100 protein-coding genes and 1 tRNA gene (2 of these 101 cut by a window edge) are annotated in these 115,343 nt (G+C 35.9%); 48 read left to right on the top strand and 53 right to left on the bottom strand.

Going from position 1 to position 115,343, the window contains the following annotated elements; translation table 11 throughout:
* Positions 1 to 50, bottom strand: the 5' end (the start) of a protein-coding gene (locus tag JO178_RS10850) for a hypothetical protein (RefSeq protein WP_291935264.1). The gene continues 220 nt to the left of window position 1, outside the view; 50 of the gene's 270 nt are visible here — the first part of the coding sequence; the start codon lies at positions 48 to 50; its stop codon lies beyond the left edge, outside the window.
* A gap of 253 nt (positions 51 to 303) precedes the next feature.
* On the opposite strand from JO178_RS10850, the gene JO178_RS10845 reads away from it, so the two are divergent.
* From JO178_RS10845 to JO178_RS10835, 3 genes are all read left to right on the top strand, one after another.
* Positions 304 to 2,052: an AraC family transcriptional regulator gene (locus JO178_RS10845; RefSeq protein WP_291935262.1), complete on the top strand. Its 1,749-nt coding sequence runs from the start codon at positions 304 to 306 to the stop codon at positions 2,050 to 2,052.
* Between the two features lie 354 nt (positions 2,053 to 2,406).
* A complete protein-coding gene (locus JO178_RS10840; protein ID WP_291935260.1) occupies positions 2,407 to 3,243 on the top strand; it encodes a glycosyltransferase family A protein in 837 nt (278 codons plus the stop codon).
* A gap of 419 nt (positions 3,244 to 3,662) precedes the next feature.
* Positions 3,663 to 6,272 carry a TonB-dependent receptor plug domain-containing protein gene (locus JO178_RS10835; protein ID WP_291935258.1) on the top strand — a complete coding sequence of 870 codons (2,610 nt, stop codon included), beginning with the start codon at positions 3,663 to 3,665 and terminating at the stop codon, positions 6,270 to 6,272.
* Between the two features lie 162 nt (positions 6,273 to 6,434).
* Here the strand turns inward: JO178_RS10835 and JO178_RS10830 are convergent, their stop codons facing one another.
* The 10 genes from JO178_RS10830 to JO178_RS10785 form a co-directional block, all read right to left on the bottom strand.
* Entirely contained in the window at positions 6,435 to 6,917 is a 483-nt protein-coding gene (locus JO178_RS10830; RefSeq protein WP_291935256.1) for a MarR family winged helix-turn-helix transcriptional regulator, read from the bottom strand.
* Between the two features lie 2 nt (positions 6,918 to 6,919).
* On the bottom strand, positions 6,920 to 7,408 hold the full coding sequence (locus JO178_RS10825) for a GNAT family N-acetyltransferase (RefSeq protein WP_291935254.1): 489 nt from the start codon (positions 7,406 to 7,408) through the stop codon (positions 6,920 to 6,922).
* Between the two features lie 155 nt (positions 7,409 to 7,563).
* Positions 7,564 to 8,979 carry an efflux transporter outer membrane subunit gene (locus JO178_RS10820; RefSeq protein ID WP_291935252.1) on the bottom strand — a complete coding sequence of 472 codons (1,416 nt, stop codon included), beginning with the start codon at positions 8,977 to 8,979 and terminating at the stop codon, positions 7,564 to 7,566.
* Between the two features lie 85 nt (positions 8,980 to 9,064).
* Positions 9,065 to 12,211: an efflux RND transporter permease subunit gene (locus JO178_RS10815; RefSeq protein WP_291935250.1), complete on the bottom strand. Its 3,147-nt coding sequence runs from the start codon at positions 12,209 to 12,211 to the stop codon at positions 9,065 to 9,067.
* A complete protein-coding gene (locus tag JO178_RS10810; protein WP_291935248.1) occupies positions 12,211 to 13,398 on the bottom strand; it encodes an efflux RND transporter periplasmic adaptor subunit in 1,188 nt (395 codons plus the stop codon). The genes JO178_RS10815 and JO178_RS10810 overlap by 1 nt, the downstream gene beginning before the upstream one ends.
* A gap of 1 nt (position 13,399) precedes the next feature.
* Positions 13,400 to 13,855 carry a transcriptional regulator gene (locus tag JO178_RS10805; RefSeq protein WP_291935246.1) on the bottom strand — a complete coding sequence of 152 codons (456 nt, stop codon included), beginning with the start codon at positions 13,853 to 13,855 and terminating at the stop codon, positions 13,400 to 13,402.
* A gap of 116 nt (positions 13,856 to 13,971) precedes the next feature.
* Positions 13,972 to 14,484, bottom strand: coding sequence for a GNAT family N-acetyltransferase (locus tag JO178_RS10800; RefSeq protein WP_291935244.1), 513 nt, complete (start codon positions 14,482 to 14,484; stop codon positions 13,972 to 13,974).
* A 132-nt stretch (positions 14,485 to 14,616) separates the two neighbouring features.
* Positions 14,617 to 14,847, bottom strand: a complete 231-nt coding sequence (locus JO178_RS10795) for a DUF2007 domain-containing protein (protein ID WP_291935242.1) — start codon at positions 14,845 to 14,847, stop codon at positions 14,617 to 14,619.
* Between the two features lie 62 nt (positions 14,848 to 14,909).
* Positions 14,910 to 16,235, bottom strand: a complete 1,326-nt coding sequence (lat, locus tag JO178_RS10790; RefSeq protein ID WP_291935240.1) for an L-lysine 6-transaminase — start codon at positions 16,233 to 16,235, stop codon at positions 14,910 to 14,912.
* A gap of 114 nt (positions 16,236 to 16,349) precedes the next feature.
* Positions 16,350 to 17,900 carry an aldehyde dehydrogenase family protein gene (locus JO178_RS10785; RefSeq protein ID WP_291935238.1) on the bottom strand — a complete coding sequence of 517 codons (1,551 nt, stop codon included), beginning with the start codon at positions 17,898 to 17,900 and terminating at the stop codon, positions 16,350 to 16,352.
* Positions 17,901 to 18,035: 135 nt separating this feature from the next.
* Between JO178_RS10785 and JO178_RS10780 the strand changes: the two genes are divergently transcribed.
* Positions 18,036 to 18,185, top strand: coding sequence for a hypothetical protein (locus tag JO178_RS10780; protein WP_291935236.1), 150 nt, complete (start codon positions 18,036 to 18,038; stop codon positions 18,183 to 18,185).
* Between the two features lie 141 nt (positions 18,186 to 18,326).
* Here JO178_RS10780 and JO178_RS10775 read toward each other — a convergent pair whose 3' ends face one another.
* The 7 genes from JO178_RS10775 to JO178_RS10745 all read right to left on the bottom strand — a co-directional run bounded on the left by JO178_RS10775 (position 18,327) and on the right by JO178_RS10745 (position 26,934).
* Positions 18,327 to 18,515: an Arc family DNA binding domain-containing protein gene (locus JO178_RS10775; protein WP_291935234.1), complete on the bottom strand. Its 189-nt coding sequence runs from the start codon at positions 18,513 to 18,515 to the stop codon at positions 18,327 to 18,329.
* A 70-nt stretch (positions 18,516 to 18,585) separates the two neighbouring features.
* A complete protein-coding gene (locus JO178_RS10770; RefSeq protein WP_291935232.1) occupies positions 18,586 to 19,452 on the bottom strand; it encodes an SPFH domain-containing protein in 867 nt (288 codons plus the stop codon).
* A gap of 172 nt (positions 19,453 to 19,624) precedes the next feature.
* A complete protein-coding gene (ccsA, locus tag JO178_RS10765) occupies positions 19,625 to 22,879 on the bottom strand; it encodes a cytochrome c biogenesis protein CcsA (RefSeq protein ID WP_291935230.1) in 3,255 nt (1,084 codons plus the stop codon).
* A 424-nt stretch (positions 22,880 to 23,303) separates the two neighbouring features.
* Positions 23,304 to 23,885 carry a Crp/Fnr family transcriptional regulator gene (locus JO178_RS10760; protein WP_291935227.1) on the bottom strand — a complete coding sequence of 194 codons (582 nt, stop codon included), beginning with the start codon at positions 23,883 to 23,885 and terminating at the stop codon, positions 23,304 to 23,306.
* Between the two features lie 73 nt (positions 23,886 to 23,958).
* Complete coding sequence (locus JO178_RS10755; RefSeq protein WP_291935225.1) at positions 23,959 to 24,603, bottom strand: cysteine hydrolase family protein; 645 nt, start codon at positions 24,601 to 24,603, stop codon at positions 23,959 to 23,961.
* 130 nt (positions 24,604 to 24,733) lie between these two features.
* Positions 24,734 to 25,234 (bottom strand): hypothetical protein, encoded by a 501-nt coding sequence (locus JO178_RS10750; RefSeq protein ID WP_291935223.1) that lies wholly within the window; start codon positions 25,232 to 25,234, stop codon positions 24,734 to 24,736.
* A gap of 11 nt (positions 25,235 to 25,245) precedes the next feature.
* Entirely contained in the window at positions 25,246 to 26,934 is a 1,689-nt protein-coding gene (locus JO178_RS10745) for a hypothetical protein (protein ID WP_291935222.1), read from the bottom strand.
* A 619-nt stretch (positions 26,935 to 27,553) separates the two neighbouring features.
* Between JO178_RS10745 and JO178_RS10740 the strand changes: the two genes are divergently transcribed.
* The 5 genes from JO178_RS10740 to JO178_RS10720 all read left to right on the top strand — a co-directional run bounded on the left by JO178_RS10740 (position 27,554) and on the right by JO178_RS10720 (position 34,064).
* Positions 27,554 to 30,136: a DNA translocase FtsK gene (locus tag JO178_RS10740; RefSeq protein WP_291935220.1), complete on the top strand. Its 2,583-nt coding sequence runs from the start codon at positions 27,554 to 27,556 to the stop codon at positions 30,134 to 30,136.
* Between the two features lie 69 nt (positions 30,137 to 30,205).
* Positions 30,206 to 30,853: an outer membrane lipoprotein carrier protein LolA gene (locus JO178_RS10735; protein ID WP_291935218.1), complete on the top strand. Its 648-nt coding sequence runs from the start codon at positions 30,206 to 30,208 to the stop codon at positions 30,851 to 30,853.
* Between the two features lie 110 nt (positions 30,854 to 30,963).
* Positions 30,964 to 32,421 (top strand): LptF/LptG family permease, encoded by a 1,458-nt coding sequence (locus JO178_RS10730; protein ID WP_291935216.1) that lies wholly within the window; start codon positions 30,964 to 30,966, stop codon positions 32,419 to 32,421.
* Positions 32,422 to 32,569: 148 nt separating this feature from the next.
* Positions 32,570 to 33,361, top strand: a complete 792-nt coding sequence (locus JO178_RS10725; protein ID WP_291935214.1) for a hypothetical protein — start codon at positions 32,570 to 32,572, stop codon at positions 33,359 to 33,361.
* A 61-nt stretch (positions 33,362 to 33,422) separates the two neighbouring features.
* Positions 33,423 to 34,064 carry a hypothetical protein gene (locus JO178_RS10720; RefSeq protein ID WP_291935212.1) on the top strand — a complete coding sequence of 214 codons (642 nt, stop codon included), beginning with the start codon at positions 33,423 to 33,425 and terminating at the stop codon, positions 34,062 to 34,064.
* A gap of 61 nt (positions 34,065 to 34,125) precedes the next feature.
* Here JO178_RS10720 and JO178_RS10715 read toward each other — a convergent pair whose 3' ends face one another.
* The 3 genes from JO178_RS10715 to pyrH form a co-directional block, all read right to left on the bottom strand.
* On the bottom strand, positions 34,126 to 35,187 hold the full coding sequence (locus JO178_RS10715; RefSeq protein ID WP_291935210.1) for a ketoacyl-ACP synthase III: 1,062 nt from the start codon (positions 35,185 to 35,187) through the stop codon (positions 34,126 to 34,128).
* A 251-nt stretch (positions 35,188 to 35,438) separates the two neighbouring features.
* Positions 35,439 to 35,993 (bottom strand): ribosome recycling factor, encoded by a 555-nt coding sequence (gene frr / locus JO178_RS10710; RefSeq protein WP_291935208.1) that lies wholly within the window; start codon positions 35,991 to 35,993, stop codon positions 35,439 to 35,441.
* 109 nt (positions 35,994 to 36,102) lie between these two features.
* Positions 36,103 to 36,810, bottom strand: coding sequence for a UMP kinase (pyrH, locus tag JO178_RS10705; protein ID WP_291935207.1), 708 nt, complete (start codon positions 36,808 to 36,810; stop codon positions 36,103 to 36,105).
* A gap of 167 nt (positions 36,811 to 36,977) precedes the next feature.
* Between pyrH and porQ the strand changes: the two genes are divergently transcribed.
* The 5 genes from porQ to JO178_RS10680 all read left to right on the top strand — a co-directional run bounded on the left by porQ (position 36,978) and on the right by JO178_RS10680 (position 40,043).
* Entirely contained in the window at positions 36,978 to 37,970 is a 993-nt protein-coding gene (porQ, locus tag JO178_RS10700; RefSeq protein ID WP_291935205.1) for a type IX secretion system protein PorQ, read from the top strand.
* A gap of 61 nt (positions 37,971 to 38,031) precedes the next feature.
* Entirely contained in the window at positions 38,032 to 38,706 is a 675-nt protein-coding gene (gene cmk, locus JO178_RS10695) for a (d)CMP kinase (RefSeq protein ID WP_291935203.1), read from the top strand.
* A 96-nt stretch (positions 38,707 to 38,802) separates the two neighbouring features.
* The gene (locus JO178_RS10690; protein WP_291935201.1) at positions 38,803 to 39,153 is read left to right on the top strand and encodes a YtxH domain-containing protein; all 351 of its coding nucleotides are present in this window, start codon (positions 38,803 to 38,805) and stop codon (positions 39,151 to 39,153) included.
* An 80-nt stretch (positions 39,154 to 39,233) separates the two neighbouring features.
* Complete coding sequence (locus JO178_RS10685) at positions 39,234 to 39,542, top strand: phage holin family protein (RefSeq protein WP_047496002.1); 309 nt, start codon at positions 39,234 to 39,236, stop codon at positions 39,540 to 39,542.
* Between the two features lie 3 nt (positions 39,543 to 39,545).
* Complete coding sequence (locus tag JO178_RS10680; protein ID WP_291935195.1) at positions 39,546 to 40,043, top strand: phosphoribosyl-ATP pyrophosphatase; 498 nt, start codon at positions 39,546 to 39,548, stop codon at positions 40,041 to 40,043.
* A gap of 78 nt (positions 40,044 to 40,121) precedes the next feature.
* On the opposite strand, the gene JO178_RS10675 is transcribed toward JO178_RS10680, so the two are convergent.
* The gene (locus JO178_RS10675; protein WP_291935193.1) at positions 40,122 to 40,847 is read right to left on the bottom strand and encodes an RNA methyltransferase; all 726 of its coding nucleotides are present in this window, start codon (positions 40,845 to 40,847) and stop codon (positions 40,122 to 40,124) included.
* Between JO178_RS10675 and JO178_RS10670 the strand changes: the two genes are divergently transcribed.
* The gene (locus tag JO178_RS10670) at positions 40,833 to 43,442 is read left to right on the top strand and encodes a BamA/TamA family outer membrane protein (RefSeq protein ID WP_291935191.1); all 2,610 of its coding nucleotides are present in this window, start codon (positions 40,833 to 40,835) and stop codon (positions 43,440 to 43,442) included. The genes JO178_RS10675 and JO178_RS10670 overlap by 15 nt on opposite strands.
* On the opposite strand, the gene JO178_RS10665 is transcribed toward JO178_RS10670, so the two are convergent.
* On the bottom strand, positions 43,439 to 44,056 hold the full coding sequence (locus JO178_RS10665) for an ElyC/SanA/YdcF family protein (protein ID WP_291935189.1): 618 nt from the start codon (positions 44,054 to 44,056) through the stop codon (positions 43,439 to 43,441). The genes JO178_RS10670 and JO178_RS10665 overlap by 4 nt on opposite strands.
* A complete protein-coding gene (locus JO178_RS10660) occupies positions 44,053 to 45,177 on the bottom strand; it encodes a ferredoxin--NADP reductase (protein WP_291935187.1) in 1,125 nt (374 codons plus the stop codon). The genes JO178_RS10665 and JO178_RS10660 overlap by 4 nt, the downstream gene beginning before the upstream one ends.
* A 32-nt stretch (positions 45,178 to 45,209) precedes the next feature.
* Here JO178_RS10660 and JO178_RS10655 point away from each other — a divergent pair, with 32 nt between their 5' ends.
* From JO178_RS10655 to JO178_RS10600, 12 genes are all read left to right on the top strand, one after another.
* Positions 45,210 to 45,770 (top strand): TlpA disulfide reductase family protein, encoded by a 561-nt coding sequence (locus JO178_RS10655; protein ID WP_291935185.1) that lies wholly within the window; start codon positions 45,210 to 45,212, stop codon positions 45,768 to 45,770.
* Between the two features lie 25 nt (positions 45,771 to 45,795).
* Positions 45,796 to 46,767, top strand: a complete 972-nt coding sequence (locus JO178_RS10650) for an iron ABC transporter permease (protein ID WP_291935183.1) — start codon at positions 45,796 to 45,798, stop codon at positions 46,765 to 46,767.
* A 302-nt stretch (positions 46,768 to 47,069) separates the two neighbouring features.
* Entirely contained in the window at positions 47,070 to 47,993 is a 924-nt protein-coding gene (locus JO178_RS10645; RefSeq protein ID WP_291935182.1) for an ABC transporter ATP-binding protein, read from the top strand.
* Positions 47,994 to 48,158: 165 nt separating this feature from the next.
* Positions 48,159 to 48,611, top strand: a complete 453-nt coding sequence (locus JO178_RS10640) for a MarR family transcriptional regulator (protein ID WP_047099142.1) — start codon at positions 48,159 to 48,161, stop codon at positions 48,609 to 48,611.
* 56 nt (positions 48,612 to 48,667) lie between these two features.
* Positions 48,668 to 51,073, top strand: a complete 2,406-nt coding sequence (locus JO178_RS10635; protein WP_291935180.1) for a 3-hydroxyacyl-CoA dehydrogenase/enoyl-CoA hydratase family protein — start codon at positions 48,668 to 48,670, stop codon at positions 51,071 to 51,073.
* Between the two features lie 86 nt (positions 51,074 to 51,159).
* A complete protein-coding gene (gene tnpA / locus JO178_RS10630) occupies positions 51,160 to 51,624 on the top strand; it encodes an IS200/IS605 family transposase (RefSeq protein WP_291935178.1) in 465 nt (154 codons plus the stop codon).
* A gap of 106 nt (positions 51,625 to 51,730) precedes the next feature.
* Positions 51,731 to 52,909 carry an acetyl-CoA C-acyltransferase gene (locus tag JO178_RS10625; protein ID WP_291935177.1) on the top strand — a complete coding sequence of 393 codons (1,179 nt, stop codon included), beginning with the start codon at positions 51,731 to 51,733 and terminating at the stop codon, positions 52,907 to 52,909.
* A 106-nt stretch (positions 52,910 to 53,015) separates the two neighbouring features.
* Entirely contained in the window at positions 53,016 to 53,300 is a 285-nt protein-coding gene (locus JO178_RS10620) for a four helix bundle protein (RefSeq protein ID WP_291935350.1), read from the top strand.
* A gap of 51 nt (positions 53,301 to 53,351) precedes the next feature.
* Entirely contained in the window at positions 53,352 to 55,130 is a 1,779-nt protein-coding gene (locus tag JO178_RS10615; RefSeq protein WP_291935175.1) for an acyl-CoA dehydrogenase family protein, read from the top strand.
* Between the two features lie 220 nt (positions 55,131 to 55,350).
* Complete coding sequence (locus JO178_RS10610; RefSeq protein ID WP_291935173.1) at positions 55,351 to 55,695, top strand: YegP family protein; 345 nt, start codon at positions 55,351 to 55,353, stop codon at positions 55,693 to 55,695.
* A 332-nt stretch (positions 55,696 to 56,027) separates the two neighbouring features.
* A complete protein-coding gene (locus JO178_RS10605) occupies positions 56,028 to 56,768 on the top strand; it encodes a methyltransferase domain-containing protein (RefSeq protein WP_291935171.1) in 741 nt (246 codons plus the stop codon).
* 133 nt (positions 56,769 to 56,901) lie between these two features.
* Positions 56,902 to 57,348, top strand: a complete 447-nt coding sequence (locus tag JO178_RS10600; RefSeq protein ID WP_291935169.1) for a phosphohydrolase — start codon at positions 56,902 to 56,904, stop codon at positions 57,346 to 57,348.
* Here JO178_RS10600 and JO178_RS10595 read toward each other — a convergent pair.
* Together JO178_RS10595 and JO178_RS10590 are read right to left on the bottom strand one after the other, a co-directional pair.
* Positions 57,345 to 58,061 (bottom strand): DUF2490 domain-containing protein, encoded by a 717-nt coding sequence (locus tag JO178_RS10595; protein WP_291935167.1) that lies wholly within the window; start codon positions 58,059 to 58,061, stop codon positions 57,345 to 57,347. The two genes, JO178_RS10600 and JO178_RS10595, sit on opposite strands and share 4 nt — an antisense overlap.
* A gap of 71 nt (positions 58,062 to 58,132) precedes the next feature.
* On the bottom strand, positions 58,133 to 59,944 hold the full coding sequence (locus tag JO178_RS10590) for a TonB-dependent receptor (protein ID WP_291935165.1): 1,812 nt from the start codon (positions 59,942 to 59,944) through the stop codon (positions 58,133 to 58,135).
* A 641-nt stretch (positions 59,945 to 60,585) separates the two neighbouring features.
* Here JO178_RS10590 and uvrA point away from each other — a divergent pair.
* The gene (gene uvrA, locus JO178_RS10585) at positions 60,586 to 63,378 is read left to right on the top strand and encodes an excinuclease ABC subunit UvrA (RefSeq protein WP_291935163.1); all 2,793 of its coding nucleotides are present in this window, start codon (positions 60,586 to 60,588) and stop codon (positions 63,376 to 63,378) included.
* A 165-nt stretch (positions 63,379 to 63,543) separates the two neighbouring features.
* On the opposite strand, the gene JO178_RS10580 is transcribed toward uvrA, so the two are convergent.
* Positions 63,544 to 63,666, bottom strand: a complete 123-nt coding sequence (locus JO178_RS10580) for a hypothetical protein (protein WP_291935161.1) — start codon at positions 63,664 to 63,666, stop codon at positions 63,544 to 63,546.
* Positions 63,667 to 64,110: 444 nt separating this feature from the next.
* Here JO178_RS10580 and JO178_RS10575 point away from each other — a divergent pair.
* A tRNA-Arg gene (locus JO178_RS10575) sits at positions 64,111 to 64,185 on the top strand.
* On the opposite strand, the gene JO178_RS21520 is transcribed toward JO178_RS10575, so the two are convergent.
* Together JO178_RS21520 and JO178_RS10570 are read right to left on the bottom strand one after the other, a co-directional pair.
* Positions 64,145 to 65,716 carry a recombinase family protein gene (locus JO178_RS21520; protein WP_365866466.1) on the bottom strand — a complete coding sequence of 524 codons (1,572 nt, stop codon included), beginning with the start codon at positions 65,714 to 65,716 and terminating at the stop codon, positions 64,145 to 64,147. The two genes, JO178_RS10575 and JO178_RS21520, sit on opposite strands and share 41 nt — an antisense overlap.
* A 95-nt stretch (positions 65,717 to 65,811) precedes the next feature.
* Entirely contained in the window at positions 65,812 to 65,985 is a 174-nt protein-coding gene (locus JO178_RS10570) for a hypothetical protein (RefSeq protein WP_167510630.1), read from the bottom strand.
* Between the two features lie 214 nt (positions 65,986 to 66,199).
* Here JO178_RS10570 and JO178_RS10565 point away from each other — a divergent pair, with 214 nt between their 5' ends.
* The 3 genes from JO178_RS10565 (at position 66,200) to JO178_RS10555 (ending at position 68,146) form a co-directional block, all read left to right on the top strand.
* A complete protein-coding gene (locus JO178_RS10565; RefSeq protein ID WP_291935157.1) occupies positions 66,200 to 66,517 on the top strand; it encodes a DUF1016 N-terminal domain-containing protein in 318 nt (105 codons plus the stop codon).
* Between the two features lie 93 nt (positions 66,518 to 66,610).
* On the top strand, positions 66,611 to 67,195 hold the full coding sequence (locus tag JO178_RS10560; RefSeq protein WP_291935155.1) for a PDDEXK nuclease domain-containing protein: 585 nt from the start codon (positions 66,611 to 66,613) through the stop codon (positions 67,193 to 67,195).
* Between the two features lie 507 nt (positions 67,196 to 67,702).
* Positions 67,703 to 68,146, top strand: coding sequence for a JAB domain-containing protein (locus tag JO178_RS10555; RefSeq protein ID WP_291935153.1), 444 nt, complete (start codon positions 67,703 to 67,705; stop codon positions 68,144 to 68,146).
* A 253-nt stretch (positions 68,147 to 68,399) separates the two neighbouring features.
* On the opposite strand, the gene JO178_RS10550 is transcribed toward JO178_RS10555, so the two are convergent.
* The 11 genes from JO178_RS10550 to JO178_RS10500 are packed head-to-tail and all read right to left on the bottom strand — an operon-like array spanning position 68,400 to position 77,365.
* The gene (locus JO178_RS10550) at positions 68,400 to 68,852 is read right to left on the bottom strand and encodes a DUF3872 domain-containing protein (RefSeq protein ID WP_291935151.1); all 453 of its coding nucleotides are present in this window, start codon (positions 68,850 to 68,852) and stop codon (positions 68,400 to 68,402) included.
* Positions 68,853 to 68,862: 10 nt separating this feature from the next.
* Positions 68,863 to 69,423 (bottom strand): conjugal transfer protein TraO, encoded by a 561-nt coding sequence (locus JO178_RS10545; protein ID WP_291935149.1) that lies wholly within the window; start codon positions 69,421 to 69,423, stop codon positions 68,863 to 68,865.
* Between the two features lies 1 nt (position 69,424).
* Positions 69,425 to 70,327: a conjugative transposon protein TraN gene (gene traN / locus JO178_RS10540; protein WP_291935147.1), complete on the bottom strand. Its 903-nt coding sequence runs from the start codon at positions 70,325 to 70,327 to the stop codon at positions 69,425 to 69,427.
* 15 nt (positions 70,328 to 70,342) lie between these two features.
* The gene (traM, locus tag JO178_RS10535; protein ID WP_291935145.1) at positions 70,343 to 71,641 is read right to left on the bottom strand and encodes a conjugative transposon protein TraM; all 1,299 of its coding nucleotides are present in this window, start codon (positions 71,639 to 71,641) and stop codon (positions 70,343 to 70,345) included.
* A 3-nt stretch (positions 71,642 to 71,644) separates the two neighbouring features.
* Positions 71,645 to 71,914, bottom strand: coding sequence for a hypothetical protein (locus tag JO178_RS10530; RefSeq protein ID WP_291935143.1), 270 nt, complete (start codon positions 71,912 to 71,914; stop codon positions 71,645 to 71,647).
* Between the two features lie 10 nt (positions 71,915 to 71,924).
* Positions 71,925 to 72,548 (bottom strand): conjugative transposon protein TraK, encoded by a 624-nt coding sequence (traK, locus tag JO178_RS10525; RefSeq protein ID WP_291935141.1) that lies wholly within the window; start codon positions 72,546 to 72,548, stop codon positions 71,925 to 71,927.
* 13 nt (positions 72,549 to 72,561) lie between these two features.
* On the bottom strand, positions 72,562 to 73,554 hold the full coding sequence (traJ, locus tag JO178_RS10520) for a conjugative transposon protein TraJ (RefSeq protein WP_291935139.1): 993 nt from the start codon (positions 73,552 to 73,554) through the stop codon (positions 72,562 to 72,564).
* Between the two features lies 1 nt (position 73,555).
* Positions 73,556 to 74,161: a DUF4141 domain-containing protein gene (locus JO178_RS10515; RefSeq protein WP_291935348.1), complete on the bottom strand. Its 606-nt coding sequence runs from the start codon at positions 74,159 to 74,161 to the stop codon at positions 73,556 to 73,558.
* Positions 74,162 to 74,209: 48 nt separating this feature from the next.
* Entirely contained in the window at positions 74,210 to 76,720 is a 2,511-nt protein-coding gene (locus JO178_RS10510) for a TraG family conjugative transposon ATPase (protein ID WP_291935137.1), read from the bottom strand.
* Entirely contained in the window at positions 76,717 to 77,049 is a 333-nt protein-coding gene (locus JO178_RS10505) for a DUF4133 domain-containing protein (protein WP_291935135.1), read from the bottom strand. Before JO178_RS10505 ends, JO178_RS10510 begins: the two co-directional genes overlap by 4 nt.
* Before the next feature lie 10 nt (positions 77,050 to 77,059).
* Positions 77,060 to 77,365, bottom strand: coding sequence for a DUF4134 domain-containing protein (locus JO178_RS10500; RefSeq protein WP_291935133.1), 306 nt, complete (start codon positions 77,363 to 77,365; stop codon positions 77,060 to 77,062).
* Positions 77,366 to 77,548: 183 nt separating this feature from the next.
* On the opposite strand from JO178_RS10500, the gene JO178_RS10495 reads away from it, so the two are divergent.
* Positions 77,549 to 78,523, top strand: coding sequence for a PDDEXK nuclease domain-containing protein (locus JO178_RS10495; RefSeq protein WP_291935131.1), 975 nt, complete (start codon positions 77,549 to 77,551; stop codon positions 78,521 to 78,523).
* Positions 78,524 to 78,556: 33 nt separating this feature from the next.
* Here the strand turns inward: JO178_RS10495 and JO178_RS10490 are convergent, their stop codons facing one another.
* Genes JO178_RS10490 through JO178_RS10480 form a run of 3 tightly spaced genes read right to left on the bottom strand, consistent with a single transcriptional unit; the run spans position 78,557 to position 80,353 of the window.
* On the bottom strand, positions 78,557 to 79,174 hold the full coding sequence (locus tag JO178_RS10490) for a hypothetical protein (protein ID WP_291935129.1): 618 nt from the start codon (positions 79,172 to 79,174) through the stop codon (positions 78,557 to 78,559).
* 11 nt (positions 79,175 to 79,185) lie between these two features.
* Positions 79,186 to 79,581, bottom strand: a complete 396-nt coding sequence (locus tag JO178_RS10485) for a DUF3408 domain-containing protein (protein WP_291935127.1) — start codon at positions 79,579 to 79,581, stop codon at positions 79,186 to 79,188.
* A 4-nt stretch (positions 79,582 to 79,585) separates the two neighbouring features.
* Positions 79,586 to 80,353, bottom strand: coding sequence for a ParA family protein (locus tag JO178_RS10480; RefSeq protein ID WP_291935125.1), 768 nt, complete (start codon positions 80,351 to 80,353; stop codon positions 79,586 to 79,588).
* A 629-nt stretch (positions 80,354 to 80,982) separates the two neighbouring features.
* On the opposite strand from JO178_RS10480, the gene mobA reads away from it, so the two are divergent.
* The 3 genes from mobA (at position 80,983) to mobC (ending at position 84,789) form a co-directional block, all read left to right on the top strand.
* Positions 80,983 to 81,417 (top strand): conjugal transfer protein MobA, encoded by a 435-nt coding sequence (gene mobA / locus JO178_RS10475; protein ID WP_291935123.1) that lies wholly within the window; start codon positions 80,983 to 80,985, stop codon positions 81,415 to 81,417.
* On the top strand, positions 81,414 to 82,667 hold the full coding sequence (gene mobB / locus JO178_RS10470) for a conjugal transfer protein MobB (RefSeq protein ID WP_291935121.1): 1,254 nt from the start codon (positions 81,414 to 81,416) through the stop codon (positions 82,665 to 82,667). Before mobA ends, mobB begins: the two co-directional genes overlap by 4 nt.
* 124 nt (positions 82,668 to 82,791) lie before the next feature.
* Positions 82,792 to 84,789, top strand: a complete 1,998-nt coding sequence (mobC, locus tag JO178_RS10465; RefSeq protein ID WP_291935347.1) for a conjugal transfer protein MobC — start codon at positions 82,792 to 82,794, stop codon at positions 84,787 to 84,789.
* A gap of 49 nt (positions 84,790 to 84,838) precedes the next feature.
* Here mobC and JO178_RS10460 read toward each other — a convergent pair whose 3' ends face one another.
* Both JO178_RS10460 and JO178_RS10455 read right to left on the bottom strand, forming a co-directional pair.
* Positions 84,839 to 85,693: an RteC domain-containing protein gene (locus JO178_RS10460; protein WP_291935120.1), complete on the bottom strand. Its 855-nt coding sequence runs from the start codon at positions 85,691 to 85,693 to the stop codon at positions 84,839 to 84,841.
* A gap of 72 nt (positions 85,694 to 85,765) precedes the next feature.
* The gene (locus JO178_RS10455) at positions 85,766 to 87,409 is read right to left on the bottom strand and encodes an AraC family transcriptional regulator (RefSeq protein WP_291935118.1); all 1,644 of its coding nucleotides are present in this window, start codon (positions 87,407 to 87,409) and stop codon (positions 85,766 to 85,768) included.
* A 308-nt stretch (positions 87,410 to 87,717) separates the two neighbouring features.
* Here JO178_RS10455 and JO178_RS10450 point away from each other — a divergent pair, with 308 nt between their 5' ends.
* From JO178_RS10450 to JO178_RS10435, 4 genes are all read left to right on the top strand, one after another.
* Entirely contained in the window at positions 87,718 to 87,936 is a 219-nt protein-coding gene (locus JO178_RS10450; protein WP_291935116.1) for a hypothetical protein, read from the top strand.
* A complete protein-coding gene (locus tag JO178_RS10445; protein ID WP_291935114.1) occupies positions 87,933 to 88,106 on the top strand; it encodes a hypothetical protein in 174 nt (57 codons plus the stop codon). The genes JO178_RS10450 and JO178_RS10445 overlap by 4 nt, the downstream gene beginning before the upstream one ends.
* 11 nt (positions 88,107 to 88,117) lie before the next feature.
* The gene (locus JO178_RS10440) at positions 88,118 to 89,632 is read left to right on the top strand and encodes a MauE/DoxX family redox-associated membrane protein (protein ID WP_291935113.1); all 1,515 of its coding nucleotides are present in this window, start codon (positions 88,118 to 88,120) and stop codon (positions 89,630 to 89,632) included.
* A 64-nt stretch (positions 89,633 to 89,696) separates the two neighbouring features.
* Entirely contained in the window at positions 89,697 to 89,924 is a 228-nt protein-coding gene (locus tag JO178_RS10435; RefSeq protein WP_291935111.1) for a hypothetical protein, read from the top strand.
* A 26-nt stretch (positions 89,925 to 89,950) separates the two neighbouring features.
* On the opposite strand, the gene JO178_RS10430 is transcribed toward JO178_RS10435, so the two are convergent.
* The 3 genes from JO178_RS10430 to JO178_RS10420 are packed head-to-tail and all read right to left on the bottom strand — an operon-like array spanning position 89,951 to position 96,901.
* The gene (locus JO178_RS10430; RefSeq protein ID WP_291935109.1) at positions 89,951 to 92,497 is read right to left on the bottom strand and encodes a prolyl oligopeptidase family serine peptidase; all 2,547 of its coding nucleotides are present in this window, start codon (positions 92,495 to 92,497) and stop codon (positions 89,951 to 89,953) included.
* On the bottom strand, positions 92,487 to 93,893 hold the full coding sequence (locus tag JO178_RS10425) for a RagB/SusD family nutrient uptake outer membrane protein (RefSeq protein ID WP_291935107.1): 1,407 nt from the start codon (positions 93,891 to 93,893) through the stop codon (positions 92,487 to 92,489). The genes JO178_RS10430 and JO178_RS10425 overlap by 11 nt, the downstream gene beginning before the upstream one ends.
* Before the next feature lie 17 nt (positions 93,894 to 93,910).
* Positions 93,911 to 96,901, bottom strand: a complete 2,991-nt coding sequence (locus JO178_RS10420) for a SusC/RagA family TonB-linked outer membrane protein (protein ID WP_291935105.1) — start codon at positions 96,899 to 96,901, stop codon at positions 93,911 to 93,913.
* Between the two features lie 978 nt (positions 96,902 to 97,879).
* Between JO178_RS10420 and JO178_RS10415 the strand changes: the two genes are divergently transcribed.
* Positions 97,880 to 98,224: a helix-turn-helix transcriptional regulator gene (locus tag JO178_RS10415; RefSeq protein ID WP_291935103.1), complete on the top strand. Its 345-nt coding sequence runs from the start codon at positions 97,880 to 97,882 to the stop codon at positions 98,222 to 98,224.
* A gap of 978 nt (positions 98,225 to 99,202) precedes the next feature.
* Here JO178_RS10415 and JO178_RS10410 read toward each other — a convergent pair.
* Positions 99,203 to 100,462, bottom strand: coding sequence for a hypothetical protein (locus tag JO178_RS10410; protein WP_291935102.1), 1,260 nt, complete (start codon positions 100,460 to 100,462; stop codon positions 99,203 to 99,205).
* Between the two features lie 545 nt (positions 100,463 to 101,007).
* Here JO178_RS10410 and JO178_RS10405 point away from each other — a divergent pair.
* From JO178_RS10405 to JO178_RS10395, 3 genes are all read left to right on the top strand, one after another.
* Complete coding sequence (locus JO178_RS10405) at positions 101,008 to 104,007, top strand: AAA domain-containing protein (RefSeq protein ID WP_291935100.1); 3,000 nt, start codon at positions 101,008 to 101,010, stop codon at positions 104,005 to 104,007.
* 84 nt (positions 104,008 to 104,091) lie between these two features.
* Positions 104,092 to 105,210 (top strand): hypothetical protein, encoded by a 1,119-nt coding sequence (locus JO178_RS10400; RefSeq protein ID WP_291935099.1) that lies wholly within the window; start codon positions 104,092 to 104,094, stop codon positions 105,208 to 105,210.
* An 85-nt stretch (positions 105,211 to 105,295) separates the two neighbouring features.
* Positions 105,296 to 106,567, top strand: a complete 1,272-nt coding sequence (locus JO178_RS10395; protein ID WP_291935097.1) for a HEPN domain-containing protein — start codon at positions 105,296 to 105,298, stop codon at positions 106,565 to 106,567.
* A gap of 75 nt (positions 106,568 to 106,642) precedes the next feature.
* On the opposite strand, the gene JO178_RS10390 is transcribed toward JO178_RS10395, so the two are convergent.
* On the bottom strand, positions 106,643 to 107,461 hold the full coding sequence (locus JO178_RS10390) for a hypothetical protein (protein WP_291935095.1): 819 nt from the start codon (positions 107,459 to 107,461) through the stop codon (positions 106,643 to 106,645).
* Between the two features lie 167 nt (positions 107,462 to 107,628).
* Between JO178_RS10390 and JO178_RS10385 the strand changes: the two genes are divergently transcribed.
* Both JO178_RS10385 and JO178_RS10380 read left to right on the top strand, forming a co-directional pair.
* Complete coding sequence (locus JO178_RS10385) at positions 107,629 to 107,949, top strand: hypothetical protein (RefSeq protein ID WP_291935093.1); 321 nt, start codon at positions 107,629 to 107,631, stop codon at positions 107,947 to 107,949.
* Positions 107,950 to 107,990: 41 nt separating this feature from the next.
* A complete protein-coding gene (locus tag JO178_RS10380) occupies positions 107,991 to 108,161 on the top strand; it encodes a lmo0937 family membrane protein (protein WP_291935092.1) in 171 nt (56 codons plus the stop codon).
* Positions 108,162 to 108,258: 97 nt separating this feature from the next.
* On the opposite strand, the gene JO178_RS10375 is transcribed toward JO178_RS10380, so the two are convergent.
* From JO178_RS10375 to JO178_RS10365, 3 genes are all read right to left on the bottom strand, one after another.
* Positions 108,259 to 110,346 (bottom strand): type IA DNA topoisomerase, encoded by a 2,088-nt coding sequence (locus JO178_RS10375; RefSeq protein ID WP_291935090.1) that lies wholly within the window; start codon positions 110,344 to 110,346, stop codon positions 108,259 to 108,261.
* A gap of 20 nt (positions 110,347 to 110,366) precedes the next feature.
* Positions 110,367 to 111,821, bottom strand: a complete 1,455-nt coding sequence (locus tag JO178_RS10370) for a DUF3945 domain-containing protein (protein ID WP_291935088.1) — start codon at positions 111,819 to 111,821, stop codon at positions 110,367 to 110,369.
* A gap of 97 nt (positions 111,822 to 111,918) precedes the next feature.
* Complete coding sequence (locus tag JO178_RS10365; protein WP_073174892.1) at positions 111,919 to 112,200, bottom strand: helix-turn-helix domain-containing protein; 282 nt, start codon at positions 112,198 to 112,200, stop codon at positions 111,919 to 111,921.
* A 326-nt stretch (positions 112,201 to 112,526) separates the two neighbouring features.
* Between JO178_RS10365 and JO178_RS10360 the strand changes: the two genes are divergently transcribed.
* Positions 112,527 to 113,420, top strand: a complete 894-nt coding sequence (locus tag JO178_RS10360) for a cation diffusion facilitator family transporter (protein WP_291935084.1) — start codon at positions 112,527 to 112,529, stop codon at positions 113,418 to 113,420.
* Positions 113,421 to 114,403: 983 nt separating this feature from the next.
* Positions 114,404 to 115,343: the 5' portion of a YaiO family outer membrane beta-barrel protein gene (locus tag JO178_RS10355; protein ID WP_291935081.1), read on the top strand. The gene runs 296 nt beyond the window's last position; only the first 940 of its 1,236 coding nucleotides appear in the window; the start codon lies at positions 114,404 to 114,406; its stop codon lies beyond the right edge, outside the window.

The following is a 115,343-nucleotide window of genomic DNA, read 5'->3' as shown; positions in this document are numbered from 1 at the left end:
CAAGAATTAAATACTGTTATCAGAAGTAATAATGGGATAAACCTTTTCATGTCTTTTATTCATTTAATGAGTTTATTCCGGTACCGGGTTTGTGTTCTAAGCTTGAGCTAAAATTATGTATTAAACAGGTTCTTTTCAGGTAAACTTTGGCTTGATTTATAAATCAGAGAGTCCTAATTTATAAATCATTACAAATACAAAACACTGATAACAAATACATTAAACCATATTTCATTGAAATAGGAATTATTGGCATTTTCTGGTCTTTTTTGATTAAATTTGAAAGTATTTTATTTATTATCTATGCTTTTATTAAAGAAAACGGCAATAATATTTTACTTTCTTTTATTTACAAATCATTTTTTTTGTCAGAATCCGGCTAAAACAGGAACAAGACATCTGAATGATTTAAGAAGTTTATATGAAAACTTTGAAGAAAATAATGAGAAGGCTATTCCTTATGTCCATAATTATATAAAATTTGCCCAATCTGAAAATAACTACAATCACATTTTTCAGGGCTATAAAGACCTGATCTACTATTCTGAAGACAAAGCTGTAAAACTGAAATATGCAGACAGCTGCGTAGTGTATTCACTACAGTCGAAGGATCCTGAATTGATAAGCAATGCCTATCTGACCAGAGGTATTGTATACTATTTTTTTTATAAAAAATATCAGCCCGCCTTAGATGAATACCTGAAAGCATACGATTATTCACTAAAAACAAAAGATCAATACTTAAAAAACAGTATTATCTACCATCTGGGTGTAGTCAAAAGTTATTTGGGATATTATGATGAAGCGCTCACCTTATTTGATAAATGTATAAGGTATTTTGAACCGGTCATCAAGAGCAAAGCCCATCCTAATATTATATTCAATAACCAAAAAGGTTATTTTAACAGCCTTCATCAACAGGCCATATGCTATACGAATTTAAATGACTTGACAAAAAGCGATTCTATAGTTAAGTATGGGATTTCCAATCTTCCCAAATCAAATGATTTTTCACTGGAAAACGCTTATTTTTTGAAATCAAAAGGGATTTTAGATTTCCGAAAAGGTAAATATCAGGAAGCAATAATAAATTTAGACAGTGCACTACCGGCATTAAGGGCAAATGATTTTACCTGGACCTCTGTCAGTTATTTTTATCTCGGGAAGTCTTATTTAGAACTAAATCAGACAGAAAAAGCAATAAACTATTTCACTAAAGTAGATTCTATTTTTCAGAAACATAATTTCTTACTTCCTGAGGTGAGAGAAAATTATGAAATTTTAATCAATCACTATCATCAATCGGGACAGGCTGAAAAAGAACTTTTCTTTACCAAACAATTATTAAAAGCGGATAGTATTCTGACAAGAGATTTTAAATATCTGGCTTCTAAAATTCATAAAGAATATGAAACAAAGGCATTACTGGCAAAGCAAAATCAATTAGAAAGCATCAATTCTAAAGGTCTTATCGTATTATTCGGATCAATTTTAACTATTGCGTTTCTTGTTATCACTCTTATTTATAGGAATAAAAAACAAAAAAAAGCACAGCAACGGTATTTTGAACTGGAGCAAAGATTAATCCGTGAAAAACAAGATCTTTTATCTGGTGATCATGAAAATAAAGCAAAGAAAATCACCCGAAAAGAAAATAAAACAGAAGTCCCGGAATCGGTAGTGGAAGATTTATTAGAAAAATTAGACAAGTTTGAATCAAAAGCGGAATTTACCAAAAAAGGATTGACCCAGTCAGATCTTGCCAAAAAATTCAATACCAATACCACCTATTTATCTCAGGTCATCAATGAATATAAAGGGAATAATTTTAATACCTATTTAAATATTCTGCGGATCAACTATATTACCCATGAGCTTTACCACAATCCGAAGTTTTTAGATTATACCATCGAAGCTTTAACCAGCTATTGTGGTATTTCCTCCCGACAGACTTTTACAGATCTTTTCACTGAAATTAATGACATCAGGCCGACGGTATTTATCAAAAAAAGAAAAGATGAGCTAAAAGGAATGGAAAATGATTTGGAATGAACAGATCATCAGAATAAGCCTGATTCCTTATCCGTTGAAAATTTTTTGATAAACATAATATTGACTCATCAACAATCTAAAAAAAGATTATTCTATAAATAATCTAACTTCCTGAATAAAATACATACACTATATCAGAAACACGAAGTGTATTTTTGATAATTGACAACAACGACGTAAAGTACTTTTCTGACGGATAATTTATCTATCAGCTAAGTTCAAATAAGTTCAGAAATTTTAAAAGATTGGTATCAGGATTGTTGTCATAACTGTTCAGGCAAAGTGATTTCCTGGTCTGATATTATTTCTTTCCCCTCAAGAATTTTATCAGGTTTTATCTAAAGTATTAACACAATGAAGTTTTCAATTCTTATCGCACATTATAATAATGGTAACTATTTTAAAGAATGTTACGACTCTTTAGTCCATCAGTCTTATCAAAACTGGGAAGCTATTATTATAGATGATGCTTCCACCGATGATTCTCTTCTACAGATTCAGGATCTCATAAAGGACGATCCGAGATTCAGGCTCTATATCAATGAAACCAACATGGGTTGCGGATATACAAAAAGAAAATGTATGGAATTTGCATCCGGTGGAATCTGTGCTTTTCTGGATCCTGATGACGCTCTATATCCCCATGCTATAGAGTCTTCCGTGCATGCATTCGGGCATAATAAGGAAATTGTAGCCACCTATTCAAAGTTTATGATTTGTGATAAGCTTTTAAATCCTCTAAAGGTTTTCAAAAACAGCAAACAAATCTATAATAACAATTATTTTTTCAATACCCATATCCAGATTTCTCATTTTTTTACTTTTAAAAAAGATGCTTATTTCAAAACATCAGGGATCAACCCTGCTCTATTCAATGCCGTAGATCAGGATCTGTATCTTAAAATACTCGAGGTTGGAAATCCTTTATTTATTAATGATGTTTTATATCGATACAGAACCCATCCCAACGGAATTTCCCAGGACAAATCAAAAAAAAGCGTTAAAGAATCTTTTTCAAAAGTAATACTGGAAACCATGCATCGCAGGGAGATAGAAAAAATTGCAAATAAAAAAGTTCCGCTCCAATATCAGAACTCCCAGGAAATCTATGGGCTTCTGGAATATCAGAAGAGTTTTTTTTATCGTATTTATATAAGGCTTAAAATGTTTTTAAAGCAAAAACAAAGCTGATCCCTTTAAGAATGATACATATATTCATTTCCTGGAAACCAGCACATGCTTAAAAAATCTTCTAAAGCATCATAAAATCTAAGAAATATGCAAAATAGCAGGCTAATAAATTCCTTTTATCTAAGAATTTTAATCTTTTAATAAGAACTTCAAGCTTCATCGTATAACAATACAATTTTTAAATAGAAAAAATAAAATTAAGGTATTAAGAATTAATTCCAACAAATCCTCTCCTATTTTAATGTATTCTTATCGCAAAGTCTGAATAACGGAGCTGAAGTGAATTAATATAAGCCAAAAAATGCCTAATCATGCGCTATTGCCAGTCTTTATAAAATCCCCTGATGAAGATTTAATACTCAATTCAAAAATAAATAGTCATCTTTGCAGCCTTAAATTCAAACACGCTAGTTTATTTCATGAGCATTATTTTCAAGAAGCGTCTAATTATAGCGCTTGTATTACCAACGGCCGCCTTGTATTACGGGCAGAGTACGAAGGATTCTTTAGAAAAATCCAAATCTATTGATGAGGTGATGTTAGTGGGAAGAAACCTTTCCCAGACAGCCAAAGAAAGAAAAACGCCTGTTGCAGTTTCTACCATTAAGGCAGCTGAAATTCAGGAGAAATTAGGAAACAGAGAATTTCCCGAAATTATGAAGTCTACCCCTTCCGTTTACGTTACCAAAGTAGGCGGTGGATTTGGAGACAGCAGAATTAACATGAGAGGTTTTGACGGAGCCAATATCGCTGTCATTATCAACGGGCAGCCCGTGAATGACATGCAGGGAGGTACCGTTTACTGGTCAAACTGGACAGGATTGGCAGATATTGCAAGCTCCATTCAGATTCAGAGAGGATTAGGTGCTTCCAAATTCGTGGTTCCTTCTGTTGGAGGTACCATCAATATCACAACCAAAGCTACCGATTCTGAGCAAAAAGCAATGATCAAAGGAGAAATTGGTAATGATAACTATTCCAGATTATCTGCAATGTATTCTTCAGGATTAAAAAACAAATGGGCAACAACAGTATTACTTTCCCGTTGGCAAGGTGATGGGTATATCAACGGAACCAAGGGAGAAGGGTATTCATGGTTTTTCTCAACAGGATTTAAGCCTAATGAAAAACATGCATTCAATTTCATTGCAACCGGAGCACCTCAGGTACATGATACGAGAAGATCATCTGCAACCGGTGCCAATGTAGCAACTTTACAGCAGTTTGAAACCTACGGAAGAAGATACAATCCACAAACGGGGATGCTGAACGGATCCTCATTCAATCTAGCCCCTAACTTCTATCATAAACCTATTGCATCCCTAAACTGGGACTGGAGTATCAATGACAACCTTAAACTTTCCACAGTAGTCTATGGTTCATGGGGACGCGGTGGCGGTGGTACCGGACTTAACGGTTCCATTAAAAATGCCAGCGGACAAACTATGAATTTCATGAACTACGGTCAGGGTGGAGACGGTACCATCAACTGGGATATGATTTACCGTTATAACAGAGGCGGTATGGTAACGGATTATAACGGAAACACTTTCCAGAAATCTACCTTTACGGCACCTGCAGGCTCTCCTGCTGATTATAACGGACAATATGTAGCGACTCTGAACGGAACGACAGGAATTGTAAGAAAACAGAGTATCAATGCCCACGACTGGTACGGAGCTATTGCTGATCTTAACTACAAAAAGAACAACTGGACTTTTAACGGAGGTATTGACCTTAAAACATACAAAGGAGCCCTTTATGATATCGTTACAGATATGTTAGGATCTGATGCATTATATGTTCCTAATACCGTTAATTCTCCAAAAGGATATTATGTAAACCAGGTTGTAAAACCTGAACCGCTTACCAAACTTGGCAATGCCCAGAAAGTATCTATTTACAACGAGGGCCTTGTAAAATGGGCCGGTGCCTACGGTATGGTTGAATACAGCACGGAAAAACTAAGTGCATCCGTTCAGGGATCCGTTTCCGAACAGTACTACAAGAGAATAGACTATATGTTGTATACTCCCGAAAACCAATCTACCAAATGGTACCACAAAACAGGTTATATTGTAAAAGGAGGTGCAAACTATAATATCGATGAGCATCACAACGTATTTTTCAATACGGGAGTGATCTCAAGGCAGCCACTATTCAACGCCCTGTTCCCATCCAACCAAAATATCTATAACGATGCGAAGAACGAAAGAATCTTTTCTGTAGAATTAGGATATGGTTTCAAATCACGCTATATCGATATTAACATCAATGCCTACAGAACGCAATGGGATGATCGTTTTATTTCAAGAACATTCAACGCTGGTGCAGCAGATGTGGCCAACTTCTCTCAGCTTAAACTTGGAAATGCCTATTTCTATAATGCATTAAATGTGGGTCAGCTTCACCAGGGAATTGAGCTGGAAGCAAAAGCAAGACCGGTAGCTAACCTTAGATTAAGAGGAATGGTTTCAATGGGTAACTGGAAATACAAAGGAAATGCAAGTTTCAACATCATGGATGTTCAGACCAATCAGGAAGTTTCCGGAGCAACAGGAACCATCAATATCAAAGATCTTAAAGTTGGAGATGCTGCTCAGACGACAGCAAGTATCGGTGCTGACTATAATATTACCAAAGCATTCAGCATTGATGCCAACTGGGAATACTACGACAAATTATATGCTCAGTTCAACCCGATCAACTTCCTTACCGAAGCAGCAAGAGAAAAAGGAATCGTAAAACTACCGAGTTATCATTTATTTGATGTAGGTGCTTCTTATAAATTCGTTATCGATCAGAAAAAATCGTTAACCCTAAGAGCGAATGTATACAACCTGTTCAACAAATATTATATCTCTGAACTAAGTTCTAATATTCATACGACCGATAAAATTGCCAATGGTCCGGATGCCGGAAAAACATACCAGGAAGCAGGAAGAGTTTATCAGGGCGTAGCAGACGGAAACACAGGATTCCTGGGATTTGGAAGAACGTGGTCCGTAGCGGCAACCTTCAAATTCTAACCAACAGCATATAAATACGTAATCAATAAAACCCGCCGGAAATGGCGGGTTTTTTATGGTGGAATTTTATAGAAAATTTACTATTGAAAATCATATCAAAAAGTCCGGATAAGCACTGATCCTAAAATAGAAAACTTCTTTAAAAACGGAATTCTCAGGTTTTTATCCCGAATTCTTAAGCCGTAGCGCTCTCTGGTAAAAAGATTGGCCGGCAAGTTTCTCTTCGGCTTCATCAATGGCGGTCAGCAAATTGTTTTTATTGTCTGCAATATCACCTAAGATCTGAGACATCAGCTCCCAAACCGGTTTCATCTTATCAATAAGTTCATTACCTTTAGAGGTCAGCTTAAACAATCTTTTACGCTCGTCCTGCCTGTCCTTTTCCCATTGTATTAATTCCAGCTTTTCAAGTTCTTTGAGTAAAGTGATGGTGGACGGATGGGTATATCCAATTTCGTTGGCAATTTCTACCACACTTGCTACTTCTTTTTTATAGATGGTAAAGATAACGGGAAACCATTTCAGCTCAAAGTCAATTCCAAAAGCTTTATAGATCATGGCACCATCCTTTCTGAGCTGTTCACTGAGGCGGTGAAGACGCGTTGAAATAGCAAGAATCCCAGCTTCGTTGATTACATTATTCATGATCATCTGATATTTAAGTGGTAAAAGATATCGTCCGCACTCATTAGCGGAAACAGGGCCGGAAGCTCATCTTTGGCTATTTTTGTAAAATGGTTCCTTTCATAAAAGCGCTGGGCTGCCTTGAGAACAGTTATCGTTCCCAGATAGAGATCATCAATTCCGTTGTCACGACAGAAACTGATCAGCACTTCCAACAGAACCTGGGCAATATTAAACTCTTTCCCTCTGAATTCTTTCTTCACAAACATTTTCCGAATGGCTCCTGCCCTCTCATCAAATTTCACCAAAGCAATGGAACCCACCAGTTCATGATCCACAAAAGCCCCCCAGAAATTTCCGCCGGCTTTCCTGTAAAAGCTCTCAATCTGCAGCAGATCCGGCTGATCTGTTATCGTAATAGGAATATTAAATTCCTTCTGCTGAATAGTCAAAATCAAATCAATCGCCTGTTCCGAATACGAATCCCCTATAGGCAGAATCTCAAATTTCATAGCATTTAATTTTAAAGTATAAAACTACGTAGTTAAATACATATATACAAATAAAAACGAATACTTTACAAAATTTTAACGTAAATTAAAAAGTTGGTCAAAAAAAACGTGCACCTTAACGGTACACGTTTTTATGTATCTAACAAAAAAACTGTTTATTTCCAGCCTCCGCCTAAAGCCTGATAAAGCTCAACGGCAGCCTTCATTTTACTGTATCTTGCATTGGAAATATTAAGTTCTGCATTTAATGAATTCACACTGGCATTCAATACTTCAAGATAGTTGGCCATCCCGTAATTTACCAGCTCCTGAGAATAGTCTACTGATTTTTTATAAGCATCCAGCTCTTTTTCTTTCAGTTCGATAAAAGAATCCTGTACCGAAAATACTCTGATCGCATCAGAAACTTCTTTTCCGGCAGTAAGCACTGTCTTTCTGAAATTCAGATAAGCCGTTTCCTGATTCGCAAGACTCACGTCATAGTTGGTCTTGATCTGTCTTCTGTTTAAAATCGGTTGGGCTAAACCAGCCACTACATTGGCAAATAGTGAATTCACGCTGAAAAGGTGGTCGATATCCACAGACTGAACTCCCCCGCTTCCGGTGATCTTCAGTGTCGGATAAAACTGGGCTTTCGCAGCATTAGTCAGTTCGAAAGCATTCATCAGATTATATTCCGCTCTCATCACGTCCGGACGGTTAGCCAGCAATTGGGTCGGGTATCCCAGTCTAAGATCGATCGGAAGCTTCTGTCCTTCCAGAGTAGATCTTTCAATCGTATGTGACGGTTCTCCCATCAAAAGACTCATGGTATTTTCAAGCAGCTGGATTTGCGTATCAATGTCTATCAATAGAGATTTTGCATTGAAAACAAGAGCCTCACTCTGCTGTACAGCTACTTCTGTTACGGTGCCTGAAATCTTTAAAGCTTTCGTTGTTTCTAAGTTTTTTTCACGTACTGCAATCGTTTCCGAGATAATTTTTTTCTGGGCGTCGAAAGTCAGCAACTGATAATAAGCCGAAGCGATGGAAGATACCAGACTGCTTTTTACGGCTTTATGAGCTGCCACAGTTCCTAAATACGTGGCAAGCTGAGCTTTTTCCTGAGCTTTCAGTTTACCCCAGATATCCGCTTCCCATCCGAGACTGGCTGTGATATCAAACTGGTTTACATATCTTCTTGATCCGATGATTTGCCCAAACTGCGTGTTGATAGACTGGGTCTGAAAGGTATAATTAGGTCCGATGCTCAGCGTAGGCTGATATGCGGCCTTGCTTTGTTTCAGATAGGCTTCAGCAGAATTGATACTTTCTAAAGCGATTCTGATATCAAGGTTGTTATCCAGTGCTTTTGAAATATGTTTCTGAAGAATAGGATCCGTGAAGATCTCTTTCCAGGAGATATTAGCAATAGTCGTACTGTCTGAAGGAAGCATATCGGTACGGTACAGCTTTTCGTCAACAACGTTCTTCGGTCTTTCATACTCTTTTCTGGCCATACAGGATGTAATGGCTCCCAGTATGAAGACTGAAAAAGTTATTCCTTTTATGATATTTAATAAACTCTTCATTATTTAAAATTAGAAGTTAGAAATCAGAGGTCGGAAATCAGATATCGGTTAAAGATCTAATTTCCGGGCCCCGAATTTTTAATTTTTATTCTGCTAAATTGATTTCTTCTTTTTTAATAGGCTTGATCTTTTCCTGTAGTGTTTCAAAAATCACGTACAGTACCGGGATTACAAAAAGTCCTAAAATAGTCCCTATCAATAGACCAATTGCTGCTCCGGTTGCAATGGAACGGTTACCTACCGCCCCGATTCCGCTTGCTAATACCAAAGGCAATAAACCGAAGATAAAAGCAAATGAAGTCATCAGGATTGGTCTTAGCCTCGCTTTTGCAGCATTAATGGCAGACATGACGATGGTTTCTCCGTGGTGTCTTCTCTGAATCGCAAATTCGACAATAAGGATCGCATTTTTCGCCAATAGCCCTACAAGCATGATCAGTGCAATCTGGAAATAAATATTGTTTTCCAAGCCCATGATCTTCTGACCGAAATAAGCTCCCATTACCCCTAAAGGAAGAGAAATTACAACCACCAGCGGAAGGATATAACTTTCATATTGTGCTGAAAGGATAAAGTAGACAAAAATCAAACTTAAGGCAAATATGATCAGCGTCTGAGATCCTGATGCCAATTCTTCTCTGGATAATCCGGTAAACTCAACAGCGTAATTCTGGTTCAGAGTTTCTCCGGCTACCTGCTGTACAGCTGCAATCGCATCCCCGGAACTGAATCCCGCAGAGTTGGCTCCCGTAATCTTCACCGAAGTAAACAGGTTATAACGGCTTACAGACTGTGGTCCGTATGCTTTGCTAAGGGTTACAAACTGAGAGATCGGAGACATGACACCAGATCCTGTTCTTACATACAGCTCATTCAGGTTGTCAATGCTTTTTCTGTTTTCAGGAAGAGCCTGAACCATTACTCTGAACTGCTTTCCGTATTTGGTAAAGTCAGCGGTATAAATACCTCCGATATACCCCTGCATTGTCGCAAGGATATCACTTACAGATACGCCAAGCTGCTTAGCCAGCGGAACATTGATATCCATTTGATACTGAGGGTATTTTGTATTGAATGAAGTTTGGGCAAATTCGATTTCAGGTCTCTGCATCAGTTTCCCGATAAACTCATTCGTCTTTGCATCAAGATCCGCATATTCACCTCCTGATTTATCCAGTAATACCATTTCAAAACCTGCACTATTACCAAAACCTGGTACACTCGGAGGCTGGAAGAATACTACTTTTGCATCAGGAACGGAACCTGAAATACCGAATAATTTTTTGGTAATATCATCAGAGCTCTGCCCATCTTTTTTCCTGTCTTCAAACGGCTTTAATTTAATGAAAGCAAGACCGTTGTTACTTCCGTTTCCGGATAAGAAACCTCTACCGGTAGAGATGGTCACGTTTTGTACTCCCGGAACTTTCAGTGCATTCGCCTGAAGTGTTTTCAGTACATTATAGGTTCTTTCCATAGAAGCCCCCGGAGGAAGCTGTACATCTGTAAAGATAATCCCGCGGTCTTCTGTAGGTACGAAACCTTTCTTCATGGTACTGCTTGCCCAGAATAAGATACCGCCTGTAACCGCGAAAATAATCAGGGTAACCCATTTATGTCTTAAAAGGAATACGAATCCTCTTCCGTAACGCTCAGTCGTTGTTTTAAAAGCAATATTGAACTTGTAGAAAAATTTCTGCATAAAGTTCATACTTTGGTACTTTTCATGATGCTCTGCATGCGGTTTTAAGAATAAAGAACATAAAACCGGACTTAATGTCAATGCATTAATCGCAGAAATTACGATGGCTACAATTAGGGTAATACCAAACTGCTGATAGAATACTCCGGTAGGCCCCTTGATAAATGTTACCGGAATAAATACCGATGCCATTACCAGGGTGATAGAAATAATCGCCCCTGTAATTTCATCCATCGCTTCTACAGTTGCTTTCTTCGCGTCAGAAATACCGTGTTCCATTTTAGCGTGCACCGCCTCAACGACCACAATGGCATCATCCACCACAATACCAATTGCCAGTACAAGGGCGAATAAGGTTAAAAGGTTGAGTGAATATCCGAATAAATTCAGGAAGAAGAATGCTCCTACAATCGATACCGGAACTGCAATTGCCGGAATCAATGTAGATCTGAAATCCTGTAGGAATATATACACCACGATAAATACAAGGATAAATGCTTCAAGCAAGGTATGAACAACCTTTTCAATAGAAGCATCAAGGAACTCGTTCGTATCGAAGTTAAAAGTATATTTAATTCCTTTCGGGAAAGTACTCTCTGCCGATTTCAGGTAAGTCTTGATATTTTTAATAATTTCCTGTGCATTGGAACCCGGTGTCTGGAAGATCCCCATACTGATGGAAGGACTGTTTCCGTTTTCCCCGATTCCGGTATAAGACTGGCCGGCCAATTCTACTTTCGCCACATCTTTCAGCATCAGATTTTGTCCGTCTTTAAGGGATTTAATGATGATATTGTCATACTGTCCCTTATCGTTGAACTTTCCTACATATTTGATGATGTATTCAAAAGAACTTCCGCTGTTCTGTCCGATAGAACCTGCTGCAGCTTCTCTACTTTGCTCGTTGATCGCATTTGTAACGTCTGTAGGTGTTACTCCGTAGGCAGCCATTTTTGCAGGATCCAGCCAGATTCTCATGGAATAGTTTTTACCCCCGAAAACGTTGGCATCCCCTACACCATTTACCCTTTTAAGGTTTGGAATAATATTGATATTCAGAAAGTTCTGAAGATACACATCATTCAGATCCTTATTTTCAGAATAGAAAGACATATACATCAGAGCACTGGTCTGCTGTTTCTGTGTTACCACCCCTGAGCGTGTTACTTCAGAAGGCAGTAAAGGTGTTGCTCTGGCTACACGGTTCTGTACGTTTACCGCAGCAATATCCGGGTCAATTCCTTGCTTAAAAAACACCTGAATCTGCGCAGAACCGTCATTTCCAGCAGAAGAAGTGATATAATCCATTCCTTCCACCCCATTGATCTGCTCTTCCAGAGGAACAACCACACTTTTCATTACAGTTTCCGCATTGGCTCCCGTATAGTTTGCGGTAACGCTTACCGTGGGAGGAGCAATATCCGGATACTGAGTCACCGGTAACGAGACAAGTCCTAATATACCGAGAATCACAATAAGAATTGAGATTACGGTAGATAAAACCGGTCTGTTAATAAAGTTTTTTATCATTAGAATTTCGGTTTTATTGATTGAACAAGACTATCCATTTTGATGGGTTTCGGCTTCACGGCAGTTCCGGGTTTCAGACCTCCGATACCGGCAGCAACAACAGTTTCACCTTTATTTACCCCCGATTTGATAAGGGCAAGATTGTCAATTCTGTCGATTACATTAACGACCACATTTCTGGCAGTATCCCCTTTTTCCACTTTATATACGTAAACGATACCCTGTTGCTCATAAGTCGCACTTTCAGGAACTACCAATACGTTATCATAGTGTTGAGGGAATCTGATAGTTCCGCTGTTTCCGTTGCTTAGCAGTTTCTGAGCGTTGGTAAATCCTACTCTGAACTGAATGGTTCCCGTAGTAGGGTCAATCTGGCCGGTAATCGCTTCAATTTTTCCTTTTTCAGGATAAAGACTTCCGTTAGCAAGCTGTAATTCAACCATAGGAAGATTTTTGATTTTTTCCGGCATGGAAGCCCCAGGAACTTTTTCAAGGAAATCGAAATATTCCTTTTCATTCATGGCAAAATAAGCAAATACCTGAGAAGTATCAGAAATCGTTGTCAGAGGAGTCTGATCAGAAGGTCCTACCAAACTTCCCACTTTCAGAGGGAGTTTTCCGACAACTCCTGAAATAGGAGCACGAATGATAGAATATTCGATATTGGCTTCTACTCCTTTGTAATTGGCAACAGCCTGTCTTTTGGCCGCATTAGCCTGTTGCAGCTGAGCCTGAGCCTGGGCTAAATTAGCCTGCGCAGTCTGTAGCTGTACATTACTGATGATATTTTTCTGAACAAGAGGTTTAAGTTTATTCACTTCTACCTGTGCAGCATTTACAGAAGCCTGTGCAGCAGCAATGGTAGATTCGGCAGCACTGATTCCTGCTTTGGAAGCTGCTGCATTTTCGCTCAGAATATTGGTTTCCAGACGGAACAAAGGCTGTCCTTTTGTAACATATTGTCCTTCATCTACCAATAATTGGGTAATATATCCCTGTATTTTGGCACGTACATCATTGTTTACCCTACCCTGAATGGTAGCCGGAAACGTCTGATAACCTACTATATTTTTTGACTCCACTGAAACCACAGGATAAGGCTTTGCACCATCCTGCTTCGGAGCTTCTTTTTTGCAGGCTGTCAGTGAAAACGCTGCAATAGAAAGTATAACTAGCTTATTATTCATTTTATAGTTTATTAAGAGATTCCTGAATATTTTCTATGTTTTTATTTAAGAGTGTTTTGTAATGTTCTATTCTTTCGTTATATCCATCGTCGTTACTTTTTTTAAAATTGTTTAAATCATCTAGTAGTCTTAATTCGTCCTGCATCTTTTGAACTATTTTTTCGAATCTTATTTTCTTGTAATCGTCATTAATGAAAAAATACCGTTTTCGCTCATCCATCTTATTATGATCTATGATAAGCTCTGCATTAAGCAGCAGTGAAATGCTTGTAGAGACTGAGCTTTTGCTGGCAGAAAGTACCTCCACAAACTCATCAAAAGTAATTCCTACTTTCTCATAATCGAAAAGAAGGTAGGAATAAATTTTTGAGGCTAATGGCGGTAAGTTGAAAACGGTGCCATAAAATTTTACGGCATCTTGAAAGATTTTTTCATCAATTTCTATACTTTGGTGCATAATATAAAAATTTGAACAAAAGTAAAAATTAGTTCGGAACCAAACGAACAAAGCTGATAGAGATTATAAATACAGGGCGTTTTAAAAATTCAATGAAAACAGATTTAACTTTTTGCCTAAATAATAATCTTCTCAAAAGCTTTCCGCATTCCGTCTTTTAAAAGAACTTCCCCGCAATACGAATATCCTTTACCTTCCAGGATTTTTAACATCGCTATATTATCGTGATTCGTATCCACTTTTACACTCTGAATACCATGAGATCTGGTAAAGTCTTCAATATGATCAAATAATTTTTTCACCATTCCCCGGCCAGCAAATTTCTCATCCACAGCGACTCTGTGAACAACCACAAATTCTCCGTCGCTCAGCCAGGCTCCTTCAATAGTACTATAAGCGGGTTCGTCATTTAGAATTAACGCTGCATATACTGCAATCTCACCATCTACAGTAAGCACATATCCTAAATTTTTTGCAATATCACTTTCTACTGTTCCGAGGTTGGGATATCCGTTCTGCCATTGTGTACTTCCGTCCTGTTTTCTTCTTTCAATAGACTGTTGGATAATCCCCCAAATAATGTGTCTTTCTTCAATTTCCGCTTTTCTTAATGTAATTTCTGGATTCATGTTATAAAATTTGCTGTTCATTCAATCTTTGAGATTTTCCTCTTTTAATAGTTGATAATTAATTAAAAAACCGAAAATTAATTAAAATTAATTTTCGGTTCGAAGTAGTAAAATTTAAAATTATGAAATTGTTTATTGATTTTCACTTTGTTGAAGGTAAGCATCAATAATTTCAAATGCTTTTTTCTCGTCGTCCAGATCTACCATTACCTTTAGCGAAGTTGCTGTAGGGGTGGTAGTAAATGTAAGATAACTATTTTCAACGGTATTTGTAATTTGTGCATCATCCAATTTAGACTTAACCAACTGAATTTCTGAAGGGTTATCACTTTCATAAACTGATACTCTCGTACTTCTTTCCATATCCTATATTGTTTGAGTATCTAAATATACAATGATTTTTTGAAAATTACAAATCTGCTGTTTTAAATTTTATTAATATTATTTTCAATTTTATCTAATGCCAGTTGAATTTCTGCTTTGGTAACATTAAGATGCGGTCTGAAACGTAAAGACACATCTCCACAAGGAAGAATAATTAGACCATCGTTAAACAGCTCATTCATCATATGATTTCTTTGAGCTGCAGACGGTAGATCAACAGCACACATCAGTCCTCTTCCTCTCGCATTTGAAATTTTTTCAGGATATTTCTCAGCAAGGACCTTCAGACTTTCTAACAGGAAATCTCCTACCACTCTTGCATTTTCAACAAGGTTTTCTTTTTCGATGACTTCCATTACCAATTGGAATCGAAGCATATCGATAAAGTTTCCTCCGAATGTAGAGTTGATTCTTGAACTTTCTCTGAAAACGTTATTCGGAACTTCATCGAATTTCTCTTTATTGGCTAACACTCCGCAAACCTGTGCTTTTTTTCCGAAAGAAATAATATCCGGTTTTGCTGTAAAATGCTGGAATGCCCACATTTTTCCTGTAATTCCGATACCTGTCTGAACTTCATCAAAAATAAGTAAGATTTCGTTGTCATCACAGATTCTTCTTAATCCCAACAGGAATTCGTCTCTGAAGTGATTGTCACCTCCTTCAGCCTGAATCGGCTCAATGATGATACATGCCACTTTATCGGGGTGCATCAAAATAGCTTCTTCAATCTGTACTAATGCAAGGTTTTCATTTTTGATCGTTTCTTCAAGGTTTTCTTCTGTAATCGGGAATTTCAATTTTGGATTTAAAATTCTCGGCCAGTTGAACATTGGGAAATACTGGTATTTTCTTGGGTCAGAAGTATTTGTTAAGCTTAGAGTATAACCGCTTCTTCCGTGGAAAGCCTGTTTGAAGTGAATACAGATTCCAGCCTCAGTATCAAGTCCTTTTGCAAAGTTTTTGCGGGTCTTCCAGTCGAAGCATGCTTTCATTGCATTTTCAACGCCCAGAGTTCCGCCTTCGATAAAGAAAGCATATTGTAATTCTTCAGGGATAACCACTCTTTCAAATACTTCTAAAAAGTGAGCATATTCTTCAGAGTAAACATCCGCTAAAGTAGGTTTATTGACAGCCATTCTGCCTAACCATTCTGATCTTTCCATAAGATAAGGATGGTTGTAGCCGACAGACGCTGAGGCAAACATAGAGAACATATCCAGGTATTCTCTGTCTGTAAGTTTATCGTAAAGCCATGATCCGTGGGATTTTTCAATATCCATCACAAAATCGAAACCGTCTGCCAAAACATGTTTTCCTACCGTTTCTTTTACTTTATTTGCTTTTATATCTAATGTTTGTTCCATAATAAATTGATGTGTGATTTAATAAATGAACAATGAAATGATCTGTGAAGAGCCCCATCATTATTCAGGTTATTAATTTTTGTTTTTTAGTTTTTTTGTATTGAAGTAAAGCTTTTATAAATCAAACTTAATTCCTTGTGCTAAAGGAAGTTTAGCTGTATAATTTATAGTATTAGTTTGCCTTCTCATATAGTATTTCCATGCGTCTGATCCGGATTCTCTTCCACCTCCGGTTTCTTTCTCACCACCGAAAGCACCCCCGATTTCAGCTCCTGAAGTTCCGATATTTACATTGGCAATACCGCAATCCGATCCTGCATGAGAAAGGAATAATTCTGCTTCTCTGAGGTTTTGTGTCATGATCGCAGAAGATAAACCTTGCGGAACATCATTCTGGATAGCAATTGCTTCTTCCAATGTTTTGTATTTAATTACATATAAAATCGGCGCAAATGTTTCGTGCTGAACGATTTCATAGGAATTCTTCACTTCTGCCACACATGGTGTCACATAACATCCTGATTCATATTCTTTTCCGGATAGCACTCCGCCTTCAACAACGAATTTACCTCCTTCTTTTTTACATTTTTTGATCGCTTCTTCATACTGGTTGACAGCATCCGTATCAATTAAAGGACCCACATGGTTCATTTCGTCCAGCGGATTTCCGATTTTTAACTGACCATATGCTTTTACAAGTCTAGTTTTTACTTCATCATAAACACTTTCGTGGATGATGAGCCTTCTTGTAGAAGTACACCTCTGTCCTGCTGTTCCTACTGCTCCGAATACCGCTCCGATGATAGACATATCGATGTCTGCATCTTTCGTAATAATAATCGCATTATTCCCTCCCAGTTCAAGGATTGATTTTCCGAATCTTTCCGCTACTTTAGAAGAAACCATTCTTCCTACTCGTGTAGATCCTGTGAAAGAAACCAAAGCTACTCTTTTATCATCCACCAGTTTCTGTCCGATTTCATGATCAGATACCAATACACTTGAAACGCCTTCAGGAAGATTGTTTTCCTTTATAACTTCATTCATAATATTCTGACACGCAATCGCACAAAGCGGAGTTTTCTCAGATGGCTTCCAAATGGTAACATTACCACAGATCCATGCTAAAGCCGTATTCCATGACCATACAGCCACCGGGAAATTAAATGCAGTGATGATTCCCACCACACCCAGCGGATGGTATTGTTCATACATTCTGTGTCCTGGTCTTTCAGAGTGCATCGTATATCCCTGAAGTTGTCTTGAAAGTCCTACTGCAAAATCACAGATATCGATCATTTCCTGAACTTCTCCAAGTCCTTCCTGTAATGATTTACCCATTTCATAAGAAACAAGTTTTCCAAGATCTTCTTTATATTCTCTTAATTTTAAGCCGAGTTGTCTCACGATTTCTCCTCTTTTAGGAGCCGGAATCAGCCTGAATTCCTGAAATGCCTTTTGAGCAGTTTCAATTACTTTGTCATAATCACTTTCTCCGGAAGTCTTTACTTTGGCAATTAATTTTCCGTCCACAGGAGAGATGCTTTCTATCGTCTTTCCTGAAGCGAAATATTTTCCGCCCACTGAAGTCCCTTTATTTTCTTCTTTGATCCCAAGGTTTTTGAGTGTTTTTTCGATTCCGAAATCCTTTACTTTTTTTGACATAAAATCTTACTTTTCGTTCTCTCTAAAGATAAAAATATTATGTGAACCTCAAAACTTAATTTTTTATCACGTTTTTTATTTGGACTAATTATAAACATGTTTATCTTTGTAGTGTAATATTTTTAATATTCACCAATGGAAAATTCACAAGAAAATAACTCAAAGTTTAAAAAATGGTTTAAACGTGTGGGATGGGCCGGATTGGCCTTCTTCACCATCAAAGGCTTGATCTGGCTGGTCATATTCTATTTTGGCGCAGACAGTCTTCAAAGCTGTATAAAATAAAAGCTGAGAAAATTTCTCAGCTTTTTGTTTTTTCATATAACCCGCAAAATGATATTGAGCCTATTGCAAATCATTAAAAATAGTCACTTTTTTTATGTATTTCGCAATTTTTTACACATCATTTTTTCACTTACTGGTCAATTATTCTTTCTTTTTTCTTCCGGAATTGACCAGGCTCTGATGCAGCAGGTATTCAATCTGACCGTTTACACTCCTGAATTCATCATTCGCCCACTTCTCCAGAAGTTTGTAAGTAGACTCATCTATTCTTAGTACAAAGGATTTTTTGCCTTTGTTTTCTGAAGAGTTCTGAGTTTTTTCTGATTTCATTTTTTCTGTTTTACACGAATGTTTATTATTGGGCTACGGCATTATAATGTCGTAATTTCACCTTTTCTTCTTAGTTATAGAGTGTTCCCGCATTCAATATAGGTGTTGCTGCTTTTTCACCACAAAGGACTACCATAAGATTGCTCACCATTGCTGCTTTTCTTTCATCATCAAGTTCAACGATATTGTCAGCGGAAAGTTTTTTTAAAGCCAAATCTACCATTCCTACAGCACCTTCAACAATTTTTGTTCTTGCTGCTACAATAGCTGTAGCCTGCTGTCTCTGAAGCATTGCACCTGCAATTTCCGAAGCATATGCCAGATGGGTAATTCTTGCTTCCTGAATAACAATTCCTGCAGGAGCCAGTCTTTCCAATAATTCCTGTTCCAGGATTTTATTGACCTGATCTCCTCCGTCTCTCAGGGTAATATCCGCATGTTCATCTTCAAGATTATCATACGGAAAACTTACCGCAAGGTGTCTTACCGCAGCTTCACTCTGCATCCTTACATAATCCGTATATCTTTCCACTTCATACGCTGCTTTATAAGTATCTCCTACTTTCCATACAATTACGGCTGCAATTTCAATGGGGTTTCCCATTTTATCATTTACTTTCAATGTTTGCCCCTGAAGGTTTTCAGAACGAAGACTTATTCTTTGTGATGAATACAGAGGATTGATAAAGAACAATCCGTTTTCTTTTACGGTACCTACATACTTTCCAAAGAAGTTCAGCACTCTTGAATGATTAGGCTGAATAATCATTAACCCTTTTAAGAAAAAGCATGAAAGCAGAAAACATAACATTGCAATAACAACATAAGCTACACTCTGATCTACACCTGAAATAAAGAAATATACTGAAACAGCAAACAAAATCAGGCAGATCACTAAAGTTAAATAACCCGATATGGGTTTTAATGTTTTTTCCATGATTGAATTTTTAATTTGATATTATTTTGATATCATAAATTTAGGAAGAAATTATGAATAAAAAATATAAATGATGATTTTTTTTGGCTAGGAGCTATACACCTCACAAGCCGTATCAAAAAAAAATCCCGGAAATTTAATTCCGGGATTTAGATGTATGCAGGTTTTCCTTTTATTTCTTTGTTAATACTTTAAACTTAAAATAAGAAACGGCTGAAAGAGCAATCATGGTTGCGATTCCGATGTATACCCAAGCCGGTACAGGTACCGGATCTCCAGCAGCATAAGAGTGAAGACCGCTCAGATAGTAATTAACCCCAAAATAAGTCATTACCATTGAACAGAACGCAAACATAGTTGCCACATGGAATGCCCATCTGCTTCTTAATCCGGGAACCAGTCTCATGTGAAGTACAAAAGCATATACCATAATGGAAATGAAAGCCCAGGTTTCTTTCGGGTCCCAGCTCCAGTATCTTCCCCAGGATTCATTAGCCCAGATCCCTCCTAAGAAGTTTCCTACTGTTAAAGCAAAAAGACCAATAGTTAATGACATTTCAGAAACGATAACCAATTCTTTCAATGTCGTATCATGATGAATTTTATAGGTTTCTTTATTGGAAATAATATAAAATACCAGTGAAAGTACTGCAATAATCATAGACAGGGCAAAGAAACCATAACTTGAAGTAATGATGGCTACGTGAACAATCAGCCAGTAAGATTTCAATACAGGAACAAGGGGTGTAATCTGCGGATCAAGTGCAGATCCTCCGTGTGCAAATCCCATCATGATAACAGCTACCATAAATCCTGCTGCAGGAATTAATGCATTAGAGTTTCTGTAAAGCAATAGTCCTGCAGTGATCCCTACCCATGAAATAAAGATAATCGCCTCATATCCGTTACTCCAAGGTGCGTGCCCTGAAATATACCATCTTGCCACAAGACCCAGGAAATGGAACAGATATCCTACCACTCCAAGAATGATAATAGCTTTAATCACTTTATTTAAAACTTTCTTAGGTTTGAATAATTCAACAAAACCTAAAATTAAAAGAAGACCACCGATAATGGTATAGAAAATAAGCAACTTGAAGTTAATATTCACCTTATTCATGAATACTTCAAGATCTACTTTAGATTTTGCAGGAACTACTGCTTTCCCCCATTTCTGTTGGTAATCCGAAAGTTTTGTCAATTCTGTATCTGCTTTGTTCCAGTCACCTGTTTTCTGTGCGGTAAGCGCTTCTGCAAAATAAGGTCCCATTACCTGCTGAGATTCCATGTCCGGTTCAAATTTCTGATCCAGCCATGAATGCCAAGTATGGTTAGCATCATTCTTTACAGGAACTATTCTCATAAACTGTCCGCTGAAAAACTCATTAAAGATCTGTACTCTCTCGTTTACAGCAATTACTTCTTTGTCATAATTGGTCTGTTCTGCCGGTTTTTTACGGAATGCCGTATTATAGTCATGTTCCAGAATATAAGTCAGGTTACCGTTTGCATCTGCAGGGAAAAGGTTCATTAATGAAGTGTATCCGTCTTCATCTGCCTTTGTTTTATTTTTCAGTTCATCTCCACCCTTTGGCCCTACTTTGATGATAGGAACCATTGTCCAGCTCGGAGTATCGGTATTGATAGAAAGGAACCATTGGTTAGCCGTAAGGTATTTTCCGTCTGTTCCTTTAAACTCATCTTTTTTGTATAATTTTCTTAAAATATCTAGTGCTTCTGTATTGATAGGAACAATTCTTCCTTCAAAGTTCTGAACCAGAAGATACCCGAATTTATCTGCATGTTCTTTGCTGATTTTGTTTCTTGCAATAATTTCATCAGGAGAGATTGTTCTCATTTTACCCATTGGCGTAGCTAATGAATTCTGCTTTGGTGCTGCACCATCCAGCGGCTGGGCATGCATATGATTTTCACCTTCTACATGTACATGTTCCCTGCTTCCGTCGGTTGTTCCGTGGGTTTCAATTTTTTGTGCATTTAAACCTAAACTTAAAAACACTAATAATATTGCAGCTGCTTTCTTTTTGCTTACATCTGTCAGCATCTTATTCAGCTTCCAGAAGTGAGTTCCCTTCCAGAAGAAGATCACAAACATTCCTAAGAATAGGAGTCCATATCCGATATAAGAAATCAGAGTTCCCCAGTAATCATGGTTTACAGAAAGCACGGTGCCCATTCTATCCGGATCAAAACTTGACTGGAAAAAACGGTATCCTTTATGATTAAGAACGTGGTTCATATAGATTTTATATGGTGTTTGCTTGCCTTCATCAATGATTTTCACATGACTTTCATAGGCACTTGGAGATGAACTCCCCGGGTAAGTTTCCATTACAAAATCATCCAGTTTCAATGCAAAAGGAGTATTGTAGACCTTAGGCCCGAATCCCACCATGATATTTAAACCATCCATGGTAACCTGTTTGTAAGCATTGGGATTTCCTTTTTCAACAGAAAGGTCAACCAGTTGCTTTGTTTTTGGCCCCTGCAATTCGATCTGAAGCATATCAGGAACGTTTGCATCTTTTTTTCGGTCTCCCTCAATAGCCATCAGTCTTCCTTTTTTAAGCCCTTCAGGAACTACAAGTTTTAGTTCATTGATAGTATATAAACTTCTCAATGCCAAAGGCTGGAATTCATCTTTCGTTGTATTTCCGGTAGCCTGAGTAGCCATCGTCATATAACTTGCATCAACAGGTGTTTTGATGAAGAGTTTCCCCCCTTCATTTTTAAATTCAACAGCTCCTTCAATGGCTCTGTTGAACGTAACCAAAGTTCCGTTGATGGATTTTGTTTCGCCTGGTTTGATGTAAATGTTTTGTCTTCCTGTATTTCCGGTAGAAACCAAATGAAGATACTCTGCACCGTTCGGTTCAGCCACTAAGCTGTCTTTTTTTCTCTGAATGTATTCCTTTGCAGACACTTTCACTTCTTTTCCGTGGAAGTCATACGCTGCATTGAAATCTTTGTGTAGCGGAGACATCAGATAAGGGACATCCTGATAATTAAGAACATCTCCTTTTTCTTCGATCTGGATTTTAAAGAAATTTTTATCCGTTACGATTTCATTGGAGGTCTCTCCTTCCCTGATGTGCATGGTACCTTCGAAACTGATGTATCTGGTAATGGCACCGCCCATAAAAATAAATACAAAGGCAAGGTGGAATACTAAAACCGGCCACTTATCTTTTTTCCAAAGTCTATATCTTCCGATATTTCCTATGAAGTTGAGAATGAGCAGCACCATGATCAGTTCGAACCATTTGGCCTCATAAATTAATGCTTTGGCTGTAGGAGTTCCGTAGTCGTTTTCTAAGAACGTTGCATAAGCCATTGCGAATGCATACACCAGCAACAATACAGCCATTGTCCTGGTTGAGATAAGAATATCTTGGAGCTTCTTCATGATTTATATACTTGACATGCAAAAATAAGGATGATAAACTATAAAGGAGGTAAAAAAAGCTGTTTTTTGTCATTTTGGAACAGGTTTTGCTTATTTTGAACCATTCTTAATAACATTAAAAAAACTAAGAAAAATTCAATTTTTAAAACCAAAAAGAAACAGATTTATTCTAACTATCCGAATGATCGAGGACCTCTATTCTTTAGACTGATCAGCCATATTTAAATCCCTAAAAATAAACGCATTATATATCTGCTATTGATTTCCGGATTTCAAAATCATACATCCTGTTTTATTTTCAAACCAGAAACAATCATTATTCATAACAGAATTGAGAATAATAAGAAGAAGAAAACTTTATATTTTTTATCCATTTACTGATCATTCCCATTCACCAATAAACATTTCAAACAACATTCTAATTTTATTTACCCAAAGCCATTTTTTTTCTGATCTTACTCAAAAACTCATGGGTAATTCCCAAATAAGAAGCTACCTGCTGTTGGGTCAGCTTCTGTTCCAGCCCGGGATATTTTTCAAGAAATTCAAGATATCGCTGATCTGCTGTTTTTCCGGTTAAAGAAAAAATTCTTCGCTGTAAAGCCACTGAGGACTGCTGATTCATCATCCTGAATAATTTTTCTACCTTTGGCATTGTCTCATACAAATAATCTTTATCTTTTTTAGAAACCATCAGCACTTCACTTTCTTCCAGAGCTTCAATATTCAGAATACTTGGTACGTGATTAATCAGGCTGTCTATATCCGTAATCCACCACCCTTCAACAGCGAAGTATAAAGTCTGTTCAAAACCGTTTTCATTCAGGTAGTATATTTTAAAGCAACCCTTCGTTACAAAGCCTTCAAAAAGGCAATAATCGCCTTCGCGGAGAACCATTTCTTTCTTTTTAAATTTCCTTAACTGGAAAGGGTTGGCAAACCGACCGAATTCTTCTTTGGTAAATTGAGTATACCTGCTGATATTTTGATAAAGTAAGTTGAACATCTGTTCCTGGGTTTAAAAAATAAAGGTACCCATATTAATGATACCTTTATTAGTGATTGATTAACTTATTCTTTTATTTATCGTTTATAAAATCTTTTGTATTAATAATACGGGCATACAGATTCCCCAGCGCAGAAATTCCTGCGAGAAAAGATTGTTGTACTTCCGCAGCCTTTACTATCTGACCGTTCAGCTCCCGGTCTTTTGTAGCCGTGGCATCTCCGATAATAGTATTGGTAAATCCGAAATCAAAAGCCGCTCTTGTTGTAGATTCCACGCAGACATCCGTCATCATTCCTGTTATCACCAGATTTTTAATTTTTTCAGACTGAAGATATTCCAGAAGTTTTGTTTCCCTGAAACTGTTAGGAAAATGCTTTACGATTATTTTTTCACCCGCCAACGGTGAAACTCTTGAATTGATTGCAGCTCCCGGTGTATCCGGCAGGAAGAAAGCAGCTCCTTCATGGGCTGAAACATGCATAATATGAACCACCGGAAGTCTTTTTTTTCTAAAATACTCCAATATCCTTTTTGTATTTTCACCAGCCTGATCTGCGCTGTCTAATGTCATTTTTCCTCCGGGAAAATAATCGTTCTGTACGTCAATAATTAATAATGCTGTGTTTTCCATTTTCGTTTTTTGTTGTGCTTTAACCGATTGTTGTAAAAGTATCATCAGGCATAAAACCAGAATCCTTTTGAACCTATCTTTCATTTTTAAAATTTTATAAAACAAAATTATAACAGCGGAAGTTCATCACCTTTGAACTAGTTCAAAAAAGATTAATACAAAAATAGCCGGAAGACATTCTTCCGGCCTGTACCATTTTATAAATAATGATTAATTATTTCCAGTAACTCCATTTCAGCCCGTCAAATACAGCCATAGTTTTACTTACCGTATCATAACAAACCATACCGGGATAAGGACTTTTTACATTAAGATGCGGAGAAGCCACTTTAGGAAGAACGAGTGCTTTATTGGATGATTCCAGAACCAGTACTCCGGGAGCAGTGGTTGTACCCGACCCCATAATCACCCTGTTCTGCCCCGGAATCTCTGAGCCCGTATTGAAACTTACCCCGGCTACAGAACCTGCATCACTTAACGGAACCCATACAGATTCCACATTCATTTTTAAAATGTTATCATTTTTATCCATCAGAAGTGTTCCGCTGACTGCATTTACAGGAAGTGTTTCCACAATCGGCAATAGGATGCCTTTTGTCGTATTAGCAGGAAAATCCAAAAGGGCGTCTCCGTCCGCCTGAGCTTTCTCAATAGCGATCTGAGCAGAAGCGAATCCTGCAGAACACAATATTATTATTGCTATTATTTTTTTCATTTTTTATCTTTTTAATCATTACAGGATCTGACAATACAATTCCAGTCTGTGCCGTTATAAAGTTTAAAACACTTATCCGCAGTATCATAAATCAGCATACCTTCCACCGGTAAAGCAATGCTTGCCGAAGTCGTTCTGGTGACTACCATTCCTTTATCTTTGGATTCAAGTGCCAGAAAGCCGTTAGGAACATTTCCCGGCCAGTTATTCTGTGGACTGGTATATCCTGTAATTCCCATTTTTGTTAAGGCATCCGGAGTTCCCGTTGCCGGATCTTTAGTACAATAGGTCTGAACATTCGTTCCGAAGGTAAAATACTTATTCCCCGGGAATGAATATCTGAATACAGCTTTACCTCCTGAGAAAGTAACAGCAGGAACAACCTGGACATTTTGTGTAAACCCGCTGTCATCCGCAATGATCATATTGATTTTATCCGTTACCGCAATACTGCTGTAACCTGAAAGATCTGCCTGAAGCCATGTAGCTCCTGTATCTTTTGTCCTCTGGGCCAGCCACGTCCTCTGGATCCTTTTCCCGGAAGAGTTCCCAAAGTTGACAAGCGATAATGCCTGATTATTATTATCTCCTGCTATCAGAAACGTTTTGTCCTGAAGAAAAGTTGCCCTGGCCGGATCTGCATTCGCTGAAATAAAATCATTAGTAGTAGCCAGTGTAAGGATGATATTATTTTCTGCATTGATGCTGTTACTTACCATTTGATTTAAAACAGACATATCATCTTTTGCCAAACCGAATACATTATTATTAAAAGCAGTATTCACACCGGAATCCCATGTAACAGTCTCATCTGATCCCAAATAATTTTGCGGTTGCTCTAAAGTTACCCCATATTTGACAGCAAGATAAGAATTAACCCTCTGTCTTTCTGCAGGAGTCTGAGTACCCGAATATAATATAAACTCTCCTATTCTGTCTCCCGCCAATGATGTACTTCCGCTTCCGCCGTCATTATCCATTAAAAGAACCAGTCCCGGATAATTACTCGCAGAGGAAACATTGTTTGAAGGCTGTCCGAAAGCCAGTCCATTATTATCGAAGTAATAATTCATATTGGCTCCGGAAAGACTGTTATAATAGGATTGTATACTGGGAACATTACTTCCAACAGTAGGAATGGTATTGGTACCAAAGAAAACATCACCGGACTCTTTTTCATTATAAAATTCCGGACGGGTATTCTGGGTTCCAAAAAACGGAGACTGCCACACTCCGGCTACCACTCCCGTATTCGAGTTTCTGGTGATTCCATTCATCACGAATACCGTTCTGTACACGGAAGAAACCGTTCTTGAAAGATGAGTATACGAAGTAAGTGCATTGGTCGTATTATCCGGGAAGCCTGACGGAAATTTATATCCGGCTCTGTATCCGTTTGTACTTACAATCTGAATAGCGGGATTAAAATTAAAACTGGGAATAGAGGTCGCGGTACGATAAACAGGTCTTGCCCCTGCTCCCGGATCTGCATAATAACCGGGCATTCCCTGATTGGCAATTCCGTTTACGCCGCCTGTTTTTTGATTTTCCCAAATGGAAACCTGTGTATTATCTGTTGTTGTCCCTGTACCCGTATCTGCCTTAACCCATATTTGCAGATTCGTAGAAACACCTCCCGGAGATTGCCCCCATAAAGTACAGCTGCCCAACAAGAATACAAAGAATAACTGCTTTCTCATTGATGTATTTTAAATGTTTTTTGTCTATGTTGTAAAACCGGCCAATCACTACAGATAAGCCAATTAACAGGAATAAGTGGAATATGGAAAACAGTTAAAAAAGTAAAAGCCACACAAGACTTTTATTTTTATATCTCTCTGTATAATAAATCGTAATATCCGTTAAAATACTAAAATACTATACAGTAGACAGTGCTCTATCTTTTGATACAGACTACAAATGTAAGATATATTTTTTCAATAAAATAATAAACATTTGTTTAAATTTATTAATATTATTCATTTTAAAATTAAAAAAAATATAGTTTAAGCAATAAAAACCCCTATAGATATTTTATAATATAAACCGTTGATTTTTTTATAATTGATTTTTTTCGCATATACATCTTTAATAGCAGAAATATATTAGCTTTTAAATCAATTAGTATAATTTAACAGGTCTGTATTTGGATAAACAAAAAAAATAACCTTACTTTTATTTCACCCAATAATAGGAACAAAAAATATTCTTTAATCAATTTTAAATAATCGTAGGAAAAATAGGGATTTGCAAAATGTTTTTTGGAGAAAAAAGATTCTTTTAGTATTGAAAAAACATTAAATTTGCCACATTGATATTATGGACAAAAAGACACAAAAAAAACAGACTGAATCGCCTGATAAAGGCAGAATTTTATCAAAGCCACGTATATTTTTCGGGCTTAGTTTTATACTTTTTTCTGCGGTACTTGCTTTTTCATTCATTTCTTATTTAATGAACTGGAAATCGGATCAAAGCCAGGCGGGAACCATGCTTGATAAAAGTATAAAATCTTCCAATATTTTTGGTAAAGCCGGTGACTGGCTGGGAAATATTTTCATTTTTGAAAGTATCGGCATCGCCTCATTTATCATTGCCTTTTTATTTCTTGTTGTCGGAACCCTGATTCTTAAAAAGAGAATTTTTAAACCGTGGAAAACAATCGGTCATTCTTTATTTTTTATTTGCTGGGTGCCTATTTTTATGGGAGCGCTTACAAAAGGACAAGGTGTACTGGGAGGAGTATACGGCTTTCAGATTATGGATTACCTTAATTCCATTATCGGAACGGTAGGTTTATGGACGGTACTGGCAGCAAGTATTCTGCTCTATTTCATCCTTGAATTCAATCTTCGCCCCAGCTCTATTAAAGCCAAGCTGAATACAATCAATGAAAACACGATCGGAAAAGTAAAATCCATGATGCCTGATTCTGATGAAGATTTTGAAGCCGATGAAGAGTTAAAAGAAGAAGCCGAAGAAACTGAGGCAGAAATTGCACCCAATGTTAAGGTAAGTGAAATGGTCTCTCCTTCTTCGCCCGGTATTTCTATCAATAAAGCTCAAGAACAGGAACCCGTTAGTCTGCCGAAAGGATTTCCGGAAGTTCCGGTTTCTACAGATATAGAAACGATTGTTACTCCTAACCACACTTCTTTTGATGATGAAATAAAAGAGGTTTCCCAATCCATGAGCTTAAACCTTAGCACAAAACCTATTATTCCGGTTTCCAGTCCTGAGGAAGCTTTTGATATCAGACCTTCCACACCAGCTCCGGTACAAACATCAGCTCCTGCACAGGAAAATATTAAATTCAATGTAGAGGTAGCCCCCGTTATCGATGTTCTGGATGATTCTGATAAAAAATCTCAGGAACTCGTTGAAAAACATGGTTTGTATGACCACAAACTGGATCTTGCCAACTTCCATATGCCGCCCGTTGATTTACTGAAAGACTATGGTAATGAGGAAATCTCCATTAACAAAGAAGAGCTGGAAGAAAATAAGAATAAAATCGTAGGACTTTTAAAAAATTTCAATGTAGGAATCGCAGAAATCAAGGCCACCATCGGGCCTACAGTTACTTTATATGAAATTGTACCTGAAGCCGGAATCAGGGTTGCTGCCATCAAGAAATTACAGGATGACATTGCATTAAACCTTTCAGCTTTAGGAATCAGGATTATTGCACCAATGCCCGGAAAAGGAACCATCGGGATTGAAGTACCAAGAAAAAATCCTACCATGGTTTCCATGCGTTCTGTCATTGCATCTCAGAAATTCCAGAATACGGACATGGATCTTCCCGTAGTTTTTGGAAAAACCATTTCTAATGAAATTTTCATGGCTGACCTTGCAAAAATGCCACACTTACTGATGGCAGGAGCAACTGGTCAGGGTAAATCCGTAGGGATTAATGCTATCCTTACGTCTCTTCTTTACAAAAAACACCCAAGTGAGCTGAAGTTTGTAATGGTAGACCCTAAAAAGGTAGAACTTTCATTGTATTCAAAAATTGAAAGACATTATCTTGCCAAACTTCCGGATGCTGAAGAAGCCATCATCACAGATACCAATAAAGTAATCAATACGCTTAATTCTTTATGTATTGAAATGGATACCAGATATGATCTTCTTAAAAATGCATTCTGTAAAAACCTTAAAGAATACAATAAGAAGTTTGCCGAAAGAAAACTAAATCCTGAAAACGGACATCGTTTTTTACCTTATATCGTTTTGGTAGTAGATGAGTTTGCAGATCTGATTATGACTGCAGGAAAAGAGGTTGAGTTACCGATTGCCCGACTGGCACAGCTTGCAAGAGCCGTAGGTATTCACTTAATTGTTGCCACGCAAAGACCTTCAGTAAATGTAATTACAGGTATGATTAAAGCTAACTTCCCTGCAAGAGCAGCCTTCAGAGTAATCTCAAGTGTGGACTCAAGAACTATTCTGGATTCCCCGGGGGCCGATCAGCTGATTGGTAAAGGAGATATGCTTTATTTCAACGGTAATGAAATCCTTCGACTTCAGTGTGCCTTCGTAGATACTCCGGAAGTAGAAAGAATTGCAGAATTCATCGGAGAGCAAAAAGGATATGCATCAGCCTTCCTGCTTCCTGAATTTGTTTCTGAAGATTCCACAAGTACTGTAGGAGCCTTTGATCCTAATGAAAAAGATGCCTTATTTGAAGAAGCTGCAAGAATTATTGTTTCTACACAGCAGGGGTCTACTTCAATGCTTCAGAGACAATTGAAATTAGGCTATAACAGAGCCGGAAGAATTATGGATCAACTGGAAGCAAGTGGTATTGTAGGCGGATTTAACGGAGCTAAAGCCAGAGAAGTGATCATCAGTGATCTCCATTCTTTGGAACAGTTTTTGGAAGATTTACGTAGATAAGAGGAAAAAGGCGAAAAGCTTCACCTCTTTAGAGTTTGAAAATGTCTAAAAGATTATTAAATTAAAAAAATGAAAAATATTATTTCAAAAGTTATATTAGGAAGTTGTGTAGTAGGTGCAGTAGGTATGGCTAATGCTCAGAAGATAGATGCTAAGGCTAAAAAAATATTGGATGATATTACAGCCAACTACAATTCTAAAAAGAATTCTTACTTCAAATTTTCTTTTGGAAGTGGCCTTAATGAGCAGGTAACTAAAACCGAGCCCGGAATTTACTATTCTGCAGGAGATAAGTACAAACTGAAGATCATGGATACTGAACAGATCTTCGACGGAAACAAAATCTACAACATTAATGCAGATGATATGGAAGTCACCATTGCAAAACCTAACGGAAGCAGTGCCCTATTCTCCCCTATCAATTATCTTTCGACTTACAGAGACGATTATAATGTAACCTATAACGGAAAAAAAATGGTCAATGGAGTGAATGCTGATTTTATTAAACTTACTCCTGTAAAATCAAACGGAATAAAGTATGTTTACCTTTTTGTAGATTCAGCAAAGAAACAGATGGTAAAGCTTGAGCAGCACGGAAGTAACAAAGATGTGGCTGTTATTGCAATTAAAGAATACAAAGAAAACCAGAATCTGGATCCTAATATGTTTGTTTTTGACAAAAATAAATTTAAAAATTACGTAATTACAGAACTTTAAAAAGCTAGAAAACAAATTTATAAATGGATAATTTGTTGAAGTGAGTTAAAAAAATAACAAAATATAGAAGCCGCAAGTAAAATTTGCGGCTTTTTGATTAATTTTGGCGCATGTTAAAAATACTAGACCGATATATCATAAAAACCTTCTTTGGACCGTTTTTCTTTATATTCAGCGTATTGTTTTTCATCTTTATTGTAAACATTATCTGGGTTCAATTGGGGCAATTTATGGGGAAAGGATTAAGCTACTGGCAGATCCTGAAACTTCTTTTCTATCTTGGCGTAAGCGTTATCAGTATGGTACTGCCTCTAACAATCCTCCTGGCCAGTATTATGTCTTTCGGTGAATTTGGGGAAAGATATGAGCTCGCAGCAATGAAAGCAGCCGGAATTTCCTTAACCAGAGTAATGACTCCTCTTCTAGGAGTCGCCACCATATTGGCCATTATGCTGTTCTTCTTTTCCAATAATATCATTCCTGATTTTCAGAAAAAAGCCAAGAACATGCTTTTTAATATTGCACAGACCAAGCCTGCGCTCAACTTTACCCCGGGCCAGTTTATCGATCAGATACCCGGATATATGGTGAAATTTGACAAAATTTATGGTGAAAATGGTGAAAACATTGAAGGCGTTTTTGTTCACAGAAAGGCAAACACCTATGAAAATCAGCAATCGATCCTAGCAGAAAAAGGAAAATTTGTTCCTGCTGCCAATAAGAATTTCCTGAAGCTTGTTTTATATAACGGCTACGTATTTGAAGATAATTTTGCAGGTAAAGGAGAAAATGTAAGAATGAAGCAGCCGGATCAGGCTATTAAATTCGATACATTAGTTTCTCATTTTGATATTAGTGAGATCATCAATCAGGCTATCGAAAAAGAACAGATTACAGATGATTACCGTTTCCAGACTTATGGACAACTGAACGAAACAATAGCAAAAAGCAAAAAGGAAAATCAAAAGTTTTTTGATAATGTAGGAATGGATGTACTGAGCCAGACCAATTCGGTAGTTGCCTATATGGATAAAGGAAACAAACACAAAGTTGTTCCCAAATCCCAAATCAAACTGGATACTGTAAAAGGTAATAAAAAGCTTGAACTTATTTATAACTCTTACAACAGACTGGACAATCTGAAAACATCACTGGAAGATAAAAAGAACGAGTTCAGCACCAATGTAAAATATTTCAGTAAGGTGGTTATTTATCAGCAAAGAATTGTCTCTTATTCTGTAACCTGTATTATCTTTTTCCTGATTGGAGCCAGCTTAGGATCCATTATCAGAAAGGGAGGTATGGGACTTCCGGTAATCATCGCGATTGTTATTTTCATTATCTTCTACGTCATGAACGTGGGGGTAGAAAATATGTCATGGAGTGGTAAAATGAACCCTTATTTAGCGGCATGGCTGCCTAATTTCATTCTCTTACCTTTCGGAGTCTGGATGACCTACAAAGCCCTTACCGATTCTCAGTTGTTTGATGCAGAGAAATACAAAGCTTTATTTAAGCCTATCACTAGAAGATTTGCAAAAAGTAAAGAACATCAGAGATATCAGTAATTTTAATTGCAAGTGTAAAACTTTTAAGAATACAATTTAAGGCCCGGAAAATCCGGGTCTTTTTTTATTGTTGACATTTGTGAGAGTCTGTTTTATTTCACTGCAAAGTATAAAAGATTATATTTACAAAAAATAAAACTATAATTACATGAAGAAAGTATTCTTATTGAGTGTATTCACACTCATTTCTTTTAATGCTTACGCTCAGGAAGACAATACCGATTACGAATTAAAACCCAATGAAAAATACGGTTTTATTGTTGATAAAAACGGAAAAAAAACTGAAGGTATCGTAAGACTGAACGGAGATGCCATAAATCCCTGGAGTAATCAGAAGAAAGTAAAATTTGTCGCTGTCACTGACATTGACAAGTCTAAAAAGAAACAAAAATTCAAAACCCTGGATCCGGATGATATCAAAGAATATATAGCCATTGACGACAGTGATAATGAGAGGCATTTCGAAGTGATTAAATATACCAACACCAAAGAAGGATTCAACACAGCCACCGGCGGACTGAGCGGTAATATTAAAGCATTTAACAATCTTACCAAGAGTAATCAGTTTGCGGAAGTTGTGACAAACGGAAAAATCAAGGTTTACAGACTCTATGGCTATCCTACCACTTTTTCTGCCGGAGGTCAGATTGCCGTAGCGGAAAAAGAAACGGAAAGAATGAGAAACAATCCCTCTTACCTGTATACCAAAAGAGGGAGCAAATTAGAAGAGTTAACCTTAGCCAAAGCGAAAATAATTATTGCCGACTGTCCTTATGCAAAAGGGAAATTAACCAGCGGTTCATATGCATCGTTGAAAAATGATGAAAAGAAAAGATCAGGTTTGAGAAAATTCATCAAAAATCAGATTGATGATGTGATGTCCAATGTTCCGGAGATTGTGGAGGAAGTAATTATAGACTATAACGAAAACTGCAAATAAAATCTGAAGAAACCTTCATGGAAGTCTCCTCTTCAATGATCTCATTAAACCAAACTACTCTATGAAAATAAAATGTCTCACTTTTGTTCTGGTCTGCTTTATTGCCTGTAAAAATGATCAGAATAAGACAGGTTTACAATCATCACAGGTTTCTGCTGACAGCTCAATAGTCCGGAAGAATTCCGAAGCCGTTCCAAATGCCATTGAGGAAATCAAAAAAGAATACGCTATTCTTCACAGTCAGCTGGAAGCTAACAAATTTAAATCTTCAACATTTACCTACGATTGTGACAATGAAATCTCAGGAGAAATAAAATACTACTCAGATCAAAGTGAAATCAGGGTAATTGAACATTCTTATGCCGAACACGATCATTTTTCCGGCTCTGAAAGATATTTTATAAAAAACGGTAAAGTCTTTTTTATTTTTAAGGAAGACACAGAATGGAGTTTCGACGGAGGAACTCCTGAGAAGCCTATTACCCGAGACGATATTACCGAAAGAAGGGTTTATCTGCAAAACGGGCAGCCCATTAAATGCCTTGAAAAAAAATACAGCATACGATCAAATACCCCCACACCTCCTTCTCCGGATGGGATACCGGGAAAAGAAGTTATATGCAATACGACAGCATTAATGAAAACCTATCAGTCTCTAATCAATAATAAAAACCAGACTGGAGCTGTAAAAAAATGTCTGTAAAATATAAAAGAGGTTTCCCTAAGGAAGCCTCTTTTTATTTTAAGAAACCAGGTATATCTTTTTAAAACTGGTACACAAATGCATTGATATTCATACCGGCTCCCACGGAAGCAAATAACACGATATCATTTTTTTGGATCTCATGGTCTCCTAATTCGCCATTTAAAATCATCGCCAGTAAAGATGGAATTGTTGCCACACTGCTGTTTCCCAGTTTGTGAATCACCATAGGCATAATCTCCTTTGGCATCGGCGTCTGATATAGCTGGTAAAATCTGTTGACAATGGCTTCGTCCATTTTTTCATTTGCCTGATGAATAATGATTTTATTTAATTGTTCAATAGAATACCCACTGTCATCAAAACATTTTTTCATAGCTTCAGGTACATGGGAAAGGGCAAACTCATAGATTTTTCTGCCATCCATTTTAATATACCTTGTATTAGGACATTTCTCATTATTATAGGATTTTCCAAAATATAAATAATCCTTTTCTGTAAGGGTATAAGATGCAGATAAATGAGATTTTATACCGGAATCATCGTCTGTATTTATTTCTAAAACAGCAGCTCCTGCCCCATCAGCATAAATCATACTGTCTCTGTCATGAATGTCTACCACACGGGACAGAGTCTCGGCTCCTATCACCAGACAACGTTTCGCGATACCTGATTTAATAAAGGCATTGGCCTGTATGACAGCCTCAATCCATCCCGGGCATCCAAACAAAATATCATAAGCTACGCAGAAATTATTCCTGATCCCTAACAAATGTTTCACTCTTGCTGCAAGACTGGGCACCATATCAGACTGCACTGTTCCAAAACGGACATCACCAAAATTATGGGCAAAGATGATGTAATCTAAAGTTTCAGGATCTATTTCTGCATTTTCTATTGCTGCCTGAGCGGCAATGAATCCCAGATCTGAAGTCACCTGAGAACTGTCAGCATATCTTCTTTCTTCGATTCCTGTGATCTTTTTCAGTTTTTCAGAAATAGAGGCGTTATTATCTTTTAGCAGTATCCCTTCTTCATTAAGGAAAATGTGCTCATCGAAAAATAAATTGGTTATGGTCTCAGAAGGAATATAATTTCCTACACCGATAATTTTGGTCATCATCTTAATGTTCTTTTTATTTCCTGTTTTCTAGGAATAGTTTTATAAATATAATGGAGTAACGCTAATATATATCGATATATTATAGTCAATTCAATGATTATAGTAAAAATTTCAAATAAGTCACTCACTCCGTATTATTTCCCCCAATAGTACAGGCTTCCAAAAAAAGTAATCCACTGATAATCTGCCATATGAAGCAAAAAAAAAGAGATTTCTGTTGGAAATCTCTTTTTTATTTTTAAAACTGAAAATTACACTTTCATAATTTCAGCTTCTTTTGTTTTAAGATGCTCATCACAAAGTTTAACATACTTGTCTGTATAGGTCTGAATTTCTTCTTCAACTCCTTTTACGACATCCTCAGAAACACCATCTAATTTTTTAAGTTCTTTCAAACCGTCCTGTCTTGCGTTTCTTATGGTTACTTTAGTCTGTTCAGCTTCAACTTTAGCTTGTTTTGCCAGTTCTTTTCTTCTCTCCTCTGTTAGAGGCGGTACATTAAGAATGATATTTTCTCCGTTGTTAGAAGGTGCAAACCCTAAATTCGAATTGATGATTGCTTTTTCAATCGCATTGATTGCAGTTCTGTCCCAAGGTTGAATAGAAATCGTCATTGCATCCGGAACCGAAACATTGGCAACCTGGTTGATAGGAGTCGGAGCTCCATAATATTCCACCATTACATCCTGCACCATTGTTGTAGAAGCACGTCCTGCTCTAATTCTTTGAAATGCATGATCCAAATGCTTTACAGCCGCGTCCATGTCCTGCTTTACAGATTCTAATATAAGATCTAATTCTTCCATTATTATATGATAGTTTGATAAATTACACATTATGATAAATAACGACTGATAAACAGCAAAATAGACTAACAAACAGTATAACTCCTACCGTCTGCTATCCATCGCCTGATTACAAATCAACTAAAGTACCAACATTTTCTCCTTCTACGATTTTTTCTAAATTCCCATCCTTATTCATATCGAATACTATAATAGGTAATTTATTTTCGTGACTTAAAGTAAATGCAGTCATATCCATTACTTTAAGGTTTTTCTCAAATACTTCGTCGAAAGATAATGAATTATATTTTACGGCATCTGCATTCTTTTCAGGGTCACTGTCATAAATTCCGTCTACTCTTGTTCCTTTCAGGATCACATCAGCTCCGATTTCGATAGCTCTTAAAGTAGCTGCAGTATCCGTCGTAAAGTAAGGGTTTCCTGTTCCTGCTCCGAAAATCACCACTCTTCCTTTTTCAAGGTGTCTTACTGCTCTTCTTTTGATGAAAGGTTCAGCTACTTTATCCATTTCGATAGCAGACTGAAGTCTTGTTTTTATTCCTGCATCTTCCAACGCACCCTGCAATGCCATACCATTGATTACTGTAGCCAGCATTCCCATATAGTCACCCTGTACTCTGTCCATTCCTTTTGCAGCACCTGCAACACCACGGAAAATATTTCCTCCCCCAATTACAATCGCAACTTCACAACCTTTGTCTACTACCTTTTTGATTTCCCCGGCATATTCCTGCAGTCTTTCATTATCAATACCGTATTGTCTGTTTCCCATTAAGGCCTCACCACTCAGTTTCAGAAGGATTCTTTTATATTTCATCTTTTATTTTTAATAACGATTTACCGGAGTCGATTTCTCCAAATTTTGATTTTGCAAATATAATCATTAAAAATATTGGTAAAAGAAAAATATTTAATTAGAAATAATATCAGAAATATTTTGAAAAGTACGAAAAAGGATTATTTTTGCATTAATTATAAATTGAATTGAAGAAAATTATCATTTTTTCATTATTTCTATCAGGAATTGTTTCTTATGCGCAAACAGGAACAAATGTTTATCCGTTTTTAAATATACCTGTATCCGCAAGACAAGCTGCCCTTGGCGGCGATGCAATTTCCATCAGAGATCATGATGTTTCCTTTGCTATTGCAAACCCGGCCCTGTTAAACAAAGATTCTGATAAGCAGCTTTCTGTGAATGTTACTGCATATCTTGCCGATTCAAAATATGGTACCATAGCATATGCCAAAGATTTGGATAATGGCCATATGGTAACCATCAATGCAAGATATATGAGTTACGGAAGTATTCCGAGAACAGATGAAGCCGGCTTTGAAAATGGAGAATTCAAGGCTTCAGACGTTGCTGTCGGAGGAGGTTATGCCTACCAGTTTGAAGAGGACTGGACTATTGGCGGAGGAATCAATTTCATTACTTCAAAAATTGATAACTATACATCTTCTGCCCTATCAGGAACAGCAGGAATTACCTATCATAATAAAAAGAATAAAGAAGTACTTTCCCTTGTACTGAGAAACTTTGGGTTTCAGCTACAGTCATTTAATGGAGTGAAGGAAAATCTCCCGTTCAGAATAGATCTAGGATATACAAAAACATTAAAAAACTTTCCGCTTTCCATTACAGTCACAGCCCATGATTTACAACAATATAATATTTCTTCCGAATACAATCTCGACGGACAAAAAGTAAATGCAGGAAGAAAAATTGCTGATCACTTCTCTTTAGGTGCAGAATTATTCCCTGAAAAAAACTTCAATATAAGATTAGGGTATAATGTAAGAAGAGGAAATGAACTTGCTGTAACAGATCAGAGAAACTTTTCAGGCCTTTCGGCGGGATTTGGCGTTAAAGTTTCAAGATTCCGTATTGATTATGCCCATGTAAGATACCATAACTCCTCGAACGTCAATCAAATAGGGATTTCAGTGGACCTTTCCAGCCACAGAGGAGAGTAAAATAAATAAGAAATTTTCCGGCTTCTCTTGATTTTTAAGAAAAAATCTTGAAATTTGCAGTATGAAAAAACCTGTAATAGCGATCGATGGGTACTCGTCTACCGGAAAAAGTTCTATCTCCAAAGTCATTGCTGATAAATTAGGACTTATTCATATGGATACCGGTGCTCTTTACAGAGGTGTTACCTGGTATGCATTGCAATATTGTACAGATGAAAACGGCCAGATTGACCTGAATAAACTATTCTCTTCTTTAGACCAGATTGACCTTGAGTTTAAAAATAATGACGGAACACTTGTTCTTTTCCTGAACAATACGGATATCTCTAAAGAAATCCGTACTCAAAAAGTCTCAGACAATGTAAGTCTTGTAGCCAAGCAAAAAGAAATACGTGACTTTTTGCTGCAATCACAACGCTCTCTGGCAGAAAAAGGAGGCGTAATGATGGACGGACGTGACATAGGGACAGTAGTTCTGCCAAATGCTGACTATAAATTCTTTCTGACTGCCAGCATTGACGAGAGAACCAAAAGAAGATTCCTTGAGCTAAAAGGAATGGGAATTGAAGCCGATAAAGATCAGGTAAGACAAAATCTGATAGAAAGAGACAAAATCGATAGTGAGAGAGAAATAGCGCCATTAAAGCAGGCTGACGACGCTATCGTTATTGATAACTCTAATTTAACCAAAGAAGAAACGATAGAACTTATTCTATCATACATCCAAAAGATTTAACAATTTTTAATAGGCTCACAGCCTCCTTTGGTATACAAATTGTAAGTTTTATTACTATAAAAAACTAATCTATTACTAACTATTAAAAAACTTAAAATGTCTAAAAAAGGAAACAATACAGCAGGTATATTAGCGGGACTTCTTGCAGGTGCTGCAGCAGGTGTGATATTAGGAATGCTTTATGCGCCGGAAGAAGGAAAAGAAACAAGAAAGAAGATAAAGACTAAAGCAAACGATTTAAAAGATCAGGCTAAAAACAGATATGGAGAGGTTTCTGAAAAAGTAAAAGATCAATACAGTAATATTTCTTCTACTTTCAAAGAAACCGCTAACAACGTAGCACATACTATGAAAGACGGATATGATAAGTATAAAGATCAGATTGTTTCTAAAACAGCAGATGTTGTAAAAGATGTAGAAGCAGAACTTAACGATCTAAAAAAATAAGTAATTTATCTTTTTTAAGTAAATTACAGAAAGGAACTTTTGTGCGAAAGTTCCTTTTTTTGTAACTTTAAAAAAAAACAATGATAGAAACTATTAAAGAATATGCCTCAAAGAGAATAGATCTTCTGAAAATTGAAGCTACAGAAAAGTCTTCTCTTTCTGCCGGGCTCATTACATACTTTGTAGTACTGCTTGTTGCTTTTGCTTTTTTTATTATCCTTTTTAATTTTGGAATTGCATTTCTCATTGGCAAAGCATTGGATAATTATTCCTACGGATTCTTAATTGTTGCCGCATTTTATGCTCTGGTAATGGCTTTTGTCATTGCCTTCAAAAATAAAATTGTCAATACTGTTGCAGATCAGGTTATTAAATTTTTAAATCATTAAGCTATGGGCAGAAAATACGAAAGCATAGAAGAATTAAGAAGAAAGAAAAAACTGCTTCAGGCTGAAATAGGCGATCTTGAAAATCTTCTCACCTTCAAAAACACCAAAGAAAGTTTAAGCGCTTTTACCAATGGTCTATCCGATCAGTATCTTCAGGAAAAAGTAGATGAAGACGGAGATGAAAAAGTGGTTCTGAGAAAAGACGTGATCGCCAGACAGCTTACTTCAGAAGTAAAAGACCTTCTTATCAGTAAAAATACAGCTGTAGGACTAGCTAATACAGCCTTTAAAGGAAATATTACAGATGGTCTGATTAAACTGGGAGTTACCGCACTTGTTGGAAACTATGCTAAAAAGAACATGAAGAGTTCCAACTGGAAGAAAAAACTCATCGGAGCTGCTTTAGTATACCTCGCTCCTATTGCTTTAAAATATGTCAGAAAAAAAATGGAGGTATATCAGAAAAACAAAAGTGTGTCCAGCCTGGAACAGCTTATATAAAGGTCAGATAACACCGGATATCAGATTTCAGATATATTAGTCGGATGATCAATAGCTCTGAAATCTGATGTCTGATATCTATTTGGAAAACAATTGTCCCAAAATTATTCCTGCCGCCATAGAAACATTCAGACTCTCCGTAGATTGAGATTTCCCGAATCTTGGGATACTGATACTTTTCTGAAGTTGTTTTTCTGTTTCCGACCTCATTCCATTTCCTTCATTTCCTAAAATCAGATTTATTTTTGCCGGCTTTTCAAAAGTATAAATATTCTCGCCATCCATATCGGTACCGATATTTATATTATCCGTATTTGAAAGGTATTCAACAAGATCCGTATACACTATATTGACCCGGGTAAATGACCCCATTGTAGCCTGGATCACTTTCGGATTATAGAAATCTACCGTATCTTCACTACAGATAATCTGTTCTATTCCAAACCAGTCTGCCAAGCGAATAATTGTTCCCAGATTTCCCGGATCCTGAATCCCATCCAAAACAAGCTGAATATTCTTATCCTCCGCTATTTCCACTGGAGCAAGATAGCATACTGCAACAGAATCTTTTGGGGTTTTCAGAAAACTAATTTTTTTTAACTCATTTTCAGAGATATGGATAACGGGTACATCCGTACGGTCCAATTTTTGCGGATCGGTTGAATATATTTCTTTAACTTTAATATTAGAATTAGAAAGTTCACAAATGATTTTATTACCTTCAACCAAAAACAAATTGTATTTTTGTCTGAACTTCTTTTTATCTAAAGACTGTAAAATTTTTATTGTATGAGCTGTAAGCATTATAAGAATTCTCCTCAAAAATATTATAAAATTATCTCATTTGCAACATTTGTTGGTCTCCTTTATGCTTGTAGTACGACAAAAAAAGTTCCAAATGGGGAATACCTCCTGACTAAGAACAACTTTGAGTTCGAAGACAAGAGAGAATCTTTTGATGAAGAACTTAAAGATTATGTTCAGCAAAAGCCTAATAAAAAGCAACTTCTTTTTATGCCTTTGACGTTGGCGTTTTATAATATGGCCAATCCAAAGTACGATACCATCCTTAATGAATACATGACCTATCCCCGTGAAATGAGAAATCAAAAACTCAGGGATTCCCTCTTCATTAAATATAATATGAAAAGCAGTGTGGGAAAGAGTTTATTTCTTGATCGTGTTTTGCATAGCTGGGGAACTCCACCGGTAATACTGGATCAGACAAGGAGTGAAAAGAGTGCCGAATCTATTAAGAAAAGACTTATTTACAGAGGTTTTTGGGATGCGAATGTGAATTTTAAGCAAAATCTGGATTCCGCTTCTAAAAAAGCAGCAGTCAATTACCTCATTAAACATAATGACCCTACTTATATCAAAGATTATTATTACAATATTCCGGATCAGGGGATAAAAAGTATCTATTCTCATTTAAAGGATAAATCACTTGTAAGAGCCGGGCAGGTTCTTGATCAGACTGTTCTTGAAAAAGAAGTGACCCGAATCACAGATCTGATGAAAGATTTCGGATATTACAGATTCAATAGTTCCAATGATGAGGTTTATTTCGTAGCAGACTCCTTAAAGAGCAAAAAGCAGATACCCCTTACGCTGGAAGTTCATAAAGACTCTTTAGACAGCCCTTATAAAGTGGCCACTTTTGGAAATATAGATGTTGCTATCGTAGATGAACCTAGTGATTACCCTAAAAAAACAGTTAAAGACAGTTTAAGAAGAGTAAGATTCCATACGATGAATAACAAATATAAAATTTCATCTTTATGGAGAGCTGTAATCGTAGACAGTAAACAAATGTATGATCAGAAGAAACTGGATGTCACAAAAAGAAACTTTATGGCTATGAACAATTTCAGCATTGTTAAGGCAAGAGACTCTTTAAGACAGGGAGGAATTACCTCTCCCAACGACAGTATCGTTGATGTTTTGTATGTATTAAAACCACTTCCTAAATACGATCTTAAAGTAGGAACCGATATTAATTATTCTCAGATTCTCAATCTGGGGATCTCTCCTTCTATTGACCTTACCACAAGAAACGTCTTCAGAGGAGCGGAAAACCTTTCTACAAGTATTTCCGGAACATTTGGTTCTATCAGAAGTACAGAGGATATCAACAAGAGAAGCACAGCCTATGAAATATCTGCTCAGGCTTCCCTTAACTTCCCGAGATTACTGCTTCCTTTTAATTATTATAAATTTATTCCTAAACGATACACGCCTACTTCCTCCATTTTACTGGGAACCTCTATACAGAACAATATCGGTCTCGGAAGAATAAACTTTAATACGGGACTGAATTACCAGGCAAATATCAATGATCAGGTATATCATAAACTGACCCTGTTTAATACACAGATCAGTTTGACAAGAAACAAAGATGCTTATTACTCTTATTTCCCTAATGACGAAAAAATCAGGGAAGACATCTTTAACAACTACTTTGGGTTCAGCCCTGAAACAGCACAAACCGGACAACAGTTTCAAGCAGGGCAACTGAGCATCGATGATGTTTCAAAAAAAATCCTTGATAATCAGGCTTATCAGGCATCCCTTGATCAGCAGGGAACTGACCTTCTGACAGCCTTCAGAGGAACACTGGTCAATAAAGACAGACAGACTCAGGATGTTTTGATCTCTTCCATGATCTATAATTTTGTGTATAATGAAATTGGTAAAAAAGACTACCCTAATGCATTTTACTTCAACGGTAAAGTTGAACTTGCAGGAAATATCTTAAGTTTATTCAACAAAAAAGACAATGATGGCGGAGTTGTCTCCGCACCTCAGAAAACCATCTTTGGAATTCCTTATGCCCAGTTTGTAAAGTTTGATATCGACGTCAGGAAATATTTCAAATTTAACGGGAATCAGACTTTGGTTTTACGCCAGTTTGTAGGAGTGGGTATTCCGTACGGAAATTCCAAGGATATGCCGATCATCAAATCTTATTTTAACGGGGGATCCAATGATATCAGAGCTTGGGTTGCCTTCGGAGGATTAGGTCCTGCAGATTCACAGGTAGATGAAAGAGTACGTACCTATATGACAGATAATGTAAAGCTTACTACGAATATTGAATACAGGATTCCGTTCAACAATATGTACGAGGGGGCCCTGTTTACAGATATCGGTAACACCTGGAGCCTTCGTAATTATAATGACGGCTACGGAGATGAGTTTAAATTTAATAAATTCCTGGGACAGGTGGGTATCGGTAGCGGATTCGGATTAAGAATTAATATTGCCTATATTACAGCAAGAATAGACCTTGCTTATAAGATTTATGATCCTAACAAACCGGAGGGAGACCGATGGAGATTCAAGAACATCCAGCCTTTTAAACCTACCCTTAATATCGCATTCGGATATCCTTTCTAATCCGGAGAGACGCCCAGAATAAAATAAACCACAGCAATCACACGGGCGAGAATTTCTCTCGCCTGATTTCTGTAAAAACTCTCTGGTTTTGTCACATCCTGCGCATCAAAACCTAAAGCATTCATATCATTATTCCTCGCAAAAAACAACGCACGGAGATTGTGATACCCCTGTGATACAATAATCACATTTTTCTTTTTGTAAACGTCTTTACAACGTAATATACTTTTATAGGTATTAAATCCTTTCGGGTCTTCAATAATAATATCCCCCGGCACCCCTTCCTGATTGACCAGATAATTTTTCATGGCAGCAGGCTCATTATAACCTTTACTTTTTTCACCACTCACAATAATCTTTTTGATTTTTCCATGATGATAAAGAAGCGCAGCAGCATCCATTCTTTTGGTAAAATATGGATTGGAAAGCCCTGATCTCATTTTGGGTGAAGTTCCAAGAACCAGAGCAACTTCCCTTGGCGGAATTTTGGATATTTTTGTATAAGTACGGCCGTTAGTAAGCCCAAAAACCCAGACATTACAAAAACATATCAACAGAATTCCAAGTTCTACTGATATGACTCCTAATCCAAATATGTTTTTAAAAATTCTCAACTAAGATCAAAGTTAAGCTTTATTTTTTTACTTTTCACAATAGACATGCAAGCTAAGATATGCCCTAACGATTCCTCTTTTTCGGTTAAGTATTCATTTTCAAGAAGTTCCACTTCTCCCTCGTCTAGGGAGCATTCACAACTTCCACAAATTCCGGATTTACATGAATAAGGAACTGGAAACTTCTGGCTCAGAAGCTGTTGAAGTACCCGGTCTTTATTGTCAGGAAGAATGGTCGTATATTTTTTTCCTAACATCGTAAATTCCACTTCGATATTTTCAATCAGAGGAAACTCCTTTTCTATCGGATAAATATCATCATTATATTCTTCAAAAAGTTCAAAATGAATATTTTTTTTAGGAATCCCGTGATGATAGCAGGCATTTGCTAAAGTTTTGATCATTTCGCCCTTTCCGCAAATCAGAACTTCATCTACAGCATCCCAAATGGTAGATTCCTCATCCGTATCGTCCAGATGCAGGATTTGATTAATAATCAGATTCAGCTTTTTTTCATCCAGTCTGCCGTAAAAAAACTGGTCTGCCGTTTTTTCCTGGGAAAAGAAATAGAAAATCTGAAGCCTGTCTCCGCAGGTTCTGGCAAGATCATCCAGCTGATCCCTGAAAATCAGTTCTTCCGAACTCTTATTACCAAAAAATAAAAATAATCTTGTTCTTGGTTCTGTATGCAGAATATTTTTAAAATGGCTCAGAATAGGAGTAATTCCAATACCGGCCGCAAAGGCAACAATGGTTCTGAATTCATGGGGTTTGGAAACCAGAGTAAATCTACCTGCCGGTTCACTCACCCATATGTTATCTCCAGTGTTATAGTTCTGAAACAATTGTGAAGTAGCTCCTTCAGAGCCATTCACTTTAATTCCCAAACATATTTTTTCCTCATATGGAGCAGAAGTCATTGAATAGTCATTAATAACTTCTTTACCATGAGATTGAAATTTAACACTTACAAACTGGCCTGCTTCAAAACTGAAATTATCCTTTAAATTCTCAGGAATTTCAAACTCCAGAGAAAAAGTATTTTTGGTCAGTTCTTCCTTTTTCGTTATTTTTAACAGATGAAACTGTATGAGTTTCCCTTTATAGATTTGTTGTTCCATACTTCAATTCAAAAATAGATAAAAAATAATTTATGAAGAAGATAATTTTATCCACCCTTTTACTTGCTGCTCTTTACAGCTGTAAAAAAGAAGGTCAGAAAACAGACAGTACTACCGCTACCGATTCACTATCAACGGCACAAAACCCAAGTACTGAAACCGCTACCTACACCCCGAAAGAAGTTTCCCCTGAAAATGTAGGAAAACATCTGGCTCAAAAAAATGACACCCTTTATGTCACTAATTTTTTTGCGACATGGTGTGGCCCTTGTATGAGAGAGATCCCAAGCTTTAAAAATAAGATGCAGGAACTAAAAGGAAAACCGGTAAAATTTACTTTCGTGAATCTTGATGAGAAGGCGGATTGGGATGGTCCTGTGAAAAAATTTGTTACAGAGAATAATCTGGGCGCGAATGTTATTCTTCTGGATGGCCAAAAATTAGATCCTAGTTTCTTCTCCGGTAATTTCAAACAATGGGACGGAGGTTCTATTCCTTTTACTTTTATGAGAAAAGGAGATAAAACAGATGAATATTTAGGAATGATGACGGAAGATGTTTTGAATTCAAAAATTGATGCTTTCCTAAAATAAAATATACAGAAACACTTTCTGAATAATGTCAAAAAGGTTTAAGATCCTGTGTTTATTATTGATGGTAGCTATCATAATAGGTGCTGTCATTAATCTGAACACAGGATTTTTAAGTTTAGATTTCCAGGATTTTTTTCAGGATTCTGCCCATAACCAGATTGCTGAAATTCGCATCAACCGTGTGTTGGTCATGTTCCTGGCCGGAATTTCTATTCCGACTTCCGGTTTCCTGATGCAGGAATACTTTCAGAATCCTCTGGCCGGTCCTGATATACTGGGAATAACCTCAGTAGCCAGTTTATCCGTAGCATTTTATATTTTTTTTTCTCAGGATATTCCGCTCCCTGAATTTCTTCAGAACAGCTTTCTTAGCTTATCGGCTATTGGGGGAAGCCTGATACTGATGCTTATATTACTGTCGATGTCCAATAAATTTCAGGACAAATCTTATCTTATTATTTTCGGGTTTCTGGTGTCTGCATTTGCCGGTGCTATTGTTTCACTGCTTCAGTTCTATGCGGAAAATCAGAGTCTGAAAAATTATATTTTATGGTCTTTCGGAGCCAATAATATGGTCAGCAGAAACCAGATTTATGTTCTATCCATATTGGTTGTAACCGGATTATTTTTTTGTTTTAAAACCATAAAGCCGCTGATTGGAAATTCTTTAGGTACTTCTTATGCACAAAGCTTAGGGGTCAATTTAAAACATCTGAAATTACTGATTATTGTCGCCTCTTCCCTTCTGTCGGCATCAATTACAGCATTTTTAGGTCCTATCCTGTTTATAGGAATCATTGTTCCGCATTTCTGCAGACTCATCTACAATCCGTCTAAATTATGGCAGCAATGGATCCTGAATATGTTTTTAGGAATGCTGATCATGCTGTTTTTCTCCGTTATCGCAGAAAAAACACAAATCCCGCTGAATGTCATAAGCTCTGTTTTTGGTATCCCCGTAATTCTGATGATGCTGATGAAACAGAATAAAGTATAATAGATATGGAATAAATGCAAGGGCATAAAAAATAATATGAAGTATTTAAGACGCAAAATTTTATCTCTGATAAAATTGAACATCCTCTGATTCCAATATCTTATTATACGAATTGCTGAAATTTTTTGATTTTTTTGCTTTCCTAAAACCTTACGTAATATATGACAAACCATAAGCCAGGTGTATTACTTAATTTTCAAACCGAAATTTTCAATAATGGTAAAAAATTTCATTTTGTCAATCTCATTGCATTATAAAACATTATTTTTGTAAGACATTACGCATCTATAACTCATTCAAACATGCACCTACAGATCAGGCAAGCCGGTATCGGTTACAATACCACTTTAATATCCAACGCTACCGCTGCATTAAAGCTGGGGGATGTGTGTCTTTTGATTGGTAATAATGGCGTAGGAAAAACAACTTTAATTAAATCTATTCTTCATCAGATTCCCCTTCGGAATGGTGAGATCCTAATCGACAATAAAAATGTAAAAAATCTTTCAGTCAAAGAGATTGCAGAGCGTATTGCCGTCGTTTTTTCAAAATCTCCGGTTCCGCAACATTATACGGTTGAGGACCTTATCTCACTGGGAAAATACATCTACTACCCGTTTTATTTTGAATTAAAAGAAGAAGACCGTAAAGAAGTATCTTCCATTATTGATGAGCTGGATTTAAATCAGTACAAACACACCCTTTTAAAAAACCTTTCCGACGGTAATCTGCAAAAAGCATTTATCGGAAGAGCGATCACCCAGAACTCTCCGGTCATCATCCTGGACGAGCCTACCACCCACCTGGATGAAAAAAATAAAATTATCATTCTTAAAACCCTCAGGAAATTAGCCCGCGAACAAAATAAACTGATCCTGTTCTCATCCCATGACTGGAGACTGGCTAAAGAATTTGCAGACAAAATATGGTATGTCAAAAACAGCCGGCTTTATTCAGGAATTGTAGAAGATATATTACTCCGGCATGAGGAGCTTACCCATGTTTCATTATTTCAAATGAGCGAGAATTTTATAGCGCCTCATATCTCCGCCCCCCAGGTTTATAAGGAAATGCTGTATTCTTTGCTTCAAAAAAATTTCCAAAAAGACCTTTCTTCCCTTCATTTTGAGTTTCAGAACAAGTTTTGGGTAATTACTAAAGATAATACCCAACAACAATGTGAATCTTTCGAGGAAATTGTTAATTTCATTGAAAACTGTCACTAATACTGCAATTTTGTTATTTATTTCACATACTATGCATGCATAGTATTATGCTAATCATACAATTTAACCGATTTACAATCAGGCTATTAACAAAATTTAACGTTAATAAATATTATGCATGCATAATATTTACTAAATTTGGGTAAAACCATTAGCGCAAAAATGATGGATCATAATAAGGAAAAAATAGAAAACGTAGATTTAATTTTAAAACAGACCTGGTTGGCTGTTTCAAAAATGTACACAGAACTGGCTCAGGAACATGATTCTACAGCAGTACAAGCACTCACCCTTCTTAAAATTGATCCCAAAGAAGGAACAAGAAGTACCAATCTGGGACCTAAAATGGCCATAGAACCTACTTCACTTACAAGGATCATCAAACTTCTGGAAGATAACGGATACATCTATAAAGAAAAGACCACCACCGATAAAAGAGAGGTGATCATTAAACTTACAGATAAAGGACTCAACTCCAGAAATATGTCAAAAGAAGTTGTAGTCAATTTCAATAAAAAGGTAATGGAAAAAATTGCCCCGGAAAAGATGGAAGCTTTTAAAGATGTGATGACCGAAATCATGAAAATAGCCAACGAGCTGTTAAACAACAGAAAATAAATTATAATGTAACCGTATGCTTACATACGACCTTATTCAATAATAAAAATTTACATATGAAAAGAAGAATCAAACATGTAACGGTTCTTGGTTCAGGAATTATGGGAAGCGGTATCGCAGCTCACTTCGCCAATATCGGAGTTGAAGTGTCACTTTTAGATATCGTACCTTTTGAACTGACTGAAGCTGAGCAGAAAAAAGGTTTGACCAAAGATGATAAAGCAGTAAGAAACAGAATTGCTGCTGAAAACTTTGAAAAACTTAAAAAAGCAAGTCCTGCACTTCTTTACTCTCCAAAGTTTGCAGATAGAATCAAAGTAGGAAACTTCGATGACGATTTACAGAAAATCAAAAATACAGACTGGATCATTGAAGTAGTAGTGGAAAGACTTGACATCAAGAAATCGGTATATGAAAAGATTGAACAATTCAGAAAACCGGGAACTCTAATTTCTTCTAATACATCCGGAATTCCGATTCACTTACTTACTGAAGGACGAAGCGAGGATTTTAAAAAATATTTCGCAGGAACTCACTTCTTTAACCCGGTAAGGTACCTTCCTCTTTTAGAAATTATCCCTACCCATGATACAGATCCTGAAATCATTGATTTCTACATGAGTTATGGTGCTAAATTTTTAGGTAAAACTACCGTTTTAGCAAAAGATACACCTGCTTTCATCGCCAACAGAATCGGAGTATTCTCCATGATGGATCTTCTTCACAATGTGCAGAAATTAGGACTTACCGTTTCTGATGTCGATAAACTGACAGGTCCTGTTATCGGGCGTCCAAAATCCGCTACTTTCAGAACAGCTGACGTAGTAGGTCTTGATACTTTAGTAATGGTAGCCAACGGTGTCCGTCAAAGCGGAGCCGAAGCGAACGACTTTAATGACGTTTTCGCCCTTCCTGATTATATCCAGAAAATGATGGATAATAAATGGCTGGGTTCAAAAACAGAGCAGGGATTCTATAAAAAAGTGAAAAATGCAGAAGGTAAATCTGAAATCCACGGATTAAACCTTGATACTCTAGAATATGAACTTCAGGGAAAATCTTCATTCCCTACCCTTGAGCTTACCAAAGCGATTGATAAACCTATCGACAGATTCAAAGTACTGATAGGTGGTAAAGATAAAGCCGGAGAACTTTACAGAAAATCTTTCGGTGCATTATTCGCTTATGTATCTCACAAGGTTCCTGAAATTTCTGATGAAGTATATAAAATTGATGATGCTATGAGAGCCGGTTTCGGATGGGAAAACGGACCATTTGAAATCTGGGATGCCATAGGTGTGGCAAAAGGTATCGAACTTGCTAAAGATGCAGGATACGAAGTTTCCGACTGGGTAAAAGCTTTAGCTGAAAAAGGAGAAACATTCTATAAGGTAAATGATGAAGGACAAAGCATCTATTATGACAAAAACTCAGGAAACTACAGTAATATTCCTGGTCAGGACGCTTTCATCATCTTAGATAATATCAGAAAAAACAAAACCATCTGGAGCAATTCCGGAGCGGCTATTGAAGATCTGGGAGACGGAATCATCAACTTCGAGATCCGCTCAAAAATGAACTCTCTAGGAGGCGAAGTTCTTGACGGTTTAAACAGAGCTATTGATTTAGCTGAAAAAGAATACGACGGACTTGTCGTTGGAAATCAAGGCGCTAACTTCTCAGTAGGAGCCAACCTTGCCATGATCCTTATGATGGCGATCGAACAAGACTGGGATGATTTAAATATGGCCATTGCTTACTTCCAGAAAACCATGATGAGAGTACGCTACTCCTCTATTCCTGTCGTTGTTGCTCCTCACGGAATGACTTTAGGAGGCGGATGTGAAATGACTATGCATGCAGACCGGGTGGTAGCCGCAGCAGAAACTTACATCGGACTGGTAGAAACCGGTGTGGGGGTTATTCCCGGTGGTGGTGGTACTAAAGAACTTACTCTTAGAACATCCAGAGAATTCCATAACGATGATGTTAAAAACAACAGACTTCGTGATGCATTTATGAATATCGCCATGGGTAAAGTAGCGACTTCCGCCTATGAAGCTTATGATATGGGAATCCTTGAAAAAGGAAAAGACATCGTTTCTGTAAGTAAAAACAGACAGATTGCCGAAGCTAAAAAAATTGCCAAGCTATTAGCAGAGCAAGGATATACCCAACCTATCGAACAAAAGGTAAAAGTTTTAGGTAAAGACGCTTTAGGAATGTTCTACGTAGGAACCGACCAGATGCTTACCGGAAATTATATCTCTGCACACGACAAGAAAATTGCAGACAAATTAGCCAACGTAATGGTAGGTGGAAATTTATCTGAACCGACAGTCGTTACAGAACAATATTTATTGAATCTTGAAAGAGAAACTTTCTTATCCCTTTGCGGAGAAAGAAAAACTCTGGAAAGAATCCAGTATATGTTACAGAATGGTAAACCGTTGAGAAACTAACAGGAAGCTCCGTAGGAGCGACCTGTTAATAGCTATGAATAATTTAAAAAATCGGCAAGTCTCGTAGAGGCGACCTGTTAATTTTTATGGCCAATACCTACACACAAATTTATATTCAAATTGTTTTTGCTGTTAAAGGAAGACAAAACCTGATTTCAAAAGAAAACAGAGAAGAATTACATCAATTTATTACAGGTATTGTTTCCAATAGAAATCAAAAATTATTCGCAGTTTTTGCAATGCCTGACCACGTTCATATTCTTGTAAGCATAAATCCGACAGTTTCAATTTCAGATTTAGCAAGGGATATCAAAGCGGGTTCTTCAAAATTCATCAATGAAAAAGGATGGATAAATGGAAAATTCAATTGGCAGCAAGGTTATGGAGCTTTTTCTTATTCTAAAAGTAGTGTTGATTCGATGGTAAAATATATTTTAAATCAGGAAGAACATCATAAAAAGAAAACTTTTAAAGAAGAATATCTGGATTTTATGTCAACATTTGAAATAGAATATGATTCAAAATATTTATTTGAATGGATTGAAGATTAACAGGTCGCTCCTACGGAGCTCTGCAAAGACTATATAAGCAAATATCTATGAACAGTTTACCTCTACGAGGCAAAAATTTTTCAAAAATAATTTAATTAAACAAAAAATGAAAACAGCATACATTGTAAAAGGATTCAGATCAGCGGTAGGAAAAGCACCTAAGGGTTCCTTACGCTTTACTCGTCCCGACGTTATGGCAGCTACCGTTATTGAAAAATTAATGGCAGAGCTTCCTCAATTAGATAAAAACAGAATTGATGACCTTATCGTAGGGAATGCAATGCCGGAAGCTGAACAAGGGCTTAACGTAGCCCGTCTGATCTCTCTGATGGGATTAAATACCGATAAAGTACCCGGAGTAACGGTAAACAGATACTGTGCATCCGGAAGTGAGGCGATTGCTATTGCTTCAGCAAAAATTCAGGCAGGAATGGCAGACTGCATCATCGCGGGAGGTACAGAATCAATGTCTTATATTCCGATGGGAGGTTACAAACCCGTTCCGGAAACAGATATCGCAAAAACAAACCCAGATTATTACTGGGGAATGGGTTATACTGCAGAAGAAGTAGCCAAACAATATCATATTACAAGAGAAGAACAGGATCAGTTTGCTTTTGAGTCCCACATGAAAGCTTTGAAAGCGAATCAGGAAGGAAAGTTTGCCAACCAGATCGTTCCGATTCCCGTAGAATATAATTTTCTGGATGAAAATCAGAAAATGCAGACTAAAAAGTTTGATTTCTCTGTAGATGAAGGACCAAGAGCTGATACTTCTTTAGCCGGTTTAGCCAAATTAAGACCTGTATTTGCCAACGGCGGAAGTGTAACTGCCGGAAACTCTTCACAAATGAGTGACGGAGCGGCTTTCGTGATGGTAATGAGTGAAGAAATGGTGAAAGAGTTAGGACTTGAGCCTGAAGCAAGATTAGTAGCTTATGCCGCTGCCGGTCTTGAACCGAGAATTATGGGAATGGGACCTATCTATGCTATTCCTAAAGCTCTTAAACAGGCAGGACTGGAATTAAAAGATATTGAGCTGATCGAGCTTAACGAAGCTTTTGCTTCTCAATCCGTTGCCATAAAAAAAGAATTAGGATTAAATCCGGATATATTAAATGTAAACGGAGGAGCTATTGCACTGGGACACCCGCTTGGATGTACCGGAACAAAATTAACAGTTCAGCTTCTTGACGAAATGAGAAGACGCGGCAACAAGTACGGAATGGTTTCTATGTGCGTAGGAACAGGACAGGGAGCAGCCTCTATTTTTGAACTGCTTTAATTAATTATAGATTTTAAATTATAAATTTTAGATGAATAATTTCAAGGAAGATAATTTAATTCAAATAAAAACATTCGATTTTTCATTAAAAATTATTAAATTTTAAATTCAATGTAAAACTCAAAATGAATTTATTTTATCTAAACAAATTCTTCGTTGTGGAACTTCAATTGGTGCAAATGTAGAAGAGGCAATTGCAGCGCAATTAAAGAAAGATTTTATTTCAAAACTGTCAATTGCAAACAAAGAAGCAAGAGAAACAAGATATTGGTTAAGGCTTTATCAATCTCCAAATTTAGTTCAAATCGAAATTGATTCTTATTTGAAAGAGATTGAAAGCATCATTAATATCTTGACTGAAATCATTAAAACTTCGTCTGAAAATTTATAACGACAAAATCTAATTTAAAATCTAAAATTTAAAATCATAAAATAATAATAAATGAACAATATAGTTAAAGGTGGCGAATTCCTAATCAAGGAAATTCCTGCAAATGAAATTTTCAGTCTTGAGGAACTGAACGAAGAACAGAAAATGCTTCGTGACTCTGCAAAAGAATTTATTGACAGAGAAGTTGTTCCTCAGAAAGAACGTTTTGAAAAGAAAGATTATGCATTTACAGAAGAAACTATGCGTAAACTTGGTGAAATGGGAATGTTGGGAATCGCTGTTCCTGAAGAATACGGAGGTCTTGGAATGGGCTTTGTGACTACTATGCTTGCATGTGACTACCTTTCAGGAACTACAGGATCATTAGCAACTGCTTATGGTGCCCATACCGGTATCGGTACTCTTCCTATCGTTCTTTACGGAACAGAAGAGCAAAAGAAAAAATATCTTCCGGATCTTGCAACAGGTACAAAGTTCGGAGCTTATTGTTTAACTGAACCGGATGCGGGTTCTGATGCCAATTCAGGAAAAACAAAAGCTAAACTTTCCGAAGACGGAAAACATTATATCATCAATGGTCAGAAAATGTGGATCTCCAATGCAGGATTTGCAGATACATTCACATTATTCGCTAAAATTGATGATGATAAAAACATCACCGGTTTCGTGATCAACCGTTCTGAACTTGAAAACCCTGCAAGTTTAACTTTTGGTGAAGAGGAACATAAATTAGGAATCCGTGCTTCTTCTACACGTCAGGTATTTTTCAACGATATGAAGATTCCTGTAGAAAACCTTTTAGGAGAAAGAAATAATGGTTTTAAAATTGCTTTAAATGCGTTGAACGTAGGCCGTATCAAATTAGCAGCAGCCTGTTTAGACGCACAAAGAAGAATTTTAAACCATTCTATCCAGTATGCTAACGAAAGAAAGCAGTTTGGAGTTTCCATCTCTACTTTCGGAGCCATCAGAAAAAAGATTGCTGAAATGGCAACCGGAGTATTCGTAAGTGAAGCCGGTTCTTACAGGGCGGCAAAAAATATTCAGGATAAAATTGATGAACTGGTTGCGGGAGGAATGGATCATCAGGCGGCAGAGCTTAAAGGTGTTGAAGAATTCGCAGTAGAATGTTCGATTCTTAAAGTATTTGTTTCTGATCTTGCTCAGCATACTGCCGATGAAGGAATTCAGGTATATGGAGGTATGGGATTCTCTGAAGATACTCCAATGGAATCTGCATGGAGAGACTCAAGAATTTCAAGAATCTATGAAGGAACCAATGAAATCAACAGATTATTAGCGGTTGGAATGCTTATTAAGAGAGCAATGAAAGGTGAATTAGACCTTTTATCTCCCGCAATGGCGATCAGCAAAGAGCTAATGGGCATTCCTTCGTTTGAAGTTCCTGATTATTCAGAATTCATGAGCGAGGAAAAAGCAATTATTGCTAACCTTAAAAAAGTATTCTTAATGGTTTCCGGAGCTGCACTTCAGAAATACATGATGGATATCGAAAAACAACAACACCTGTTGCTGAACGCTTCTGAAATCCTTAACCAGATCTATATGGCAGAATCTGCAGTATTAAGAGCTGAGAAACATTTCTCTCCTGAATCTGTAGAGGCTGCAATGGCTCAATTGAACCTTTATAAGGCAGTAGAAAAAATCATCGTTGCTGCAAAAGAAGGTATTATTTCTTTCGCTGAAGGAGATGAGCAGAGAATGATGCTTTCAGGATTAAGAAGATTCACCAAGTATACCAACAATCCGAATGTAGTCGCTTTAACTGAAAAAGTAGCGGCTCATTATATTGAAAAAGGAGCTTATTAGTCTTAATAACATACATTTGATTTACAGGAGGCTGTCTTAAAAGACAGCCTCTTTTTTTGATTTATATTGAAAAAAAATATTATTTTTAAGTTAAAATTAAAAACACATTAAAATATTACAGCACCATAATTCCATGATGCATCTCTCTTTTTTACTATTGGAATAAAAGCAGGTACTTTCCGGAACACTCACAACCAAACAAATTTTAAAAACTATTAGTATGGGAAAATTCGTTATTTCAAAAAGAACAAACGGTGATTTTCAGTTTAACCTTAAAGCAGGAAACGGGCAGGTGATTTTAACCAGCCAGGGATACAGTTCAAAATCCGCCTGTGAAAACGGAATCGGATCTGTAAAAACCAATGCACAGGAAGATTCAAAATTTGAAAGAAATAAAGCAAAAGATGACCGTTGTTATTTTAACCTTAAAGCAGGAAACGGACAAATTATAGGAACCAGTCAGATGTATGAATCTGAAAATGGCATGGAAAACGGCATAGAATCGGTAAAACATAATGCTCCCAATGCTTCAGTGGAAGAGGAAAGCAATTCCCGGAAAAATTAATTAGTCTCAATAAAAATATATTTTTTTTCAAATATTCTTATTGTTTGTTGTGATTTATTCATTAATTTTATCAAAAATTCAAAATGATGAAACTGCAAATGATGTATATTTATGATAATTTCTGTATAAAAAAATAGGATAGCCATTTTTGCATTAATATTTTTCCGGCTATCTTAAAAAGGTATGTTAATCTTTCTGTTATTCACCCTGTAGTTCCCAATCAAAGGTAAAAACAGCTGATCAAACTCTAACAATACATATCATAATATTTTAATCAGGATTATATTCATATAAATGCACACAAAATTGTTGAAAAAAAAATTATTTAAAATATGAGAAAAATTTTAAAAAGGATCCTGAAAGGATCCAAAGTTTCCCCTATTCCAAATGTTGAGCTAGACAGACAATATTTATCCAAAGATGTACCCCTCTCTACTATTGCCAGTCATCAGAATTGGTACAATCATCTGATTGAAATTGGCAATAAACCTGGTATGAAAATTTTAGAAGTTGGCAGCCGCGAGGTGACAGGTTCTTATAATTCTAAAAAAAATTTCGAACAAGCAGAATATACAGGTTTTGACTATTATCCCGGAAGTAATGTAGATATTGTAGGGGATGCTCATAAGCTCTCCAGCTATTTTGCCCAGGATGAAAAATTTGATCTTATCTATTCAGCTGCCTGTTTTGAACACTTCGCTATGCCGTGGCTTGTAGCAGAAGAAATTGCAAAGCTTTTAAAGGTAGGCGGAATCATATTTGTAGAAACTCATTTTTCATATTCTGCACATGAAAGACCATGGAATTTCTTCCAGTACAGTGATATGGGACTGAAAGCATTATTTTCTAAAGCATTAGGATTTGAATGCATCGATGCAGGAATGTCTAATCCTCTTATTGGAAGATTTTCATTACTTGCGGATGAATACCTGCAAAATAAACCCGTAAAAGGACTTTACTGTCACAGTGAATATCTCGGAAAGAAAATAAAGGATGTCGAAAATTTCTCCTGGGATCAGGTAGACCTGAATGATGTTGTGGGAGAAACAAAATATCCGGAACCTCAGCCATGAACTGATGACAACAGCATAATAAAATAAATGAGAGTCGCCTCTTCAGACAGAAAAATTTTCACATAATTGTCACAAAAAATATCTTAAAATTTTAAGTCATTTTTTTATTTTTGTAGTCTATTTTCTTAGAAAAATGACAAAAGAAGAATTACTGAATAAAGCTATAAAAATAGCCGATAAGGCACACAAAGGACAAACTGACAAATACCATGCACCTTATATTGCTCATGTGATGCGTGTTATGGAATACGGCAAAACACTTGATGAAAAAATTGTAGGGGTATTACATGATGTGGTGGAAGATCATGCTTCTGAGTTCGGGTTTGATTATCTGAGAAACGAAGGATTTCCGGAATACATTATTTTCGCAGTAAGCTGCCTGACAAAATTTGATCCTGAAGAAGATTATGATGAATTTATTAAAAGAACGGAAAGATCTCCTTTAGCCGTGGCTGTAAAGCTGAATGATCTTCGTGACAATATGGACCTTAGAAGAGTCAACAGAGAACTTACTCCCAAGGATATCAAGAGATTCAATAAATATCTGAAAGCTTACCGTTATCTGATTGAGAAGTATTAATCTGCACCCGGGAAGTCGTAAGTCTTCACATGATGATTAGTCCCATCAATATTGATATTCAGAGCAAGATAAATAAAATGCAAATTTTTATTTCCTGCGGCATCAAACTCACGCTGCCACAGATACCCTGTTAATACTCCAAAGTAGTCGTCGATCTGATAGCCGAAACCGCCATATACTCTGTTCCTGGCAAAAGTAGGCTTCATCGGAGACACAAAGAAAACTTCATCATAAGCATTGGCAAATACAGTTCCTTTCTGGATAGTCTTGGAGTTTAGCGGCACACTCACATTTAAACGATAACGGTAACGCATTCTTTGTGAGGTTTTGTCTGATCCGGGCTCATAAAACCAGCTTTTCTCAGCGCGAAAACGGTTCTCAAACTTTACGATCCCTTTTTTGAGATCGATTACATCCTGAAGCCATACTCTGAACTCCTCTTTACTAAGACTGTGATCTTTATAATTAACATAACGACCCAGCCCGATGAATGGTTTATGGTTTTTGGTAAGATTATACCCAATCCCGCCTTTTATCTCATAATAATCAGGATAGGTATAATCTTCGTTGCCACGTAACTGGCCCTCTCCGTAGATGAAAAATTTAGGATGAAACTTGTAGGTGAGAGTCACTGCATTGAAGCTGGAAAGATGTTCCTGTGCTTTAAAAAATGACATACTGATAAGTAAACTCAGGCCTAAAAAACGTTTCATAAAAAATTTTTGCAAATGTATATTTTTTAACAATTTGTTAATATTAACTTTAATTAATATTACATTAACACCTACTTAATATTAATAGTGTAAGAAAATCCGACATGAAACCACCTTTGTGGCATTTGCACCCCAAAAGCTTCCGTGTATTTTGTATTGGTAATATTGTTAATCAGAACATAGACGGAAAAGTCTTTTTTAGCAAAACTCAGCTTCTCATCCAGAAGATTATAAGTCCCGAGATTGACACGTTCATTGTATCGGTATACGAGCTCATTGGTAAAATGGGTAAGGAATTTAGTCTCCAGCTTTGCCACAACCTGATGTTTAAGATTATCAAGAATATACCTTGAGACAAAACTATCTGACTCTTTATAACTGCTGTCGATATAGGTATATCCCACAGAATATTTTAACCAGTAATTTAATTTTTGGTTAAACTCCAACTCTATTCCTTTTGTTTTAATTTTTCCTACATTTTGAGCATACCAAACTTTATCATTAATATTATTTTTTACCCAATCAATAGAGTTATCCGAGTTTCTTATAAATCCACTCACTTTAGCCAGGATCTTATTATTTTGATACTGATACCCTACTTCGGATGAAACCGCATTTTCAGGCTGTAAATTGGTATTACCGTGTTCTGTCGGGCTTATATAATACAGTTCTGTAAAAGTAGGTACCCGGTGTACTTTGGCAATATTTCCATAGACTTTACTATTAGGAGTAAAATTATATCCGACATCAAGCCCCGGATAGAAAAAATTCCCTTCTTTAGAATAATTAGCCCATGAAATTCCAGGACTGATATTCAGTTTCTTATCCAGTAATGAAAAATGATGTTCAAAAAAGACCTGAGAAACAAAACGGTTCGGGTTTCCTAAATTGGTACTTACCAGCAGTTCTTTTCTCAATTCAACCCCTATACCGGTAGTTCCTAGCCCCCACTGATAGCTTGAATTTACTTCTCCCCCCACATTATTACCAATATGCATATTCCTATATATAGACGGATTGTTTCTGTTAAAAAGATACATATCCTGCCCTCTTCGCCAATATACATTAGAATTAAGCTTTAATTTTCCAAAGGTCTGCTGGTGGGCTAAACTTACAATAGAAGCCTGTGTTTCTTCATACTGTTCAGTAGCAGATTTGGACGAGTAAAATCCATTCGCCCCGAATTTTTTTTCTGAAAATCCGGCCTGAAGTTTAAGGTCTCCGTTTTTAATAGCCAGCCTTCCCTGGTAAAATACATTCCTGATTTCGTAATCCGTATTATACATATACCCCTGAGAGGAAGAAGAATTGGCCTGTAAGGAGTTTGAGAACTTTTCATTTCCCAGTTGAGCATTGAAGCCGAGGCTATAGGTTTCATAGTCCCCTCCTTCTGCATTTATTTTCACCCGTTTTCCGGGGTTTACCTTAGTAATGATATTGATCACACCGGCATATGCATTCTGCCCGAAACGTCTGGCTGCAGGCCCTTTAATGATTTCAATTTTTTCAACATCGGATAGGTCTACGGGAATATTCATGTTATTATGCCCGGTCTGGGAATCATTCATCCTGATTCCGTTCAGCAATAACAATACCTGTTCAAAAGAGCTTCCTCTGAAAGTAATATCACTCTGTACCCCATTGGCCCCTCTTCTTCTGATATCCATTCCTGAAACCTGCTGAAGAATTTCATCAATACTTTTAGCCGGAGAATGAGCAATATCTTCTTTAGTGATCACACTTATATTCTGATTGGCACTTTTATAGGGTGTAGAGATGAATTTCCCCTGAAATTCGATGCTTTCAATATCTGTTGTCTTTTCCTGTGCCTGTATCCAAAGCAGAGATCCCAGAAAAAAAGCACTTCCTATCTTTTTGATCATAATCTTATCCGTAGTTTTTAATAACAATCTCCAAAAGTAAGGGAGTTCACCAAGACAGACAAATGATACTTGTCATAAAAAAAGATGCAGCGTGGGAAGCTGCATCTTGTAATTTGAGGGAGTAATTTTTATCTTTTTCTCATTAAATGTGTAACTAGATCTCTGAATAATTTTCTCATTTCTATATTACATATTTATGAATGCAATTTTAACTAATTTTAAAACATAAAGCAATAGATACGTAAAAAAAATAATAAAAGACTGAAAAGCACTTTAAATACAGTAAAAATCAATTAAAAAACCAGAATAATTTCACAAAACACAAACTTATACTTCTTTTTTTCAGCATCTTATAGGAACACAAACATCAATATATGCTATGGATAATATTATTTTTCTGCTCATCGGATAAGCGTATAATTTTCACTAAAAATTCGTAATTTTGTGGGTCTTAATTTTCCGGCTGAAACCTTTCTTTTTCAACCCACATTTTAGGCAGCGTTCTCATTCGTATGCTGCTTATCGGTGAGATTCAAAGGTGTAAGAAGTTCAATTAATGACCATCCGGGACTATTCCCGGTGAAACACCATTATACTGGCAGATCAAATCCTGTACAGTTACTTTAATGAATAAACAAAATATGGCTAATACAGCAGAAATAGATATAAAAAAACAGATTTTCGTTAAGAATGCACATCTTAATAATCTGAAACACATAGATGTCCTGATCCCTAAAAATAAATTAATTGTTATCACGGGAGTTTCAGGAAGCGGTAAATCTTCTTTAGCTTTTGACACCATTTATGCTGAAGGACAAAGGAGATATGTCGAAAGTCTAAGTTCTTATGCCCGTCAGTTTTTAGGTAAACTGGAAAAGCCTAAGGTTGATGATATCAAAGGACTGGCCCCTTCCATTGCCATCCAGCAAAAAGTAATTTCTTCCAATCCGCGTTCTACAGTGGGTACATCTACTGAGATCTATGATTATATGAAGCTTTTATTTGCAAGAATCGGAAAAACTTTTTCTCCGGTTTCAGGGGAAGAAGTGAAAAAAGATTCGGTTTCTGATGTCGTAGATTTTATTAAAGCATCCAAAAAAGAAACTTCCTTCCTGTTGACTGCACCATTGGAATACGATGCTGATAATTTTAAAGAAACCCTGAATGTTTTGAAACTAGCAGGGTTTACAAGACTTGAAATCAACGGAAATCTAGCGGGCATTGAAGATCTGGAAAGTTTCGGATTCCTTCCTGAAAAGGGAATGACTATTAACCTTGTGATTGACCGTTTTGCATATGAAGAAGACGAAAGTTTTCTTCAGAGACTTGCAGATTCCATTCAGATGGCTTTTTATGAAGGCCGTGGCTACTGTTCTCTCAAAAATACAGATACCGGAAAGATAAAGGAGTTCTCCAATAAATTTGAACTGGATGGCATAGAGTTCCTTGAGCCTAATGTTCATTTTTTCAGTTTTAATAATCCTTACGGAGCTTGTCCGGCCTGTGAAGGTTATGGAAAAGTCATCGGAATTGATGAAGATCTCGTAGTCCCGAATAAAACGTTATCAGTCTACGAAGATGCTGTGGTTTGCTGGAGAGGCGAAACGATGAGTGAATGGAAAAAAGACTTCATCAAAAAAGCCGGAGACTTCCCTATCCATAAACCTTATCACCAATTAACAAAAGAACAGAAAAACTTCCTTTGGAAAGGTGACGGAAAGAGCAGTTTCCCTTGTATCAACAATTTCTTCAAAATGCTTGAGGAAAACTTATACAAAATTCAATACCGCGTTATGCTTTCACGTTACAGAGGAAAAACGCTCTGCCCTACCTGTGAAGGATTAAGATTACGTGAGGAAACAAGCTGGGTAAAAATTGACGGACATAATATCCAGTCGATGATTGAACTTCCCCTGGATGAGTTGGCCCCTATGATCAATAGCCTCAAATTATCTGAACATGATCAGGAGGTTGCCAAAAGACTTTTATATGAAATCACAACCCGCCTTGAGTTTTTGTTAAAGGTCGGATTAGGATATTTAACATTAAACAGAACATCGAATACCCTTTCCGGAGGAGAAAGCCAGAGAATTAATCTGGCAACAAGCCTGGGAAGTTCACTGGTAGGATCTATTTATATTCTGGATGAACCTTCTATTGGTCTTCATTCCAAGGATACCGAAAACCTGATTGAGGTATTGAAAAACCTTCGTGATCTCGGAAATACGGTTATCGTGGTAGAACACGACGAAGATGTAATGCATGCTGCCGATTATATTATAGATATAGGCCCCGAAGCCGGCTATCTTGGAGGAGAACTCGTATTTGCAGGAGATTATAAAGAACTTAAAAGCGCTGATACCCTTACTTCAAAATACCTTACCGGAAGGCTGGAAATTGAAGTCCCTGCAAAGCGAAGAAAAGCAAAAGAATGGATTCACATCAAAGGAGCACGCCAGAACAATCTTAAAAATATTGATGTAGATGTTCCTCTGGAAAGTCTGGTAGTGATTTCAGGCGTCTCAGGAAGTGGGAAATCTACCCTGATGAAAGAGATTCTGACTAATGATATTCAGATTCAGCTAGGAATGGGTGGCAAAAAAGGCGACTATGACAGTGTAGAGTTTCCTAAAAAACTGATTAAGAATATCGAACTGATCGACCAGAATCCGATTGGTAAATCTTCCCGCTCAAACCCGGTAACTTATCTGAAAGCATATGATGATATCCGTGATTTGTTTGCCAAACAAAAAGTAGCTAAAATGATGGGTTATAAACCCAAACATTTCTCTTTTAACGTAGACGGCGGAAGATGTGATGAATGTAAAGGTGAAGGAGTGATCAATGTTTCCATGCAGTTTATGGCAGATATCGAACTTGAATGTGAAGTTTGTAAAGGCACCCGGTTTAAAAACGAAATTCTTGAAGTAAAATTTGATGAAAAAAATATTTCGGATATTCTTCATATGACTGTAGATGAAGCACTGGAGTTCTTTAAAGACAACAATGAAGAAAAGATTGTAACTAAACTAAGACCTTTACAGGAGGTAGGATTAGGTTATTTACAGCTGGGACAAAGCTCTTCTACTCTTTCCGGCGGAGAAGCGCAGCGTGTAAAGCTGGCTTCATTCCTGGTAAAAGGAGTCACTACGGATAAAACATTGTTTATCTTTGATGAGCCTTCAACCGGGCTTCATTTTCATGATATTCAGAAATTGCTGAAATCACTTCAGGCATTAATTGATCTCGGGCATTCTGTGATTGTCATCGAACACCAGCCGGATATTATCAAATGTGCAGATTATATCATTGATATCGGCCCTGAAGCAGGAAAACACGGCGGCGAAGTCGTTTTTGCCGGCACCCCTGAAGATCTCACAAAAAACAAGAAATCTTACACCGCAAAATACATCAAGGAAAAACTTGAAAAATAAATATACACAGAGAGCAGAAAGGCTCTCTGTTTTTTTATTTTAATCAGTATAATATGTATTGATAGATTGTAATGAAATAAAGATACTCTTTTTTTAAAATGATAACCTATGGCTTTTATATCAAAATGTTATAAATATCGGGAGCACACCTATCATATAATAGGGCTATTTCTTTCCGGAAATCAGGGCAATAAGACAACCGGTCTTATTCAGATCTACTGATTCAACCAAAATGTCACCTGAAACAGTTTGTGTATCAACTTTTTCAATTCTGTAAAATTCGTGCATTGATGGTCTTTTTTAGCAGAGTCAACAATCTAAGAATAGCTTATCAATCCCCAGCCTATCATTATTGAACAGAAAGGTACCGGATCCGGACGCACTTATCCACAACAAATTGTGGATAACTTGTGAATTTTAACATTAAGTTCATATTTCGTATTGAATTAATTTGTACATTTACTATGTAATAATAATAGAAGTGGAAACTTTATTTGCTTTTCTTCGTCTTGAAATTGCAATTAAATTTGAAATAAAAATTTAAGCACAGCATTGTCGGCTGTGCTTTTTATTGTTGTCTAATTAAAAAAATGAGATGTTTTATCTACTGAATCCGCTCCTAAAGAGCGGGTTCTTTTATTTTGCAGGTGATAAAAACCGGAAAACAGACAGACTCATTTCCTATTCCTCCTACAATGAATCCGAAATAATATGTACCTTTAATTTCATAATGGCCTCATAGTTCAATGGATAGAACAAAAGTTTCCTAAACTTTAAATCCAGGTTCGATTCCTGGTGGGGCTACCAAACAGGGATAAGCTGTTTTCTTATCATTTTTTTTATTATTTACATCACCTAATCCATTGGTTACAAGAGATATACTTCTTAACACAGAGTTTACTCTGGTAGTTCGATATTCAATTCCTGTAAATTCAAGATTTTCTGGATATATCGAACTAATTATTTTTCTTTTTGCTTCTACACTACTTGATTGGTATAATAATGATAAGTTAGATATAACTGATAGAGCCTTGTTTAAGCGATCATCAACTTTTTCGGGTTTACTAGTCGCAACTAAACAAGAATGAAGTTCATTTTCAAGAATTTCAATTTTTTGTTTTGACTGTGCTTTAATAATCATATAATCGTCATCTTCAATCTTTTCCGCTAATAATTTTTCTCGTGCAAGAGCTATTTTAGCATTATAAGTTTCTATTTCAGAAATTATTCTTTTTCTTCTATCGCCAGCTTTGTTATTATACTTTTTATAGGTTGTTAGTAGAATATTTTGTAAAATTTTTTGAACTGAAGGAAGAAACTCATATTTCTTTAATTCCTCTACAAAAAGATTATTGGTAAGTTCAGCACTTTGCCTAAATCCACAAGATGATTTACAATGATAGTAATAATATACTTTCTGACTTCCCTTTGAACCACTGGCAGTTAAATTTTTTCCACATTTCGGGCAAATCAAAAAACCTCTCAATGGAAATACATCAGCAGAACTAAATTTTATATACTTTCGGGTTTTTCTTTTATTGCCTTCTAAAATGAACTGGACTTTATTAAATAGTGTCTCACTTATAAGAGGAGCATGTAAAGATTTTACATAGTGAGCTTCTTCATCCCGGTATTTCTTGATAAATATTTTACCACAATACACTGGATTTCTTATCGCAACATGAAAAGCTTGATTACTCAAAATTTTTACTCCCTTTTCTGAAAGCTGCCGTCGTATAGTTTCAGGAGCCTCAATTCCTTTTGCTATTTCATTGAATAAATAACGTATTATTGAAGCTTCAGGTTCTTTAGGCTCAATAAACTTATATTTGCCATCCTCAGTAATTTTATTAATGTATCCGAAAGGAGCACTAGCCATCCATCTTCCTTCCTTTTTAGCTCTTCGCATACCATAAAATGTATTCAGTGCTCTTCTGTCATTCTCTACTTCTGGTGCAGCAAGATAGATTGCTAACATCATTTTATTTTCTGGTATGAAAAGATCCAATGGTTGTTCTATTGCTTGGACTTCTACTCCCAGTTTTTTAAGGATACTTATCATTTGATATGCATCACCTGCATTCCTGCTAAAGCGGTCCCATTTAGTAAATAAAACTTTATCAATCTTAGATTTTTTTTTCTTTAGATAAATTAAAAGCTCATTCCATCCTGGACGATTAAAATTTTTTGCTGAATGATCTTCAAAAATAAGATTATCAATTTTAAGATTATTAGTTTCACAATACCTTTTTAAGCGTTCTTCCTGATCACGTTGAGAGTAACCTCTATCTGCCTGCTCATCAGTTGATACACGAATATATAAAGCAACATTACTCATAATAATTAGTTTTAAAATTTTCACCTAAAGATATCGAAAAGTATTTACAAGGTTTGTAATCAATTTAATAGTAAAAACAAGATTTATTAAAGAAGTTAATCGACTAGTATTATTTCAAAATTGAATTTTTCACTAGTTACAAGACCGGCAATTAAATATAAAAATACTAAAATATTTTTCGCTTCCTCCACAGTAACGTACACGCCATCAGTTTTAAGAAGCTCGATTGTTTCTTCAGTTGTCATTGTACTTATTTGTAATTTTTCCATATTCACATTTTTGTTTTGGAACATAAAATTGAATACATAATTTAGAGAAGGTATCGTTATGAAAGTAAAAGCATCTGTTTGGCAGTAAATGACTTATTTTCCTATACTTGAAAGTTTCCAAGTGTCTTCAAAATGTATTTGATGGCAGTCTGTTGCATTTAATTGACTACAGTTTTTTTTATCCAAAACATCTAATTTTTGTACATTTGAGAATATGAAAGAACAGCACCTGGAGCCAAAGCAAGAACTTTATCATTCAATTGCTAAAATTATTGCAGATTCAAAATCAAGTCTTTACAGAACTACTAATACCATATTGTTAAAGATGTACTGGGAAATAGGTAAACTCATTGTCCAGGATGAACAAAATGGTGAAAAACGTGCTGGCTATGGAAAATATCTACTTAAAAATTTAGCAAACCAACTATCTATTGAGTTCGGCAAGGGGTTTAATGAAAGAAACCTGAACAATATGAGAGCATTCTTTAACTCTTTCCCAATTTGGAACGCAGTGCGTACCGAATTGAGTTAGACTCATTACAGGATTATAAGCAGAATTGACAACCCTGATCACAGAATTCAATACGTAAATCATTCCATTGAAGGAAACTGGAATACCAGAACATTGCAACGAAATATTGACAGCCAATACCTTGGCAGATTATTAAAATTTCCAGAGAATAATGATGAGAAAGAAGTTTCATCTTTCATAAAAGATCCTTACATATTTGAATTTCTAGGATTACCAAATGATACCTCACAGACAGAAACTCAAATAGAATCAGCACTCATCTCTCACCTTCAACAATTCCTGATGGAGTTAGGGAAAGGTTTTGCATTTGTTGCAAGGCAACAGCACATTATTACCGATACCTCCGATTTCTTTATAGATCTTGTCTTTTATAATTACTATCTTAAATGTTTCGTACTTGTCGATTTAAAAACACATAAATTAACCCACGAAGCTATTGGACAGATGGATATGTACGTTAGGATGTATAATGATCTTAAAAAAGGTGATGATGATAATCCAACTATTGGCATCATTCTATGTACGGAAAAAGATGAAACAGTGGTAAAATATTCTGTTATGTCTGAAAATGAAAAATTGTTCGCAAGCAAATACAGGACATACCTTCCCGATGAGAAAGAATTAAAACAACTTATCGAAGCAGATCGATTAAAACTTGAACTGGATAACCTTAGCTAAATAAAACAAGTATATAACAAGATTAAGCCTTTCAGATTATATTGGAAAATCAGTACAATTTGATTGTGTTGAAAAAACTACATAGCTAATCACTTATACTTAGTGATTTTATTGGGTAAATCATGCCCAAATAACTCCCACCTTAGTTTTATAATAAGACTTTATATTCATTGATCCAACTGGATTTTTATTGAGATTTCTAACATTTCCAAAAATAAACCGGTAAAAAGGCAGCTAAGGTATTGTTGTCAGCCATGGCTTATGTAGCCAAAAGACTACGGCATAAACGGTTTGCTCCCTAAAGGTACCCTCCAATTATTCCGTTTCCTTTTGGTCATTTTTCTTTGTCAACACTTCATATCTGCTTTCTTTTTTCCGGTTTTTCTTTTGAAAAATATTAAACGAAGCCTGAAAGGCTTTCAGAGAAAGGACGGATAAAAGATTGAAAACAAAACAAAATATAATAAGTATGGGAAATTCAAGTCTCTGCCATACAAGAGCAATCACATGGATTTTAATATTGTCAATGAAATAAAATTTAGTTATTCACGAAAAGGCAATTCAGAGAAATTAATAAGCTGCTCACGTGATGCAGTTGATGTATTTCGTCAATACTTTGATATTGATGAAATAGACTATAGGGAATCATTTTTTACATTATATTTAAATCAGGCAAATAAAGTTTTAGGGATAAAGAAAATATCTGAATCAGGTATTTCTTCAACAATTGTTGATGTAAGAATTATCATGCAAGCCGCCCTATTATGCAATGCATCTGCCGTAATCTTAGCACATAATCACCCATCAGGAAATTTAAATCCTTCAAATGAAGATTTAAAAATAACGCAGAATATAAAAAATGCCTCAGAATTTTTAAATATTAAATTACTCGATCATTGCATTTTAACCTCAACAGATTATATGTCATTTGCCGATGAGGGGCATTTTTGAATCAAAAATTATTACTAACTAAAGTAAGCGACAATCATGAATTGTCGCTTACTTAAAATTCGGCGAAAAGACAATTCCTTCCTTTGGTCAGAAACGTCTTTTCGCAAATGTCAGGAGTAACCCTATTGAGAAAAATATAGATGCTTACATTTTCTCAAAAAGTTACAGGCAAATGTTAGTTTATATAGATAAACTAACATTACAAAAAAAGGCTATTTCTGCCGAAATAGCCTGGATTTTAAATGATATTTTTTTATAAATTTCCTGTACTTTGAGGGTTAAACTGAAAATTAATTTTCTGTCTATTACCCGCATTATCTGCTATCCAAATATCAAAACTTTGGGAAACTGTAGATTCAGAAGTATAGTACAACCTGAATTCCTTTTCAGTTAACGGATAGAAATCATTAGGAACAAAGGATGGATCGTTAAATAAACGAAGACTTCCCTGCCCTTCGGACTGAAAATATCGTATTGAATAAGTGGTTCCTGTATAATTTCCATTTGGAATAATACGACATCTGATTTCTACAGTTTCACCTTTAGAAACGTACTTCTGAACAGGCATCACCTCTAACTCAAAAGGAAAATTCTGTTGAATTTCTAAATCATCTTTTTCACATGATTGTACATGCAACCCCACCATAACTACCATGATGAAAAGTTTAAATAGCATTCCTATTTTATTATTAACTATATTTTTCATTGTAAATATTTTAAAAATTATATCTTATTCCAACTCCCAGCAGAGAATGAAACTGAGCCATTTGACTATTTTTCAAAAACCTCAGTTGCCCATTAACCAGAAAAACTAAATGTCCGGTCAGATAACTTTCAATGGATAGCTTACCATTTGCTCCGTAAATAAAGTTATCTGTTGCTGTTAACATTGAACCGTCATATAGCAATTCATTGCCCCTATTAACCTGTTCGTAACCTGCAAGACCTCCGATTCCAAGATTAAGATTAACTGTGCGTGTGAAGTCTCCCCATACATAAAAACTGTAACCACCGCCCAGCAGGAACGTATCTATCGGAATATTATAGTTGGTGTATTCATAATACTTTATGCTATATTCTGCCAGTCCAAAAAAGTAATTACCATTCCTTAGGTAGGAAACAAACCCCGCACTTAGCGCATAATTTTGATTTTCAGGAGATTTTGGAAACACTGAATAAGAAAATTCAACACCTGTCTGTCCAGGAATCATTTGTTGAGCAAATGTTTTGCTGTTCAATGCAATCGTTAAGATGACTGCTAAAAAAATTTTGTTCATCTTACTTTGTTTTTATGGTTAAACTCTTTATCAATTTTGCACGAATCAGATCTGAATTTTCAAGCTGTATCTTCTGATGTCTTTCCCCGTTCTTCTCCAGAATTTCGATTTCCAGCACCTGATCTTTTAAAAGAGTAAACTGATCCAGCAGATAAACCCCTTGTATGTTTGAATGATCAGCTGCTGTCATTTGCGGGAAATAGGTTCGAACCTTTTCTAATACCTTATCCTGAACAACCGTTCGTTTTAAATTCTTCTTGTCAACAATTTTAAAGTTGACCCATTCAATACTATATGCCACATTACTTTGATTCTCAATCTGCAATGTGAAATAAAATTTGCTTTCATTAACGTGGAGTGCCCTGACCGAAAACTCAATTCCATAACTTTTTGAAACAATATGTTTAGTGGTTCTGTTGCTTTTCTTATAGAGATTTTCCATAATAAGCTCTGTCAGAGTGGTGGAGCTTCCTTTAAGGTCCTCAAACAATACATCAGTAGTATATTGCCGTTCAATACCCCTTTGAAGTTTTACTAAATCATAGCTGAGTATTTCCGGATAAGAACTGTAAGACACATCAAAATTGTAAAATTTTCCATCTTCAGTAATGACCGAAAAATTGGTTTCCACTTCAAAATCTCTCACAGCAGATTTAATTCGGAGAACATTTCCGATAGGCTCTGCCTTATTGGCTACTAACAGTTCACTCCCCAGATCAACATATCGTATAGGTGATGGAAAAATAACGTGGCTCGTTTTACTGTAGGTGACCTGCATTTTGAAAGGTTCCAATTTTCCCTGTTCCAAGGAAATATAAGTTGTCACAGAATCCTGACCAAATATCTTGCTTGCCAATAGAAGTAATAGCATAATGAGAATATAATGGCTCTTTTGTGTATTCATTTTTTAATTTTTTGATTAGTTATTTTTGGGTAAGAGTAATACCTGATGGCCCGCTTTTACAGTGACTTTCAATTGTCTGACTTTTTTTTGAAAATAGCCCGACAAGCCCTGTACGATTCCCCTGCTTAGATCAGCTGCAATCTGTTGTCCTGCTGATTGGGTCATCATAATATTGGTACCGGAAGTCTGGCTCATATTGCCTACAATATCTTTTACGGCATTCTGCTCCGGTGAATACGGAATATATAAACCCAATTGCCCGTCATTGTCATGAACATTGATTTCTACAGAATAAACATTACCTTGATATTGAATGGAAGATATTTTTAACTGAAGTCGTCCACCCTGGAATTTACTTGTGGCAATCAGCAAACTCCCTGATGGAATTTCAGTTCGTCCGACATTCATCGCTTCAGAAAGCCTTATGGATAATATACTTTCATTTACCAAAGTCTTAGTTTCGTACACCACACCTCTTATTGCATTTTTTGCTGGAACTAATTTCTCTGCATTATTTACACTGTCATAAAATCTATTCTTATTTAAACCTGCAATAAAGGCACTATCAGATGGCTCTCTGTACAATGAAGAAACAATAGTGGGATGTGCTGGTTTTGCTGAAGTCAATTTAATCTTCTTTCCAGTTGGTATTTCCACCTTTTCTTTTGGTGCCCGATCTTCCTGTTTTGAAGTCGTTGGAAGGTACTTAGCTGCCATCTGATATGATTTTTCCATCAGTTCTAGCTGATCATTTATTCCTAAGCCAACAGGAACAGCATTATTTTGCATCGCTTCATTCTTCAATCTTGAAATTTCTTTCCTCAAATTATTGACTTCCTGATCATCCCGACCATAAAATGAACTCAAGGTTTGTTGGGAATTGCGATAGCTGTTCAGAGCATTCTGATCTGATTGCTGAAGAATACTTGTTCTAGCCACTACACTTGATGGATTGTTATTAGAATTTGAATCGCTTTGGTCATTCCAATAATCGGATAAGGTTGTTATTGCATTTCTTTTTTCTTCATTCTTTTGCTCTAATAACTGCTGCTCATAAGCCTTTTGCTTATCAGACTGCAATTGACCGTCTTTTGCCTGTGGAATAGCTGTATTAAAACCAGCCTCTTCAATAACGGTATGATCGGTTTTGGGCTTAAAGATCAGATAAAAGCACGATGCACATACAGCAGTCATCAAAAAGTAGATGAAAGGTTTCTTCAGTCTTTTCCATTGAGCCTTGGGATGATCATTCACTCCGTTTGAATTTTGTGTGAGATCATTTTCTGTCACTTTAATTTTCTCTGAGTCTTTCATATTCTATTTTTTAATGAGTGGTTCTACTGCATCAGTCTGTCCAGAATCTTTTTCGATAGATTTCTTACAAATACCATCAATATGATTGATAGACATGATATTATTTCTTTGACTTGTAGAAATGAAAACACTAATAATGACAATAATTGTCAGCAAAACATAACTACCAAAGAAAACCTTGGTTAGAAATTTTTGTCGCTCTACTGAAAGAACTTTCCAACGGCTTTCAACCTTTACAACATAATTTTCGATTGTATCTCTTAGTTTTTTCATTGCAGTTATTTTAGCGTTCAACAGTTTCAACATCTTTATTTTCAAGCACGTTGAATTTTTCAATGGTAAATCCCTGAGGATTACTGTCAGACCGTACCGAATTAACCAGCGAACAGTTGGTAACTAAATTTCTGATGGTAAGATTACTGGATCTGATAATAAATTGTCTCGCATAAGTTTTTACGCCATAAGGATAACTGTCAAAGTTGGCAACGACACTGTCTACCTCAATTCTCTGCTGAATATTACCTGAAATGATTCTGTTATAGTAACCTTTTTCCTGAAGGTCTTTATAGTAATTGAATGCGGATTGATCAGCTAAATCAAAAGCCCTTTTTACATTGCTTTCAATAGCATTCTTATCAGGTGCTATCGTGAAGAACAATTCATGAAATCGTCTCACATGCTCTCTTGCTTCAACAGGTCTGTTAATCGACATATCCTGAGAAAGGGCAACCATTAAAGATTTACCATTGTCCAGCACATAGATTTTCTCACGTTGTTTTTCAGCGAACTGATAGGATTTGAATACCACGACCCCTACTACTCCAAAACACAACATAGCAAAAACGAACGTAAACAAGCGGATCTGCTTAAAGCTGCTCTCAATATTTCTTAAAGTTTTAAATTCCATAGAACTGTATTTTTTATTTTAATAATCTTCCCGAAATATTTCCTGTTGCTGAACCTACTGCCGCTCCTGCAACATTGCCTGATTTCGTAGCTGTCTGGTTCACATTACGCATGAAATTGCCTGCTCCTCCTGCCTGAATTACCCAACCAGTCACCGTTGGCACCGTAAAGTAGCCTATGATGCCAATCACCATATAAATAATATAAACCGTATTGGAAGTATCAGGAATAAAAGTCGTATCAGCGAGCATCTCGATATCCCGTTCTAAAATCAAAGTTTGTATCTTGGCAAGAATGGCACTGAAAATATCAGCAACAGGCAGCCATAGGTAAACACTGATATATCTTGTCAGCCATTGACTTAAAGTGGTCTGAAATCCATCCCAGACAGAAATCGCAAATGCTATTGGTCCCAAGATTGAAAGCACGATCAGAAAGAAAGTTCTGATGGTATCAATAACCAGTGCTGCAGCCTGAAACAATATTTCAAGAAACTCCCGGAAACCATCTCTGATGTCTTTCTTAATAGCAAACATTTCTCTTTCAATATACATTCCTGACATCGTAACCAAATCCGATGGTGACCATCCGAGCTCCTCCAGCTTTTTGTCAAATTCTTCGTTTGAAATAAGATAAGCCATCTCCGGATTCCTTAGCATCGCTTCCCGTTCCAAAAGATCTTTTTTCTGCTGCAGTTCATTCATATCCAATATCTGATTTTCCAGCATTGAATGACTTCCCTGAACAATAGGACTCATCACACCATTCAGACTTCCTAACACCAATGTCGAGAAAAACATAATGCAGATACCTATGGCAAAAGGTCTCAGCATGGGAAACAAATCAATAGGCTCCGCACGGCTCAATGACTGCCAGACTTTTAATGCCACATAGAACAAGGCTCCTAGACCGGCAACTCCTTTTGCGACTGCAGCCATATCGGCGCACATTGGCATCATTTCTTCGTAAACGGAACGCAGGACTTCGTGTAAGTTGCTTGGTTCCATATTACCAGTATTTTTGATTGGAGGTTCCGTAAAGATCTAATACCCTTTGGGTATTGTTCTGTTTTTTAGCTCTCAGATAACTTACCGAAATATTCTTATTGGTATAGTATCTTACCAGATTATGATACGCTTTGACCTCTTTATACACTCGGTCAACTACATCCATCCTTTCTTTATCATTCAGAGAAAGCCCGTTAGAAGTGATGATCTCCTTCAGCTCTTTCAATAGCTCCGTACTCTCAGTAAGAAGTGCCGAATAACCATTGGCAATGGAAGCTAATTCCTGCGCATTGAAGTTGGGGTCATTCAGCATTTTACCGAAATTGTTGACATACATCTCCGAAACATCGCCCACCAATAGGACTGTCTGCTGAACCTTTCTGGCATCTTTGACTAGATTATTGATGGCTTTCAGCTGGTCATAATATTCTTTGCCTTGCTCATACACCTTTTTAACTTCATTGAAGTTTTTTACGACATTGGATACCGTTGATGAAGTCTGCACGATTTCATTGGCTGAGTTCAAAATTCCCGAAGCCAGGTTTGCGGGGTCAGTTACGACAAATTGTGCTTTTGTATCGGTCACGGCAGCAAAAAATGCTACCATTAAGGTTTTAATGATTAAATTTTTCATTGTTTTAAGATTTTAAATGATTTAATTGTCTTTTGTATTCGATTTGATTCTCTTGAGAGAAATCCGCTTGATAGCATGTTCGACATTGCCATCAAGTTCTGATGCAAGATTCATCACTTCCATCTTTTCTGTTTCTTCTGTAGTATAGGCCATATATTCTTCTGTAGAAACTTCGGTCGCATAGACCGCAGAATGCGTTCCGCCTAATCCAATCCAGACTTCCTTGTAAAGCCTTCGTGGATCATTATCCATATTAATAGAAAGCACTTGAGATTTTTCTTTGTCAGTCAATCCCAGCATCGCTTGGATATCATCAAACTTGTTCATGTACCTCCTTTGGTCAAGAAGAATCTTACAATCCGAATTGTTGATGATACTTTCCTTAACAATTGGTGACTGGATAATATCATCGACTTCCTGAGTCACTACAATGGCTTCTCCGAAAAATTTCCTTACCGTCTTGAAAAGGTATTTGATGTACTCTGCCATACCTTCTTTGGCAATGGCTTTCCAGGCTTCTTCGATGAGGATCAGTTTTCTGATTCCTTTGAGCCTTCGCATCTTATTGATGAAGACTTCCATTATGATAATGGTCACAATAGGAAACAGAATTTTATGATCTTTAATGGCATCGATTTCGAAGACAATGAAACGCTTGGATAACAAGTCCAGCTGCTTCTCTGAATTGAGCAGATAGTCATACTCCCCACCTCTGTAATAAGGTTCCAGCACATTGAGAAAGTTGGCAATATCAAAGTCTTTTTCCCTGACTTTCTTTTGCTCCAATACTTTCTGATAGTCATCTTTAACGTATTCATAAAATCCATTAAAAGAAGGATGCTGGTCATTGATTTTAATCCTTTCGACATATCCGCTGACTGCATTGGACAATGCCACTTCCTCTGAACGGGTCGGTGGTTCATCATCTCTTTTCCATAGTGTCAGAATCAAGGTTTTGATACTCTCCCTTTTTTCGATGTCAAAGATTCCGTCATCGGTATAGAATGGATTGAAGGCAATAGGATTATCTTCTGTATAGGTGAAATATACCCCATCCTCTCCTTTGGTTTTACCTTTAATGAGTTCACATAATCCCTGATAGGAATTTCCGGTATCTACAAGAAGGACATGCGCTCCCTGCTCATAATACTGTCTTACCATATGGTTTGTAAAGAAGGATTTACCGCTTCCTGAAGGTCCGAGGATGAACTTATTTCTATTGGTGATAATCCCCTGCTTCATCGGCAGATCTGAAATATCCAGATGAATCGGTTTTCCTGTCAGACGGTCAGCCATCTTAATCCCAAATGGTGACGGTGAATCCTGATAGTTGGTTTCTTCGGTGAAAAAACATAAAGCTGGTTCTATGAAGGTATAGAAGCTTTCTTCACTTGGAAAATCTGCTGCATTGCCCGGAATTCCTGCCCAATATAATGTTGCTGTATCTGTCGTATTATGACGGGGTTTACAATCCATTAAAGCCAAAGCACTTCCCGTATCATTCTTTAACTGCTTAAGCTCAGTAGGATTGTCAGACCATGACATTATATTAAAATGAGCGCGTATAGATTGTAACCCGAAAGAATGTGCTTCATTCAAATACTTCTCAATCCATTCCTTATTAATCTGATTGGCTCTGCTGTATCTCGCCAGTGAATGCATATTCCTTGCAGATTTTTCAAACTGACGAAGGTTTTCATCACTGTTGTCAATGAACAGATACTGGTTATAAATGTGATTGCAACTGAGCAAAAGTCCCACGGGAGAAGCAAATGATAGAAGACAGTCACTGCGGTCAGTGCTTAATTTCTCATAACGGCTGTGCGATGAAACAGTGCCGGGCAGATCTTCTGTATCTGATAAGGTGTGCATGCTAATACGATTGTTACCGATCCGCATTTCTTCAGATCCTAACTTGATGTCCTGCAATGATGGATGGGTTTCACGGGATAGAGTCAGATATTGCTCCAGTAGTCCTGACCTTTCGGAAGTTCCGGATATCTCATCTTCTGTTATCCTTTCCAGATGGATATAACCAGTGTCATTCATAATCCTTTCCAGTTGATCGACAGCTTCAAGAAAACGACTGATGACTTCTTTATCTTTGATCTCCTTGGGAATGAGCTTTCCCTTACATAGAGATGAAAAGTTACTCTGCATCCGCATTCTCTCCTTACTGGTTTTAGTAATGAACAGATAGCAGTAATGATTTAAAAAAGCTCTCTCATTGAAATGTCTTTCAAATGATTTGGAAAGAAAACTCTGATCTTCTCTCGAAAGATTAGGAGTATAGTTTTCTTTGATAAACCAATCCTGCTTATGAACCACAGTGAAATCCGGGAGTGTTTTAATGGCTTTGAACCAAGCGGAATGCATGGCTTCATATTCAGCGGAAGCAAGAGTAAACAGTTCAGGAAGTCTAACCTTAAAGCAAACCGTAACATCCGCGTCCTTTGAAATGATACAATCGTTTTCAATAGCCAGCAAAGGAAATTTACTTTCCAAGGTGGCTACTTTGGAAGAATTTCTCATACGTCTGTTCTTTTACGGTTATTTTTCAAATACCGGTAAATATTCTTTCGACTGATGATGTATTTCGGATGTTTCTTGCGGGCACCTACTTTCATCAGACCATGTTCTCCGTATTTTCCATTCAGTGCGAAGGTTTGCCATATGAGAACTCCACTGCTGATTCCTCCTAGAATCAAACACAGAGACGTATTAACTCCAGCTATATACATAAGCATGACACAGAGTAATACTGCTAATAATCCTCCGGCAAAGATGAAGAGGTATTGCGCTTTAAGTCCCTTAAATTCTACCGCCCTTCCTATTCCTTTATTAATGTGATAGCTATTCATAATCATCTTTTTAAAGGAAGAATGAGCGAAGAATAGTTGCGGCAACAATTAAGAAGATACATGCTCCGAACCAGCTCGCAGCCGTCTTACTGGTGTCAGGATCCCCACTGCTGAACTTGTTATAAACCTTTACACCTCCGATGAGTCCGACGACTGCCCCTATGGCGTAAATTAATTGTGTAGCGGGTTCAAAGTAAGATGTGACCATCTGCGTTGCCTCGTTGATTCCAGCACTACCATTACCCTGGGCAAAGGCGCCCGTTACCGCTATTAGGATTACACCCAGTAGCAGAATTTTTTTTCTTTGTTTTTTCATAATAAATAGATTTTTGATAATGAAACCCAGACTTTATGGGCTTGAAAACAAAGTTGTCAGAAACTGAAAGAAATCAATATGAATGGCAGTAGGAGGAATATTTTGGCTGTTGAACAGCAGGATTCTTCTCAGGATTCGTTTATAATTAATTGTAAATTTGCAGGAAACCCGAAAAAGGAAATCATGGATAAAAGATTCACAGACATTATTGAATTGATCAAACAATCTCGCAGTAATGCCATAAGAAAAGTCAATGAGGAACTCATTGATTTATATTGGAACATCGGTGGATACATCAGCAAGAAAGTGGAGCTGAGTGAGTGGGGACAATCTGTGGTCAAAGAATTGGCTCAGTTTATCCAGACTAATGAACCTGATCTAAAAGGTTTTTCGGATAAAAATCTTTGGAGAATGAAGCAGTTTTATGAGACTTATAAGGAATTTCCAAAAGTCTCAACACTGTTGAGAGAAATCAGTTGGTCTCATAACCTTGCGATTTTTTCACGCTGTAAGAGCATCGAAGAACAGGAGTTTTACATGAAGCTGACGAAACATGAAAATTACAGCTTTCGGGAACTGGATAGGCAGATATCCAGCAGCCTTTTTGAAAGAACCATGATTGGAAATTCAAAACTCTCAACAGTGTTGAGGGATACTAATACGAACGTTGTCAATACTTTTAAGGACAGCTATGTATTTGATTTTTTAAATCTTCCTGAAACGTTCAATGAAAGTGATCTTCAAAAAGGTTTAATCGAACAGATGAAAAATTTCATTCTTGAACTCGGCAGGGATTTTCTTTTTATCAGCGAAGAATATAAAGTACAGGTTGGAAATTCTGATTTCTATATTGATCTTTTATTCTATCACAGAGGATTGCAATGCTTGGTCGCATTTGAACTGAAAGCCGATAAGTTCAAACCGGAACATCTGGGCCAGCTCAACTTTTATTTGGAAGCTTTGGACAGAGATGTTAAACGTCAGAACGAAAATCCAAGTATTGGTGTACTGTTGTGTAAAGACAAAGACAGTGAAGTGGTAGAATATGCACTAAGCAGAAGTCTCTCCCCAACGATGGTTTCTGAATACAAAACTCAGCTTCCTGATAAAAAGATTCTTCAGCAGAAACTGCATGAGCTGTTTAATAATAGACTGTAATTACAGTCTTGCTATACAAAAAGGGGAATTCGTTTAAACAAATTCCCCAATATCAAAACTGTCAGAAGAATTACTTCGCTCAGAAGAAATAATCTGGTCATCCTTCGAAATACTCGCACTTAACAAATCGGCAATTCTCTTTGAAGCATCTCCTAAGGAATTCTCTAACAAATCAAAAAGTTCGGTTCCCTGAATTTTTTGGACAATATCGACTGCTTGTTGTGCTAAGTCAGGCTCCAGCAAGTCCTGCTGAAGTAACTGCCCCGCAGTACTCAATTCCTGAAAGGTAACCCCTGTAGCAAATCCGCTTTCAATAGTAGAGTCCTGATATTTCCAATCTTCATCCTGCTGCTCCCAGTTACCATTTTTGCCTAGAATATCATCAAGATTTTTAATCTGTTCAAATTTATCAAATTCTTCTCTAGTTTCTTTTTCAAAATTATCCTCTTCCATAACAGTAGATTGCTTTTGTCTTTCATTCGTATCTGTTGGCAAAATTTGTCTTTCTATTTGTTTTGCATCACCCATAATTGATCGTAGATTCTTAGTTTTAGCAATATCATCTCTTCCACTGATACTGATTGAATTTTTTTTGTCTACAAAAACTAAAACAAGAATGATTAATAAACCGATGATGATTATTTGTTCCATAAGATGATAGATTAAAAGATTGGACGGTATTTGTTATTGAAATCATAAGTAATTTCCTTTTCAAACATTTCAAAATGATACGCCAGTATATTATCCAGATAAGCATACAGAGGAATCTGGTCCTCAGCAATGATTTGAATAATACGTGAGAGGCGTTCGTGATATTCAGGACGGATATAAATACTTTTATCACCACGCTTAGTCATGGTATGATGCGTAAGAAACTGCTCCATATAATTTATATTACTACTTTTTTGGCTCTTCAACTTATTTTTTATTATAGCTTTCTCCTTGTGGGGATCTGCATTTTTTACAGGAACTTTTTTTTTGGAACTTCCTGCCATAATGGACATCAGATATTGTTCATCGATACCGTTATCTTCATTGTTATTATTATCGTGATCCATATCTTTATGGCTTTACAATTCTTAAAAATTCTTCTATAAACTGATCCAGCCTGCATTGAGCTAACAGCTTAGGATCTGCAGGCAGTAAAGTTGATCGGAAAACTGTCTTGGCAATGGCCTCACCTTCCTTTCGAAATCTTTTACTGTCCGTAATAGTTGTTTCCATAAGCGGCAGCCCTAAATCTGAAATAGCTTTACTATAATTTTTGTAAAGTAACGTTCGTTCTCTTCCATCCACCTGATTCCAGAAAAGATGGATAGCCCGGATTCCTGTTTGAGTTTCTTTCATCAATACATTGATAAGAACATCAGTGAAACTTAACGTACTTTCCAATACAAGACGATCTGCAGTAATAGGAGAAAAAATATAATGAACATTTGTGAGTGTTTTTAAAATACCAACGGTATTCACAGTTCCTGGAAGATCTAAAAATATAAAATCAGGAGTTATTTCCAAGCCATCAACATACATATCTATTTCTTGTAAAACCTGATCAGTTTTACTTTGAAAAATAGGATAAGCTTTTTTATTAATACTTGTAAATTGTTTGTGAGCCATCTTTTTTAAAATCTCATTCTGCATAACCATTTTTAAATCCCGCTCTCTCATCTGGAGTAAACTGTACTGCGGAAAGTCACAATCAAAGACAGCAACCTGATATCCCATTCGATAATGAAGAATACTTGCCATTAATGTTGTAAACGTACTTTTTCCTACGCCTCCCTTTTGAGTGGAAAAAGCAATAATTGTCGGTTGTTTTTTTGTTTTCATTATATTGAATTTTAGTTAATCCAAATTTTAAAGAAAGAAGGACAGCAAGTCTTCCAACCATCATAAACTCAAGAATGATATTTCGCAATCAAGAATGTTGGCTATGACCATTGAAAGCTGGATTGGCTTGCAGCGTTAGTGAATGAATCTCATTCGTCTTGCAATCCTGATAGATTGAATTTCTGACTTCTATCTGTCAAAAATGATATCCAGACAGCTGACATTCCTGAAGGCAAGAATGCAGGATTTCCAGAATTAAAGGATTCTATCAGATTTGCAGCTAGTCCTGCCCTCGATCTGATGCAAATGAAAAAGATTTCTATTTCAGTGCTTATCTAATGGCAGTTCTTGGCAGTACACTTCCTTCTTTGACTTTGTTTACTATTCCGTTTCTCTAATGGATTGTGGTTTACTTTGTTTTAGAAGATTGAGGAGTTTTTTGAAATGGTAGTATCTAAATAGTGTAATGCTAACATCTATTCTATTTAAGATATTTCCTTTCACCCGAAAGGAGCAAGTTATGTTTTGAGTGCCTCATAACTTTTTTCGTGCCTCAAAACAACTTGCCCTGGCTGGGGCTTTAAAAACCACTCCGAAGTCGTGATTTTCTTAACATTAAATTAGAGAATATGGAAACAAATAGAAACAATAAAGGAGGGCGTAAGCCTAAGCTGAACCCAAGTAAAAACAGATATGTATTTAGACTGACAGATGAAGAAAATGTGGGTTTTCTAAAATTATTTGAAGCTTCAGGCGTGAGCAACAAAGCAAAGTTTATTACAACAATCTTGTTTCAGAGAGAAATAAAAATTGTTAAAGTGGATGTTTCAACAATGGATTATCATACTCAACTCACTAAATTCTTTTATCAGTTTCAGTCCATTGGAAACAATTATAATCAGATTGTAAAAAGTTTATATCGAAATTTTACAGAGAAAAAAGCATTACTTTATCTCTTTAAACTGGAAAACCATACCAAAGATCTGGCATTAATTTGTAAGCAAATTATAGAAATCACTAAAGAATTTGAGCAAAACCATATTCAAAAAACTACTCATAAATGATTGCTAAAATTGGAAAAGGTGAAAATCTTTGGGGCGCTTTGACCTACAATCAGCAAAAAGTAGACAACGAAAATGGAACGGTTTTATTCACTAATAAGATTCCCGATTTGTGGGATCGACCTTATGCGGTTACATTTTTTCATCAGTATTTTGAACCCTACTTGATTGCCAATAATAAAACTGAAAAACCGGTAAGACATATTTCCCTTAATCCGGACCCTAACGATAAGGTGGATGACAAAGATTATAGAGAAATGGCTCAGCAATATATGCAGGAAATGGGGTATGGCAACCAACCGTATGTCGTTTTTAAACATACTGATATTGACAGGACCCACATCCATATCGTCACCACCTGCGTACAGATCGATGGGAGAAAAATATCAGATCGCTATGATCACCCACGATCAATGGAAGCCTGCAGAAAACTGGAAAAACAATACAAGCTGAAAGTTGCCGGTGAGAATAGAAATTTAAATCAAAGCTCTATTTTTAAACCTATAGATTATACTAAGGGAAATATCAAAACACAATTATCCTCCATAATAAGGCATATCACTAAAACCTATGGCTTTCAAAGTATGGGTGCTTATAATGCTTTACTTTCTCAATTCAATATTTCCAGTGAAGCGGTTAGCGGAGAACTGCATGGAAAAATGAGAAAAGGAATTGTTTATTTTGCTACGGATAAAAATGGAAAAAAAGTAAGCAATCCTTTTAAATCATCCCTTTTTGGTAAGCATGCAGGAGTAGAAAATATTCAGGTGCTCATTGAGAAATCTAGACTAAAAATGAAAAATGATCCTTCAAAACATCTTCTTAAAAGAACGGTAGAAACTGCACTGAGCACGAGTAAATCAGAAGCTTCTTTTAAGTCCCAACTATTGGAGCAGGGAATTGCTGCAGTTATTAGAAAAAATAACCAGGGAAGAATATATGGAATTACATTCATAGACCATAACTCAAAATTAGTCTGGAATGGCTCACAATTGAGTAAAGAACTGTCCGCCAACTCATTCAATAAACTGTGGAATGAGTTAGAAATAAAGCTTCAAACAAAATATGATCATAATGATCACTTTAATTTATCCGAGGAAGTATTCACAGAACAATTTCTTACGGATAACATCAGCGGAGTTTTTGACGGATTCTTTTCCAGCTTACTGTCTTCAGATACAAATACTGATCAGGAGGAACAAGTTTTTGCATATCAAATGAAAAAGAGTCAAAGAAAAAGAAGTAAAAAATAATCTTCTATTGCACAAGCTGTCTTATTAATATACTAAGAGAGCCAAAGCCAGACAACTTATGCTTGCAACAGTACATTTATAGTTGAGAATACATAATCCTGTATTTATGCTTCTAAAATGTAATATGCAGGGTGAAGACGATTTAAGAGGACTTGCCAAAATCATGGCGTTTATGCGAGCGGTAAGCATTATTCTAATACTAATGCATCTCTATTGGTTTTGTTACGGAGTTTTTGTAAAGCAACAATGGACGCTGGAACTCATCAATAAAATACTTCACAATTTTAATAAGACAGCAGGCCTTTTTTCACAACCTATTTATTCTAAGCTGTTCGCAATAGTTTTACTGGCTTTGAGTTGCCTGGGCACAAGGGGAGTCAAAAATGAAAAGATCACCTGGAAAAAAATTAGTATTGTTTTTTCTATTGGTTTTATCTTATTCTTTTTAAATGCAATCCTCTTACAATCTGCCAGCAGTTTTACTCCTGTACTTTATATTCTATCTACTGGATCCGGATACATTCTCCTCATGCAGGCCGGGGTCTGGCTAAACCGCCTTTTGAAGCATAACTTAATGAATGATGTTTTTAATAGTGAGAATGAAAGTTTTCAGCAGGAAACTCAATTACTTTATAATGAATACTCGGTTAATCTTCCCACAAAATTCTATTATCAGGGAAACTGGCATAAGGGATGGATTAATGTAGTGAATCCGTTTCGTGCGACCATTGTTTTAGGAACACCAGGCTCGGGAAAATCCTTTGCCGTGGTAAATAACTATATCAGGCAGCATATTGAAAAAGGTTTTTCCATGTACATCTATGATTTTAAATTCGATGATTTATCAACCATTGCGTATAATCATCTTTTAAATCATTCCGATGCTTATACAGTAAAGCCGAAATTCTATATCATCAATTTTGACGACCCCAGAAAAAGCCATCGGTGTAACCCCTTAAATCCTAATTTTATGACAGATATCTCAGACGCATATGAAGCTGCCTATACCATTATGCTGAATCTTAATAGAAGCTGGATTCAAAAACAAGGTGACTTCTTTGTCGAAAGTCCCATTATATTGTTAGCGGCAATCATATGGTTTCTAAAAATTTATGAAAACGGCAAATACTGTACTTTTCCACACGCTATTGAACTGCTAAACAAAAAATATGAAGAGGTATTTACAATATTAACATCTTATTCTGATTTAGAGAACTACCTCTCTCCTTTCATGGATGCATGGCAAGGTGGTGCACAGGATCAATTGCAGGGGCAAATAGCATCGGCAAAGATTCCATTGTCTAGAATGATCTCACCACAGTTGTACTGGGTAATGACCGGCGACGATTTTTCTTTGGATATCAATAATCCCAATGAACCTAAAATATTGTGCGTCGGAAATAACCCTGATCGTCAGAACATCTATTCTGCTGCTCTGGGATTATACAATTCAAAAATTGTTAAGCTGATCAATAAAAAAGGACAGTTAAAAAGTTCTGTCATTATTGACGAGCTTCCCACTATTTACTTCAGAGGCTTGGATAATTTAATTGCTACTGCCAGAAGTAATAAAGTTTCTGTATGTCTTGGGTTTCAGGATTTTTCTCAGCTAACAAGAGATTATGGAGACAAGGAAAGTAAAGTGATTCAGAATACGGTCGGAAATATTTTCAGCGGTCAGGTAGTGGGGGAAACAGCAAAAACCTTATCCGAACGCTTTGGGAAAGTGCTGCAAAAAAGACAAAGTATATCTATCAATAGGAATGAAACCTCTACCTCCATCTCTACCCAATTGGATAGTTTGATTCCAGCTTCGAAGATTTCTACTTTGACACAAGGATTTTTTGTTGGTGCTGTATCTGATAACTTTGACGAAAGGATTCAGCAGAAGATTTTTCATTCGGAGATTGTTGTGGATAGTGTTAAACTTTCTCAAGAAATGGAAAAAAATCAGAAGATACCGCTGATTAGATCATTTATGGATAAGGACGGTAATGATTTGATGGCCCAACAAATCCAAGATAATTACAGAGACATTAAGACTGATGTCCTTAAAATCATCACAAATGAGATGGATCGAATACAAAATGATCCGGATTTACAGCATTTAATCAAAAATTAAAATAGAAACCTCAAATACAGTATGATTTGAGGTTTAGCCTGATATTTTATTACTCAGTTTCATGATTCATAAAATGTTGAATAAGATTGTCACAGACCATTTGAAGGAATTTTGTTGGCCCCTGTTTTCTGTTACGGATCTCAAAGACAGTTTTATGAAAATTGCCAAGATCACAATCCAATGACTTTTCAACAAATTTTATGACTTCGCTTAATTCTATATTGCCCCCATTAAAACAACGCATATGGTAAAGAGCATAGATCAGTTCAATAAGACCTGCTTTAGATGCAGACCAGTTTACAGGAAATTGATTACTTGATTTTTCTAAAAAACACCCTTCAATTTCTTTGATAGATTTTAAAAGATAATTCTCTAAAAGATCGTGGGCTAAAATCTCTGCAACCAAATGATCATGAGAAGTGGTAAACTTTTCATCATAATTATACATAAAAGTTTCAAGTTTCATTTTTATATCAAGCTGATATCTTATAAAATACTTCTGATCCAAAAAAGTAGCTTTACGTCTATAATACTCATAAAAATCAATATGCTCCTTATAGAACATTTTAATAACTTCCAATTGAATATTGTAATATTCTTTTAAGCTGGCACTTCCAGCATTTGGTTTAGCTACTTCTATGGTCAAAAGTTTTGAATAATATATAAATTTAGAAATAAGAAGAGGTTTTACTTCTTTAAAAAAATGGATTTCATCCGCAGCTGTTGAAAAATCAAGAACACTGACTATTAGTTTAGTCTCCCTAACGGTTACGTCAATTTCCATTAAACATTTTTCGTAGCATTCTATTCTGTTTTCACGATACTCTACTTCAATGAGTTCCAACTTCTTTTCCAATTCATCATGTAAATTCTTACACTTTTTAAAAAACGCTGTTGTATTCATATTTTTTCAATAAAAAATACAAATTTCAAATTTGGACTTGGCTTACAGCCTTAGGACCAAATCTACTAGCTTTTATTCTTGATCTCCTTTTATTTTCTGTATAAATTCAACAGGACTTAAGGAGGTTATCTCCAGAAAAAATTTAGAAAAATTAGATCGGTTGGAAAAACCGCATTCTTTAGAAATAGTATCAATAGAATATTTTCTCCATTCATTATCATTTATAAGCATTTCCTTGGCATACTCAATTCGAAGTCGGTTAATATAGCTACTAAAATTGCAGCCTTTGGACATATTAATAATAGCAGAAAGATACGTAGTATTTGTTTTTAATTTTTTAGCTAACTGATTCTGTGTTAATCCTTTTTCAAGATAGAATCTCTTTTCTTCCATTTGGCTTAGCTTGTTTAAAATTTCATTAACAAAATCTTGTGGCAGTTTAGAGGTTAAAGGTTGAGTAGTTTCAATCGAGTCATGAGCTTTTTTTGAATGCTTTATAACAGTACTCACAATTTCATCATGCCTTTTCCTTCTCATGTTATAATACTTGACACCACAGGTTATTGTGAGTATTAAAAAAACAGCAATCAAATAGCCATATAAAGACAAATTTTCTAGCCTCCTTTTTGATTCACTCAAATCTTTCGTATCATACTCTTTATGAATCTTGGTGGAAAGATATTTAAAATCATTGGACAATATTTTATCAAAGGCAAGAAGCTGCTTGGTGTAATAAAGTTCATTACTGCTATCGTTATTATCTTTATAATAATTTATAAGCAATTCATAAGACTCTCTTACGGCAGGTAGCACAAAATCATGCTCAATAAATATTGAATCGACTTTTTTAAAATAATAAACGGCTTCATGATCCTTATTCTTTCTAAGTAATATCTTACCCTTTAAAAAATAGATAACAGAAGCATGTGTAAAATCATCCGCTTTTAAAATACCTGCTATAGCAGTATTGAAATCTTCCTCTGCTTCTTTATTATTATTTTTTATATAACTCAATACTGCCCTGAGCTCATAAAAATAACTTCTTTCAAGATCAAAATTTTTGTCATTAGCTGACTCTTTTAATCCCTCAATAATGAGATCTGAGGCTTCCTTATATCGGGCAAGAAAAATAAGGCAGGCACTCATATGATTAAGACTGTTTAGATAGCCTCTTTTTTGGTTATGATAAAGGTTGGGAAGCAACTTGGAGGAGTGAGTTTGGCTGTAATATAATTTACATGCTGAAAAAATGTCAAGCGCCTCCTCATAATATCCCAGATAGTACTTAACTATTCCTATATAATATAGATTTTTATAGTGTAGATATGAGTTTTCAGAATTTTTAAGATATTTCCATGCCTTTAAATATTCATCAAGTGCAAATTGGTACTTTCTCAAACTAAAATAAAAAACACTACCCTTCGTCAAATAAGCATTTCCAATAATATCTGTATCTTTTGACAAAGATGCAGCCCATATTGTACTGTCAGCGTATGCTAGTTTTTTATCCTTATTAAAATAAACGGCATCTCTGTAAGCTTGTGATAATTCTCTATAATTTTTTGTTTTTCCAGCTTCTTTAATATAGCTATTAACAAATTCCATTGCCCGTCCATCATTTTCATCAAAATTATCATAGCGTGCTCTGTAGTCTGAAAACTTCTGACCATTCACTAAAACACCAATACATACGAAAAGAAATATTGCATTTTTCAAAATAATAAAGTTTTCGTTATAAGTTTTCAATATAATCTAAATATTATTCAAAAGTAATCAAATTGACATAAGAATAAAATTATTTCAAAACATAGGGAATTTATCACATTACAAAAAAATACATTAAATAATTAAAGATCAATAATTTAAATCAATAAAACATTGTGGTTTGATTTACAAAATAGGCACGATTAATTTATAAATCAGATCCATAAATCTTTTTTTTCGGGCTTTTCAAATTCTAAATTCGTTCTCAGAATTCTAATAGCAACCGGCCGGGATTATTAACTTTTAAATCATCCCCCATTATGAAAACCCTAATTTATATTTCAGCAGGAATTTTAATTATTATAATCATTCACTCCTGCCATCCGAATCATTTGCAATTAACTGAAGATTCATATGAAAACTTACAGAATAGAACTATTTCATCTGCAAGATCAGACAGTGCAGATTATAAATCAGCTGATCCGCCAAAAGATCGTGACCATTGGAAATCCAAAAAATCTGATAATTATAGAAAATGAATAATGAATCAATTCCAATAAAGATTACCAGATCCGGACAGAAGTGCCCTGTCAGCGGATTATGGAAAAGTAAAGGAGCTTTTACCACAACAATAATTATCGCAGAGAAATCAACAATGCCTGATTACGGTGGACAAAAAGTTGCATGGATCCTTTTATATCAATGCTAAAAAAAAACGTTATGAGAAAGGTTATTGGATACATTCCATTAGTAACTACCTACTTTTTTATACTGCTTTTTATGTATGCAGCAGTAAATAAAATTCTTGATTTTGAAAATTTTCAAATACAGATTGCTCAGTCACCTCTTCTGACAGCTTATGCGGGAGTCATATCTTATGGAGTAATTATAATTGAGTTATTGACAGTTATTCTGCTTTTAATCCCACGTTTACAACATATAGGCTTACTCTCTTCTTTAGGAATCATGACAGGTTTCAGCACTTATATCTATATGATCCTTCATTACAGTGAATCTATTCCATGCTCCTGTGGAGGTATACTGGAAAAGATGGACTGGAACGAACATCTTATATTCAATATGGGCTGCGTGCTTCTAGTCATTATTGCATTAATTTGTATACAATATAATCAACAAAAAAATAAATATAAAGTTTACATACAGCTAGCCACTACAATTTTAGTAGGTTTTTCCACGGTCCTTCTTCTTTATATCAGTTCAGAACATATTATCAAAAAAGAGAATAGCTTTACCCGCCGTTTTCTCATCCATCCGCTGATTGAAGATAAGAGAATCCAGCTTGATAATGATCACTATTACTTTGCAGGAAGCAATAACAAATATTTATTTCTTGGCAATCCATCTTTCCCATTGATCCTTAGCTCTGTTGGAAATAATTTCACAACGTTGAAGAAAATGAAGATACATCCTGATCATACTGATTTTTATTATACTAATCTACAGTTAAAAGTAGCTGATCAGAATTACTATTTGTATGATGGAAGTGTTCCTATTATTTACAAAGGAAAAACAAATGATTCATTAGCTCATACCATCAGCTATAATCATGTATATTTTAACCAACTTGCTGTTATCGATTCATTAAATTTTGCCGTAAGGATACGCAGTAGCCAAACCGGAGAATATGAATTGGGAACACTTAGGCTCAATGGGAAACCCACATTTACAGCATATGATCAATTATTGGAAAAACAGATTGACGGAATATTTGATGTGGATGGCCAGTTAACTGTTGATTCAAAAACAAGAGATATCATTTATATGTACACCTACAGAAATCAGTTTCTGGTAATGAATGATAGTCTGCAGTTAAAGAAGAAGCTGAAAACTATTGATACCATCTCAAAAGCACAAATTAATCCTATTAAACTTTCAAATGGAAATACAAAGCTTAAATCCCCTCCCTTAAAAGTTAATTCGGGGGTAACAGCAAATGGCTCAATTTTATTTAATCACTCTTATTTGATGGGGAAATATGAGCCTAGCGAGAGATGGAAAAAATCAACTATAATTGATATTTACCGAACAGACAGACAAGAATACCTTGGAAGCTTTTATATAGACCATATTGATAACAAACCAGTATCTCAGATTATAGTAACTGATCAATACCTATATGCTATTATTGGAAAAAATCTAATCCGCTATCGATACAGAGGATCCAATGTAAAATATTTTACAACAGGGGAAGCTGAAAACCTGAATAAAGAGTAAGCATTCATTTACCAAAACTTCAATTATTATGAAAAAGTTTCTTATCCCAGCAGCCCTGGTAATTATGGGCACAGGAGGTGCATTAGCATCAACGATCGCAAATTCATCCAAAGTAGTTACTATTGGATACAGAGTCGGTAATTTCGGAGAACCAACGTGTGTAGCTGTAAAAAACTGTGAAACGGTAAATACCGGGGTGCTTTGTACCTACACAGATGCTACAGGCCCTCACAACTTAAAAAGAATGAGCGGTTCTCAGTGTTTTGGAGACTTGTTTGAAATTCTCCCATAATTTAAACCTACAAATAAAGAAGGATGCTAATCAGCATCCTTCTTCATTTGTTTTTCTATCCACGAAAAATCTTTTTTACCTTTCAGAAAATAATCCCACCAATCCTGTATTCTTACAGAAAGATCTTTCTCTGCCGTGGAGCCTATCGTAAAGACATGGGCTTCTCCAGGATAGAATAATGCAACCACATCTTTCTTATTTCGCTTCAGCCCAATATAAAATTCCATCGTTTGGTCCCAGACAATTCTTTTATCTTCCAGTCCGGTCCATAAAAGCATAGGAGCATTTACTTTATGTACATTTTCAATAGGGTTATTATTAAAATATAGATTTTTATTCTCCGCAAAAGTAGCATGCATATTATACTGACCTTCTTCAAACTGCCAGTAAAAAGGGGTAGATGACGTCTGATTATAGGAAAAGTACATTCTTATCAAATCACTAGCCCCAGCTCCTGAAATATAGGCTTTGAAGCGACTCGAATGACCTGCTATAAAATCAGTACGGTATCCTCCAAAAGAATGTCCTATTAATCCTACATTAGTAAGATCAATACCTTCATGATTTTGTAAAGCATCCAATGATCTTTCAACACAGTCCAGTGCCGACCACCCTACCCCAGATGACCCATTCACAATATCAGGAAGATATACAAAATAGCCTTGCTCCAGAAGTCCTTTGATAGAGAATCCTACCGGAAAATTATTTAAGGGAGATAGATATTGGTTAGGATTTCTGCTCTGAACTTCATAGATATGAGTTACCATTGGGTATTTTTTTCCTTTTACATATCCAATAGGATAATATAAAAGTCCTTTTAATAATGTTCCGTCTTTGTTTGTAAAATAAACTATTTCTCTTCTTATTAACGCTGATGTTTTATCCTGTGGATTACTTTGAAAAATAACAGTACCTTTCTCTTTTCCTATCTCTTTACACATAATCCGTGGCGGCTTATTCAAGCTCTCTTCTACATAGACAGCCTTACTCAATAAGTTATCAGTTTTATACCATGTAATATTGGATGCTGAAGAAGCCATAATTTTTTTTAATTTACCTTTATACCATTTCAAAAAAGCCTTTTCTATGGTTCCTTTCTGAGTAACAGTTAAAAGTATAGGTTCATTTATATCCACTATACTTACCCTGAAATCATAACCTGTCTCTGGATATAAATCAGTTTCATCTTTAGTAACAACTCTTACTTCATTTTGATCATCAATATGGAGTGCATCAAATTGCCCTGTAATTATTTCATATTTCCACAGATCATTATGGCTTTCAAAGTAAATTATTTTACTGTCAGGACTGAAATATGCCTTTTTAAGATTTCTTTTCATCAGTATTGTTCTTTTCAATGTTTCTGAATCTACTAATACCCATAAATCATCCTTATTCCTGTAAATAAAGTATTTTCCTAAATCAGATACTGATACTTCTGGATGCATCACTCCGAGGTCTTTATAGATATCCTTTTTAAGATCATAAATATAGCTGTGAACCATTGGAAACAAAGTTGAATAATTCTGAAGTTCGTCCCTGTTAAACATCAGAAAACAATCCGGGTTATTCAAATTGACTACTGTTGAAAAACGGCCGGATGGAACAGTGCGGACCTTATTACTTTCTTTATTCCATAGCCAATATCTTGTACGGGATGAACCTTCCTGTTTGGCTTCAAGATTACCATCATTTCCATACCAAATATCAACGGTTCCCTTTTCTGTGGGGATGTGCTTTATTCCCGTAATCATGATAGCCTTTCCGTTCTGTATTTCTGTAAAGCGCAGATATTCATCTCCTTTAACCACACCTAGATCGGGACACATCAGTTTTCCAGTGTTTATATTGACAAAAACAACCTTCTGAAATTGGCTATTTGAACCTTTCTCACTATTTGTTTCTTCTTTTAGAATCAATAAATTACCTGAAGGCATCTCTTCTATACTTTGAATATAATTCCTTGTAGAATATACTGTAACCAACCTATTACCGAAATACTTTACCAACTGGCAATAAGGTCCTGATTTTTTCACAATATACAATGCATCTCCAAAACCGCTTACTCTGAAATACTGTACTTGTTCTACCATTTCCAGCAGTTCAGACTTCGCATTATACATATGAAGAGCGCTGTCTTTAGTCTGTAAAAAGTATTTCTGTCCCTTTTCTATAACCCCGCTCTGTATTATATTCCCTGTTTCATCCTTATCCTGATTCCCCTTGAGTTCTCTCTGAAATCCGGTCATCAGATTCCACATCTGTGCTTTTCCCTGTTCCAATGTCAATAGCTGGTTGTTTTTAACAAATGAATACTGATACTTTTTGATGAGTGAAATAACCTGCGATTTCATTCCTGATTTCCCGGAAGACAATACCACCGCTGTATCATAATTATTTCTGTAAACCTTCGTTGCTACAATCCATTTCCCATCGTCAGAAACCTTATTAACGGCAATATTGTAATAGGATGAAATTTCATCTTTTACAGAGTCCTGATGTATTTGTGCACGGCAAACCATTCCCAGAAGAATTAACAAGAGAATTATCAGTTTATTGATATTAATAGCCATTATTCTGCGGATTTAGGTTAGCATTAAGCAGTAAATCTTTTTGTGGAACCGGCCACACTATGTGAAAAGGTTTCCAGTTCGGTTTTACAGCCTGTAAATCTCCAAGTCTGTTATTTCTTTTTAAATCAAGAAAGCGATGTCCCATTTCTGTAAAAAACTCTTTTCTGTTTTCCATCAGGATTTCACCAAGCAGAACTTCTTTGGAAACGGATGAGGCCATAAGACTGAGGCCTGCTCTTTGCCTAACAGGATTGATATATTGCAGAGCCTGCGCTGTTTTGTTCTGCTGAACCAGTGTTTCAGCAAGCAGTAGATATGCTTCTTCTAAGCGAAATACTATAGAATCTTCCGTATCATTGATCGTTATATTTTTATACTTATTGGCACGAAACCACGTTTTCCCACCTGCAAATACCGGTGTCATCCAGTATTGTTTTCTTAAATCATCCTGATCAAATGAACTGATCAGACTCTCAGAAAGTGCATAACCCGTTGGTGCAACACCTGCAAAATAATAGAGCATGGCCTCTCTCACCGGATCACCGGGATTTGCAGGTTTTAATTGCCACAAGATATGTCTTGAATCTTTCTGAAATACCTTTGAAAGATCGTTCTGGAAACTATACAGCGGACTTCCTGTAACTATTGTAAGCACGTTCTCCGCCTGAGACCATTTCTTCTCAAGCATATAGACTTTGCCAAGCATTAACTCTGCTACTTTACGATTGGGATATACCCTTTCGGTTTCTCTATACTGATCTGGCATAAGCTGTACACATCGCAAAAGATCCGTTTCCAGCCTTAACTGTACTTCGCTGGGTTCTACTCTTGACAGATGCTGGTTTACATTGTAGTCGGTACTCACCGGATAAGGTATTGCTCCGAAAATCTGCTGTAAATAAAACAGTAGTATACATCTTATGAGCAGAGCCTCACCCTCTATTCTATCTTTTTCAGTACCCGGCAAGGCTGATGCTTTAACACCCTCTATAATAGCATTGGCTGCATAAATATTCTGGTAGGCGGAAGACCAAACTGAATACACCATGGAATTGGCATCCAGCTGCTGATTTTGATAAAGCGCCAACACACCATTGGTATCAGCTAAGGCGTAAGAATCCAGATCATCCACATAGACTCCCAGAACAGGGCCTAGCGATTCTCCCGAAAGCGGTGAGTTGTCCCTAAGACCTGCATAAAGACCCGCTAATGCGGCATTAGCCGTTTGAACATCTTTAAATATCTTATCTTTTCCGATCTGATTGGAGGGGGTTTCCACGTCCAGCATCTTTTCACAGGAAAAAATAAGTCCACAAAACAATAATACCAGCATCGTATTTCTACAAAGTAGCACTATTTTATGATTTTGATATACTAAGATTTTTAGATTTTTCATAATTACTTTTTTAACATTTACAACGAGATAAGCACTCCAAATGAATACGTTTTTAGAGCAGGCAGATAACCGATATTTCTAAACTCAGGGTCAGGCCCGAAATATTTGGTAAAGGTCAAAAGGTTCTGTCCTTGAAAATAGATTTTCACGCTTTTAAAACCTCCTCTCACAGGAAGCTGATATCCCAGTTCCAGATTCTTAAGACGGATAAAGGATGCATCAGATACTGCTGCCGTACTGTTCATAAAAAAGGCGTGGAGTTGATTTTTTATACCGTTACTTCCTGAAGAGTATGGCATGTATATACCTCCGGGGTTCTCCGCAGACCATACATCCATTACCTCTGCAGGCTGGTTGTTCATGCTTCCCGGTATAGGCATGATATTATTGTAGTTCCAGTTTTTCTGCTTAACGAACTGAAATAAAAAAGAAAGGTTCCAGTTTTTAAAACGAAAGTTATTATTCCAACCTCCAAAACACCGTACGCCGATATTTTCTACCGCCTGCCTATCATCGGGAGCAGAGATTTTCCCGTCTCCGTTAAAATCTTTGAACCGGTATAACCCTGTCTCAGGATCAATTCCCTCATACTGATATACCTTTACCGAAGTAACAGGCTGCCCTATAACGTAGGTATTAGCATAAGAGGAACCAGCCAATCCCGGAAAAGAGAGTAATTTATTTTTTGGAAAACTTATATTAATACTTGATTCCCATTGAAAAGATTTACCTGAAAAAGGTTTTGCGGAAAGCTCCGTTTCCCATCCCGAGTTCTTCACTACGGAATCCAGATTAGCCAGAACACTTGAAAAACCCGTTATTGAAGGAAGTTGATAGCCTACCAGTTGACTGGAAGAACGATTGCTGTACCAGGATGTAGTCAGGTTAATCTTGTTTTTCAAAAATCCCAGCTCCAAAGCAGCTTCCAGTTTGGTAGTTTTCTCCCAGCTATAGTTGGGATTATACAACCTTGAAGGAGTAAGACCTGCTGTATTATTATACAGGTATTCTGAGAGATCATAGGTATCCAGATAGCCATAATCCCCTATATTATCACTTCCGGTAGTTCCGTAGCTTGTACGGAGTTTCCCAAAGCTCAGCCATTTCTTATTTTTCAGGAAAGGTTCCTGAGAGAATATCCATGCAGCTCCCAAAGCTCCGAAATTTGCGAACTTATTATTGGGACCAAAACGGCTGCTCCCATCTCGTCTTCCGGTAATATTAAGAATATATCTTCCGGCATATTGATAATTCACTCTTCCAAAGAAAGCGGCATAACGGTACTCTGTCCTGATCTGATCAGTAATAATCTTAGTCCTTGCCGCTCCTACATTCTCTATAAAGGCATTGCTCTCAAATCCAATCCCAATCATTGAACCCTGTGTTCCTATTTCCCGCTGAAAAGTGGTCCCTATAAGTACATCCAGGGTATATTTATCTTTTTTCATCTGCCAGTTCAGCTGGGGTTCCAGGATAAACGAAAAACGGTCCTGATTGCTGTTATAAGACTGTGAACTGGCACTGGACTGTCCCTGATAAGAGGCAGGATTATATATGGTATTAGGTTTTAATGATCTTTCATCAAATGACTGGTAATTCAGTCCTCCGCTAAATTTTAAAAACCAATGTTTCAGCAGTTCATACTGCAAGTTCACATTAGATAAAAACTGTTTATTCTCATAGGAATAAGAACTGTTATAAAGTCCGGCAGGATTGTTGAAAGTATTGCTCTCCCAGTTAAGGTTTCCCTCCTCATCATATAAAGCAGGAGCATTGGGCGAAAGCAAAAAGGACTGTTTGGTGATATCCTCGCTCAAGACATTATTTTTCTGAACAGAAAACCTGTTGGAAACATTAAGCTGAAACCGCTTATCTTCGGAGGTGTGGCTGATATTGGCAGAGAGATTATTAGTGGTATACTTAAAATCTTTTGCAAACACGGTAGACTGTTGGCTATGTCCATAGCCTATCAGAAAGGAAGTCCTTTCATTTCCTCCGCTTAAAGAGACATTTGCTGTAAAGGCATCTGCTGTATTTCCGATGAGTGTTTTTCTCCAGTCTGTATATCTATCCTGATCCCACATTCCATTGATATCATAGGCATTAGCCGGATAAGCTGAGATCCCGTCATTCTGAAAAGCCTGATTTCTCATTTTTAGATAATCCGCAGTATTCAGCATCTTAAGGTCAGTCATGACCGAACTTACTGAATAGGTGGTACCCACATTTAATTCCAGATTCTTGGATTTTACTTTCTTCGTAGTGACCAGCACTACTCCATTAGCTCCCCTTGATCCGTAGATAGAGGTTGCATCGGCATCTTTCAAAATCTCAATACTCTCAATATCCGCAGGATTAATGCTGTTAAGCGGATTAATACTGCTTGCCGGAAGTACTGCACCCGAAAACTGGGAGGCCATTTCTCCTCCTACCGGAACTCCATCTACAACATATAGCGGAGTGTTTCCAAGAGATCTGAGACTGTTCTTTCCCCTGATCTGAATATCATATCCACCACCGGGAATTCCTGAGTTTTGTACGATGTTTACTCCTGCTACCCTTCCCTGCGTGGCAGAGAGTACATTGGTGACAGGTTGTTTTCCGATATCTTTTGCTGAAACTTTGGCGATACTTCCGGTTCTTTCTTTGTCTTTAACCTTGTAGTAGCCAGCGTTGAGAATAACTTCTTCGATTCCCTTTACTTTCTGTTCTAAGCTGATATTAATGACTTTCTGATTAGTAAGTGTGAATTTTTCTTCTGCATAATCAGAGTGTTTGAACAATAGGATGGGATTTTCTGCTGAAACCTGTAATGTATAGGTTCCGTTGTTGCCGGTCATGGCTATCTGATCACTGCCCTCTTGGGAGATTATAACTCCCTGTAAAGGTTTACCTGATGAGGTGACGGTACCGGAAATGGTGCGTGTTTGGGCAGTTGTTCCAATGCTTACAGCGGTAAACATGAGCCCAAAGAAAATGCCTCCTATATTGTAATAGGAATTTTTCATAGATTTGTAAAGGTTTTTAATTTTTAAAGATTAATTACTGAACTGTGCTCTTTCCCGTTGGTCTGCAAACTCTATGGGAAGGGGCTTTTTTCTTTCTTCTGATTTTAAGTTGAGTAGTTTTTTGATTCATTTTTTAGATAAAGACTTTCCTGATGCCCTTTGGTATGAAAAAGGACTGAGGTCTAAAAGCAGTGACCTTAAGGCACCGGAAAGAATTGAATATGAATGAATCTGTGTTCCCGTGTAAGCTTTTTAAAGCCGCAATAGGTTGTACATTCCTATTGTATCTTACAGTTTCTATATGAGAAAGCATTTATTTAAATTAAAAACAGCTCTACCCCTCTGACCAATGAAGTCTTTCACTTTTTATATTTTGTAATAAATTCCCTGCGTGCTAAAAAATAATTTGGAAAATTGAAAGAAAGCAAGTACTTTTAAAGTGTGTGTTTAAATCGTAGTCTGGCTTTCCTTTTACTATTAAAGGAATTTCGGAGTGTAATGGAGTCTGATTATCCCTCAACTTCTGTATATATGTCGTAGTTGTGGTATAGAGCTGTAGGTTTTTCTATCTGCAATGCTAGTGAACTACTCCAGTGAACAATAAGCAGAATGGTTGAAAATGTCGTCCTCATAAGTTTAGTTTTTTTATGGAACAATGCCTTTGAGTATGATGTGAATACATGCTAAAATAGCATGGAACGGCCTCACACTAAAGAGTCAAGGGCGACCAAACCCACTTTAAACCGAAGCTTAAAGTTTCCATCTGAAGTACGTGAGAACCGCCCACATGCCGTATGCAAAAGTAAGAAACTTTTAGACATGGAGCGATTTCACGAGTTTCTCGATGGAAAATTGGTCGTTTTGACTCGAGAAGACATCGTTTTATTAAACCATTTATAGGTTAATAATCAATTCGCTACAGCAAATATAAGAATAATATTCAAACATCCAACTGGTTGGATAAAATAAATAAATTAAATGGAAAAAAAAATTACATTTGAAATTACTCAATTTGACTTTGATTTAATAAATCACATACGAAATTTGAGAGAATCAGCAGGTTTTACAAAAGAAGAATTAAGCCTTAAAATGGGGTTGGCTAAATCATTTGTTGGAAATGTAGAATCCTACACACAGCGTCACAAATATTCTACACGCCATATCGCCATGTTGGCTAGAGCTTTTGGATATAAAAACATATCAGATCTGATGAAATTTCCTACTCCAAAATATGATATGGTAAAAGTTACAGTGAAACAGACATTAAATGAAAATAATACTAAAGTTATAAAAAGTGAAATTTTTAAAATTAACCCTATTTAAAATTGAAGACTTCCCTTTTGATAATTTTTTAAAGGGAAGTCTTCACGTTAGAATGAAATCGGATTCTATTTTTTCATTTCTATAAATTCACTCCCGAGGTACTTTTAAATGTCAATTATTCTTAAAAACATATTGTATTTTAGAATTAATACCTACTGCGGGTGATTCTTCTGTAATCCGGTATTAAATCTTATATACCAGCAGCTTAAAAAAATTTAGCTCCATACCACTGCTTTCTGAAAAAATTGAGAATTACCATTTTGTAAGATTATTGTTGAATGAATAATTATATACCTATTTTGAAATGATCATGGTTTAGTTTAGTACGAATATCATACAAGTCTTTTCTCATAGCAATGCTAAATTATTTAATGCTACTACGTCTCGGTCAAAAATAAACTTCTTCATAGCTATTATTACATTATCAGATCCAAAAACTGAAATATTTACAAGCTCTATTGATATTTCATTTTTAAGCCTATCTATAGAATCTACATTACAGCGATCTTTAATAAGAGTTGTTTTTTCTTTAGCCTAATTCAAAAGTGTATAACACATTAAAATGATTATTTTATATCTTACTTCTTTTTTTGTCTGTTTGGCATCTTTTTTTAATTTGCTACTTGCCACTAAAAAATCAAAAAGCTTTTCAGAAATCCACAAATTCCAGCTGGTTCAACTCAGGTCAATATCTAACCTATTGACATAAATATTTTAGTTGTTTTTTAAGTATAAAATATACAATTAGGTTTTTATAATTTTTTGAGATTTAAAGTAAACTTTACGAAATGAAAATTTAGCTATGTTGATTCTTCCAGATTTTTTTCATAAAATTCTGTAATTTCCGTAAAAAATCCATTATGAGATAAATAGTCTACACGTAGTTGTTTTCTTTCATTTTATCATTTTTTGAAATTTGCATTTTGATAATACTCTGAAAAACACCGTCATACAATAATTAATTTGCACATTTTATACTCATATTCCTAAGTCTTTAATAAGCTCCTCTCTATTCTGATCTGAAAGCCAAATCAGAAATCCTTTATCTACTATATTTAATTTTAAATTACTACTATCATAATCAATAATTATAGGTATAGTGTGTTTTTTTACTTGTAATGAAGCAATAGATTTCAGAGCAAGAGTTAAGTTCCCTTGATTTAATTCATTCTTTCTGGGATGATCATTTTGCAAACGAGTATTAATTTCACTTCTTTTTAATCCAGTTTCAAGTTTAGTTATATCTTCCCTTAAAATTGCATACATAATCCATTTGTGCATTTCCAACTCGGTGGTTTGAAAGCCCTCAGAAATATTAGTTAGCAAGTTATAATATCGTCCTGAATGCTGAGAAATAACTTTTGAAATAATATCATCTAAGCTACTACAATCAAGTGTTAATGTATTATTACTTGTTTCTTTTACTTCATTTTCAACGCAAAGCTCGTAACAAACTTCTTGGACTATATATACATTATTTAGACTTTTCTCAATTAATTGTTCTTTTCCGTTTTCAGGTATCACAATATTTAATAATTGCTCCCCGATAGACATTAATTTATTCAAATTATCGTCAGTCCACTCATCTGCATTTACTGATTTCACTCTCCCTGATAAGTCACCATTCAATGCTATTAATCGATTTTCCTCTAACCATACACCTACAATAATAAATATATATGGTGAATTTTCATGAAATGCTTTTAGTTCCTGTGCAAAATCTACCTGAGTTTCGTCCTTTAAATAATGAAAATCTTCAACCACAATATTCTTATTAAAGTCCATACCTTTCAGAGCTTTAATAATGTCATTGACATCTTCAGGATCTAATTCTAAAGGCTGATATTCCTTAACTGTTCCTTTTTCTCTTTCAGCTTCAGCTTCAGCTTCAGCCCTTGCAAAAAGATTCCATCCAGCTGCAACCTTAACCTTAGCCTTTCCACTCAAAGTTTTTGTTTCTGAAATCTGGACAGTGAAACCAGCTTGCTTTAATATCGTTACGTTTAAAGTATACAAATCCATCCTATTATTACAGTGTACAGTAATATATTCAGAATCAGATAAATTTCTTTTTCTTAGACATGTTTTACCTTGCTTTGAGCTTCCAAAAATTACAACATGATGTCCTCTATTTAATGAATCACGAAATACTTTATCAGCTTCTCTTTCTACATAATTACTTGGTAATTCTCTTTGAATTCCAAAAACATCTTTGGTTAGAAACTTTTCATCTTCCATTTTATGCTTTTTTGATGGTTATTTATTTTTTATGATTTAATTATTGTATAAAAAATTGCCCTACTTCCAACATTAAATTCTTTCATACTGCCCTTAAAGGAATATTTTCACTCTCATATAAACCTTTTACCAAAGAGGCAATTTTCTTGAAATTTTCACTTAATACTTTTGGCCTCCCTCATTTTTCGCCCTTATCCTATCTGACCTTGTCAACAAACCTTTTTTAATTCTGAGATTCTGTAAAGCCTCAGTTTGTAAATAGAGGCTTTGTTCAAATTTGCTTATTCTTGCATACCCAGTTAACATAAGTATACCTTGATCATTTTTAACAAATATAACGTAATTTATTTTTGCTTATAACTAAAATATACTGAAAAACATAAAAAAAGAATTGTAAATAGTTTTCAAAGAAAGTACACAAAAGCAATCGTTTAAAAATAAATCATAACCAATTAATCAGATTGCACATTTTTACGGATTCCCATAAAGTAATCTCATATAATTGTCTTATTTTAGCTTGACATCACTTCTACTAACAATCAAAAATGAATCAAAAACATTATAAATGGCTCACCTACTGGAAAAAGAATTTAACAGACTCCCTTAATACCAATATTGAAATTGATGTTGCTCAGCATTTTGAAATTGAAGATTTCAAAATTGAAGACAATTCTATTGCTGATCTTAAAAAAGTTAATACACTTATTGATTTTGAAGAAAGAAGGATCAATGAAAAAAGAGGGATTAAAAATAAAGATGATGAAGACTGGATCACCATAGATTATGTATTTATTGTTATAGCACCCTTTAAGCTTAAACCGGCATCAGACCATCTCGTTCATCTCAGAGATAAGAAGCCCAAATTTCCCTTCTGGTACTCTACTTATTTAGACAGAAATGGAAAACTCTATATTCCTGACGAAATGTTTCCTTTATTTCAAAGACAGTATCTGGAACCTCTTGCTGATGAACGAACTGAATTTATTTTTGGGAGTATTGAAGAAGTAGATTTAGCCACTACGCTAGGGAAAGAAAATTATTCAAAATATCCTGAATATGTACAATATGTAAAGGATATATTTAAAAAAGTTACCGGGCAGCAGCTATGCAAATATCAGTCAGGAGCTTATGAAACGATCTTTAATGCCATAGTATTACTTCCACAAGAGGAAATGAATGCAGCAATGGGAATCATTGAGCTGTATGAAAAAATTCTTCACCAAAAGAATCTTCCCGAACTTTTACAGTCTTTTATAACTTTAAACAATAATCAGGAAAAGTTACCTATTACTGTACCTGATTTAATAAATACCAATGAGCTGCATCTCGGGCAGATGGGTTTTGATTTTCCTATTTCCATTTCGCAAAGAAAAAGTTTAAATACTCTTTTAGGATCTAGTGAAAAGGTTTTTGCTGTTAATGGTCCACCAGGTACCGGAAAAACAACACTTTTACAAAGTATTGTCGCTAATAAGATGGTTGAAAGCGCACTAAAAGGAGAAGATGCACCAATTATTTTAGCCTGTTCTACCAACAACCAGGCAGTTACCAATATCATAGACAGTTTTTCCCGGTCCAATACAGGAGAAGGAAAATTACAAGGCAGGTGGATTCCAGATATTGACGGATATGCTACTTATCTTCCCTCTACCAATAAAAAAGAAAGCGAATTAAAAGGGATTAACTATAAAAAACTAAATGGTAACGGCCTTTTTAATGACATTGAAAATTCAGAGTTTCTACAGGATACTAAAGAATATTTTTTACAGAAAAGTAACGAATACTTTAATTCTTCCGCTCTCAGTTTGTCTTCTGTAGTTCAAAAATTACAAACAGAAATTTCAGATATTGAACAAATCCTACAAGACTCCGGAGATACGTGGAAGGCTTATTTACAATCCGAACATGTATTTACCTCTCATTACCTTCTTGATAATTCAAAAATTTCCAAGTATTATCATGAAGATTTACTCAATGAAGATGTACTCAAAAATGATATTGAAAACCTCACTAAAACTGAACAAAATATCATTATCTATTTTAGCAATGAACCATTCTTTAGAAAGTTCTTTTGCTTCCTGGGAATACAATCGGCACTGAAAAACCGTGCTTCGGAAGTAAAAATAATTCTAAGAGATTCCCAAATTGCAATTCCTGAAAATTTTGTGTTCAAGAAAAATGAAATTCTTGATATCATAGATTCTAAGATAAATACTGCTAAAAAGATTATGGGTTCCATTGAAAAATGGAAACTATGGAAGAATAACAATTCAATTAAAGGTAACCCTCCACGTTCGGAAGAAAAGTATTGGGAGTTTGAGCACTTAAAAATAAAAGAAAAAATAAGTGCCAACTGTTTTTATGATGAGCTTGATATTTCACTGCGTCATAAAGCATTTCAATTGGCTTTACATTACTGGGAAGGAAGGTATCTACTACAGCTTGAATCTGATCTTTTCGATCCTAAATTTAATGGAAAAGGGAAAGAGCCTATGATAAACAGATGGAAAAGACATGCTATGTTAACCCCATGCTTTTTCAGTACATTCTACATGGCACCAAAGTTTTTCAGTTTTTATAAATTTTTAAGGATGAATGGAGAAGGCAACAAAATACATGATAATCCGCCTCTATTTAATTTTATAGATCTTCTAATCGTTGATGAAGCAGGCCAGGTTTCTCCGGAAGTAGGCATCGCCACATTTGCTTTAGCTAAACAAGCTGTTGTTGTAGGAGATGTAAAGCAGATAGAACCCATTTGGAATGTTACCCATAAAATTGATATCGGTAACCTTAAAAAGTGTGAAATTATCGAGGAATATGATGATATTGTTTACGAAAAAGAATTTGATCCTAAAGGTTTTCTTTCTTCTACCGGCAGTATTATGAAAATGGCTCAAAATGCCTCAGGATTTAAGGAAGCCAATTTACAAGAAAAAGGAGTACTGCTAACTGAACACAGAAGATGTTATGATGAAATCATTAATTACTGCAATGTATTAGCTTATGATGGTAAACTTATTCCATTAAGAGGAAAAGCAAAAAATGATTTACTTTTCCCGCCAATGCATTGTATTCACGTTGATGGCCAATCTACAAGAAACCCAAATGGCAGCAGGTTTAATATTGAAGAAGTTAAAACAATTATTAACTGGCTGACAGAGAACAAAACAGAAATTGAAAAGAAATATGAGTGCATTGAACATGCTGTCGGTATTATTACTCCATTTACCGGACAAAAAAACAGTTTAAAATCAGCCTTAAAAGATGCAGGATTTAAAGTTGAAGACTTTAAAATAGGTACTGTTCACGCTCTACAAGGAGCAGAAAGACCTATTATCTTATTTTCTATGGTCTATGGTGATGAAGATAAAGGAACACTGTTTTTCGATAGAGACAACAAACCCAATATGCTCAACGTAGCCGTTTCGAGAGCCAAAGATAACTTTGTTGTTTTCGCCAATACCAAAATTCTTGATAAAAATGCTAAAACGCCTTCAGGCGTACTTGCTAATTTTTTAAAATATAACGAAACAGTAAGTTAATTTATAAACGCACGATTTTAAAAATACTTGTTACTTAATCATTAATAACTTCAGAATTTAATATTACTAAATACTGTACTTAAAATGAATGACCTCATTAAGCTTACTCGAAGAGAACTCTATGATAAGGTATGGGTTACACCTTTAACTACACTATCTAAAGAATTTAACTTATCTGATAATGGACTAAGAAAGATCTGCAAAAAATTTGATATCCCATTACCCCCTATGGGATACTGGCAAAAATTACAGTTTGGGAAGAAAGTAGTAAAAACCCCATTGCCACAACAAGAAAATGAAAAAGAGATCAAAATTCATGTAGATAGAACTAAAAATGAACCTAATCCCATAAATTCACTCAAGCAAATTGTTACTGAAAAGATTAAAAGCAATTCCGCATTAATTTTAAAAGTACCTGAACGGTTAAGTAAACCTGACGAAATTGTTAGCAAAGTGCAAGCTAACCTTGAGAACAAAAAAGTTCGTGATTATGCAAAAATAATAGGAACGATTCATACGGATAGTGGATTGCCCCATATTGTTGTTTCACCCAAAAATGTTTCTCGTTCATTAAGAATATTGGACAATTTAATTAAGAATTTTAAGATTTTAGGATATAAGGTGAACGTAGATTCTGAAGGATTAAAATTCGCTGCGTATCAAGATAAAATTACATTATACATTAAAGAAAAAAGTAATATTAAAGATACAACGAATGAAAGAGGATGGAAAAGCAGAGATTTAATAGCAAACGGTAAACTAGCAGTTAAGATCGTACAATATGGAACAACTGAATTTGCAGACACAGAAAAATTACTTGTTGAAGATCAAATCGAAAAAATTTTGATAAAAGTTGAAACTGAGTTTCAAAGAATGGCTGAAAACAGAAGAGTGTGGAAAATTGAAAGTGACAAAAGAGAGGAGCTTAGAAAGATTGAAGAAGCAAAACAAAAATTGAAGGGCGAAGAGCTTACCAAATTTATTTCTTTTTATAATGATGCCCATCGATGGAAGAAGTTTATGATTCTAAAAGAATATTTTGATTATATGAAATCTAATAATACCATAAATAAAGAATGGATTGACTGGGCTGAAAAAAAACTTGATTGGTACAATCCAGCGAAAAATGCAGAAGACAATTTAATGGAAGATGTTGATAAAAACTCGTTAGAAACCAAGAAGAAAAATAGATGGGACTGGTAAAGAATAAATTAATATAGAAATCAGAATGTTATTGTAACACACAATTATAAAGAATGTATCAGAATATTTTCAGTTATATAAATCCATGAAAAAAAATAAAGAATTCAAAGGACTTTGGTATATACCAAGTGATCCAAAAAACAAAATTGGTGGAACATTAATAATTACACCTGACAAGATAGTATTAGAATTGTTTGGATGTTATAATACAGAATCAGAAAGTATAATAAACACAATATTGGAAAATAAGGTATCGACTGTAGAAGCAATACATGGTAATCTTATTGATAGTAAAAAAATAACTTTATTTAATTGTCGAGAATCACTAAATATAAATACTTCGAATTCTGTCCACTTAAGTACTTATGAATGTCTTTATGTCTTAGAAGGTTTACATTTAAATTCTACTAAAGATAATTTCTTTAATCAAATTTCTTTACACACACCAATTCTTTCCCAATGGAAACACCCTGCCATTATTGAACGTTCATTTTACTTTTGTGAACACAGTAATAAGGTAAAAAAAGTGGAAGTTTCTGCGGATCAAGCTTCCAACTGGAAAAAGAGTTTTGATATCACAGAAGGATATCAATTAACCCTTAGTGGCAATGGTCAATTTAATGGAAATTTTGAACACACAGAATTTAAGTTTAACCAAGACACCACTCTATCAATAATATGTAAAGAAAAAAAGACTTTTTCAGATTTATTAGAAAAGGTATTTCTTGTTTGCAAGTTTGTAACATTGGCAACACAAACTCCTGTTTTAATAACTGAACTTTTTTTATATAATGATGTTATGCAGCAGAATTCCGATCCTATAAAATTATATTACGTAAGTAAGAAAGAGTCCACACAAAAAGTTGATTCTACAAATTTTTTATTTACTTATGATGATATTTCTGATATTTTTCCTGAAGTAATACTAAAATGGTTTAAAGAAAGTGACCGCCTCGCTCCAATTCGGAATCATTTAATAGCTAGCATTCAACAGAAAGGATATTTTTCAAGTCTTGATTTCCTAACTATTATACAGTCTTTAGAAGGTTATCATCATAGATTTATAGGCACTGATAAGAAGCTAAAGGAGAGAATAAACGATTTAATAAATAATTTCAATATCATAGACCTTGTTCGAAATAGCAATATTAAAGTTGATCGAGTAGTAAAAACTAGAAATTATTATTCTCATTTTTACGAAAGGAAAGGAAATGAGCTAGCAGGGCGAGAATTATTAGAAGAAACTAATAAATTACGAGTTTTACTTACTTGCTGTGTACTTTCACTAATAGGTTTTAATAGTAGTAAAATAAATGAAATTTTAAATAAAAGGAATTCCATTAAAAGTTTTCTTTAATGGAATTTTTAACCTTGTTTGTACTAGCTTGGAGTAGTACATTTTTATAAAGCGTTATCAAAGAATGGTATCTCCCTAATCCATCAAGTTATTTAAACGATCCAAATCTTCCTGATCAATTCTATGCTTATCTGTAATTGTAACCAGTCTTTTTGATCCATCCATATAAATAATATTCACAGATACTAATTTCAATGTCTGAACGATATCAGTAAGCCAAACATTGTCAAAAGACCATGTCCCTGAAGCTAAACTTTCAACCGGACCTATTCCTTTTCTACTTATATTAACTCCTACTCTATCTTTTACAGCATTTTTACCGTAAAAATTGAAAGTGATATATTTAATTGTTTTTTTGCTGAAGTTTAATATTTTAAACTCTGCCCCTGTAAATGAATAATCTTCTGTAGGAAATGCAGAAATGATGGCAATTCCGTTTTTCTCTCTACTGAAAATCTTATCGTAAACCTCGTTTTTAAGTTTGCGCATATAAACCTCCGAGAATCTTTTTGACCAAGAGTCAAGACTATCTTTTTCAACAGGTGTAAGATTATTGAATTTAGTTTTGATGTCAGCTAATTGTTTTTGTTTACCCTTTACATAGATCTCATTTTCATTTGAATTATCTTCCATATAGTACTTCTTTCCATCAAAATAAAAACCTATAATATCTTTTGTACTCGAATACCCTTTACATTCAGTAATATCTGTTACAAAAAGCATATCCTGGGGCTGATATTTTTTGTTATAATCTCCTGTTCGATAACAAGACGGACTAAAGGAAGGATAAATAAGAGAACTATTACTACGTAGGACTATGATTGAATCTCTGGTAAGCTGGCAGGAACAAAGATGTGCAAAAAAGATTACACTCAGAAACAATAGTTTTTTCATGATTAACGTTTCCGCAAATATAAGAAAAAACGATATGAGATTTTTACGGGTATCCTCAATGCTCATATTATACAAGAATATTCTGACCTTCAATAAATCCCTACAAAATGTACCACATTTCTAATAATGGCAAAAAAGTTGTAACTCTTTACAGAAATATCTATCGTATGAACAATATAGTAAAAATAGCATTGGCCTTGGCTGCGGGAAGCTCTTTGCTTTATCTGGGCCTGCGAAAGAAAGGCAAAAAGAAAAATTTATATATCGCTCCCGACGGAAATACTTATAAAGAAAATCAGATTTACAGAAGTTATGATAATAAGCTTTATAAGAACGGTAAAGAATTCCGTTACAATGTACCTGATTTATCCGATACCTTGTATGAAAACAATACCAATTACAATACAATAACAGTCCCTCTTCATTTGAGTTATAAAGCTCACTATAAAAATCCAAGTTACCAGCATAAGGGGTCGCGGCATCAATAGAAAATCCTTAAAAATTACCACTAAACAAAATATATAGTATTATGAGAAATTTATTATGGCTTGTTGCAGTAATATGCATCGTTGTATGGCTTTTAGGAATGCTTGGAGTTATTCCGGGCATGGATACAGGAAGTTTAATTCATACTCTTTTGGTGATTGCAGTTATTGTAGTCCTAATCAACATTTTTACAGGTAGGAAACCTTTAAACTAAATTTATTAATGAGGATAGAATGCTTAAAAACATTCTATCCTCATTAATTATTAAAATTGCCGGAACGGACGCATTACATGTTAATGCCTTAATCTAGCTAAATATTCTTTTTAAACTCAAATGCTGTACTGAAATCTTCTTTTAAAAATATATAAGCATCAAACTTCTTCCCGTTTTTGCTTTTCATATTCTTGATTAATGATGTTTTATTTTGAGTTAATAGTAAAGTAATATCTTTAACACTGAGTTGTATTCCGCATATAATTTTGAAGAGAATCCAGTTGCATTGTTCATCTGGGCATTTTACGATTTTGTCTTTAATGATAAGATTGTACTGTTTGCATTTGGGGCATTTTAATTGTGGCGTGTTTTCTTGGGGGATATGAAGTGATAAAAGTTCGCTGGTGATTTCTGCTGTGTAGTGTTGGATATTGTTCATAAATTGGGTTTTGTTGATTTCTCCTTTTTCAATTCTGTCCAGTGCTATTTCCCATTCTGCGGTCATTTGGACATTGGCTATTTTTTTGTCTTTGACAAGGTTGTAAACCTGCAAGCCTTTTTCTGTGGGATGCAGGTTTTTGCTTTTCCGGATGATATAGTTTCTGCTGAGCAGGGTTTCAATAATGGAGGCTCTGGTAGCCGGGGTTCCGATACCGATATTGGATAGCGCTTTCTGTTCTTCTTTGTTTTCAATAGATCTGCCTGCATTTTCCATCGCTGATAAAAGATCTGCTTCAGTAAAAAGTTTGGGAGGTTGCGTTATTTTTTCCAGTAGTTCTGTTTTTGACATTTTCAGCTCATCTCCGATTTTGAATTCCGGAAGTTCAGTAAGGACTTCATTTTTATTATTGGAATTTTCATTGTCAGATAGAATTCCTTTGATGGCTCTCCAGCCTTTCTCTAGGATTGCAGAGCCTTTGATCTGGAATTCATAATGATGTACTTTGATAATGATGTGGCTGACCTGTTTAGTACAGGCATGGGACAAGGATTCTAATAAACGGTAAGCAATCATATCATAAATGGCTTTTTCCGTAACGCTAAGTGCTGATGGAACTTTCGTAGTGATAAGTAAACCATGATGGTCTGTCACTTTTAGATCATTCACAATCCGCTTGTTGAAGTTTCCGAATTTTAAAGTAGATATGGGTGGCTTGAATTGATCGGCTGTATTAAGAATCCTCACCAGTTCAGGAATCTCAGTCCATAAATCTACAGGAATATACTTGCTGCCGGTTCTGGGATAGGTAATGAATTTCTTTTCGTACAAGCTTTGAGCAATCTGTAAAACCTCATCGGCAGAAAGCCCCAGTTTCCTGTTGGCTTCTTTCTGTAACTCTGTAAGATCGAAAAGTAAAGGAGACTGTTCCTGTACTGTTGTAATGGATACATCTTGTACAACAGCTCTTCCCTCCCGCTCTATGGATTTTTGGATTTGTTCTGCCTGCTTTTTTTCTTCCCATTGTAATAGTGAGAGGCTTGTGAAGTCCGTATATTCTTTTCTATGGCTCAGCTGAATCTGAAAGTATTTTTGCTTAGTGAAGTTTTGATGCTGAAGAAACCGTTGGCAGATTAAAGCAAGGGTTGGTGTTTGTACTCTGCCTAATGAATAAACATCATGGTTTCCTGCAATGGTTAATGTCTGAGTGGCATTGATTCCTACCAGCCAGTCCGCTTCACTTCTGGCTTTAGCTGCTTGATACAAACCGTCAAAGGCATCGCCTGGCTGAAGGTTTTTAAATCCGTCCTGTATTGCCTTTTCGGTAAGGGAACTGATCCAGAGTCTTTCAAAAGGTTTATTACACTGTATGTAGTGATAGATATAGCGGAAGATCAACTCTCCTTCCCTTCCTGCATCTGTTCCGACAATAATACTACTGCATTGATTGATGACTTGTTTTATGGTGTTGAGTTGTTTTAAAGCGAAAGGATCAGGCTCATAGCCGTTGGGGTTCTTTAGTTTTTTGGGAGTTAGAATAAAAGGTTTCGGAAAGATAGGCAAAGAGGCTTTATTAAAGCCCCTTATACCATAATCCTCCGGCATTCCTAAGGCGATCAGATGTCCTAATGCCCAGGTGACACAATAGCCGTTACCGGATAAATAACCATCTTTCTTTTCATGGGCTCCTAATAATTGTGCGATTTCTCTTGCGACACTCGGTTTTTCTGCGATGATTGCTTTCATATCAAGGATTTAGATGATTATTATAGTTTTTGTCCTCTTGGTTTTCTAACCTTTTTTTGCTGATCCTCCTGCTGTTTATGGGTAGGCTGCTGCTGTTTTGATTCTAAAGGCTCCTTCACATTTTTAGTAGCTTCATTGGTTTTACCTTGGGTGTTCACAGCAGTTTGAGTCTTATGATCTTCTGTAGGTTTTGCCTCCTCTTTAAGTTTATTAGGATGAATAAATGAAAAGTCGGTTTTGGAAGTTTCTTTGTTGAAGGTAATATAACCTTGATAGGCTTTACCCTTAGCATCTGTAAGACCGTCAACGTACACGGTTTGCCCGGCTTTGAACTTTCCATACTGTGAATCGTCCAGTTCTTTTCCTCTGAATACTTTGGGTGCTTCTTTATCCGAAAGTTGAGTTTGTTGTTGGTTATGATGATGTTGTTGACTTTGTTGCGGTATCTGGTTATTGTTGAACAGAAATTCCACATACCGCTTATCTGCATTGAATTGTACGGTGGCATCGAAAAGTTCACCTTTTTTAGAGGTCATGCCTTCAAGATACAATGGTGCTCCTTCCAATAGGGTTTGTTTCTGATGTTCATCAAGCCTAATTCCTTTTATTTCATCAGGGATTTTCATGTATTCCGCTCTATAAGCAACCAATTCATTGGTTAAACGATCACGGCTGATAACAGATGGAATGATTTCATCTGTTTTAGGATTGACCAGATCTACTACCCGGCCCATATTCCCAGTTTCTTTCAGATTCTTTTTGTCTTCATCCGTGAACTGGTGACCTAAGAATTTACTGTTAAGATTCGGTTCTTTTCGGATGCCGTGCAGATGAACGGCAACTTGACCTGCATCTCCTGTCTGAAGAGATAGCCGAACATCCATCCTACTGACTGCTGTTCCCAGATTAATGGTTATGGGAATCAAAGTATTGGTTTTAAATCCTCTGAGTAATGAATCCATTGCATTCATTTTTTCAAGCTTCTCCTGATTAAGTCCAAATTTTTCCATCGTTTTCCAGTCGATCTGTTCTGGCTGAAAACGATATTCCTGATTGTCTGTGTTGTTGTCCATTGTATTTTGATTTTTTGGATTGTTGTTATGTTGCGGTAAAATTTCGTAGTCTTTCAGCTTTTCTTTTTCTTCGGGAGAGGCCTGATCAACATATTTTTGAAGATCCTTAGCGGTGTTGACAGCATCGTATTCTGAAACTTTGAAAAAGTTGAAATTCGTGGGATTTTTAAGCTGCCGGTAAAAATTAGAAAAGAAATTGGAGAATAGATCTCCATGTTTATCAACTCTGATCAGCGGCTCATTATCCTCTTTTTCTTGTGGAGGAACTTTTTGAAGATTACCATCTTGATCAATTCCTTTGACCATTTCAACCTGATTGGTATGAATGTTCAGGATAAGGAGTGTATCTGTTGTCAGTTTGAGTTCATTGGGTGCCTGAGGGTTTATCAATTCACTTTCCATTGTATTTCATTTAATAGAACCAAGGTATTGGTCAATGAAGAAAATCCTAAAGATTGGAAGGGTGATGAATGATTTGGCTGTGAAGGTCTTGTTACTATCAAGAGTTTAAACATTCTCTGATCAATTGGTGGACATCAGAAAGCTTATAATACAGCTTTCCGCTGATGGTATAGTAAGGCAGCTTTTTATCTGTCCTATACCGTTGTAATGATCGGGAACTTATTTTTAAAAGCTGTAAAACATCCTGGTTATCCAGAAGCTGCTCTCCGTCTACTTCTATAAATCTGGATTGGTTCTTAATCATTTGCTCTTTCAGTAGATCAAATCTTTCCATAATTCTCTCCATCCAGGCTATAAATTCTGTTCTTTCAATATTCATAATAGTGATTTTAATGATTGCTGGTCATGTAAAGTTGAACAAGAGAAATCATATAAAATCACTACTTTTTCGTAGTACCGAAAAGATTTTTACTGATTTTTTATTGCTTTTAAGAATGATCGATATGTTGATCCTAAGATGATAGGGAAAGAGATAAAATTGTTTTAATTAGAAAATTCAATACTAAGTATCTGTTAAGATATTTTTTATTTTGAAACAAAAGCCATATTTTTATTAATGATTTAAGTACACCAGCTCATATAGGGAATATATCTGTTTAATGTATTGAAGTAATTTTATTGTTCTCTTATTAATATTCATCATTAATGGCCAATAATCACAAATCAATTTACAGTGCACTTGCCGCTAACCTAGTGATCGCTCTGACAAAGTTTATTGCAGGGGCATTTACTAACAGTTCTTCAATGATATCCGAAGGAATCCATTCAACAGTAGATACCGCGAATCAGCTGCTGCTTTTATATGGAATCAAAAGGAGCAGGAAGCCTGCAGATGAGTCTCATCCATTTGGGTACGGCAAGGAGCTCTATTTCTGGTCCTTCGTGGTTTCAATTCTTATATTTGGTTTAGGGGGTGCTTTATCCATCTATCAGGGAATCTTACACATTATTAAACCCGAGGTGATGAAAGATCCATTCTGGAATTATATTGTATTGATACTTTCCCTTATTTTCGAGGGGACCTCTTTGTTTATCGCTGTAAAAGAATTTAACAAGACCCGCAACGGGTTGAGATGGTGGGATGCGATCATCAAAAGTAAAGATCCGGGAAGCTTTCTTGTGGTTTTTGAAGATGGTGCCGCAGTGGCCGGTCTGCTTGTTGTTATGATATTAATGGGGATCAGTCATTGGTTACAAATTCCGGAATTGGATGGGCTGGCATCGGTAATCGTAGGGTTAATACTGGTTTTTGTCTCGCTTATTCTGGCCAGGGAAAGCAGGAGCCTGCTGATGGGTGAAGGCATAGCACCTGAAACAAGAGAAAAGATTGCTAAACTGGCTGAAAAAGATACTGCTGTCGTCAGAACAAAAAGTATACTCTCTACGTACCAGTCACCTGAAGAAGTTGTACTGATGCTGATCATCGATTTCGAAGATCATCTTGATACAGAAGAGATCACAGAGACCATACACCGTATTCGTGACCATATTAAAAATGAATTCCCATTCGTAAGGTTCGTTATCATTCAGCCGGAATAACTCATTATAGTGTAGGATCTTGAGAATTTTTAATTTTTACGGAATTCCGTAAAAATCTGAATGCTGACATTTCTAAATCTGTCAGAAATATATACTATTTCATGAAAAATCTTATTCTATTTTTAAATCTTTCTTCTGATCTCCTCCTGCAATTCATCTCAGGCAGGAAACACGTTTATATTTATCAAACAGAACTATATAGGAGAATGGCCTTTTTCCGTTAATAGATTAGAGGTCTACTGCTCAGGTTACAAAGAGATCGATGGCACGGCGAAGAATGGCAAGGTCTATGCGCTAAATGGTTCTGCAAAAGGCGCTTCACATAATGATCCATCTATCAGTAAGATTAAGTCTGGATCAATCAAAATATTTTTACGATCCACTCTAAGAAAATAAGAAGAATGCCCCAACCAAACTAACCCAGCCTGACCATTTAATAACAGCTTCCAATCAATACTTTTTGAAGGAATGGTGCGAAGAGGCTTGCTTTTTTTTGACTTCTTAAAAAGATAATCGTACAACGCAACATGTAGGCTTTGAGTCACCTGCGCGGTATGATTTATATTTCGAAATTTTCCCTCTTTAAATTAAGGCGATTGTTTTATACGATCCAATCTTTCGCCTGAAGGCCGCTTTCCAAATAAGGGACATATCATAAGAAGCATTGCTAATACAATCAAAACTCTGAAGTGCCTTTTCCTGAAGGCCTTTTTTGATATATTCGGTCCCGTCATCAAAGTTTCTTAAAAAACCAAAGAACATGTCATATAATAGGACATTGCTTTTCTTTCAGAATCTTTTTCTTCCACTGCTGCTTTGAGTGCTTTCTCAGAAAAAGTAAACTATATCTAAAAGCTTTTTTATTGATGTTTTTGAGAATAATAATCTTAAAAAAATAAGTTTTGATGAATAATCTCTAGTTTGAGAGATAAAAGTTCAATATATTTGTGATACAAGATACAGCTCATTAATAATAAACCTCAATGAAAAGATATCCGACCTTTTTATTAGCATTACTTTTTCCTATTACCATATATAGCCAACAAAACCTTAGTGCTGATGAATTATTTGGTAAAGCCCGTAGCACTGCTTTCGATCAGAAAGACTATACTACATCTATAGCATTGGCTAAAGAAGCATTGGAAAAAGCTCCTAATTATACTGATATTTCAATTTTCCTGGGAAGGCTATATACTTGGAATAAGGATCTGGCTGCGGCAAGAGCTGTATTTGATAGCCTCGCAAAAAGAGATGTTCAGGATGAAGATTATTTTCTAGCGTATGCTTCATTGGAATACTGGAATGATCAGAATACAAAGGCTAGCGAAATTATAGATAAAGGACTTTCCTATCATTCTAAATCTGAGGCTTTGCTGCTTCTGAAAGCAAAAGTATATTTTGGAATGAATAATTATGAGGAAGCAGACAAAGCAGTAACGACTCTTTTATCTATTAATCCAAAAAATACGGAAGCAACGGCTCTTGCAGTAAGAATCAAGGATTTGTCTTCTAAAAATGCTGTTGGAATTATTTACAATTATTCCCATTTTGACAAACAGTTTGATAATGACTGGCATATCGTTGGGGTGAGTTACAAAAGGATTACCCCTATTGGTTCTGTAATTCTTCGGGGTAACTACGCGAACAAGTTTGCACAGGGCGGTACACAGGTTGAATTGGAAGCGTATCCAAGACTTTCTAAAATGTTCTATCTGTATGTTGGTGGAGGGTATTCTGATGATGTAGGCCTTTTTCCGCAATACCGAACTGGGTTTTCCCTGAATGCCAATCTTCCCCATAGTTTTGAGGCTGAATTAGGTTACCGTCAGCTTCATTTCAGTAACAGCATCTGGATGTATACTGCTGCTGTAGGAAAATATTATAAAAATTTCTGGTTCAATCTCCGTACTTATATAACTCCTG

The organism is Chryseobacterium sp., assembly GCF_019236175.1.
In the GTDB taxonomy this organism is placed as follows: domain Bacteria; phylum Bacteroidota; class Bacteroidia; order Flavobacteriales; family Weeksellaceae; genus Chryseobacterium.
This window is presented reverse-complemented; position numbering and strand designations above follow the sequence as displayed.

Bases quoted from the DNA above. Each gene is read 5' to 3' on its own strand.
- JO178_RS10845 (WP_291935262.1), top strand. From the start codon at position 304: ATGCTTTTATTAAAGAAAACGGCAATAATATTTTACTTTCTTTTATTT.
- JO178_RS10840 (WP_291935260.1), top strand. From the start codon at position 2,407: ATGAAGTTTTCAATTCTTATCGCACATTATAATAATGGTAACTATTTT.
- JO178_RS10835 (WP_291935258.1), top strand. From the start codon at position 3,663: ATGAGCATTATTTTCAAGAAGCGTCTAATTATAGCGCTTGTATTACCA.
- JO178_RS10830 (WP_291935256.1), bottom strand. From the start codon at position 6,917: ATGAATAATGTAATCAACGAAGCTGGGATTCTTGCTATTTCAACGCGT.
- JO178_RS10825 (WP_291935254.1), bottom strand. From the start codon at position 7,408: ATGAAATTTGAGATTCTGCCTATAGGGGATTCGTATTCGGAACAGGCG.
- JO178_RS10820 (WP_291935252.1), bottom strand. From the start codon at position 8,979: ATGAAGAGTTTATTAAATATCATAAAAGGAATAACTTTTTCAGTCTTC.
- JO178_RS10815 (WP_291935250.1), bottom strand. From the start codon at position 12,211: ATGATAAAAAACTTTATTAACAGACCGGTTTTATCTACCGTAATCTCA.
- JO178_RS10810 (WP_291935248.1), bottom strand. From the start codon at position 13,398: ATGAATAATAAGCTAGTTATACTTTCTATTGCAGCGTTTTCACTGACA.
- JO178_RS10805 (WP_291935246.1), bottom strand. From the start codon at position 13,855: ATGCACCAAAGTATAGAAATTGATGAAAAAATCTTTCAAGATGCCGTA.
- JO178_RS10800 (WP_291935244.1), bottom strand. From the start codon at position 14,484: ATGAATCCAGAAATTACATTAAGAAAAGCGGAAATTGAAGAAAGACAC.
- JO178_RS10795 (WP_291935242.1), bottom strand. From the start codon at position 14,847: ATGGAAAGAAGTACGAGAGTATCAGTTTATGAAAGTGATAACCCTTCA.
- lat (WP_291935240.1), bottom strand. From the start codon at position 16,235: ATGGAACAAACATTAGATATAAAAGCAAATAAAGTAAAAGAAACGGTA.
- JO178_RS10785 (WP_291935238.1), bottom strand. From the start codon at position 17,900: ATGTCAAAAAAAGTAAAGGATTTCGGAATCGAAAAAACACTCAAAAAC.
- JO178_RS10780 (WP_291935236.1), top strand. From the start codon at position 18,036: ATGGAAAATTCACAAGAAAATAACTCAAAGTTTAAAAAATGGTTTAAA.
- JO178_RS10775 (WP_291935234.1), bottom strand. From the start codon at position 18,515: ATGAAATCAGAAAAAACTCAGAACTCTTCAGAAAACAAAGGCAAAAAA.
- JO178_RS10770 (WP_291935232.1), bottom strand. From the start codon at position 19,452: ATGGAAAAAACATTAAAACCCATATCGGGTTATTTAACTTTAGTGATC.
- ccsA (WP_291935230.1), bottom strand. From the start codon at position 22,879: ATGAAGAAGCTCCAAGATATTCTTATCTCAACCAGGACAATGGCTGTA.
- JO178_RS10760 (WP_291935227.1), bottom strand. From the start codon at position 23,885: ATGTTCAACTTACTTTATCAAAATATCAGCAGGTATACTCAATTTACC.
- JO178_RS10755 (WP_291935225.1), bottom strand. From the start codon at position 24,603: ATGAAAGATAGGTTCAAAAGGATTCTGGTTTTATGCCTGATGATACTT.
- JO178_RS10750 (WP_291935223.1), bottom strand. From the start codon at position 25,234: ATGAAAAAAATAATAGCAATAATAATATTGTGTTCTGCAGGATTCGCT.
- JO178_RS10745 (WP_291935222.1), bottom strand. From the start codon at position 26,934: ATGAGAAAGCAGTTATTCTTTGTATTCTTGTTGGGCAGCTGTACTTTA.
- JO178_RS10740 (WP_291935220.1), top strand. From the start codon at position 27,554: ATGGACAAAAAGACACAAAAAAAACAGACTGAATCGCCTGATAAAGGC.
- JO178_RS10735 (WP_291935218.1), top strand. From the start codon at position 30,206: ATGAAAAATATTATTTCAAAAGTTATATTAGGAAGTTGTGTAGTAGGT.
- JO178_RS10730 (WP_291935216.1), top strand. From the start codon at position 30,964: ATGTTAAAAATACTAGACCGATATATCATAAAAACCTTCTTTGGACCG.
- JO178_RS10725 (WP_291935214.1), top strand. From the start codon at position 32,570: ATGAAGAAAGTATTCTTATTGAGTGTATTCACACTCATTTCTTTTAAT.
- JO178_RS10720 (WP_291935212.1), top strand. From the start codon at position 33,423: ATGAAAATAAAATGTCTCACTTTTGTTCTGGTCTGCTTTATTGCCTGT.
- JO178_RS10715 (WP_291935210.1), bottom strand. From the start codon at position 35,187: ATGATGACCAAAATTATCGGTGTAGGAAATTATATTCCTTCTGAGACC.
- frr (WP_291935208.1), bottom strand. From the start codon at position 35,993: ATGGAAGAATTAGATCTTATATTAGAATCTGTAAAGCAGGACATGGAC.
- pyrH (WP_291935207.1), bottom strand. From the start codon at position 36,810: ATGAAATATAAAAGAATCCTTCTGAAACTGAGTGGTGAGGCCTTAATG.
- cmk (WP_291935203.1), top strand. From the start codon at position 38,032: ATGAAAAAACCTGTAATAGCGATCGATGGGTACTCGTCTACCGGAAAA.
- JO178_RS10690 (WP_291935201.1), top strand. From the start codon at position 38,803: ATGTCTAAAAAAGGAAACAATACAGCAGGTATATTAGCGGGACTTCTT.
- JO178_RS10685 (WP_047496002.1), top strand. From the start codon at position 39,234: ATGATAGAAACTATTAAAGAATATGCCTCAAAGAGAATAGATCTTCTG.
- JO178_RS10680 (WP_291935195.1), top strand. From the start codon at position 39,546: ATGGGCAGAAAATACGAAAGCATAGAAGAATTAAGAAGAAAGAAAAAA.
- JO178_RS10670 (WP_291935191.1), top strand. From the start codon at position 40,833: ATGAGCTGTAAGCATTATAAGAATTCTCCTCAAAAATATTATAAAATT.
- JO178_RS10675 (WP_291935193.1), bottom strand. From the start codon at position 40,847: ATGCTTACAGCTCATACAATAAAAATTTTACAGTCTTTAGATAAAAAG.
- JO178_RS10660 (WP_291935187.1), bottom strand. From the start codon at position 45,177: ATGGAACAACAAATCTATAAAGGGAAACTCATACAGTTTCATCTGTTA.
- JO178_RS10655 (WP_291935185.1), top strand. From the start codon at position 45,210: ATGAAGAAGATAATTTTATCCACCCTTTTACTTGCTGCTCTTTACAGC.
- JO178_RS10650 (WP_291935183.1), top strand. From the start codon at position 45,796: ATGTCAAAAAGGTTTAAGATCCTGTGTTTATTATTGATGGTAGCTATC.
- JO178_RS10645 (WP_291935182.1), top strand. From the start codon at position 47,070: ATGCACCTACAGATCAGGCAAGCCGGTATCGGTTACAATACCACTTTA.
- JO178_RS10640 (WP_047099142.1), top strand. From the start codon at position 48,159: ATGGATCATAATAAGGAAAAAATAGAAAACGTAGATTTAATTTTAAAA.
- JO178_RS10635 (WP_291935180.1), top strand. From the start codon at position 48,668: ATGAAAAGAAGAATCAAACATGTAACGGTTCTTGGTTCAGGAATTATG.
- tnpA (WP_291935178.1), top strand. From the start codon at position 51,160: ATGGCCAATACCTACACACAAATTTATATTCAAATTGTTTTTGCTGTT.
- JO178_RS10625 (WP_291935177.1), top strand. From the start codon at position 51,731: ATGAAAACAGCATACATTGTAAAAGGATTCAGATCAGCGGTAGGAAAA.
- JO178_RS10615 (WP_291935175.1), top strand. From the start codon at position 53,352: ATGAACAATATAGTTAAAGGTGGCGAATTCCTAATCAAGGAAATTCCT.
- JO178_RS10610 (WP_291935173.1), top strand. From the start codon at position 55,351: ATGGGAAAATTCGTTATTTCAAAAAGAACAAACGGTGATTTTCAGTTT.
- JO178_RS10605 (WP_291935171.1), top strand. From the start codon at position 56,028: ATGAGAAAAATTTTAAAAAGGATCCTGAAAGGATCCAAAGTTTCCCCT.
- JO178_RS10600 (WP_291935169.1), top strand. From the start codon at position 56,902: ATGACAAAAGAAGAATTACTGAATAAAGCTATAAAAATAGCCGATAAG.
- JO178_RS10595 (WP_291935167.1), bottom strand. From the start codon at position 58,061: ATGAAACGTTTTTTAGGCCTGAGTTTACTTATCAGTATGTCATTTTTT.
- JO178_RS10590 (WP_291935165.1), bottom strand. From the start codon at position 59,944: ATGATCAAAAAGATAGGAAGTGCTTTTTTTCTGGGATCTCTGCTTTGG.
- uvrA (WP_291935163.1), top strand. From the start codon at position 60,586: ATGGCTAATACAGCAGAAATAGATATAAAAAAACAGATTTTCGTTAAG.
- JO178_RS10580 (WP_291935161.1), bottom strand. From the start codon at position 63,666: ATGCACGAATTTTACAGAATTGAAAAAGTTGATACACAAACTGTTTCA.
- JO178_RS21520 (WP_365866466.1), bottom strand. From the start codon at position 65,716: ATGAGTAATGTTGCTTTATATATTCGTGTATCAACTGATGAGCAGGCA.
- JO178_RS10570 (WP_167510630.1), bottom strand. From the start codon at position 65,985: ATGGAAAAATTACAAATAAGTACAATGACAACTGAAGAAACAATCGAG.
- JO178_RS10565 (WP_291935157.1), top strand. From the start codon at position 66,200: ATGAAAGAACAGCACCTGGAGCCAAAGCAAGAACTTTATCATTCAATT.
- JO178_RS10555 (WP_291935153.1), top strand. From the start codon at position 67,703: ATGGATTTTAATATTGTCAATGAAATAAAATTTAGTTATTCACGAAAA.
- JO178_RS10550 (WP_291935151.1), bottom strand. From the start codon at position 68,852: ATGAAAAATATAGTTAATAATAAAATAGGAATGCTATTTAAACTTTTC.
- JO178_RS10545 (WP_291935149.1), bottom strand. From the start codon at position 69,423: ATGAACAAAATTTTTTTAGCAGTCATCTTAACGATTGCATTGAACAGC.
- traN (WP_291935147.1), bottom strand. From the start codon at position 70,327: ATGAATACACAAAAGAGCCATTATATTCTCATTATGCTATTACTTCTA.
- traM (WP_291935145.1), bottom strand. From the start codon at position 71,641: ATGAAAGACTCAGAGAAAATTAAAGTGACAGAAAATGATCTCACACAA.
- JO178_RS10530 (WP_291935143.1), bottom strand. From the start codon at position 71,914: ATGAAAAAACTAAGAGATACAATCGAAAATTATGTTGTAAAGGTTGAA.
- traK (WP_291935141.1), bottom strand. From the start codon at position 72,548: ATGGAATTTAAAACTTTAAGAAATATTGAGAGCAGCTTTAAGCAGATC.
- traJ (WP_291935139.1), bottom strand. From the start codon at position 73,554: ATGGAACCAAGCAACTTACACGAAGTCCTGCGTTCCGTTTACGAAGAA.
- JO178_RS10515 (WP_291935348.1), bottom strand. From the start codon at position 74,161: ATGGTAGCATTTTTTGCTGCCGTGACCGATACAAAAGCACAATTTGTC.
- JO178_RS10510 (WP_291935137.1), bottom strand. From the start codon at position 76,720: ATGAGAAATTCTTCCAAAGTAGCCACCTTGGAAAGTAAATTTCCTTTG.
- JO178_RS10505 (WP_291935135.1), bottom strand. From the start codon at position 77,049: ATGAATAGCTATCACATTAATAAAGGAATAGGAAGGGCGGTAGAATTT.
- JO178_RS10500 (WP_291935133.1), bottom strand. From the start codon at position 77,365: ATGAAAAAACAAAGAAAAAAAATTCTGCTACTGGGTGTAATCCTAATA.
- JO178_RS10495 (WP_291935131.1), top strand. From the start codon at position 77,549: ATGGATAAAAGATTCACAGACATTATTGAATTGATCAAACAATCTCGC.
- JO178_RS10490 (WP_291935129.1), bottom strand. From the start codon at position 79,174: ATGGAACAAATAATCATCATCGGTTTATTAATCATTCTTGTTTTAGTT.
- JO178_RS10485 (WP_291935127.1), bottom strand. From the start codon at position 79,581: ATGGATCACGATAATAATAACAATGAAGATAACGGTATCGATGAACAA.
- JO178_RS10480 (WP_291935125.1), bottom strand. From the start codon at position 80,353: ATGAAAACAAAAAAACAACCGACAATTATTGCTTTTTCCACTCAAAAG.
- mobA (WP_291935123.1), top strand. From the start codon at position 80,983: ATGGAAACAAATAGAAACAATAAAGGAGGGCGTAAGCCTAAGCTGAAC.
- mobB (WP_291935121.1), top strand. From the start codon at position 81,414: ATGATTGCTAAAATTGGAAAAGGTGAAAATCTTTGGGGCGCTTTGACC.
- mobC (WP_291935347.1), top strand. From the start codon at position 82,792: ATGCAGGGTGAAGACGATTTAAGAGGACTTGCCAAAATCATGGCGTTT.
- JO178_RS10460 (WP_291935120.1), bottom strand. From the start codon at position 85,693: ATGAATACAACAGCGTTTTTTAAAAAGTGTAAGAATTTACATGATGAA.
- JO178_RS10450 (WP_291935116.1), top strand. From the start codon at position 87,718: ATGAAAACCCTAATTTATATTTCAGCAGGAATTTTAATTATTATAATC.
- JO178_RS10445 (WP_291935114.1), top strand. From the start codon at position 87,933: ATGAATAATGAATCAATTCCAATAAAGATTACCAGATCCGGACAGAAG.
- JO178_RS10440 (WP_291935113.1), top strand. From the start codon at position 88,118: ATGAGAAAGGTTATTGGATACATTCCATTAGTAACTACCTACTTTTTT.
- JO178_RS10435 (WP_291935111.1), top strand. From the start codon at position 89,697: ATGGGCACAGGAGGTGCATTAGCATCAACGATCGCAAATTCATCCAAA.
- JO178_RS10430 (WP_291935109.1), bottom strand. From the start codon at position 92,497: ATGGCTATTAATATCAATAAACTGATAATTCTCTTGTTAATTCTTCTG.
- JO178_RS10425 (WP_291935107.1), bottom strand. From the start codon at position 93,893: ATGAAAAATCTAAAAATCTTAGTATATCAAAATCATAAAATAGTGCTA.
- JO178_RS10420 (WP_291935105.1), bottom strand. From the start codon at position 96,901: ATGAAAAATTCCTATTACAATATAGGAGGCATTTTCTTTGGGCTCATG.
- JO178_RS10415 (WP_291935103.1), top strand. From the start codon at position 97,880: ATGGAAAAAAAAATTACATTTGAAATTACTCAATTTGACTTTGATTTA.
- JO178_RS10410 (WP_291935102.1), bottom strand. From the start codon at position 100,462: ATGGAAGATGAAAAGTTTCTAACCAAAGATGTTTTTGGAATTCAAAGA.
- JO178_RS10405 (WP_291935100.1), top strand. From the start codon at position 101,008: ATGAATCAAAAACATTATAAATGGCTCACCTACTGGAAAAAGAATTTA.
- JO178_RS10400 (WP_291935099.1), top strand. From the start codon at position 104,092: ATGAATGACCTCATTAAGCTTACTCGAAGAGAACTCTATGATAAGGTA.
- JO178_RS10395 (WP_291935097.1), top strand. From the start codon at position 105,296: ATGAAAAAAAATAAAGAATTCAAAGGACTTTGGTATATACCAAGTGAT.
- JO178_RS10390 (WP_291935095.1), bottom strand. From the start codon at position 107,461: ATGAAAAAACTATTGTTTCTGAGTGTAATCTTTTTTGCACATCTTTGT.
- JO178_RS10385 (WP_291935093.1), top strand. From the start codon at position 107,629: ATGAACAATATAGTAAAAATAGCATTGGCCTTGGCTGCGGGAAGCTCT.
- JO178_RS10380 (WP_291935092.1), top strand. From the start codon at position 107,991: ATGAGAAATTTATTATGGCTTGTTGCAGTAATATGCATCGTTGTATGG.
- JO178_RS10375 (WP_291935090.1), bottom strand. From the start codon at position 110,346: ATGAAAGCAATCATCGCAGAAAAACCGAGTGTCGCAAGAGAAATCGCA.
- JO178_RS10370 (WP_291935088.1), bottom strand. From the start codon at position 111,821: ATGGAAAGTGAATTGATAAACCCTCAGGCACCCAATGAACTCAAACTG.
- JO178_RS10365 (WP_073174892.1), bottom strand. From the start codon at position 112,200: ATGAATATTGAAAGAACAGAATTTATAGCCTGGATGGAGAGAATTATG.
- JO178_RS10360 (WP_291935084.1), top strand. From the start codon at position 112,527: ATGGCCAATAATCACAAATCAATTTACAGTGCACTTGCCGCTAACCTA.